Genomic DNA, 114,499 nt, shown 5'->3' on the forward strand with positions numbered 1-114,499 from the left:
TGCAAGTCACGCTATATATTTTTGCTATTGCCATCGTCTTCGGATTCTTAATTGGCTTGGTTGTTGCACTGTTCAGATTGGCGCCATTAAAAATCTTGAACTGGATTGCCAAAATCTTTGTTGATGCGATTCGAGGGACTCCGTTTATCGTTCAGCTATTCTTTATTTATTTTGGCCTTAATTCATTGGATTTCATATCTTTGGACAGTACAACAGCCGGAATTGTCACAGTGGCTATCAACGCAGGAGCCTATTTCTCGGAAATTATCCGTGCAGGTATTCAATCAATTGATAAAGGGCAGACAGAGGCAGCGCGTTCTCTGGGCTTGAATTCTACACAGAATATGCGCTATGTTATTTTGCCGCAGGCCTTCAGACGGATGCTGCCGACCATCACCAACCAAGCGATTATTTCATTAAAGGATACATCCTTACTATCAGTTATTGGAGTGGCAGATCTAACGCAAGAAGGCCGGATTCAGGCCAGTGCAACATTTGACGCATTTAATGTGTACTTGATTCTGGGGATTATTTACTTCGTCATCATATACTTGCTCTCCATGCTGGCGAGCTTTGTAGAAAGGAAGTTTGTCTTACGATGACTATGATCAGAGTAGAAAATTTAAAAAAATCATTCGGCAATCTGGAAGTCATAAAAGATATGAGTACAGTAGTGGAAGAAAAAGAAGTTATTTGCGTGATTGGGCCATCGGGTTCGGGGAAAAGTACATTTCTTCGCTGCCTGAACCGCCTGGAAGAAATTACGGGTGGCCATGTCTATATTGAGGGTGTAGATATTACAGACCCAAAAGTAGATATCAATCAAATTCGTCAGGATGTCGGCATGGTATTTCAGCAATTTAACTTGTTTCCTCATAAATCGGTGCTGGAAAATGTCATCCTGGCACCGATGAAAGTGAAGAAAAGTGACAGAAAAGCCAGTGAGCAAAAGGCTTACGAATTGCTGGATAAAGTCGGATTGCGTGAAAAAGCGAAGGCTTATCCGGGCGAGCTTTCTGGCGGCCAGAAGCAGCGTGTGGCGATTGCCCGCGCACTCGCGATGGATCCAAAAATCATGCTTTTTGATGAACCAACTTCCGCGCTTGACCCTGAAATGGTAGGGGATGTGCTGGATGTTATGAAGCAATTGGCACGTGAAGGCATGACGATGGTCGTTGTTACGCATGAGATGGGATTTGCCGCTGAAATGGGAGATCGCGTACTGTTTATCGATGGTGGTTATATCGTGGAAGAAAACGTGCCGAAGGAATTGTTCGGCAATCCGCAACATGAGCGGACGAAAGCGTTTTTGAGCAAAGTGTTATAAAAAATGCGCCTGAGGGCGTATTTTTTTGTGGTGTTTTACCGGTAAAATCGTAAATTAGAAGCAACGGATCGTATTTAGCTTGTTATGGATCGTATTTGTCCTGTTGCGGACCGTATTTCACGCTCAACGGATCGTATTTTTCAAAAACAAACAAAAACCGGCCTGGATCATCGAGATCCAGGCCGGTTAAGCTTATAGAGATTTATTCTTCGTCAAAAACGTGGACTTTCGTCATTTTGTCGCCATTGCTCATTGCTTTGGCAACTTCTACGCCTGAAGTCACTTGTCCGAAGACTGTGTGAACGCCATCTAAGTGTGGCTGTGGTGCGTGAACGATAAAGAATTGGCTTGAGCCAGTATCTTTGCCGGCATGCGCCATTGATAAGCTTCCAGCTTGGTGCTTATGCGGGTTGCCATCTGTTTCACATTTGATTGTTTTGCCGCTTCCGCCAGCACCAGTGCCGGTTGGGTCGCCGCCTTGGCTTACGAAGCCAGGAATTACGCGGTGGAATGTTACGTCGTTGTAAAAGCCTGAGTTTGCAAGCTCTTCAAAGTTTGCAACTGTGTTGGGTGCTTCGTTCGGGAAAAGTTCGAATTCGATGATTTCGCCGTTTTCCATGTGGATGTGTCCTTTTTTCGCCATTCTAAAAACATCTCCTTTATAATTGGTTCATTTCCCAGTATATCGATTTTTCGCTTGGCTGTATAATCATTTGGCACATTACAGTGCTTTTAATGAACCACCTTCAATAACCAAGGACTGGCCCGTCAGATAGGAGTTGGCTGCGGAAGCGAGAAAAACAATGACTTTCGCGAATTCTTCGGGATCTCCGTAGCGGCCAGCAGGAATGCTTGCCTTGCTGTTTTTAATGATTTGTTCAATCGAAACGCCTTGTTTGTCTGCAGCAATTTGATCCAGTTCAGCTACGCGGTCTGTGCTGAATCGCCCGGGCCCCACAGTGTTGACCAGAATATTGTCTTTCGCTACTTCACGGGCCAATGTTTTCGCAAATCCGACCATTCCTGCGCGGAAAGTATTGGACAGGATCAAGCCGTCGATTACTTCTTTTGTTGAAGAAGATGAAATGTTGATAATGCGTCCGAATTGCTGTTTCTTCATATAAGGAAGTACCGTGCGTGAGGTTCGGATATAGCTCAGCAAATTTTGGTCAAATGCTTGGTACCAATCGGCATCTGCGATTGTGTCAAATCCGCCTGCTTTTGGACCGCCGGTATTATTAATTAACACATCGATTCGGCCAAACTGATCAGAGGCGAATTGGAATAATTTCTGTATATCCTGTTCTTTGGAAACGTCGCAAACATGCGCGTGCACTTGCAGGTTTCCGGAGGCTTCCTTTATTTCAGCAGCAGCAGCATCCAGCGATTGTTGACTGCGGCTTGAAATGATGACAATTGCCCCTTCTTTGGCAAATTCAAGTGCCGTCGCTTTGCCCAGACCCTTGCTTGAAGCCAGCACCACTACTACTTTTTCCTTGATTCCTAAATCCATTAGCGCTCATCCTTTCTTAACCCATCCATTCCTCAGTTTAAGGAATAGAGACTGATAATTCAAACTTTTATTATTTTTAATTTCCGCCATAAGTCCAATGGCGTGAATCTATGGTAGATATGATAGGATATAGATATTGATTAGATTAGGAGTGTTATAAATGGAAGAACGCGAAGTTTTTGATATTACAATTATCGGCGGCGGGCCAACTGGCCTGTTTGCTTCCTTTTACGGTGGTATGCGCAAAATGAAAGTAAAGATTTTGGACAGCCTGCCACAGCTTGGCGGCCAGTTGACTGAACTGTATCCGGATAAGTTTATTTACGATGTTGGTGGATTTCCGAAAGTACTGGCGAAAGACCTGGTGGACAACTTGGTACAGCAAGCGAAATACGGCGATCCTGAAATTTGCTTGGAAGAAACTGTTACAGCAGCTGAGCGCCACGACGATCATTTTGTCATTCAAACAGACAAAGGGTTGCATTACACGAAAGCCATTCTGCTGACTGCAGGCGTTGGTGCATTCCAGCCGCGTAAACTTGCTGTCGATGGCTGCGAAGCTTTTGAAGGCAAGACCCTTCATTACGGCGTTAAGGACTTGGCAGTTTTCAGCGACAAGAAAGTAGTGGTTTTAGGGGGCGGCGATTCTGCAGTTGACTGGGCAATGATGCTTGAAAATGTAGCATCCCATGTGACATTGAGCCACCGCAGAGACAAAATGACAGCTCACGAAGCCAATATCGATACGTTGATGGAATCCAAAGTAGAAGTAAAAAAACCATATGGCGTGAAAGAGCTGGTTGGTGAAAACGGACAAGTCAGCGAACTTGTATTGATCGATAAAGAAGGCAATGAAGAACGCCTTGATGTGGATCACGTAATCGTCAACTACGGCAATATTACGTCACTAGGTGCCATTAAGGAATGGGGACTTGAGATGGATAAAAACTCAGTCATCGTTAATTCCAAAATGGAAACAAGCATTCCGGGCATCTATGCAGCAGGTGACATTGCAACTTACGAAGGTAAGGTTAAACTGATTGCGGTAGGCTTTGGTGAAGCGCCGACGGCCATCAACAACGCAAAATCTTACCTGGATCCAAAATCTAAAGTTCAGCCATTACACAGTACCAGCGTATTTAAATAATATAAAAAGATCCGGCACATGAAAATGTGCCGGATCTTTTTTAATGTCTTTTATTTTTTTTAACCAATGGATCCCGAGAAGCTTCCTTGAGGAAGGAAACGCCCATTAAAATAATGACGACAGAAAATGGCAAGGCTGCGATGATCAAGGCATTCTGCAGTCCTTGTGTGCCGCCGGTATAAATAACAATAGCAGCAACAGCAGACTGGATAAGTCCCCATGTGATCTTGACTAAAATTGGTGGGTTCAACATGCCGCCAGTTGTCTGCATCCCGAGTACAAACGTCGCTGAATCTGCGGATGTAATGAAGAAAATCGCAACAACCAGCAGCGTAATAATCGATAATAAAGTTCCAAGAGGATAATATTGCAAAACACCAAATGTTGCAGTCTCTAAACTGTATTCGGAAATTTTCGCAATGCCGTTTTGTTCAAGATTCAATGCAGAAACACCGAATACGGCGAAAAAGATGAAACATACCAAAGATGGTACTAGCAGGACGCCAAGCATAAACTCTTTGACTGTCCGTCCGCGGGAAATACGCGCAATGAAGATTCCGACAAATGGTGCCCACGAAATCCACCAAGCCCAATAAAAGACGGTCCAACCATCTACCCACGCCCGACGTTCCTCATTAATTGGCTCAAGGTTAAAGCTCATGGAGAAGAAATTGTTCATATATCCGCCGATGGCATCGGCAAATGAGTTGAAAATATAAAGTGTCGGTCCAACGATCAATAACAGCAAAAGCAGAACAAAAGCAAGAACCATATTGATGTTGCTCAAGTACTTGATGCCGCGTCCGATACCGGAAGAGGCTGAAAGAATGAAAAGAACAGTAGCAACACCCAGGATCAACATTTGGAAAGCAAATGTATTCGGTGTGCCAAATAGGAAGGAGATCCCCTCATTCATTTGGGCAGAACCGAAACCAAGCGTTGAGGCTACGCCGATAACAGTCGCGAAAACAGCCAAGGTATCAATCAGGATACCGAGTGGTCCAGCCATCAATTTTTTGCCGAATAAAGGAATCAATGTGGCACTGATCAACCCAGGTGCATCATTGTGAAACTTAAAGTAAGCCAAAACGAGTGCAACAATTCCGTATATGGCCCATGCGTGTAATCCCCAATGGAAGAAAGAGAATTGCATGGCTTCCTGAATTGCCTGATCTGACCCAAGTTCAGATCGAGGAGCGCTGATAAAGGCATGGGAAATCGGTTCAGCTGTTGTCCAGAAAACCAGTCCCATCCCCATTCCAGCGCTGAACAACATGGCAAACCATGATACCAGCGAAAATTCTGGTTTATCATCCGGTTTGCCTAATTTTAAATTAGAAAATCTAGAGAAGATCAAATATACACAGAAAATCAAAATTAGAAAGACTGTCAGGAGATAATACCAGCCGAATGTGCTGGATATTGCAGCTGTTAACTGGCCTGTCTGCGTTTTAAATCCTTCAGGTGAAGCCAATCCCCAAGTAACTGCACCCACACAAATCATAAATGAAATCCAAAAAACTATTGTGACATTTTTCAAGCGATTTCCCCCTTTCAATTCTACAAATAACTTTTTAATATTCCCTAATGGATGGGAGATAAACTGCTTAGATATAATTTCTTACTAAAAAAGGAGGATATTGATTTGGGCTGGTAAATCAGCGTCGTTATATCGCTTTTCAACACAACTTCCCCTCTTTAATGGTGTAGAGAAAGACAGAAAGTTTTCTAAAAGTTTCGAAGATGGATAACGAGTTGTCAGTTTTATTACAACATGTAATAAAAGAGTTTTTCGTGTCATGCAATTGTTATGTTCTATCTGACGTTCTGTCATGTTCCTGAAATGTGGAGGTGTTATGATCGTTCTTGTTAGTGAAAAGGAGGAATTTCAATTTATGAAAAAGCAAATCGTTACACTAACTGCAATCGCAGCTTTAAGTGTGGGAGCAGCTACGTCAGCTAGTGCATCATCGTATACAGTTCAATCAGGAGATACTCTCTGGGGAATTTCACAAGATAAGAACGTATCAGTAGAAACTTTAAAAGGGTTAAACAACTTATCCTCAGATCTGATCTTGCCAAGCCAAGAACTTAAAGTTGATGGACAAGCAACATCAGAACCAAAAGCGGACAACTCAACATATACAGTAAAAGCTGGAGACACATTATTCAAAATCGCTAGTGCAAACGGAATCTCATTGGACAGCTTAATGAGCTGGAATGGCGTTTCTGGACACCTGATTTATCCGGGTGAGCAATTGGTTGTTAAAGGCGGAACAGCGGCAGCAGAAAAAGCACCAGCGAAAACTGCAGCAGCATCGGCACCAGCCAAATCAGCAGCACCTGCACCGACTCCAGCGCCAGCTGCTGCACCTGCAGAAAAAGCTCCAACAGCAGCTTCAACGCAGTCTGGTAAAACAATGACAGTTTCTGCTACGGCTTATACAGCTTATTGCATAGGATGTTCAGGAACTACAGCAACTGGAATTGACCTTCGTTCAAATCCAAACCAAAAAGTAATCGCAGTTGATCCTTCAGTAATTCCATTAGGCTCTAAAGTATGGGTTGAAGGTTACGGAGAAGCAATCGCTGGTGATACTGGCGGCGCAATCAAAGGCAACAAAATTGATGTCTTCATTCCATCGCAAGATGCAGCTCTACAATGGGGCCGTAAAGACATCACAATTAAAGTCTTAAACTAATAGTACGATGCTACACAGCCGAGGTGTTCATTCCCTTGGCTTTTTTATGCTCATAAATAAAAGGCGATTTCTGAAAAAACTCAGAAGTCGCCTTTTATTTTTTTAATAAGAATGTCATAAATTTCTTTAAAGTTATGGCTAATAAACATAGAAAGGGGTATAGTATGAAATATTCAGAATTTTCTTTACTCAGAAGGAGGACAGCAAGATGGCAAAAAAAGAGAAGAATTTTTCACGCCGTGATTTTTTGAAAACCTCTGGCATTGCAACAGGCGCATTGATTGGCGGAGGAATTATTGGCGGCTTGATCGGCGCCAATACCAATCAGCAGGATACTGCATCAACTGCAGAGCCTGGAACGCCCGAGGAGTCGATGGGTGCAGCCGGCGGGGTACGCGGGCTGACTTTCTTTAAGAATAACGCAGAATTTGAAATCTTAAATCAAGCCACCGAGCGTATTTTTCCTGAGGATGATCTTGGTCCTGGAGCTATCGGTTTAGGGGTATCCTATTTTATTGACCAGCAGCTGGCAGGCAGTTACGGCGAAAATTCAAAAGAATATATGCAGCCGCCTTTCTATGAAGGCGAGGCTACACAGGGCTACCAAAGCCGACTCAAGAGAAATGAAATGTTTCGACAAGGTATTCAGCTGATGCAGCAGGAAGCACAAAGCCGTTTTAACGCAAACTTTGTTGATTTGGAAGGCGAACAGATGGATGAAATTCTGACAGCGTTCCAAGAAGATGAGATTCAGATGAGAGGTACCACCGCTCAGTTCTTTTTCAGGCTCCTAAGACAGGCCACCCTTGAAGGGGCTTATGCAGATCCTATTTATGGCGGCAATCACAATATGGATGGTTGGCGTATGAAAAACTTCCCCGGCCACCAAGCAGCTTATATTAACGAGATCGAAAGTGAAGATTTTGTAGAAATTGAACCTCAATCATTGGGCATGGAGCATTAATCGAAAAGGGGGAACTTATATGGTGACGACTTTGGATAGTGTAGATGTTGTAACAGTAGGTGTCGGATGGACAGGCGGAATCATTGCCGCTGAATGTGCAAAAGAAGGGCTGAGTGTTGTGGGGCTCGAACGCGGTCGTGAGCGGGGCACGGAAGATTTTAGCATTGTGCATGATGAATATCGCTATGCCATTCGTTATGAATTGATGCAAGACTTATCGAGAGAAACGATTACGTTCCGTAATAGTCGTCAGCAACGTGCGTTGCCAATGCGCCAAATGGGATCTTTCTTATTGGGAGAAGGGCTGGGCGGATCCGGAACGCACTGGAACGGTCAGAATTGGCGTTTTCTTCCTTACGATTTCCAGATTAAAACCATGACGGATGAAAAATACGGGGCTAATAAACTGCCCCCTGAATATACCATTCAGGATTGGGGGATTACCTATGATGAACTAGAGCCATATTTTGATCGGTTTGAAAAAACTGCCGGTATTTCGGGAGAAGATAATAATCCATTTTGGGGCCAGCGTTCAAGTCCTTATCCGACACCGCCAATGAAGAAGACGCCGCTGTTGCAGCGCTTTGAAACAGCAGCTTCGAATTTAGGGTTATCGCCGTTCATGATGCCATCCGCCAATTTGTCCGAAGCTTATGAAAATCCGGATGGCCAGCAAATCAATGCATGCCAATACTGTGGATTTTGTGAACGCTTTGGGTGTGAATATGGGGCGAAGACCTCGCCGGAAATCACCGTCGTTCCAACTGCCAGAGAAACAGGCAATTACGAAATCAAATTTAATGCCAACGTGGTTGAAGTCATGAAAGAAGGCGATCGTGTAACAGGCGTCCGCTATTATGATACAGAAACTTTTGAGGAATTTATCCAGCCGGCAAATGTCGTTGTTTTGACAAGTTATATGTTGAACAATGCCAAGTTGTTGATGGTGTCCCAAATTGGTGAGCAGTACGATCCAGAAACCGGACAAGGAACACTTGGGAAAAACTATGCGTACCAGATTCTTCCCGGAGCGTCCGGTTTCTTCGAAGAACAAATGAATACCTTTATGGGTGCTGGAGCTCTTGGAATGACTGTTGATGATTTTAATGGAGATTCTTTCGACCATGCGGATTTGGACTTTATACACGGAGCCAGTTTATCCATGACCCAGACCGGCTTGCGGCCAATCTTGCACAATCCGATTCCACCGGATACCCCTTCCTGGGGAGCGGATTTTAAACGAGCATCAATTGAAAACTACACTAGAACTTTAAATGTTGGCGGACAGGGAGCTTCCATGCCTCATAGAGACAATTATATGTCGCTGGATAGTACTTATAAAGATATTTATGGCGTTCCGTTGCTGCAATTGACTTACAATTTTACTGATCAGGATCGTGCGCTTCACAGTTACCTTACGGAAAGAGCTGGCGAAATCATGCAGGAAATGGGTGCAAATACAGTAGTAGCTGGAAGTCCTATTTCTGATTACGATATCGTTCCTTACCAAACTACCCACAATACGGGAGGGACTATTATGGGAGCCGATCCAGCTACCAGCGTAGTTAATAACTTCCTGCAACATTGGGATGCTGAAAATCTGTTCGTTATAGGAGCAGGCAACTTTGCCCACAACGGCGGCTACAACCCGACGGGTACTGTCGGGGCATTGGCTTATCGCTGTGCTGAAGGAATAATTCGCTATAGCCGTGAAGGCGGATCACTTGTTTAATAAAGGAGGAAAATCATATGGGTGGATTAGCTTCAATTGGTGTACCAGGATTGATCATCATTTTAGTGATTGTTTTAATCATCTTTGGACCGAAAAAACTTCCGGAAATCGGCGGAGCGGTTGGAAAAACATTTTCTGAATTTAAGCGTTCAACTAAGGGTCTCATGGACGATGACGATGAAGAAACAGTAAAGAAAGAAACCGTCGAAGACAAGGATCTTAAAAAATCTGAAAAGCTATGAAGGTGGTTAGATGGATCCGTATGGAGACAGAAACTTAACAAGTCCATTGCGTAAAAAAGCGGCGCAGCCAGAAAAGCCTGCGGAAAGGGTTCCAGTGCCTCCTGTTAGAGAGCCTGAGCCACCGGCAGAGGAACCGGCTTTACAAGTGGAAACTTTAGTTGACCATTTAGGAGAATTGCGGAAGCAGCTCATTAAAAGCGCGCTTGTTTTCCTGTTTTTCTTGCTGGTTGTGTTTTCAACTTTAAATTTTTGGTTTCCTTACATTGTTAAAGGCAATAACCTGGTTATTTTAGGCCCCTTAGAGGTCGTTAAATTTTATACGTCCATATCTGCGACGCTGGCTTTAGGATTGTCGCTGCCATTTTTGATTCATTTCATTTGGCAATTTGTGAAACCAGGCTTGGAAGAAAAAGAAGCGCGTTTTTTAGGCCTTTATTCGCCGGTCATGTTTTTGTTATTTGTTTTGGGGATTGCTTTCGGATATTTCATCGTTAATCCTCTGAGCTTTCAGTTTTTAATCGGGTTGGGAATGGCGAATTTTGATGTCATGATTTCTGCAAATGAATACATTCACTTTTTGATTATGACAACGGTTCCGCTCGGATTGCTTTTTGAAATGCCGATTATTGCTTTGTTTTTATCATCTATTGGGGTACTGACATCCGTTTCAATGAAAAAAGTCAGAAAGTGGTCGTATCTTGTACTGGCGATTGTGTCGGCCTTGATCACTCCACCGGATTTTCTGAGCCAACTGCTGGTTTTAATTCCAATGGCGGGTCTTTATGAAGCCAGTATTTTCATTATCAAAAAAACGGAAGACCGAAAGTCAGCAATCGAAGATACTGTTTTGTAAAAAGGACTGCATATTATTACAGCAGTCTTTTTTTATTTATTAAAAGAAAATTCTGATATTTATTGGCAATCAAATCCTAACTGCTATACACTGAAAGAGCAAGCAATTGGCTGGAAATCCGCAAGTGGAAAAGTATATCCATAATGAGGAGGATGCGACATGGCAGTGGAGATCAAAGAAATTCAAGACTTAAACCAAGCGGAAGTTTTAAAACTGGTGGAAGAAAGTGAAGCAGAGGGTTATCGTTTTCTGAGAAGGCTCATCGATCAATATGAAGATGGTAGCAATACATTCAATAAAACGGGGGAAGTGTTGTATGGAGTATGGGACCACCACAATCATCTAGTAGCAATCGGTGGCTTAAATCGAGATCCGTACTCCACTAAAGAAGGAGTTGGCAGGCTGCGGAGATTTTATATTTCGGCAAGTGCGCGCAGACAAGGGATTGGCACAAAACTATTGCAGCAGATTCTGAAAGATGCTCATGGTCATTTTCGAGAACTTGTGGTTCGGACAGACTCTTCTTCAGCAGATGCTTTCTACAGAGCAAATGGGTTCTCAGGAGATTTGGGTTTGCCGGATGCCACGCACGGTATAGTGTTAGAGCAGGAACAAAGAAAAAAGGCCGAGTAAGGCCCCTGGTAAAACGGTTTGCTTCGGCAGGCCGTTTTTTTGTTTTTAATTATTTGTGGAAGCTTCCCCAGTTGGCTGGGATATGTGGTAACGTAAAAAGAACGGACAGTCGAGAAGGTGTGGAAAAGGCTGTTAACATAGAAAAAGGCTATAGGAGAGATTTCATGGAAATGTCGAATTGGAAAGGCGCAGCAGGCGTATGCGTCAATGAAAAAAACGAAGTCTTATTGGTCTTGCAAGGTGTTCCAGGTGAGGATAAGAAGTGGACAGTGCCGGCAGGAGGCGTTGAGGAAGGTGAAACGCTTGAGCAATGTTGTGCACGGGAATTTTTCGAAGAAACGGGTCTAACAGTTCATGTAGGAGAAAAATTGAACGTTCGGGCTGGGGAGTATGAAGACTCGGCGGTGTCCTTTGAAGTTACTTATTTCAAAGTGGAAGTGATGGGTGGGGCAATTACCACACAAGAAGGCGACGAATGGATCGAAGAGGTTGCTTGGAAACCGATTTCTGAACTTGAGAAATTGGAGATGGCGTATCCGGATGATGCGGCACTTATTGAATCGCTGGCAGTTCAATAAGCAAAACCGTTTTCTTGGATTATAAAAAAATAAAACGGGTAATTGGAGTATAACAACAGTCCAAGGAGGTGTTTTGGATGACCAAAGACCGTGAAAGCAAAGAAGGCGAAGAACTGATTCCAGAAGTCGAACCCCGCCGAAATATGCCGCCTGAAAAGGACATGGATCCAATGCTGAATAGGGACCTGGAGTACAAGGAAAACTCAAATGAAAAATACAGGGACAATACACAGCAAAAAAAGTAGGCAAGCCAAGTACTGGCTTGCCTTTTGCATCGTACTGAACGGCCGAAAGGAGAAATAATAATGCCCCAATATACATTCAAAAATGCTGTTTGGCATGAGGAGGAAGGCGTCGAAGATCATGACTTCCGCAAACTCCTACCGAAAAATGAAAAAATGCTCAAATGGATCGACAAATCGCAAAATCCTGCGGTGAACATTCTTCATACACACACAATTGAGAGTGGAAAAGAAGCGCTGTGGGGCTCCTTGATTTACAGACAAAGTGCCAAGTCTGAAGGCTCGCGCGAAGTTTTTCATTTCTATCTTTCTCACAATGTCTTAGTCTCGAACAAAATTGATTTTGAGAAGGATGCAGATGCTGAGAAAGAAGAAGTACTGCTCCAAATGGAAAACGTCTCTTCTTCCATAGAAGTGATGATGATTATACTGGGAGAAATGGTAGCTTCCATTTTACATAAAATAGATAGTTTTGAAGAGCGGCTGCATGATTTGTTATGGGCAATCAAAGAAAAAAACAATCGAAAGACTTTAGAAGAAATTGAAAATGTCCGACACGAAATTCTCTTATGGAAGCACCTGATTATGGGGTTTCAAGAAATTAAAATGGCTATCGAAGAAACGTTTGGAAAAAGTGTGACAGAGGAAGTGCAATATCAACGAATGGCCGTCCGCATTGCACGCTGTGTCATGCTCGTCAATTCATACGAAGATGAAATCAATAACATGGTGGATATTGAAAATGTAGTAGCCAACTACCGAGGCAATGAAATTATGAAAACCTTGACAGTTCTTACCACGTTGTTCACGCCGGTCATGGCATGGGGTGCTCTTTGGGGAATGAACTTTGAGAATATGCCTGAATTAAAATGGCAGCTCGGTTATTTCGGAGCACTGCTGGTGATCATTGTTACAACCTTCGTTTTGTATCTTTATTTGAAACGAAAAGGATGGATGGGGGACATCCTTCAGTCGATTGGCAGAAACCCATCGGGGAAAAAATAAAAAAACAGGAATCCATTAGGACTCCTGTTTTTTATTTTGCTTTGTCATTTTCAAGTTCCAACAACAATTCCGTGTAGCGATGCAGGTCCTGGTCGCCGTATTTTTCTACGTAATTTGTGATGGTTTCCTTTAAACCTTTTCGTTGACGTTCTACTGCTACCAACTTTTCCTTCATTGACTGCCGTCTCCATAACTCTGCATCTTGGACACCTTCCATTTTTTCGAGCATGTCAATTTCCGCCAGCAACACCAATGCTTCTGTTTTTTTGTCTTCGTACTTTTTTAACGCTTTTTCTACTTTTCGGGTATCGTTGTCAAAAGCCAATCTGGAATACATGGACATTTACTGATCCCCCTTCCGATGAAATGCTGTTACTTTCATGATTCCCGATTTCAAGGAATTTATACCTAATTTTGAGCAGAATAGAAGATAAAAAGAATATTCCGTCAAAATATTGACGGAAAACTGCATGAAATGTATGATATAAGAAATATACGAAGGAGGTGGGTAAGATGAATCAAACTGGTAAGCGCATGACAGAGTGTCAGGAATATCTCTACATTCTTCATGGCGTCACTTTCACTGCAGCAGCTGTACGGGAGAAGTCTGTCCTTTTTCAGCCAACTGCATCGAGTGAAAATTACCAGTAAGAGACATCTGCCTGCAAACGGATTTTAGCAAAGGCATGCCTCCTGGCGTGCCTTTTTTGCTGTGCATGGGTCTCTTCAATGGAGAGGAAGAGAATCATGATTATTAGCCAATTTCAACAAATACTATGCCATTTTGCGACACAAAAATTATTCAACCACATAAAAGGAGAAGTGATGCAAGACCAGCGCATTGGTCTTGTTGGAAGAAACGGGGAAGGGAAAACAACTTTGCTGAATGTGTTGGCCGGGAAATTGCAACCTACCGAAGGAGTTGTGACGTGGAAAAAAAACTGCAGCATCGGCCTGTTGGAGCAGTCGCCTGCTGAGCAAGAAGAAAGGACTGTCGAGGATTTGATGGTCGATGTGTTTTCGGAATTGATTGTTCTTCAAAAACGGCTGACAGAGATGGAACACCAAATGGTTAATGCTTCCCAAAAAGATTTGGAACGCTTGTTGCTGCGCTATGGCACAGTGCAAGACGATTTTATTCAGCGCGGCGGCTACGACATTTATGTGAAGATTGATCAAGTACTGAATGGGTTGAAAATCAAGCAACTGAAGTTTGAACAATGGGGACATTTAAGCGGCGGCGAAAAAACAAAAGTGGGTCTGGCAAAATTACTTTTGCAGAAACCCGACTTGCTGCTGTTGGATGAACCGACCAATCATTTGGACTTGGAAGCTATTGAGTGGCTAGGGACGTTTATCAGCCACTACAAAGGCACGATTGTTTTGGTTTCCCACGACCGTTATTTTTTGGATGAAACCGTTACTCACATTTGGGAGCTGGACCAAGGGGATCTGATTCAATATGCCGGCAATTATTCGAACTATGTCAAAGAACGGGAAGCCCGCTTACTGATCGAATTCCAGCAGTATCAGGATCAGCAAAAGAAAATTCAAAAAATGAAAGAAACCATCAAAAGGCTGAAAGAGTGGGCCAACCGAGCCAATCCACCAAATGCAGGAATGCACCGGCAAGCGAAAAGTATAGAAAAGGCGTTGGATCGAATTGAAATCCTCGACCGTCCGGTGTTGGCAAAAAAACAGATGGCATTGGATTTCAAATTGGATGGACGAAGCGGAAAAGACGTCGTTTTCCTAGATGGGGTTTGGAAGGGATTTGGAGAACGGATTTTGTTTCACGACGTTTCGATGCATATCCGCTATGGAGAGCACGCGGCAATTGTGGGCTCCAACGGAACCGGAAAAACAACTTTGCTCAACATGCTAGTAGAAAAAGAGCATGCTGATGCTGGCAACGTAAAAATGGGCAGTGGTTTGTCAATCGGCTACCTGTCGCAGCATACCTTGGAGATGGACAATGATCGAACCATCATCGAAGAATTCCGCGATGCTGTTGCTGTATCAGAATACGATGCACGGCCAATGCTGGCAAAATTTTTGTTTTTTGGCCATATGGTGTTTCAGCCGGTTCGGCAGCTTAGCGGAGGCGAACGAATGCGGCTGCGGCTGGCGCAGCTGATGCATCAAAACCACAACCTGCTGATTTTGGACGAGCCTACTAACCATCTCGATCTGGAAGCAAAAGAAGTGATGGAGGATGCATTGGGTGAATTTCCAGGAACCATTATCGCGGTTTCCCATGACCGTTATTTTTTGGATAAACTGTTCCCGGTAACCTACTGGCTGAAAAATGAAACAGTCGACCGATATGATGGAAACTATTCGACTGCACGTGAAAAAGCAGCAATATCTATAAAATAAAGTTATGAAAGAATGGTTAATTTTTGTCTTGCTGTGGCATAATAGATGGGCACAAGCAAGTGGAAATCAGGAGATAAGGTGGTAACAAATGCCAGCTATAGGAAAGATCCCGGAAAATATATCTTTATTGAATGCCCTGGATGTAATCGGGGAAACCATTATCATTGCAGATAGTTCGTATACCATCAGATGGATGAATTCTGAAGCCTGCCGTTTGATGAACGATATTGCCCTGCTGTATGGCATGGCCGATTGTGAAGCGATGATTGGGATGAACATGGATGATTTCCATGGACGCCCTCAGCATCAAAAGCAAATTATGCAGAAACTAACCGGAGTTCACCGGACCCGCATTACCATACGCGATCAGGTTATGACAGATATTGTCGTCACTCCGATTATGAACGCCGATGAACCTGAAGGGTATATCGTCATGCTGATGGATGTTACGATGCAAGCAGAAGAGCAGAAACGGAATGCACAGTTGATCAAAGAATTATCTATCCCCATTCTTAACATTTGGGACAAGACGATTGCTTTACCCCTAATCGGTGACTTTGACAGAAACCGTACAGATCAACTGATTGCGACGGTGCTAATGGAATGTTCCGAAAAGCAAATCGAATATGTTTTGATTGATTTGAGCGGCATTAAAGAATTTGAAAACCAGGTTCGCTATCAGATTCAAATGATGACGGATACATTGAGCTTGATTGGGGCTACTTGTATTCTTGTTGGCATCAGTCCGAAGCTCGCCATGTCAATTGTCCAATTGGACAGCAAGACGCCAATATTCAGTACAGCCCACGAAGGCTTGAAACACATCATGCAATTGCAGACCACATAAAACAAGAGCTTATCCAGTAAATTGGATAAGCTCTTGTTTGTTTCAAGGAAATCATCGTGCTTTATCAATTGAATTGTGAATGGTTTTAAAAAACTTCCGCAAAATAATAGTGCTTGTCGGGCCTAAGCGGCTGTCTACACTTTTCTACTTTCAGTTGGTTCTACCCATACTTGTGACCAGTTTTGGATTTCGTCCATGACCGGTTTTAAGGAAATTCCTTTTTCGGTCAATGCATACTCAATCCGTACGGGAGTTTCCGGGTAGACGGTTCGTGTGACAAGCCCTTGTGCTTCAAGGTTTTTTAATCGTTCGGATAACAGGCGGCCGCTGATACCGATGATCTCAGTTAAATGGCTAAAACGTTGAGGACCAGATAGTAATTGGTAAATAATCAAACCCGTCCAGCGTTGGCTGAGCAGGGAAATAGCAGTCTCAAAACGGGGACAAATGACGGAAGTATCCATATTCCTCACTCCTTTGGTATTTATAATAGCATAAAAAGCTAATGCTTTAAAGGAATTAAGTTACTTGACAGTCCTAAGTATTATAAATATAATTGGTTACATAAAGTAACTAAAAGGAATGAGGTATATGCATGAGCTTTCATCAACATCCCGTAACTTACGTAGGTGAAGTAGGATTAAAAGTAATGGATATCAATAAAATGAAAAAGTTCTACGAAGAAATAATTGGATTTGAAGTGATTTCTGAGGGTCAAAGTAGTGTGGAATTAGGTGCTGGTGGAAAAACTTTGCTCAAGCTCGAAGCAACAGAAGGAATTACACCAAAACAAAGTCGTTATGCCGGATTGTACCATTATGCCATTTTGCTGCCCACCAGAGAAGATTTAGGAAGAGTTCTTGTCCACCTGCATCAAAATGGTATTCAGCTTGGTTCTTCGGATCACCTTGTCAGTGAGGCTGTGTATTTATCAGATCCAGAAGGCAATGGCATCGAAATTTACCGCGATCGTGAGCCAGAGCAATGGAACTGGAGCAACGATGAAGTTTCCATGGCAGTGGATCCCATTGACGCCAAAGGCTTAATAGAAGCAGCACAAAAATCTGGAGAACCGTGGAGTGGATTACCTGCAGCTGCAGTGATGGGGCATATTCATTTGCATGTTTCCAACTTAAACGAAGCCAGAAATTTTTATGTGGATGGATTAGGCTTTGACGTAGTTGCAAGTATGGGTGATCAGGCTCTATTCTTGGCTAACCAGAAATACCACCACCATATCGGTGTGAATGTATGGAATGGCAAGGATATTCCAGCGTTGCCCGAAAACAAGGCTGGCCTGCATTACTACACCTTGATGCTGGAAAGTGAAAAACGCACAAAACTGGCCAACAACCTGCGCTCCGCAGGAATAGAAATTGCCGAACTGAACGATTACTGGGAAGTGAAAGATCCTTCCGGCAATTCCATTCGCCTAGTTGTTTCTAAATGATAAAAACCGACTCGTTATTCGAGTCGGTTTTTATCATTTAAAGAGTCTTCGTCGCAACTGTTGTCAATTGCTGCAAAAGCCGTCGTGGTGAAAGCAGCTTGTTCAGGAATTTCAGTCGTCACCTGATTTTTCGATGGTATTTCCGGTAAATCATTCTGGCGCGTTTCGGTATATGCGTACATTCTTTCCTGGCTGATGACCTTTTCTAAAGGGTTGCCGTAGAAAGAGAAAAGGATTAATCCACATGCTCCAACAATTAAAGTGATGCCCAAAAGTGAAAGGAATCCCTTCATAATAAATCCCGCCTTCTCATGTTTGCTTACTATAAGGAACGCCACAACTTATAAGAAAGTTCCCTATTGCTGTATATTGCCATATACGGGATACTTGGAGCAACAATAAATGCATTCAAAGTGAAGCGAGGAGGGACCTTGTGTGATTTCATTGGAAACGGGAATTTGTCAATTGTTCAAAATTGATTGGCCAATTATTCAAGCAGGTATGGCAGGGGGACCAACAACGGTAGAACTGGTCGTTGAGGTCAGCAAATCAGGAGGACTCGGAACCTTAGGGGCAGCTTATATGGCCCCCCATGCATTGCGGCAAGCAATTAAAGAAATTCAATCGGCAACTGAAAAGCCATTTGGCGTCAATATCTTTGCAACACCAGTGAAAGATGATTTTAGCCGCCTGCCAGAAGTTCAGAAGGCGCTGAGTCCTTTCCGTTCGAAGCTGGAAATTGAAGAAGTTGAATTCTCTTATCAATCGCCGGATTGGAGCGAAGAACAGTTCGCCATTTGTGTTGAAGAAGGTGTGCCTATCATTAGTACCGCTTTTGGCTGTCTGTCAGTTGAACAAATGAAAATTGCTAAAGAGCGAAAAATTAAAATTGTGGCGATGGTGACGACAGTAGCAGAAGCGCAACAGGCAGAAGCGTCTGGAGCCGACGCCATAGTGGCGCAAGGAAGCGAAGCAGGGGGACATCGCAGTACATTTTCGCTTGATCGGCATCCCACAGGTGCGCAAATCGGAACTTTGTCATTAGTACCGCAAGTAGTGGATGCTGTCACCGTTCCAGTGATTGCGGCAGGCGGTATTGTAGATGGGCGGGGACTGATCGCTTCGCTTGTTCTCGGGGCACAAGGCGTCCAAATCGGCACCCGCTTTGTCAGCTCCAAAGAATCCGGCGCGCATCGAGTGTATAAACAGGCAATATTGAAAAGTGATGAGGAAAGCACAGTTGTCACAAAAAGCTTTTCAGGGCGTCCGGCACGTGGGATCAAAAATCATTTTATTGAAGAATTCGAAAAAACGAATATCATTCCTTTGCCCTTTCCTTCCCAAAATACAATCACCAAAGACATACGGGCAGCTGCAGTAAAGGCTGAAGATCCTGAATTCATGTCATTATGGGCTGGCCAATCCACTCGAAGTCTGACTCAAGAAGTAGCTGCCGCAGAAATTGTTCAGAGCATTGTGGAAGAAGCAAAAAGGATACTAGACTAATTTTTGCAGGATTGTGCTGAACCAAGTGAGGCTCGAGTTTCCATTTTGCACATGCTATACTGATTAAAGTGATTTTTAAAAACAAGGAGACTAGACGAATGGAATGGAAGAATATATACCGTGGCATCTTAATGGGCATCAGCGATTTGATCCCGGGCGTTAGTGGAGGTACAATTGCCTTTATTTTAGGAATCTACGATCGATTATTAGAATCTATTAGTGGCTTTTTCAGCCGTGATTGGAAAAAGCATTTAGGGTTTTTGGTGCCACTTGGTCTTGGAATCGTGATAACCTTGCTGTTGTTTAGCCGGGTTATCGAATATTTATTGGAACAGCATTACGAAGCGACGCAGTTTTTCTTCATGGGGCTGATTATTGGTGTTATTCCCTACATCATGAAACAAGCAGAAGTTAAAAAGAATTTCACTTCACGTCATTTGATTATTTTAGTGGTTATTGGAATAGCATTGGCGGCAACTGCCTTTATACCGACAGAAGACGATTTGGCACCAATTACTTCACTTACAGTGCCTGTGTTTTTCATGCTGTTTTTCTCTGGTTGGCTGGCCAGTATGGCAATGTTGCTGCCGGGAATCAGCGGTTCGTTTATTCTGTTGTTGTTGGGCGTCTACTCAACAGCTATCAACGCCTTATCTACGTTGAACATTCCGGTTGCGCTGGCTATTGGTGCCGGCGTTATCGTTGGCTTTATTGTTAGCAGCAAGGCGATTCAATACTTATTGGAGCACTTTACCTATGTTACTTACGCAGCGATTATCGGTCTGATTATCGGTTCTCTATTCGTGGTATTCCCTGGTTTTGCGGCAGATTCAGCCACGCTCATTACGAGTTTGGTAACATTTGCTCTGGGCTTGGTATTTACCTTGCTGTTTAGTTCACCTAAAAAAACCGCGATTACAGAAGAGTTTTAATTGATTAAAAGAGGGACCATCATTTGTGATGGTCCCTCTTTTTGAGTTAAATGCGCTTCGGCTTTTTGATGTCCAGACTCCAGTTTCCAGATTCTAGGGTCATAAGCCAGAATGGCTTATGACCGGCAGAGCTACACGGGAGCCTACACTTTTCTTGATCAAAGGCGTTTTGTTTTGTGGATGATGCGTTTGCGATTAAACTGTAGGGTAAGAGGTGATGGATGTGCGGAAAGTTTTTTGGTTGATGGTTTTGTTGCTGGCGCTCTTTTTTGCGCGCCCGATTTGGGAAGAGCCGGTTGGTGAATACGTCGATTTAGGTTTCTTGGATTCTGTCGATCGCACAATTGAAAACATCACCGAAGATCCGGAAGTGTCCGAAGCATTTGATGGCGCCCGGAATTTTACTTCGCGTGTGGGCACTGAGCTGCGTTCTATGATCGCTTCGGGCTCGCTTGAAATGCCGGAGGCTGTGGCAAAACCGGAGCTGGCGGAAACGGATTCTTTATTTGCAATTCACAATGTCACGTTGGGGATGGATAAGGACGAAGCGCAGGAAAAGGTCGGCATGCCACTGCGTTTGATGCGCAATGAGTATGGTACTGACTGGCACAGCTACCATCAGGATTATCAGAACTATGTGCTGTTATCGTATAATGAAGGTGGAAAAGTGAATGGAATGTTCACCAATCAAGATTTAATTTCCTCGACAGAAGGCATTACGATGGACTCCACCAAAACTGAAGTTCGTTCATTGCTTGGAACTCCACTGAAAAGCCTTCAAAAAGGAAATATTCAATATATACTCGATAGCGGAGATGAATACGATGTATTCAAAACCGAAAATACTTATACAACTGTTTTTTATGATATTCATGAAGGAGATACGGTTACTGCTGTGCAAGTAATCCATGAAGAGTTGGAGGGTGCGCGGGCTGGAATATATGCAGAAGCGAACGATGACTTAAAAGAAGGATACGAATATCTGCTTTTTGAATTAACCAATTCTGCTCGTATCCAACGCAGTCTGCCACTGTTAAAGTGGGATGAACAGACAAAACTTACAGCTCGGAAGCACAGCGATGACATGGCAGAAAATCAGTATTTTAGCCATACGAACCTTGCCGGCCAATCACCATTTGACCGGATGAATGAAGACGGCATTGATTTTTATGTGGCGGGTGAAAATTTGGCATATGGTCAATATAGCAGCATTTTTGCGCACGAAGGCCTGATGAATTCCATGGGGCACCGTGAAAATATTGTGAAACCCGAGTTTGGATACTTAGGGATAGGCACAGCATTCAATGCAGAAAACCAACCTTATTACACAGCCAATTTTTTCAATCGATAAAAAAGAGACGCCCTTTCAAAAAATGAAAGGGCGTCTCTTTTATTAATTTAATACGATCCATGCCAAAACAACAAGCGGGCCGACGATAAAGCAGTAAATTGCAAAATACTTTAACTGGCCTTTTGCCATAATATTCATAAACCATTTCAGTGAGAAATAAGAAGCTACGAGAGATCCCAGGAATGCCATGATATAAGGGACGGCCATAGAAGCCAGGTTATCATCGTTGACAATATCGGTAATGCTGAGGACCGCACCGCCCAGACTGATCGGGATAAACAACAGGAAAGAAAAACGCAATGCGGTTTCCTGATTAATGCCACGTGCCATAGCGGCCACAATTGTAGCACCGCTTCGGCTAATTCCGGGAATAAGTGCCACTGCCTGAGCACCGCCAATAATGACAGCATCTTTCATCGTCATATTGCCATCTTTGCGCTGTCCGCGCATGTTGCGGATCCACCAAAGGCCAAAACCCGTCACGATTAAGGTCAGACCAACTGTGACAATGGTCGAAAGATTTTCGTCAATGGCATCCTGGAATAGAAGACCAATGACGGCAGCAGGGATTGTTGCGACTACAAGGTACACAACAAACATAAAGTCGCGCTTTGTTTCCGCGTTTTTAACGGTAAAGTACTTTAACCCGTTAACGACCAGACGTTTGATATCTTCGCGGTAAATGATCAATACTGCAATCAGCGAAGCACTGTTGACGAGCAAGGCGAAAGTGGAAACACTTCCTTCAATCTGTACGTCCAGAAAATACTGCGCAATCAATAAATGTCCGCTTGACGAGATAGGGATTGGCTCAGTTAGTCCTTGAAATAAGCCGAGAAGCAGAAATTTAATTGTAAGCCATAATTGGTCCATAGGAATAAATCCTCCATTACTTGATCACTGGTTTTGGATATCAGCGTTTCATTTTTTTGCGTCAACTTCAAAGTCACATAAAAAAATATAATACCATACTTTCATGATAAACTGGGTATACTATTGAAAGAAAGGGAGTGAAACGCTTGACGAACAAGCTTTGGTTTCAAGTGGGAGTAGGAATTATCCTAGCTTTAGTCATTATTCGATTATTTATTGAAGTACAAGGAATTTTTGATCCCTTATTTATTATCGCTGGAACAATTTTTGTTCCTTTGTTGTTGGGAGGCGTCCTGTTCTATCTGACAAGGCCAATTTTAAATTTTCTAATGAAGAAAAAATTTCCGAAATGGTCTGCAGTCCTTACTGTTCTGCTGGCGATTGTCCTAGTCTTCTATTTGTTCTATGTCATGATTGGTCCGATTGTTACAGATCAAATCAATGCACTGGTAGATAATGGACCAGAAATTATTGAGAGTGTGGAAGAGTACGGTCAGTATATTTTCGACCAGCGTGATCGTCTACCGGATTCAATTGAAGAGCAGTTAAACGGTATGACCGGTCAAATCGGTGACAGTCTCGGTGATGTTGGCGGATGGGTTCTAGCCTTTATCACGAGTTTTGTTTCTGGTGTCATCACCCTGGTTTTAGTGCCCTTTTTCCTGGTCTATCTATTGGTCGACCATAAGAAATTTGTTCCATTCGTTTCCGGATTCTTTTCCGGAGAGCGTAAAGGATGGATTCGCAAAACTCTGCATGATATCGATGAAACATTGCGAGCCTACATCCAAGGGCAACTGTTTGTCAGTTTCCTTGTAGGGCTTATGCTGTTGATTGGCTATCTGATCATTGATTTGGATTATGCCTTGCTGTTGGCATTGATCGGTATGGCGACCAACGTTATTCCGTTCCTCGGGCCTTATATCGCAGTCATTCCAGCAATTATTATTGCACTTGTGCAAGATCCGATAATGGCGGTCTATGTTGCCATTATTATGCTGGTTGCACAGCAAATCGAAAGCAATTTCATCACCCCAAACGTAATGGGGAAATCGCTCGATGTGCATCCACTGACGGTTATTACTTTGATTCTAGCGGCAGGAAATATTGCTGGTTTGTGGGGAATCATTTTAGCAATTCCTGTCTACGCAGTGATTAAGACGATTGCTAAAAATATTTATGCAAGACGAACTGAAATTCGCAATACCGCTACACGTGATATTGAATAAACGCAACCTGTGAACTTTTTGTTCACAGGTTTTTTATGGAAAATACGATTCTTTCTTGACCTCAGAAGGTTTACCCCCTAAACTATTAATATTGGTTGAGGGGGTAAACTATTATGGATACACGAATACAAGAGGCGGTGGATCTGTTTCAAGAGGTTATGATTTATGGAACTGAGCGGGTTATTAAATCGGTGGATCATCCTTTATGGAAAGAGTACTCGCCTGAACAAATTCAGCTGTTGAAGATGATCAGCAAGGAACAGCCCATTACATCGGCAAGACTGGCGATTTTACAGGCCGTACATAAAAGTGCGATTTCGAGCCGCATAAAAAAGTTGTTGCAAAAAGAAGTGGTTCAAGTTGTAGAAGCGACAGACAAGCGTGAAAAATTGCTTGAGCTAACGGACAAAGGCCAGGCCATTTTAATGGAGCTGGATAAAGTGTTGACGGATTATATCGAGAAGCTGATGTCCGAAAATATTGCGGATGAAGAAATAGACCAATTTCTCACGATTTTCCGCAAGTTGAAAACGATCATAAAAATGGATGGAGTGTAATAAATGCATAGCGTATTAAAATTCAAATGGCCAATCGCAATCGGTTTGATTGTGCTAACGGTCGTCTTATTCTTATTAGCCCCTAATTTAACGGAACAGGCAGAAGAGGCAGGTTCGTTTCAGTTGTCTGACGAAGCCTCCTCACAAATCGCTTCAAGAATTTTGACAGATGCGGATGCCTCTGAACAAACCATCTCTTTGGTCATGCCATTGGAAAGCGAACTGACCGATTCAATGCGGGAAACGCTCGAACAAATGGTAACGGACATCGAGGCACTTGGTGACCCGGTAACGAGCGTGTTAAATCCGGTTGAAAGCGAAGAGTTGGAAAATCAGTTGATTTCTGAAGATCGCCAAACGGTTTTAATGCCGGTGACAGTTGATGGAACGGACGAAGAAGTAAACGCCGTTGCGGATACCATCCGGGAAACCATTATTCCCGAAGATTTGACCGCCTATGTGACGGGAGAAGCCATCATTAATAATGATGTTAATATCAGTGCACAAGAAGGCTTGAAACGTACGGAAATCATTACGGTTGTTTTGATCTTTGGATTATTGCTGGCCGTTTTCCGTTCCATTGTGACGCCGTTCATTCCACTTGTGGCTGTTGGGATTACTTATTTATTGAGCCAATCATTGGTGGCGTTTTTCATCGATTGGTTTGGATTCCCCGTATCCAACTATACGCAAATATTCCTGGTGGCAATTCTTTTCGGAATTGGAACGGATTACTGCATCTTGCTGTTGAGCCGCTACAAAGAAGAACTATCGGCAGGACATGGCGTGGAGCAGTCCATCGTCAATACGTATAAAACAGCAGGAAGAACCTTGCTGATCAGCGGAATCGCCGTATTTATTGGGTTTTTCGCCATCGGTTTTGCTGAATTCCCGATTTTTAAATCTGCTGTAGCGGTAGCCGTTGGGATATTTGTCCTGCTGCTGGTTTTATATACAATCGTGCCATTTTTCATGTCGTTATTGAAGGAAAAATTATTTTGGCCGGCTAAAAAATCGGCTTCCCACAACGACAGCAAACTATGGGTGACCATGAGCAAGCTGTCCATTAACCGTCCGTTGCTGTCCATGTTGGTGGTAGCAATTATCACGGTACCGTTGCTGTTTACATACGATAATTCTTTGTCGTTTAATACAGTGGACGAAATTGGTTCGGAATATGAATCAGTGCAAGGTTTACGTGCGATTGAAGAAGGATTTGGCCAAGGGGATTCGCTGCCTGTCCAAGTAATCGTGAAGTCTGATGACTCTTTGACAGACCGATCAATTGTTCCTTATTTTGAATCATTAAGTAAAGAAATCGAAAAAATTGATGGTGTGGAAACGGTTCGATCGATTACGCGTCCGACAGGTGAGGTAATTGACGAGCTTTATGTTGATGAACAGCTCGGCCTATTAGCCGATGGGCTTGGCGAAGCTCGTGATGGAATCGGTGAAGTGCAGGCAGGACTGACAGAAGTCCAGACCAACTTAACTGCTATCAGTGAGCAAGCCGGTAATGCTGGGGGATTGGAAGCAGCAGCAGCAGGGCTCGGCCAGATCAGTCAACAATTAGATCAGGTTTCCCAGGGGCTGCAGCAGACAGGCAACATCCCGCAAACTGTTGGTGCTTTGGCGCAGATTAACGGTGGCTTGTCAGAAATTCAGCAAGGTTTGGCTGGAGCAGCTGGGCAAACAGCGGAACTTAGTGCCGGATTAACGCAATTGGCAGACGGAGTCGGTGCTTCAAACGACGGTCTTGGAGAAATTGAAGCCGGCTTGACGGAAGCTGTCGACATGATGGAAGAAATGAGCGGCAGTGAAGCTGTGCGCGATACAGGCTTGTTCATTCCAGACGGCACACTCGAGAGCGCTGATTTTGAACAAGTATTAGATCGTTATTCATTTGCAGATGGTACAGGAATGATGATGGAAGTCGTCCTTTCTGAAGATCCATATTCTCATGGAGCCATCGAAATCACTTCTGACATCAAAGGAACAGTGGAGCGCACTGTTGCAGGAACACCGCTTGAAAGTGCAGAAATTGCCTTCAGCGGAATCTCAAGCATCAACAGTGATTTGGAAGAAGTATCCTCCAATGACTTTACGAATACGGTAGTCATCATGCTGATCAGTTTGTTCGTTGTCTTGGCTATTCTTTTCCGTTCGTTGATCATGCCTTTGTATATGATCGGATCATTGTTGTTAACGTATTATACATCGATTTCCATTGCGGAATTGATCTTTGTTAACGGCCTGGGCTATGATGGCATCAGCTGGGCAGTGCCATTCTTTGGTTTTGTCATGTTAGTCGCGCTGGGAGTCGATTATTCCATCTTCCTGCTTGACCGGTTCCGTGAAGAGTCATTTAATGGCGTTACGGTTCGCGATGCGATGCGCGTATCCATGGCAAAAATGGGAACGGTCATCATCACAGCAGCCATTATTTTGGCGGGTACATTCGGTGCCATGATGCCTTCTGGCGTCTTGAGCCTTGTGCAAATCGCAACCATTGTCATTACTGGTTTGCTGCTGTACGGCTTGATTGTCTTGCCATTATTAATACCGGCGATTTCAGTATCCTTTGACCGGGGTGTCTGGTGGCCGTTTGGTAAGAAAAAGTAAAATCGTTTTTCAACTTTATAGTAAATCCCGAAGCTGCGTTCGCGCAGTTTTTTTCTATGGATGTGGGATTGAGCCTGGCATGTTATACTAAATGGTAATTAAAAATGCGGTACGGGTGTAACCATATATTTCTGTAAGCTTTCAGCAGGCAGTTTTATATTTTGGATCTTGCGAATGTTTTTGATGAAGTACTGAAACTAAGAAATGAGGTAATGAGATTGTTAACATTTGAACAAAAGTTGGAAATCATTGAATCTTTTCCGGAACTGACGAGAAAAGATGTATCGATGAAACGTGTGAACTTTCATTTTGAAGAGAGCTTGTATGATAAGAAAATCGTTGTTTACCATCTGCATCCGACAGGCAATGGGTTTGTCTATGTAGGAAACTTGCCGCATTATGAAGCAGACAAAAAAGGCTTTGTTAATGTCCGTGACTTTTCGGAAAAGGAATTGCGCAGCGTCTTGGCCGATTCTTTGGATTACTTGTCGTTAGAACCGGAACCGCCATATGATAAAACTTGGGTTAGCCGTGACGATGTGAAATTGGATTTGGTTTACGAAGAACCATTTTGGAATATTTACACAGGCAAAAACCTGGAGGAAAGTTTCGGGACTTTTGATGATGCCGAAAACTATTTAATGGATCAAGGCTTTAAAGAAAAGAAATGATGCGATTCCGTCAGCTGCAGGCTCATGAATCACTGCCGATGGACTTGCTGCTCGAAGCGGATCCTTCTGAAAGCTTGGTGCGGGCTTATTGTGAGTCCGGCTGGTGTATGATTGGCGAGCAAGAGGATTCGGTTGTCGGTGTTTACGTTCTGCTCGCCCTGTCAGAAACAACGGTGGAGATTAAGAATATTGCAGTTTCCGAAAATAGCCGTGGCCAAGGGTATGGACGGCAGCTTATCCAGCATGCGTTGGGTGAGGCAGCGCAACGTGGTTTCGAGGTTGTCGAGATCGGCACTGGCAATTCAAGTTTCGGCCAACTGGCGCTTTATCAGAAATGTGGATTCCGCATGCATGCGATCGATTTTGATTTTTTCAGGCGGAATTATCCGGAGCCGATTTTTGAGAATGGCATCGAATGCCGGGACATGATAAGGCTTCGCTGCACACTGCGCAATTGACTGCCTACAGTTTTGGCAGAAGTACCAAAAAAGAGCTCTTGGGCTCTTTTTTTTGTGGCTAAAAGAGGTAAAAACTTGGAATTTTCGGTATGCTAAAGGCAAGGAGTGAGGACATGTTTAAAAAGGTGACCTTATACACAAATCAGTTAGAAGATATGAAGGGCTTTTATGAATACCAATTGGGCTTCCGGATTGTTGAAGAAGATGAAAGCAGCTTTACGCTGTCGGTTGGTGAATCTCAATTGGTTTTTCGGGAATCAGAAAGTCCTGCGATTTATCACTATGCGCTGAACATTCCAGGCAATCAGTTTACGCTTGCGAAATGGTGGGCGGGGGAACGGGTTACATTAAATCGTCAAGAGGGCATGGACGAAGTGTTCTACGCCAATTTTGATGCCGATGCATTTTATTTTCAGGATCCCGCAGGCAATGTTATTGAGTTTATTGCGCGGCGCAGCGTGGATCGTATGGGGAATTTCACCGTCGATTCTTTGCTTAGCATCAGTGAAGTGAGCATCACGACACCGCATGTTGAAGAAGTAGGCAGACAGCTTGAAAAGATGGACATTCCGGTGCGGGGCTACAAAGGGATTGATCCAAATGCATTGAATTTTCTAGGAAGTGGACACGCCTATATATTATTAGTTGCGCCAAAGCGCCTCTGGTATTTTTCAAAACAAAAAAGCGAGACGCATCCGCTGTCGATTGAGCTGTTGGATGGCCGGCAGATTAACATTACAGAGGACGGACGATTCGAGCAGGAGAAACCAGCTACGCCCATTATGGACAAGATGGACGATATTGATTTTTCAGGAGTCGCCTACTTGTATAAAGAGGAAACCTGGACTGCTGCGAGAGGATTTGCCAATCGTGCTGACGAACGGCCAAATGCTGTCGATACAAGGTTCGGTATTGCATCTGGCAGCAAAATTTTCACCGCTGTTGCTGTATGTCAATTGGTGGAAGCAGGAAAGCTTGATTTCAGCGACAAGCTATCCCAGTTGCTGCCGCAGGCGTTTCCACATTTTGATGCCACGATCCATCAATTATTGACGCATACATCCGGCATACCGGATTATTTTGATGAACAAGTCATGAATGATTACGAAGACCTTTGGAAAAATCGGCCGATGTACACCATGCAAACTGCTTCCGATTTTATTCCGTTATTTAAAGACCAGCCCATGATGTTCCAGCCGGGTGAAAGCTTCTATTACAACAATGCTGGGTTTATCGCGCTGGGTCTCGTGGTAGAGCAAGTAACTGGAAAAGAGTTTACCGAAGTAGTGGAAGAGCAAATTTTTGGTCCAGCCGGGATGCAGAGCTCAGGTTATTTCCGTTTAGACCGGCTGCCTGGCGAAACGGCCTTTGGCTATATTGAAGAAGATGAAGCGTGGCGTACGAATCAATACGCCATCCCCATTCGTGGAGGTGCTGACGGTGGCGCTTATGTCACAGCGAGTGATATGGGGAATTTTTGGACCAGCTTAATGAATGGCACCTTGTTAGCCAAAGAGCTGCTGCAAACGATGCTGCAAGTTCATGCGTCTGGGAAAGACGGCGACTATGGCTATGGACTATGGATTCAGAGCCAAGAGGATGGAGCGATGAAGTATCATGTTTCGGGGTATGATCCTGGCGTCAGTTTCCATTCCGCATTTTATCCGGCAGACGGCAACATTCTGACGGTCTTGTCGAATAAAGGTTCGGGAGCTTATGAAATTACCGAAACCATTGAAGAGTTGAAAATGAAGAAGGAGTGACGGCATGACCGGAAAAAAATTGGCACTGGGAATTGTTTTTGGAACGATTGGCTTATGTATTTTGATTTTTGGAGTTTTCCAGCTATACTTTTGGTTAAATTAGATAAAATTAAAGCGGTATGTGCCTTCTGGGCACATACCGCTTTCGTTTCCAAAAGAAAATTGGATTTGAAGGTCGGAGCTATGTGAGAAATTGAGGAGGAACAGATCACAAAGAGCTCATAAAAGCTGCACTCAGTATCTTTTGTGTTGTACTTTTAAAAAAACGCATAAAAAATGAGCTCTTCCGAAGAAGAGCTCATTGATAGTTTTGCTTTAGATTAAGCTTTTTGTACGTTAGTAGCTTGAAGACCGCGTTGGCCTTGCTCGATATCAAACGTTACTTCTTGACCTTCGTCAAGTGATTTAAAGCCTTCGCTTTGGATTGCAGAGAAATGTACGAATACATCGTCGCCGCCTTCGCGTTCGATGAAGCCAAATCCTTTTTCTGAGTTAAACCATTTTACTTTACCTTGTTCCATGTGTGTTTCCTCCTCGTATGCGTAAGCATACATTGTATTACTATCCTTGCTCAAATCTTGCAGATGGACATCTGACACTTTGTAAAAAGTTATCCGAACAAAAATAATTCTTCCTTAGAATAACACGGGGTTACATATATTGCAAGGGATTATGAAATATTCTTTTTGCTATTGTTCATTCGAGCCTTGAATTATAATGGGAAAACTAAATGATATAGAGAGTGGGGAGGAGCAGTTATGCAGAGAATCATGGTGCTTGGCGTATCAGCGGGAGTCGGGAAATCAAGCTTTTCAAGAAAACTGGCAGATCTATCGGGAATTCCGGTCCATCATTTGGATGCTTATTTTTGGAAGCCGGGGTGGGTGGAAAGCGATGATCAAGAATTTGGTGAAAAACAAAAGATTCTCGTTGAACACGATTGCTGGATTATAGAAGGAAACTACACAGCTACGTACGAGATTCGAAAGCAGAGGGCGGACACCATCATCTATTTAGAACTGCCTTTAGCTGTGTGCCTGTACCGTGTCGTTAAGCGCCGCATCCTGAACCATGGAAAAACCCGACCCGATATGGCAGCTGGTTGTCCAGAAAAGCTGGATGGAGGCTTTTTGAGATTCATTGTTTCCACATACAGCGCCAGAAAAGTAAAGATGAGAAAGCGAATGGAACACTTTATAGAAGAAAATCCACAAAACCAAGTTATTTTTCTGCGCACTCGAAAGGAAATTGACAGGTTTTTAAAAGAGAAGGCTGTTAAGCTGTTTGCTGATTCTTCACCAAAATAGTTGAACGGATAAGCGACCGAAAAAACTTGCAGACGTTTCGGAATGAAGGTGGTATTCTATAGCTACAAAAAATATGGAGGAGAATGGCTGATGAAGTTGCTGCATGAAGGCATAATAACCAATCAAGTGCTTCATAAAAAGCTTCCCTTTTCTATGAAGCGGCTTTACTTGGAAGATTTGCCCGTAATCGAACAGATTCAAGCAAAAGTAATTGAGTCGCTTTCCGAGAAGGACACTCTTCAACCGCTGACTACTGAGGAATTCCTTTTTATTCTGAATGAGCGTGGACTGGTGGTGGGAGCATTTGTCGAAAACGAGCTGATTGGTTTCCGGGCATTATTGATTCCTGAAATTGATAAAGAGCATTTGGGCTGGGATATTGGTCTTCCGCCAGAACAATTGGGGAAAGTAATTTACCAGGAAATTTCCGTAGTGCTTCCTGAGTATCGTGGGAATCGTTTACAGCAGAAACTGGCTGAGGTTATCATGAAGGAATTGCCGAATCTTGATGAAGAATTCCGCTATGTCTGTTGTACTGTCGCACCCATGAATATTCCAAGTTTGAAAGACAAGTTTACGCAGGGGATGCACATTGCTGCTTTGAAGGAAAAGTATGCAGGATTAACCCGTTATATTTTGGTGAAAGACTTGAATCTCTCACTAGACCACTATAGCGACTACGTTACCGTAAAGTTGGACGATCTCGAAAAGCAGAAGCTATTGCTCGATGATGGATATTTGGGGATTGGCTTTCAACTGGTACATGGCTTTCACGAACTTCAATTTGCGAAACCCGTTCTGTAAAAGAACGGGTTTTTTATAGAATCTTAAAGAATTCTGAAACTTCCTCCTGAGTTATTCGTTATTACTTAGTAAGATGGAATTTAACTTACTGGAATGGGAGGTTTTGGAATGTTTATTTTTGGCTTGTCTATGGAACAACTCTACATGTATGTCTTGCTTGCAGCAGGAGCAATGACCGTACTGTATGTGTTTTTCGGGGACATTGCCAATCATGGAAAGCCATTGCCAAAACTCGACCCAGCTGTAGTCCTGACTTTCATTACCTTTGGTTCTGCAATCGGCTTTTTGATGGAAACAGCAACGGAGTTTAATGAATGGACAGTTTTGGCGATTGCTGCAGGAGTCGCAGCCGTCTTGGCTTTATTGCTTTATTACTTTATTTTATTGCCGCTTTCTACTGCAGACTCATCAATCGGCTATTCGGAAGATCCGTTGCCTGGACAAACAGCCAAGGTGATTATTCCAATTCCTGTCGACGGATATGGAGAAGTGGTACTGGAGAGTTGTGCCGGAATGATTTCAAAACGTGCAACTGGCTATGACAATGAATCCATTGGCCAAGATGCAAAAGTATGGATTGTCGAAGTGAATAACGGTATTTTATATGTCCAGACCAGTAAACCATTAACCTGTCTAAAAAAATGAAAATCTTATATCAAAGTTAAGATTGACTCTCTTTTTTATTGGGATGCCGAGGGTTTTGATGGGCATAAGAATTTTGTATTTAAAAATAAAGAGGCTTGCTGCTCCAAGATATCATTGGAGCAACAGGCTTTTTTTGTTATAAAAAAGTACAGAAAAAAACTGCGTTTCAGAAAAATTCGACTTAATTCGACTTAAAATGTTGGCGGTATAACAGGGAAATGATAGAATAATGATACATGTTCCTGTGAAACTATAGGTATTTGACATAATTTTTTTCCCTAAGGAGCCTTTTATATGGAGATACAACTCACTAGCATTCCATCTTTCCCCGTAATCGATCAGTTTGGACCTGAAATATCTAAAATCAGTTCAATTGAATACAATTCAACACAAGTCACTCAGGACTGTGCTTTCTTTTGTGTCCCAGGAGAAAACACCGATGGACATTTGTATATTGAAGAAGCGATCGAAAACGGAGCGTCCACAATTATCGGTTCCAACAAAGGAATAATCGATGAATATGCCCAAAAAAATCCACACCTTTCATTTGCAGTAGTAGCAAATGTACGGACTGCACTTGCCCATATGTCCGACTTTTTTTACGATTCCCCTCAAAAAAACCTGTTGAAAATAGGAGTTACGGGAACCAATGGCAAAACAACCACAGCTACTTATGTGTATAATTTGTTCAATCTCTTGGGCATAGCTTGCGGTTTTATTGGAACAACAGGAATTATCGGGGCCAATGGCAAAATTCCTTTCTACAAAAGCACCCCTACCACCCCAATTTCATCTGATATTCACAAAATCTTTGACAAGTTTGTAACAGAAGGCGATCAGGCCGTCTCAATGGAAGTATCTTCTATTGCATTAGACCAAAAGCGTGTAGAAGGCATCAGTTTTGATGTGGCTATCCACACCAACATTTCAGAAGAGCATTTGGAATACCATAAGACATTTACTCATTATCTTCAGTCTAAGCTGTTGCTATTCAAGCAAGCCAAGGCTGCCGTAGTGAACATTGATGATGAAGGCATGGCTAAAGACATTCTGGAAGTGATTGATTATCCTTTTTTGACATACAGCAACCAACTGGATTCTGGTGCTGACTTGATTTGGACAGATTGTGAATCTTCGGACACAGGATTGAAGTTTGATTTGTGCTATCAAGAAAAGAGATTTCCGATACACGTGCCGCTCTATGGTGAATACAACGCGGCTAATTTGACTGCAGCGATTGGCACGGCACTTTTGTCAGATGTTCAATTAGAAGATATCTTAACGGTTCTTCCAAATATGCCTCAGGTTGAAGGCCGCTTTCAAGTGATCCATGGCCCTGAAAACCGTAAAATCATTCTGGATTATGCCCATACTCCGGTGGCGCTAGCCTCTGTATTGCAAGAAGTAAAGAAGTTGTCGCATAACCGGCTAATTGCACTGATTGCAGGCATTGGCATACGGGACTTTTCAAAAATGCCAAAAATGGCCAGAGCAGCTGAAGGGAAAGCTGACGTTCTCGTGGTCACTGTCGACCATCCAGGCGACAATGAGCCGAGTACCGTGATTGATGCGGTATTGGATGGGTTCACAATTCCTTATAAGCAGCAGGTGGTGACAGCCAATTCTCGGCGTGAAGCAGTGCTTGCAGCCTTGCAGCAAAGCGGCCCGGATGATTTAATCCTTCTTTCCAGCGGCTCAATCAACGGTGCACAAATCGTTAAAGGCGAATATATTCCGCATTCTGATGAAGCGATTATAGAAGAATTTTTCAGCAGCAAAACGGGCGATTTTTAACTGCGAAGGTCGCTTTTTTGCGCTCGGGTGTGGTTATAATAGAAGAGAAGAATACATAGACATCAGAATTGGAGTGAATGGAATGCAGTATCGTACAGAAAAAGACACCATTGGTGAAATTCAAGTTGAAGCGGACAAAATGTGGGGCGCTCAAACGCAGCGCAGCGTACAGAATTTTGAAATCGGTACAGAACGCATGCCGCATGAAGTCGTTATGGCTTTTGCCCAATTAAAAAAGGCGACAGCAAAAGCGAATCATAAACTTGGGAAGTTGTCCGAAGCGAAGATGAAAGCCGTTGAACTTGCTGCAAATGAAGTGATCGAAGGCAAATGGAACGATCATTTTCCATTGGTTGTCTGGCAGACAGGGAGCGGTACACAATCTAATATGAACATGAACGAAGTTCTGGCGCGCCGCGGCAACGAAATCCTGGCAGAACAAAATTCTGACGAAAAACTTCATCCCAATGATGATGTGAACATGTCTCAAAGCTCAAATGATACGTACCCAACAGCCATGCATGTTGCAGGAGTTTTGGCTGTAACTGAAAATCTGGTGCCGGCTGTCCAAAAGCTAAAAGCAACTTTGGATGAAAAAGCACAGCAATTTGACGAGGTTATCAAAATTGGCCGTACGCATTTGCAGGATGCAACGCCTTTGACACTTGGCCAAGAGATTAGCGGTTGGAGACATATGCTTGAAAAAAGCGAGCGCATGATTCGCGAAAGTGTGGAACATATGCGTGAATTGGCAATCGGCGGCACAGCTGTTGGAACAGGCATCAACGCGGATCCAACTTTTGGTCCTTCTGTTGCTGAATTCATCAGCGAAGCAGTTGGAACTTCTTTCACTTCTGCAGAAAACAAATTCCATGCACTGACAAGCCATGACGAAATGGTTTACACGCATGGTGCCATTAAAGCACTGGCTGCAGATGCTATGAAAATCGCCAATGACGTACGCTGGCTGGCGAGTGGTCCCCGCAGCGGAATCGGTGAAATTACGATTCCTGCCAACGAACCCGGAAGCTCGATCATGCCTGGCAAAGTCAACCCAACCCAAAGTGAAGCACTGACGATGGTCGCAGCTCAAGTAATGGGCAATGATGCAACTATCGGTTTCTCTGCAAGCCAAGGGAACTTCGAGTTGAACGTCTTCAAGCCAGTCATTGCCTACAATTTCCTGCAGTCTGTCCGTCTGTTGACAGATAGCTTGATCAGCTTTAATGACCACTGCGCTGTCGGCATTGAAGCCAACCTGGATGTTATCCAAAACCACGTCAGCAATTCGTTGATGCTGGTTACTGCATTAAACCCGCATATCGGTTACGAGAATGCGGCTGCAATCGCCAAGCAAGCACATAAAGACGGCACAACGTTAAAAGAATCTGCCGTAAACAGCGGTCATTTAACTGCTGACCAGTTTGATGAATGGGTAAAACCGGAGAACATGGTAGGGAAATAAAAAGAAGCGGCTGGGATCATCCCAGCCGCTTTTTCTAATCTATCAAGAAACAGCAAAAACACTCTTCCCCGATAAAGGAAGAGTGTTTTTTGTGTATATTTATTTGCCGTTTTGATACTGCATGTAAACCACTTGTGTAACCAAAAAGTCTTCCATGCCATGTTTGCCGTCTGCGCCTCCGAGTCCGGATTTGCGCATACCGGCGTGATAACCTTGAACCGCTTCAAAGTTTTCACGATTTACATAAGTTTCGCCAAACTTCATTTCGTTAACTACTTGCATAGCCTCGTTCAAGTCATTTGTGTAGACAGCCGATGAAAGACCGAATTCTGTATCGTTTGCTTTGTTGATTGCTTCTTCTAACGTGCTATACGTGGTGATCGGCAAGACAGGACCAAAAATCTCATCACGGATAATAGTCGAATCGTGCTCCACACTTGTTAAGATGGTCGGCTTGTAGAAAAAGCCAGAACGGCTGTTGTCGCGTTCGCCGCCAATTGCGACAGTGGCACCTTCAGTCACAGCCTGCTTAACCATGTCATGGACTGTATCGAGACGGTCTTGGCTGACAAGCGGACCAACGTCTGCGTCTTTGTTCTCGCGTGGATCTCCCAAAACTTTTGATTCAAACACAGAGATAAGTTTTTTCGTGAATTCATCTGCGACACTGTCGTGTACGTAGACCCGTTCAGCATTCGTGCAAGCCTGCCCGTTGTTTGCCAAGCGGGAAGTGGCGATGGCTTCAGCTGCCAGATCAAGATCCGCATTTTGCGTAACGATAGCGGGAGCCTTGCCTCCCAATTCCAAATTCACTTTGGTAATGTTTTTCGCTGCAGCCTCCATTACTTTGGTACCTGCTGGCACACTGCCGGTCATCGTTACCATTTGCACTTTTTCATGTGAAGCAAGGGCGTTGCCAATCTCAGAGCCTGTTCCTGTAACCACATTATAGACACCTGCTGGCACTTCATCCATTTCGTGGATGATTTTCGTGAATTCCATGGCAGTGTTCGGTGTTTGTTGGCTTGGTTTCAGGACGATTGTGCAGCCAGTGACAAAAGCAGTTGCTACTTTTCTTGCCAAAATAAAGACCGGGAAGTTCCATGGGACAATGCCGGCTACGACACCAATCGGCTTTTTATAGATGAAGATATTTTCGTTCGGGCGATCACTTGGGACGATTTCACCTTCGATGCGTCGTGCCCATTCGGACATGTAATGGAAATAGTCTATAGCCAGGTCGACTTCGCCACTTGCCAATTCATAGCTTTTTCCCTGTTCTTCTTGCAACAGGTCGATAAACGTATCGCGTCGCTCCGCAATTTTATCGCCAAGTTTACGGACAATTTTGCCGCGTTCGATGTTTGGTGTCAATTCCCATGCTTTTTGGGCCTGAGATGCAGCCTCAACTGCGCGGTCGACATCTTCTGCCGTACCTTTAGGTATTTGTGAAATAACTTCCTCAGTTGAAGGGTTAATGATGTCAATCCATTCAGTTCCTGCAGATTCTGTATATTCGCCGTTTACATATAATTTATGCTGTTGCATGTTTTGGCCTCCTTTGGGTATAGTGAAGTTTTCCCTGTGCTTTAGTGGATTAAACAGGGAAAAAGACAATAAAAAGTAAAATGCTCTTTGCAGCTTGCTACAGAGCGATTTGTATTTTAAAAATATCAAAATCACTAAGTGCAAAAGGAGTTTCCTAAAGCTGTGGCGAACTAGTTACAGCAACAGCGAATTAAAAAGAAGAGGTGTAGTATGCAAAAATCATTTGTGATGTCATGGAGCGGCGGAAAAGATTCGGCACTTGCTTATTATCGTGCAGTACTGGAAGGGCATGTGCCACTTGCTTTGTTTACAATGTTTGAAGAAGATGGCACGAAATCGCGTTCACATGGGTTGCCGCTGGAAGTTATGGAGGCACAGGCCGAACGTATGGGCTTGCCTTTGGTTATTGGAAAAGCCAGCTGGTCCGGTTATGAAAAGGAATTTATTGAACAGCTGAAGAGCTTCAAATCGCAGGGAATCGGTATGGGGGTTTATGGCGATATCGATTTGCAGGATCATTTGGATTGGGTGCAAAAAGTCAGTGCGGAAGCAGACATCGACGTGAGCCATCCGCTTTGGCAAGAGCCGAGAAAAAAACTATTGGAAGAATTGATTGATGAAGGATTCAAAGCGGTCATTACCGTGGTTGATACGAAACGATTGGACACGAGCTTTTTGGGGCGTGAGTTTACACACGAACTGATCGGTGAACTGGAAGCAGCAGGTGTAGATGCCTGCGGGGAAGAAGGGGAATTTCATACCATTATTGTAGATGGCCCTATTTTTGTAGAGCCAGTTCCGGTTCGGTTCGGAGAAAAAGTGAACGCCGGCAATTACGGGATTCTGGAAGTGAAACTCGATTCAGAGGAGTGATTGTGGATGATTCAAATGACAGGGATGGAAGAAAAGCATATTCGCCAGATGTCAGTGCTATTAGCGAAACGACATGAACGGGAACGAAAAATCTTTAGCTTTCTGCCTGAGAGATTTGAAGAAATCGATGACACAGAAGCAGTCCTTCGGAAGATATTGGAACGGCCGTTCATCAATGGCATTGTAGCGGTCAGAGGCATTGATGTCATCGGCTACCTGCTTTACGAATTTAAAGAGGATGCTAAGCACGGCCGTTACGTGTGGATGGATTATGAATCCATCGCAATCAGTGAACATGAAAATCCCCGGTTGTTGAGGCTGTTGTATGCAGATGCTGGAGCAGAGTGGGTCAAGCATGGCTATTTTCATCATGTGTTGCTGGCTCCGCTCGGCAATGAAAGAGTTATTGACCAATGGCTGGACCAATCCTTTAGCTTTGATCAAAAATACGGCATTCTTTCACTTGACGATTTTGAACCCCAGAATGGTACGCTGACGAATTTGGAATTTCGAAAAGGCGAGAGTGAAGATGCATCTTTGTTAAACAAAATGGCGATGTGGAACAGCATCCACCAAGCTGCAGCGCCCTCCTGGCTGCCGATTACGCGGGAAACGCTGGAAGATGTTAAAGAGAGCTATGAAGCATTGAGTGAGGACCAAGATGCTTATTTGTGGATGGCTGAGCAAGGAGATCAAATTGCCGGTTTCCATGTTTATTTCCGCAAAGATGATCCGATGAGTCTGGTAACACCTGAAAATTGTGCAGAGCTTCCTGCAGCTTCCACAAATCCTGATTTGCGTGGAAGGGGAGTAGGACGTGCATTGGCCAATCATTGTTTTGGCGAAATGAAGAAGCAAGGATTCGATTATATTTTTGCAGATTGGCATACGCCTAATCAACTAGCCGCTTATTTTTGGCCGCGAATGGGATTTCAGCCTATCATGGTCCGTATGACAAGGCAGATTGATCCGCGCATTGCTTGGGCGCATGGAGGATAAAGCAATTTGTTTCATCCAGCTGTTAAGAACTTTAGACATAAAAGACGTCCATTTTGAGTGCTCGGTTACTCAAAGGGCCGTCTTTTTTAGATTTCTTGCAGCTATCACCCGCTTCAAATTACACAAAAGAAACGGTTGACAATAGTTCGAAAGTTTAGAATAATTAAATATTGATAGAGCTAAAAAATACTAAAAATGGCAGGGAGGGGATATTAAAAGTTTATTTTAACAAAAATGTAGATTATCGATATGAAGACGCTTCCAAATTTAGAGGGGGATTGACATGATCTGGGTAATCGCTTTTGGTTTGATTACGATTCTTTCTGTCATAATGGGGCTGAAAAAAAGGAAGCCGCTTTTCTTCCTGCTTCCTTTTGGATCCATTTTTGCTTTTGTGTTGGTGAAAATAATTATGGTTCCTTTGCCGTTCATGGAGACAGTTCGTTTTATTTTTTACTTGAAAGGTTGAATAATGACAGATTCGGTTCGCCATTAAACGAATGGGGTGAAACTTTTGAGAAAGATTGATAAAAAGGAAGCAGATGCTTATTTTCGTATTCGTACAACCTTAGTGGCCATTTATTTGCTGATTGGGTTTAGTGCATCATTTGTGGTGGTCTTTTTTGCAGAAGAACTTTCTGGTTTCAGCGTAAATGGATTCCCTTTCCATTATTTCATGGGGGCACAAGGAGCCGTATTGATTTTTATCTTGCTGCTATTCATCAACGCCATAGTTAATGACCGCATTGACAAAAAATTTGGCCTGAGTCAAGACAGCAAGAAATAATGGCCAGCTGCATAAGTGCTTCAAAAACAGAAGACGAAAAAGCAACCAGGTAAATTTTCTAGTGACTTGATAAGGGGGGAATTTGGTGGATACACAATTTCTTGTATCACTTGCGCTTATATTGGGAACTTTTGGATTATATATTGGAATCGCTTTTTATAATTTAGCCAGAAAAACATCGGACTTTTACGTGGCAGGACGCAATGTGCCAGCTATCTTTAATGGAATGGCCATCGGTGCCGATTGGATGAGTGCCGCCTCCTTTATTGGGATGGCTGGAACTGTCATGCTTCTTGGATACGATGGTCTTGCCTATATCATGGGCTGGACAGGAGGCTACTTGTTGCTAACCTTCCTGTTGGCTCCGCAATTGAGAAAGTCAGGACGTTATACAGTTCCGGAATTTATCGGAGATCGTTACACGAGCAGTACGGCACGCTTGATAGCCGCTGTTGCTACCATCATCATTAGTTTTACGTATTCCATTGGCCAGCTTTCGGGATCTGGTGTAGTAATTGGGAGATTGCTAGAGGTAGACACGGCAATCGGAACCATAATCGGTGTAGCATTGATTGCCTTTTACTCGGCATTGGGTGGGATGAAAGGAATTACATGGACTCAGGTGGCGCAATACCTGGTCCTGATTATAGCGTATTTGATTCCTGTGATTTTCATGTCGCTGCAGCTTACAAACAATCCGTTGCCGTGGCTTTCATATGGCCAGATTATCAGCGAGCTTCAAGTGTTGGATGTGCAATTGGGAATTTCAGAATATGTGGTGCCTTTTACAGAAGCGACACGTTGGCAGTTTTTAGCTTTAATGTTTACATTGATGGCCGGAACAGCTGGGCTTCCTCACGTCATTGTCCGTTTTTATACGGTGCCGACTATGAAAGCAGCACGCTGGAGCGGAGCATGGGCATTGTTGTTCATTGGTTTGCTTTATCTTTCAGCACCAGCATATGCAGCATTTTCTCGTTTTATTCTGATGACCCAGGTTGCGGGTTCATCAATTGCTGATTTGCCTGCTTGGACGACATCCTGGGTGAATACAGGGGAACTTTCCATAGCTGATCAAAACGGCGATGGCATTTTGCAATGGTCTGAATTGGTCATCAGCCGGGACATTGTCGTCATGGCGACTCCGGAGATTGCCAACCTCGGTGTTTTCGTTGTCGGGTTGATGGCCGCTGGCGCCATGGCTGCTGCCCTTTCGACGGCAGGCGGTTTAATGATTGCCATTTCTGCTGCCCTTTCTCAGGATATTTACTACCGTTCGATTAATCCAAAGGCAACGGAAAGACAACGTCTATTGGTTGGGCGTTGGTCAATTATTATTGCGACTGTCGCTGCCGGGATTGTGGCACTGGATCCTCCGGGTGCTATCACGCAAATTGTCGCATGGGCATTTGCATTGGCATCAGGGACATTCTTCCCTGCTTTGATTTTAGGGGTTTGGTGGAAACGGGCAAACGGTCCAGGCGTTATTGCCGGAATGCTGGTCGGACTGACCGTCACTCTCATCTATATTTTCTCTGCTCAATATGGCGGATTTACCGTGTTTGGAATCATTGATACAGGTGCTGGGGTATTTGGCGCCGCTGCTGCGATCATCACCATTATTGTGGTGTCATTGGCAACCAAAGCTCCTTCTAAAGAAACACAGGAAGAAGTAATGGATCTGCGTTATCCGGAAGAAATGGTTTACCGGGACGGAGAGGTTTGGATGAAAGAAAGCTCGACAGACAGTGAAGTAAATAAATAATCAAGTCAGTCCAGCAACTCGTTAGAGGAATAAAGAGGGGGGAATCATTGATTTCTCCCTCTTTATTTTTGGTTATGGTGAAATTCTTTGTTACAAAGGCCATTTCATTGAATTATTAGATTATTCAAGAGAAGCTCTTTACTATTTCTTTCAACTTCGATAATCTAGAAGTACCAGGAAAACAATAGTGTTTCCGTCTAGCAGGTTTCAACTGGAATGTATACTGACACAATCGAAAATTTTGGTCAAATGCTGCAGAGAATAGAGCTGCCAGCAAAGCCGAAAAGCGTCTCTCGATGAGAGGGCTTTTCGGCTTTTTTGTTTGTTCAAATCGAAAAACTTTAAATAGAAAGGGCGATGGAGCACGTGTCGAAAAATCCATCTACTTGCGAAAAGAAAGTTTATTTTTATTTTTCAAAATCCAAAGGGACGCATGAAGAGGCTGGAGAGTATTTTATTACGTTATTTGCACGTTTAAGTTTAGAAATTTTTTCTTCTGAAAATCCAGTAGGCGCAGGTGAAAGTAAAACCTTCTGGGTAGATATACAAGAAGTAAAGTACGATGCGGCTTCAGTAAAAATGAAAAAGATGCCGGACTCAGTCGAGCGATTTGAAATCTCTGGAAAACTGTTTTGGGAGCTTTATAAAATTTCTCAAAAATGTCCAGAGGAACTTTATTACATAACTCCATTGTTTAATCCGCATGAACATGACAGTCGATGACTTTGTTCGGAAGATAAAAAGGCCCCGTTCGGCTGAACGGGGCTGTTGTTTTTTGTGATGCGATCCTGAAGGGTGTGCAGACCGTTGTTTACTAACAATGTCTATTCCATTTTATCTTCAGGCCGCCACCCTTGCTGCAGTTCGCGGATCGATAAGCCAAACGTCATCTCCAGGTGAGGATAATCTTTAAAGCGCTGCCAGTCACCGCCCCAGTCAAATCCTAGATTTTTGCCAATTTCTGCAACTTCAAACCAATCACTTTTCCCGTTACCATTATCGTCCCGTTCAATATCCCATACGACTGATCCGTCAGCCAGGCGCAGTGCGTAGTCGATGGCCAATCCGTAATTGTGATAGGATTCTCCTGCTTCCGCATAGGTCACAATAGATCCTGAAGAGCCACGGCCTTGATTGTGGAGGCTGTCTTGTTCTTCTGGTGAACGATAGCCATCTGTAATGAGGATGTCAATGTCGATCTCAGCTGCTTGGGCAACGAGCAAGTCCCGTTTTTCTTCTACTATGGGATGCAATCCGGAAGGCAAAGACCGTTGATCCAACTCTTTTCGAAACGCCAACTCTTTTTCAAGCCATATGAATAAGAAACCGCCAAGAACCAATAAGAAAAGGATGGAAAAAGCGGTCTTCGTATTTTTCAAATCGATTCACCTCTGTAGACTCTATTGTAGCAAAAATCACCAAAAGAGTATCGCGGCAAAGAATTTGGTACGATAGAAGAAAGGAACGGAGAGGGGATACGATCAATGGTTATCGAATTAATGAAAGCACATGCGTCTGTTAGGGATTACAAAGAAAAACAATTGTCACGTGAGGAAGTCAGCGAATTGGTTGAGGCTGCACAATACGCGGCGACCTCCCATTTTGTTCAAGCTTATTCGATTGTTTGGGTAACTGATCCCGAAAAGCGCAAAAAACTGGGCGAGTTGTCCAAAAATGCTAAGCAAATGGAAGGAGCAGGAGCGGTCTTTTTAATGTGTGCGGATTACAACCGCCTGCAGCATGCAGGGGAATTACAAGGCCAGGAAATCATTTTTGACCGTGCAGAAAACTTGATTGTTGCTGTTACGGATGTTGGCTTGCTGGCACAGAATTTGGCACTTGCAGCCGAATCGAAAGGGTACGGCATCTGCTATATTGGCGGTGTCCGAAATAATATGGAAGCAATCAGCGAACTGGTCGGATTGCCCGAAGGTGTTTTCCCTGTCTATGGTTTGACGGTAGGTGTGCCAAACGAAGCCAATGGAGTTAAACCGCGCTTGCCGGTTGAAGCCATCCTGCACGAAAATGAATACGATGAGGCAAAATACGCAACTCTTTTGCCAGAATACGACGAGACAATCCAAGCCTATTACGCCAGCCGCGGTTCAAACCAAAAAACAGCAACTTGGACTCAGCAGATGGCAGATTTTTTGAACAAGCCGCATCGAGAAGAGTTGAAAGAAATACTTGCGAAAAAGGGGTATCATTTCAAATAAACCGTGATTTTCATAGACTAAATAGGAGGAGGAATAGCAATGAAACTGGCGATATTTGGTGCGACTGGCCGAGTAGGGGGCGAAATTCTCAAACGAGCGCTTGCAGACGGCCACCACATAAAGGCCTTGGTCCGTTCCGAAAAACTCGAAGCACATCCGAACCTGGAGATTATTTTGGGTGATGTGCGAAACGTGGAAGATATTGAAAAGACCATCGCAGGGACAGCGGCAGTTTTTAGTGCGATTGGGACAGACCGGACCACAACATTGTCTGAAGCTGCACCGCTGATTGTCAAATCAATGGGAGACCACAATATTCAAAAAATAATCACTATTGGAACGGCTGGAATTCTGGACAGTCGGCTAAGCCCTGGGCTGCTTCGATATGAAGGTGGGGATTCCAAGCGGAAATTGACTTTTGCTGCAGAAGAGCACGAAGCAGTTTACCGGTTGTTTGAAAAAACCGAACTTCTTTGGACCATTGTGTGCCCTACATACTTGCCGGACGGTGAAGCGCGTGGCAATTACCGTGCGGAAAAAGACTTGTTGCCTGAAGACGGCAAAGAAATCACAGTTGGTGATACAGCAGAATTTGCCTATCGTCTGCTCGAATCACAGGAATTTATTCAGAGCCGTGTAGGCTTGGCTTACTGACAGGCTCAGATAGAAGGTGGCCAAATGAAAAAGTGGCTGTTGCGTATTGTATTGAGTATTTTAGCGCTATTGATAATTGCGATGATCAGTTTTGTTGTTTATGCTCAATTTGATTATGGGCCAAGTGAGGTCTTAACCGAAAACGTGGATTTATCTGCAGTTGAAAGTGATGGAGAAGGGCTGATTTTCCAGCCGGAATCGCCAAACGGCAAGGGAGTGATCCTCTACCAAGGCGCTAAAGTCCAAAAAGAAGCGTACGCTTATCTGGCCCAATCTTTACGTGAGCAAGGATTTGTGGTGTCGATTCCGCAATTGCCATTGAATTTTGGGATTCTCGGTTCTGGGACTGCAGGTGCTGTAATAGAGGAGCATCCGGAAGTGGAGGAATGGTTTGTTGGCGGCCATTCTTTGGGTGGGGTAGCGGCGTCATTTTATGCGGAAGACCCATCCCAAAAGCTCGCTGGACTCTTCTTTCTCGGATCCTATCCAGCAAGTGACTTTTCGGAAAGCGAGTTGCCGATGCTGTCGATCTATGGGGAGTTGGATGGCTTGTCCACGGTTGCCAGTATAGACGAGAGCCGTGAACTATTCCCGGATGACAGTCTGTTTGTGGAAATTCAAGGCGGAAATCATGCGCAGTTTGGGTTATACGGGGAACAAACAGGTGACAATCCGGCCGACATCACAGCAATTGAACAACAAGATCAAGTGGCAGAAGCATTAATTGAATGGATAAACAAAAACTGACCCGTAGATTCCGGGTCAGTTTTTGTTTATCTCGTATGTTTTGAGCTTGCGCTTTTCGGTGTCCAGACTCCAGCGCCCAGATCCTAGTGTCATAAGCCTGCCCAGCTACGTGGCAAACAACGCCACACTGCCGGTCTGTCTTATGCCCGTCGGATCTACACGGCCGCTTGCGCTTTTCTTATTGTCCAGACTCCAGCGCCCAGATCCTAGTGTCATAAGCCTGCCCAGCTGCGTGGCAAAAAACGCCACACTGCCGGTCTGTCTTATGCCCGTCGGATCTACACGGCCGCTTGCGCTTTTCTTATTGTCCAGACTCCAGCGCCCAGATCCTAGTGTCATAAGCCTGCCCAGCTACGTGGCAAAAAACGCCACACTGCCGGTCTGTCTTATGCCCGTCGGATCTACACGGCCGCTTGCGCTTTTCTATTAAGCTGTGATGTCTCTTTTTTCGAATGTCCAATAGCTGATAACCATGAATACTAGGAAGTAGACAGCCAGTACGAGCAGAGACATCGTCATGGTGATGCCCGGCATCATGAAATTGCCTGTATAAAATTGCGTCAAATCGGTATGGGTGAATAAATAGTATTTGACGATTTCGTAATCCTGCAAAAAGAAGACCGCTTGAACGCCTGTAAACATAAGGAAAATCGATAAGCCGATTGCTAAGGAGCTTGAACGGAAAACGGTTCCGAGCATAAAGGCAAATGTACTGATCATCCAGATGCTTGAAAATTTCAGGGTTGCCAGCTTGATGGCTTCTAACCAGAAAGTCGCTTCCACTACTTCAGCACCATTCCACGTAAGGAGAGTACCGTCTCCAATGCCGAAAAAGAGCAGTCCGGCAAGTGCTGTAGAAAGCAGCATAATTAAACTCAGTAGCACCGCGAACAGTAAAATCGTAATGTATTTGGAAGTGAGAATTTTCCAGCGCTTTACCGGCCGTGTCAGCAGCATTTTAATAGTTCCTTGAGAAAATTCTGTGGCTACAATACCGGCTGCCACAATAACGGTCAACAAGGTTACGAGTGACATCATCATGTGTGTATCGACCACCTGCTGCTGCATGCTGGTGTATTCGAGTGGGGCAATATCATTTTCCAAACGATGCTCGGCGATGGCAATTTGCCCTTCGTAATAATCGATCTGTGTTTCACTCAGATCAGGTTGTTCCAGCAAAAGGCTTCTGCCGTCGAGTTCCGCTTGTGTCGTCTCCTGCCAGCTTCCAACACTGTCTTCAGTGGAGGTGGCTGTAGAGTCCAACCACTTGGTAATACCAATGCCAGCAAACACAATACCAACCATCACGATGACCATAATCCAGGTCATTTTCCGGCTCCATAACTTCATCCATTCATTCTGTATGAGTCTGAGCAATTTCTCCGCCTCCTGTCATTTCGAGGAATTGGGCTTCCAAGGTTTCCCGATACGGCTGAACGGCAAAAATTTTGGCACCGGCGCCGACCAATAAGTTAATGGCTCCCGGTATGTGCTCTGCCCCAGATTCGATTAAGTAGCCTTTGTCATGTAATACTGCTGGAAATCCTGCGCCCGTCAGTACTTCGCCGACAAGCTCCAGTGGTTCTGCTTGAATATAGTAGCGGGATTGCTGGAGTTCATTAACGTTTTTAATATCGATCAATTCACCATTCTGAATAACGGCGATCCGGTCGCATAACAATTCGATTTCGGACAATAGATGGCTTGAGACGAAAACTGCGACACCACTTTCGCGAGCGATTTTCTGCAGGTACATTCGGAATTCACGGATGCCGGCCGGGTCAAGGCCGTTGGTCGGTTCATCGAGAATAAGGAATTTTGGATCGTGCAATAGTGCTTGTGCGAGTCCGAGCCGTTGGCGCATGCCAAGCGAATAAGAGCCTACTTTCTCTTTGACTCGATTCTGCATGCCAACTTGTTTGACGACTTCATCAATTCGTTGTTTGGATATGCCTTTGTGCATTCGGGAAAAATGAAGCAGGTTTTTATAGCCTGACATGTATTTGTACATTTCAGGATTTTCGACAATCACTCCGACGTTCCGAATGCTGTTCTCAAAATCCCCTTGTACAGATTTGCCATCAATCCAAACCTCTCCTTCTGTAGGCTTCATTAGGCCGACCATCATTCGGATAGTTGTGGTTTTCCCGGCTCCGTTGGGCCCCAGAAATCCTGTAATTTCGCCTTTGTGCAAATCCAGGTTGAGATTTTTGATGATTTTTTTGTTTCCGATCGTTTTCGATAGCTTTTTGATTTGAACGATCGCTTGTTCAGCCATATCTTACACCTGCCTTCTCTATATTTGTGCCAGTAGTAATAACGAACCAGAAGGGGTAAAGTTTCACTTTTATCAATGATGTGGACTAATGAGTGCATAATACAACCAAGAAAGGGGAATAACAACAACATAGAAAAATGATGGAGGGATTGGCGATGGAGGAATTGAAGGACAAAGAACAGATTCTAATAGCATATTATACCCAATACTACAAAGGCGCGAGCGTTCAGGATATCAAACAATTGGATCAGCACCTATTGCAGGAAGTAGGCGAAGAAAGATACGTAGCTGCAATGCAAGAACTGACAGATGAAGGGCTAGTTTTTGGAATTGAAAAAGTGCTGGAACGCGAAAAAGAGGGACAGGACAGTCCAATGGCAACGAATGAGGGAATGCTGTACGTTAACAGCATTTTAAATCTCCAATCCGATGCAGTAGAGGAACATCAATTGGATTATTTGGAAAACAACCTGAAAACCAGCAATCTAAAGTTCACGTTAAAACCGGTAGAGAACTACGTATACAAAACTATTGAGCAGCAGGCACAGCAAAAGCCGAACGAAAACTCTCCTTAAAAACTAAAAAAAAAACGATGGCCACTTATGGCTGTCGTTTTTTTTGAATTGCTACAACTTGAAGATGAAAAACGCCAGAAAAATAGAGATGATGACCAATGTGTTGACCGCAAAAGATGCCCGTTTGCTGACTGGTTTATCAAGAGAGGGAAACCGTTCGACAATGCGCATGGCTCCGTAAATAAGGGCAACCAGTAGCAGCAAAGTTACAACAAGGTTCATGTCGTAAATGCGGACATCGATAAAGCGAATCAAAACGACCGAAAAAGCTAAAATAATGCCATTTACCAGGTTTTTTTGTTTCATAAATACTCCTTTAATTCGTTTTCAAGAAACGGTTTAGCTGATAGGAGCGAAGCAAACTGGCGGTAGCGTTCAAATTGTCCAGCAGCCGGTTTGCGACCGGTTTTATAAGCGCGGATCAAAATGTTCTTTGGGGTATGCTCCATATCGATAAATTCCATCAATTGTGTTTCATAACCGACCAGCGACAGCAGTTCGGCACGGATAGAGTCGGTCGCCAAAGCGCTGAACCGCTCTTTAATCAGTCCGTGCTGAAGCATAATGCCAAGTTCCGGTGCATCGATTTGGCTGTTTAACTCATGCTGGCAGCAAGGAACGCTCAAAATAACTTTGGCATCCCATTTAACGGCGCGTGCTAGGGCCATATCCGTCGCTACGTCACAGGCGTGCAAAGTGACGACCATATCAACTGCTGACTCATCATTGTAATCGTTGATGTCGCCAACCAGGAATTCCAACTGTTCGTAGCGGAGGTCCTGTGCGATTTGCTGGCATTCTTCTATCACTTCTTTTTTCAAATCAAGGCCGGTGACGCGGAGATCCAGTCCTTTTTCGATGCGCAAATAGTGGTAAAGCGCAAAGGTCAAATAGGATTTTCCAGAGCCAAAATCGAGAATCCGGACAGTGCGGTCCTGCGGCAAGTGGGCAAGTGCATCGTCAATAAACTCGATAAAGCGATTGATCTGGCGGAACTTATCGTATTTCTGTTTTTTCACTTTGCCGTCTGAACTTTGCACGCCAAGGCGAACGAGAAACGGATACGGTATGCCATCTTCCAGCAGGTACTGCTTTTTGCGGTTGTGCGACAGCACTGCCTGTTTCTCGCCGGTTTGTTCTGCTTTCCAGCTGACTTTGAATTTCTTGGTCAATTGAATCTGTACTTTTTCGTCTGTAAACTGAAACAAGGCTTGGCGAAAATCGGCGAACAAAGCAGCCAACTTTCTCGTTGCTTCTTCAACTGGCAGATTTTCATGTTTTAAGACATGCTCGTGCTGATACTCGAATTGAATTAGGTATTCATTTTTTATCTCAACGGGCTTTAGCTTGATTCGCTTGATGTCACTTGATTTGAGCCTTGGCTGGCTGATGGTTGCAGACACCAGTTGCTGCTGCAAAAGGCGTTCGGTAAGTTGGTCGTGCATTGTTTGTAAGTCCATGGTCGATCCCTTCCATTGCATGTAGTTCTTTTAGTTTATCATGCCGCGCAAGGTAAGGGCGAGTTGTCCGTTTTGGACGCAGAGCAGGAGCAAGCAATTTGGAATTTTATGATAATATATAGAAGAATGAGAGCGTTTTCAAATAGGGGGATGGAAAATGGTTAGTTTACAGAAGACAGTTGGACAAGTAGTAAAAGAACAGGCCGCGCAACATCCGGAAACGGAAGCTTATGTCTACCCAGAGCACGGCATCCGAAAATCCTATAAGGAATTTGACGAAGAAACCGATCGTCTGGCAAAAGCGTTTATCGGCATCGGTATTGAAAAAGGGGAGCATGTGGCCATTTGGTCAGACAACAAGCGCGAGTGGCTTTTAAGTCAATTCGCCACCGGCAAAATGGGCGGTGTGCTGGTGACAGTCAATACCAGCTACCAGTCCAGCGAACTGGAATATTTATTGGAGCAGTCGGACGCGACAACTTTAATATTGGGAGAAGAGTTTAAAGGGACCAGCTATATAGACATTCTCAACACGGTTTGTCCTGAACTAGCAACAGCCGATAAAGGAGAAATCAGCAGCAAGAAGCTACCTCATCTGAAGCGGGTTATTGTCATGAGCAGCAACAGTTATCCAGGAATTTACTCGTGGAATGAATTCGAGGCTTTTGCTGATGGAGTCAGCGACGTGCAGTTTGAGGAGCGCTTCCGTTCGATGGATCCTGACGATGTCATTAACATTCAATATACGTCCGGCACGACCGGGTTTCCCAAAGGCGTGATGCTGACACATCTCAATGTCGTCAACAATGGCAAGCTGATAGGGGACACCATGAACTTGACGGAAAAGGACCGGCTATGCATTCCGGTGCCCTTTTTCCATTGTTTTGGCTGCGTTCTTGGAACAATAGCAGCGGTGACGCATTCCACAACGATGGTCATTGCGGAGCAGTTTGATCCAAAACGCGTCCTGCAGATGGTACAGGACGAAAAATGCACGGGGCTTCACGGCGTACCGACGATGTTCATTGCCGAATTGAACCATCCGGAATTTGCGTCATTTGATACATCCACGCTTCGCACGGGCATTATGGCAGGATCGCCTTGTCCGATTGAAGTCATGAAGAAAGTCATCCATGATATGGGCGCTTCGGAAATCACCATCGCTTACGGGCAAACCGAATCATCACCGGTCATCACGCAGACGCGGGCAGATGACGATATTGAAAAGCGGGTATCCACTGTCGGCAAGCCGCATACTGGAGTGGAAGTGAAAATTATCGATCCAGTGACAGGTGAAAGAGTTGAGACAGGCATCCCCGGAGAGCTTTGTACAAGAGGCTATCATGTTATGAAAGGCTATTATAAAAATGAAGAAGCCACCAAAGCCGCCATCGATTCTGAAGGGTGGCTTCATACCGGCGACATTGCGGTTGAAGACGAAGACGGCTATATTGCCATTACCGGACGCATCAAAGATATGGTGATCCGCGGAGGAGAAAACATTTATCCGCGCGAAATCGAAGAATTTCTTTACCAGCATCCTTCCGTTCAAGATGTTCAAGTGGTTGGTGTACCGGATCCGAAGTATGGAGAAGAATTGATGGCGTGGGTAATCCTGAAAGAAGGGCAAGAGCTGGATGCAGAAGAGTTGAGAGTTTATTGCAAGGGTAAAATTTCACGCCACAAAATACCGCGTTACATTGAATTCACCAAAGAATATCCGATGACGGCTTCCGGAAAAATCCAGAAGTTTAAGCTGCGTGAACTATCCGTTGAGCATAGTCGGCAAGCAGAAGTCTAAGGGAGAGAAGGGTATGGAGTAAAAGCGTCTTTCAGGACGCTTTTTTATTTTTGAAGTTTTATAGAAGAAAGAGGCACAAATCATCCGTGTTGTTTACACCATTGCTGCTGAGGGGAGACAACTAGTAAAGCGAGAAATCTTACACAAGAGAGTATCCGATTCTGAACGATCCACACCAACCGAAAGGAGAAAACGGATGCTTGGTCTTAGTTTTATTTTTGCCATTGGATTTGTATTGATTCATCTTTTTTCAAAACGTTTAAAGTTGTTGAAGGTGTTGCCGCGCAGTCGATTTCTTTCGATCGCCGGTGGCATATCAGTTGCTTATGTATTTTTGCATTTATTGCCGGAACTGAGCGTTTTCCAAGAAGAGCTCCAAGGAGAGCTCGAAAACAGCAGCCTGCAATTTCTGGAAAATCATATATACTTGATTGCAATGGCCGGGCTGGTAATTTTTTATGCTTTAGAGCATTCAGTCAAAACTTCCAAGAGAAAGAACAAACATTCAGGTCAGCCGAAAGCGGCGTCAGGTGTTTTCTGGGTTCATATTATTTCGTTCGCTTTGTACAATAGTGTCATCAGCTATCTCCTCGTCAGGGAAGAATATGGAGATGCTTGGGGAATGTTCTTGTTCTTTATAGCAATGGGGGTTCATTTTATAACCAATGACAAGGGATTGCGTGCCACTCATCAAGAAGAGTACGATCAATACGGCAGATGGCTGTTGGCTGCAGCAATTCTTGTGGGATGGGCAATTGGAGCTTTTGCAGATGTCCACGAGTGGATTATTTCGGTGCTTACCGCTTTCTTGGCAGGCGGTGTTATTTTAAACGTCTTGAAAGAAGAACTGCCAGAAGAAAGGGAAAGCAGTTTGCTCTCTTTTTGTGTCGGATTAACGTCATATTCTGTTTTATTGTTATTTTTATGAGGAATAGACTTTTTTATAATAGTAAAATATGAATTTTTTGGTATAATAGACTTATGGTGATGGGTAATAAAGCTTAGTGTATATAACGGCTTACCATAAGAGGGTGGTTGCAGTGATCACAGAAGAAGAGTTCGCCATTTTCGAATATGAACTGTTTAAGCTAATGGATGAATACCGAAGATGTGTTGATGAATCCTTGAAACTGAAAATACAAGAAGACATGGTTTGGTTAAGAACGGCCATTTTTTCAATAAATTCTTATGAAGAGACAATTGAACAGTAATAATCCAACCTTGCGGTCCAAATTTCCGCAAGGTTTTTTATGTCGAGACAACTTAAGTATTTGTGAACAATACTGTAACAAAGCTTCGGATTAATGCCGTTGGCGTGGGCACTTGACGGGGGTTTGGACATCGCATGCTTTATAATAAGAGGAGGTAAAGCGAAGGAGAGAATGGCATGAACGACTTAAAACAGCTGGCATTCCAACGGAAAAACATGATGGCCTTTCTGGCAGCGGCATCGCTTTTAAAAGGAATCGCTACAATCGGACAAGCCTTATTTTTTGTGTTTATTGCAGATCGTGTTTTTCTTCAGAATGCAGCATTCGAAAGCTTGTTGCCACTGTTTGGTGGATTGTTCGCAGCAATTCTGCTGCGTGTAGGAGCTGGATACGCCATCGGCAGAGCAGGGGTCAATCTGGCTGCTGATGTGAAACATGAATTTCGAACCAACTTAATCAAGTCTTTTGCTGAAAATCCATTGCTGTCTGCAGCTCAAGGACAGTCTGGCCAAAAAGTTAGCCTGTTAATGGATGCGGTGGATGAAGTAGATGGCTTTTTCAGTAAATACATTCCACAAATGATCCAAACTTATATTATTCCACTCTTGTTATTGGGTGTTATCTTCACTCAGAACTGGACGACCGGTGTCATCATTTTAATCACGGCGCCGTTTATTCCAATTTTCATGGCCATGGTCGGAAAAGGAACAAAGAAAAAAGCCGATGAAAAAATGGAGCAGCTCAACCAATTCTCCGGTACTTTTCTGGATGTTTTGCAAGGCTTGTCCACGCTCAAATTATTTGGACAGGCTGAAAAGCAGCAAAAAGCTATTCGGAAAAGCAGTTTAAGCTTTCGCGATTCAACGATGGAAGTATTAAAATCAGCATTTTTATCATCATTGATGCTGGAGTACATTTCCATGCTGAGCATCGGGATTGTCGCATTGGAAATTGGTCTGCGCCTTGTCGTTTTTGACAGCATCAGCTTTTTCACTGCATTTTTCATTTTGATTTTAGTACCGGATTTCTTTAATTTACTGAAGGATTTCGGAAGTGCTTTCCATACGGCACGCGGCAGTGTATCAGCAGCTAAGCAGTTGGGGACAGAGCTTGAAAAAAATCACTCGCCGTTAACTTGGGGAACTGAAACCATTGCGCCTGAGCCGCCTCATTTGTCTCTGGAAGGCTTGTCTTTTCAATATGGAGAAGGGTTTGCGCTTGCTCCACTAAGTGTAGAAATCGGACCTTACAGCCAAGTGGCGATTGTTGGCAAAAGCGGCTCCGGAAAAACGACATTGATGCACTTACTGGCTGGCTTGTTGCCGCAAGGTGAGGGCAGCTTGATGATCAACGGAGTTCCACGTGAAACCGTCAGTGAAAAGTCCTGGTTTGACCAGTTAAGCTATATCTCTCAAAATCCTTATCTGTTTGCTGGAACCATTCGGGAAAATATGGAGATGGGTGCCAACCGTCAAGTCAGCAATGAAGAAGTGCTGGCTGCTGCTGAAAAGGCGGGCATTGCAGAGATGATTTCAACGCTTGAACACGGATTTGAAACGCCAATTGGTGAAGCGGGACGCGGACTATCAGGTGGAGAAAAACAGCGGATTGCGCTGGCACGCGCTTTCTTAAAGAAACCGTCGCTCATCCTATTTGATGAACCGACAACCGGTTTGGATCTGCGGACCGAACAAATTCTGCAGGCTTCACTCCGTGAGTTGCAAAAAACATCCACAGTTATCACGGTTGCTCATCGCCTTCACACAATTAAAGGGGCGGATCTGATTTTCTTTTTGGAAAACGGCAAACTAGAAGCCGCGGGCAGCCATGATGAACTGCTGCAATATTATAGTCCCTACCAAGAGATGCTCGCAGCACAGCAGGGAGGTGGCGTGCGATGAACGAATTAAAGCATGTTTTGAAATTAACATTGATTGAGAAAAGAGATGTATCCATCGCCATCTTTTTTGGATTTATAGCAGGTGTAGCGAGTGTGGCATTGATGGGATCAAGCGGTTATTTAATTTCCAAAGCTGCCCTGACTTCTCAAATGACAACTCTAGTTGTGATGGCAGCCTGCCTAAAATTATTTGGTTTTATTTCGGCATTGAGCCGCTACGGGGAGCGTTTGTATTCCCACCGAGCAACATTCACTATGCTTAGCCATTTAAGAGTGTCCTTTTTTGATCGGCTCTCTCCGCTTGCGCCTGGAATATTTGGCAAGTACCGGAGTGGGGATTTACTGTCCCGAATCGTTGGGGACGTAGAAAGCCTGCAGAATTTTCTGTTGCGCGTTTTTTACCCGCCGGTTGTACTGGGCATTGTTTTTTTAAGCACCATTTTCTTCAGTTCATTCTTCTCCATGGGAATTGCAGCTGTGATGTTCATCGGAATGCTGTTGACGGTTGTCGTGGTTCCGGCTCTTTTTTCGATTCGAAAACGCCGGACAGATGGACAAACAAGAGCCAAGCGCGGAAGTTTAGCAATTGAAGCGACAGAATTTCTTTATGGTTTTAGGGATCTGAAAATCCATCAGCAACTTAACGCAAAAGAACAGCAGCTGGCAAATGATGCGGGGCAATATAATGAAGGGCAGCGAAAAGAAGGACTGGAAGAAAACCTGGCCCAGTCTATCAATTCGCTGGTGGCATTGTTGGTATCATTTTTCGTACTGGGTGTCGGTGCGTATTTTGTCGCAGCAGGTGAGCTGAATGGGTTGTATTTGGCGATGCTCGTTATGATATCCATTGCTGCTTTTGAAAATGTAGCCCCAATGGCGGCATTTCCGGCATATTTTGAAGAAAGCCGAAAAGCTGCCGTGCGCTTAGAAGAAATTGTTGCAGAACCGCTTACGCCTCGAGGAACCGAACAGCTTCCGGAAGGGCCGCTTGATATAAAACTGACAGGAGCCTCTTTCAGCTATCCAGGAGAAAAGAAACTGGCAATTGACGATGTTTCCATCCACTTAGAGCCAGGCACAAAAACCGCAATTGTCGGGCCCAGCGGTTCAGGTAAATCGACGCTCATGCAGTTGCTGCTGAACGTTTTCCCACTTGAACACGGGCAATTATCAATTGGCGGAAAACCTGTCGAAACGCTTCAACAGGAAACTATCTGGCAGAAAATGAATGTCGTGCTCCAGGAAAATCATTTTTTCTATGGTACGGTACGCAGCAATCTGCTGATTGCCGACCCGGAAGCAAGTGATGAAAAAATGGAATCAGCTTTAGCCCAAGTTCAACTTGAATTGTTTCCACTGTCAATGGCCGTAGAAGAAAAAGGGCAAAATTTGTCTGGCGGCCAAAAGCAGCGTCTCGCAATTGCACGTGCTCTCCTGAAAGGCCAATCATTATGGCTTCTTGATGAACCGGTTTCTTCGGTAGACAGCCTAACCGGCCAAGTCATTTATAATGAACTATTCCAGCAAGGCAAGGAAGATCTATTTGTTACGATCAGTCATGATTTGGCAGGGCTTGAAAAAATGGATCAAATTATCGTCATGGAGAACGGCCGCATCGTAGAAAGCGGATCGTACGAAGAACTAATGGAAAGAAAGTCGTATTTCCATCAATTGAAACAAATCGAAAACAGTGTATTCGCCTAGAAAAGCGGAAGCACCCGTGTAGCTCTGACGGGCATAAGACAGACCGGCGAAGCGGCGTATTTTCAGCCGCACAGCCGGTCTGGCTTATGACCCCGAAGAGCTGGGTGCTAGAGTCTGGACATCAAAGAAAAGCGGAAGCACCCGTGTAGCTCTGACGGGCATAAGACAGACCGGCGAAGCGGCGTATTTTCAGCCGCACAGCCGGGTTGGCTTATGACCCCGAAGAGCTGGGTGCTGGAGTCTGGACATCAAAGAAAAGCGGAAGCGCCCGTGTAGCTCTGACGTGCATAAGGCAGACCGGCGAAGCGGCGTGGCTTATGACCCAAAGATCTGTAGAACAGAAAAAGACCCGCCACATTTTGAGTGGCGGGTCTTTTTCTGGTGTCATTTAAGCAGGAGATGCTCGTTCTTTTTAGCATCTTCCAATTTCATTTGTTCCAGTTCGAGGCGCATTTTCTGTGTTTCGATGACAAAATTTTCGTGTTTCAGCTTTTCGAGCTCGAGTTCGCTTTCAATCATCTTATGCTTTAATTTTGCCTGCGTTTGGAGGTGTGCGCTGATGATTCCTGCGAGTGGTATCGAAAAGACCATGATGACGGCTACAAGACCAGTCATATGACTCACTCCGTTCTGATTTTTCTGATTATGTTTAGTATACACATATCGCTTGTAATTTTAAAGAAGCAGTTTTCTTGAAATACATGACAACTGTCATATAGAAATATAGACGTTTGTGTCTTAAAGCTAGTCGGCTTTCCCTTTATGATTAGGGTAATAAGTTATTCGGACCAAAAAGTCCGTTCAAGGAGGAAGTTGAAGACATGAGCAGAGAAAAAACAGCGCAGTTACGCAAATTTGTCGCCCCTTTCGAAAAAGCAGACGTTAAAGCAAGTGTAAGACAAATAGCAAACACGATTCCACCTTTTATATTGGCCTGGTTTTTGGCTTACCAAGCACTTGATGTTTCAATTTGGTTGACCATTGCGCTATCAGCAGTAGCTGCCGCATTCGTTATCCGCACATTCATCATTTTCCATGACTGTACGCACGGATCGTTTTTCAAAAACAAAAAAGCAAATGCAGTTGTCGGCACCATCACAGGCATTATGACACTTTTTGCTTATGAAAAGTGGAAACGTGAGCACTCAATTCACCACGCTTCAAGTGGTAATCTTGATAAGCGTGGAGTCGGCGATATCTGGGTTATGACAATAGAAGAATATGTAGAAGCTTCAAAATGGGAACGTTTTAAATACCGCATGTACCGCAACCCATTGGTCATGTTCGGAATTGGGCCTCTATTCCTTGTCTTGATTTCAAGCCGTTTCAATCGTAAAGATGCACGCAAAAAAGAACGCAATAACACATACTTGATTAACTTTTCTCTAGTTGCCATCTATTCGCTTTTGATTTGGATAATCGGTTGGCAGGCATTCTTGATCGTTCAAGGAACTACAATGTTTATTGCTGGAGCATTCGGTATTTGGTTGTTCTACGTTCAGCACACATTTGAAGATTCGTATTTCGAAGACGAAAACGAATGGGATTATGTAAAAGCAGCGGTAGAAGGAAGCTCGTATTACCAGCTTCCAAAAGTATTGCAGTGGGTAACAGGAAATATCGGTTTCCACCACGTGCATCACTTGAGCCCGCGTGTTCCTAACTACAACTTGGAGAAAGCACATGTGTCTACTCCGCCGCTTCAACAAGCAACAACAATCAATATTAAATCGAGCCTTAAGTCTTTGCGCTACAAATTGTATGATGCGCCAAATAAAACATTCGTTACATTTGGTGATATCAAGCACTTGTTGGGCAGTTCGAAAACGGTTCAACAGTAAAAACGAGCAAAAGCCATTCTTAGCGGAATGGTTTTTTCTTTTGCCTATTATTTGCTATGATGAAACTACTATAGAAAGGAAGCGGAGGATCATATGCATAGCTGGTATCAAATATTTCCTAAAAATCCTTGGCTAAGTTTATATGCTTGGGTTATCTTTTGTATTTTGCCTTTCTTTTTTATTTTTCGCTCTTCTTTGATGCCTGAAATTATTTTCGGCATTTTACTTTTGCTGTTGTTCTTCATTGCATACAGGCTTTCTTTCAACTCACGAACCGGTTTTGTGTATGTGTGGGTAAGCTTTGAAATGGCGATTAATATTGGGATGATCTTGTTGTTCGGCTATGTTTACCTATCAATTTTTGTTGCTTTTTTTATTGGCAACCTGCGCAATAAAGTTGGCTTCTTCATTATTTATGGCATCCATATTGGGACAACGATTGCAGCTGTGGTATTTGGCTTTTTTGAACACAGTGAACTGTATCTTTCTCAGCTGCCGTTTATCGTGCTCAGTATTTTGGGCGTAATTCTTTTGCCTTTTAATACGTATAACCGCAATAAGCGGGAGAAACTGGAAGGCCAGCTCGAAGACGCCAATAAGCGGATTTCCCAATTGGTGATCATCGAAGAGCGTGAACGGATTGCGCGTGACCTTCACGATACGTTAGGCCAAAAGTTGTCGTTGATTGGATTAAAAAGTGATTTGGCGGGTAAATTAATTTACAGGGATCCAGAATCTGCTTTAAATGAAATCAATGATGTCCGGCAGACAGCCCGTACGGCGCTAAAAGAAGTGCGGGAGCTAGTATCCAATATGCGAGGTACCAAGCTGGATGAAGAATTGCTCCGAATCCAGCAAATTTTAAATGCTGCAGAAATCGATTTTGTGTTCTACGGTTCGCCGCAGCTGACCAATACACCACTGTTGGTGGAAAATGTCCTCAGCATGTGCCTGAAAGAAGCCGTGACAAACGTAGTCAAACATAGCGATGCGACACGCTGCAGCGTGTTGATCAAACAAAATCCTGAAGAGATATTGGTACAGGTACAGGATGACGGCAAAGGATTCCCGGAAGGAAATACTTCCTTGAAGGGGAACGGTCTTGCTGGTATGCGTGAGCGTTTGGAATTTGTCAACGGTTCGGTGGATATTAAAGAAATGGACGGCACAACTTTGAATATTCGTGTGCCAAATGTGATTTTGTATAGTTCAAAGGAGGCGGTGAAATGATTCGAATCGTATTAGCTGAAGATCAGCGCATGATGCTGGGAGCTTTAGGGTCGTTATTGGATCTGGAAGATGATCTGGAAGTGGTTGGCAAAGCGGCAAATGGCGAAGAGGTCATTGAGCTTGTGGAAAAGCTGCAGCCTGATATTTGCATCATGGACATTGAAATGCCGTTAAAGAGTGGGTTGGATGCCGCAGAAATCCTGAAGGAGCAGCCTTGTAAAATCATTATTTTGACTACCTTTGCACGTTCAGGCTATTTTGAACGTGCAAGAAAAGCGGGAGTCAGCGGCTATTTGCTGAAAGACAGCCCAAGTGAAGATTTGGCCACATCCATTCGGACGATTATGGATGGACGCCGTATTTACGCGCCAGAGCTGGTGGACTTAGCTTATGCTGACGAAAATCCATTAACTGAACGTGAGAGCCAAGTGATGGAACTGATTGCCGAGGGGCGAAGCACGAAAGAAATCGCTAAAGAACTGTTTATCACAACGGGAACTGTTCGAAATTATATTTCGACCATTCTGGACAAGCTCGAGGTCAGTAATCGGATTGAAGCTATTTCCCGTTTTAAAGAAAAAGGCTGGTTCAAATAAAATGCCGCTGTCAACTGTTTTATTAAAAGTCTAGAGATGTTGCAATAGACTTGCTATAATTGAAACTTTTATAAAATGTGCAACATTGTATTGAACTTTTTTGGCTAAACTAATATTTATTAAAATGAAAAGAAGGCTTGTGAAGTGTTTTGATACACTTACGGGCCTTCTTTTTGTTGCTATTCCAATTCCGGTAGAAAAATGAATTGCCTGAAATAGGGAGGAGTGTCACATTTGATGTAAACAGATAATAACGTTATTTAACTTATTATTCACAAATCTGTGCAACGAGGAGCACAGAACTCCTTATTACATTAATTTATAAAATTCTTTTAAAAAGTAAGTAGATGGAGATTAGAACAACTTTAAATAATGAAAAAACCAGGTCCAGTAGTTAGTCTATAACTGTTTTTTTTGTTTCCCGGATTTCTTGTTTGTATAAATAACGTAAATAACGTTTAGAATAAACAATACTATTGCGGATATTAAAAAGCCAAGTATTCCAGCATAATTAGGACCCGTTATTAAGAAGAAAATAGAAGCTAACACAAACGCAGTAAAGCCAGCCATACTCATTTTCCAACGGGAATTATCTAATCTCTCCATATCAGCGCCCCCTTCTTATACAAATAGTAATTATCTCAAAAATTAGTACTATGACTCATTGAAGAAAAAGTAGATTAAAACAATTTAATCTGTCGGAGGTAGAAGGGGTGATTATCTTTAAATACTACTATCTAATACTTACATTCAACATATTTCGAACAGTACTCATGCTCACTCAATTAATAATCCGTAAAAAAAGAGTATTCACTCTATTTTAATATCTTTTTACCACAATTGTAAAACGTTTAACCGTTTAATAAACATATGTAAAGTTAATCGAAATAAAAATACACATTACTAAAAGTAATTTTTAGTGATGTGTATTTTTATTATGTGTGTAACATTATAAACAAGATACGAAAAGATGAGTCCCCATGTACAATCACTTGTTTTAATATTACAGAGTAACAGCGGCGTTTTTTATTCTATCTTTATTCATAGAGGGTATCAGAAAGCGAGTTGTCTTCGTTATAAATGTGAAGCTCTCCGTGATTTTTGTTGACGTAGCGCTTGGCTTCTCCCATCAGGCTTTCCTTGGTTTCTTCGATCAGAATGGCTCTCTTGCTATCCTTTTTCTTTAGCTGCCAGCCTTCGTCGTGTTTTCTGATTTCATAAACCGGTCGGTCTTCATCTCCAGTCACACTTTTTTGAGCTCGGTCTAAAGCAATCGGAATGGCGCGATTTTCCTCGTAACCGTCCCGGAGCAATGCGTTAGCGATCTCAATGGCTTTGTCGCGGACAGCATTGTCTAGATTTTTAAACGAATTGGGATAATCATTTTTGCTCCATGGCATCATAATCTCCTCCTTGAGATTCTTTTCCCCGCTAGTGCAAACGGTAAAACCAAAAATGGGACTTTAAAAATGTGTCAATAATGTTACACTGTAAAACAAGGAGGGGATAAAATGACAGATACTACATATCAAATCATTGCTTTAGCTATTTATCTGGCTGCCATGCTCTTTATTGGCTGGTATGCTTATCGAAAAACTGCCGATTTATCCGACTACATGTTAGGGGGAAGGGGACTCGGGCCGGCAGTTGCTGCACTTAGTGCTGGTGCTTCCGATATGTCCGGATGGCTCTTGCTCGGCTTGCCAGGTGCGATCTATCTTGGTGGATTGGTTGAAGTATGGATCGCGATCGGCTTAACAATCGGTGCCTTTTTAAACTGGTTCTTTGTGGCGCCTCGCTTACGAATTTATTCGTTTGTGACCAGTGATTCTATCACAATTCCAAGTTTCTTGGAGAATCGTTTAAAAGACAAATCCCGATTATTAAGAATTGTTGCCGGTATTATCATTCTAATATTTTTTACATTTTACGTTTCTTCCGGAATGGTCGCTTCGGGTCTGTTCTTCCAAAGTTCATTCGGAATGGACTATCATTTAGGGTTAGTTCTGGGATCAATTGTTGTTGTAGCCTATACGCTGTTCGGCGGGTTCCTCGCTGTCAGCTACACGGATTTCGTCCAAGGCATCATGATGGTAGTCGCTTTGATCGCAGTTCCAGCAGTAGGGATTTTTGCGACAGGCGGATTTGGCGAAACAGCTGCCAGCATCCGCGAAGTGGATCCAAATATGATGAGTTTGGTTTCGGGAGCCTCTACAATCGGAGTTATTTCTGCGGTAGCTTGGGGACTTGGTTACTTTGGCCAGCCGCATATCATCGTCCGTTTTATGGCTATTAAAACACTGAAAGAAGTTCGTATAGCCCGCCGTATCGGTATGGGCTGGATGATTTTCAGTCTTCTCGGAGCAACGGCAACTGCGCTTATCGGGATTGCTTACTTCCAGCAAAATCCTTCCGCCACTCTAGTGGATCCTGAATCGGTATTTCTGGACTTGAGCCAGATCCTGTTCCATCCATTGATTGCTGGATTTGTATTGGCAGCTGTTCTAGCTGCGGTTATGAGTACAATTTCGTCGCAGCTATTGGTCAGTTCTTCTGCTTTGATTGAAGATTTATACAAGATTGCTTTTAAGAAAGAATCGTCGCCAAAAGGCTATGTAAATTTAGGGCGCATCGCTGTTGCTTTGATTGCCGTTATTGCCGCATACCTGGCATGGGAACAAAACAACACGATCTTAGGTCTGGTTGCTTATGCGTGGGCAGGATTTGGTGCTGCTTTCGGGCCAATTATCTTACTGTCTCTATTCTGGCGCAAGCTTACTTCAAAAGGTGCTTTGGCCGGGATGATTGTCGGAGCCGTAACAGTTATCGTGTGGGATTCACTCGGTACTGTTGCAGAAGATCCTGGAGCAACTGAAACATCCAATTTTATTGGCAGTGTTTACGAAATCATTCCAGGCTTCTTCCTGTGTCTTCTTGTGACTTGGCTCGTCAGTCTGGTGACTTACAAACCTGATGCACAAATTGATAAGGAATTTGATGAAACAGTTCGTTTGATCAACGAAGATAAATAATTTTCTAAACAAAAAGGCGTGCGGCTACTTCCAGTTGGAAGAGCCACACGCTTTTTTGTTGATCATTTATTCCGCTGCTTTCGGGCTTCCTGTTCCATACGCTTGAATCGCTGCAATTCAGATTTTCGAATTGGCGGTGATTCTGTGCGAATGATTTTCGTGAAGGACCAAAGCATTAATACGAGCAGTACGGTAAACGGCAGAGCCGATATGAGCGAAGCTGTTTGAAGAGCTTCGAGTCCGCCTGCATAAAGCAAAACAGCTGCAATGGCAGACATCAGGATGCCCCACACAATTTTAAACGCTGTTGGTGGATTTAAGCTTCCGAAACTGGTCATAGAAGCCAAAATGTAAGTAGCCGAGTCGGCAGAAGTCACTAAGAACGTGAAAATCAACAGAATGGCAAGAACCGACATAATGGTTGTCAGCGGCAAGACATCAAAAGTTTGGAACAAAGCAGATGTTAAGTCGTTGTTGACAGCTTCAGCGATACCAGTACCTTGATTCAAGTCATACCAAAGTGCTGTCCCGCCAAAGACTGCGATCCATAGGCAAGCGATTGCCGGGGGAATGACAAGTACGCCCATGACGAATTCACGGATTGTCCGTCCTCTTGATACACGTGCGACAAAGGCGCCAACAAATGGTGACCAGGCAATTGCCCAAGCCCAATAGAAAATTGTCCACCCTTGCACCCAACTGCCATCTGCATAAGGTTCAAGGCGAAGGCTGTAAGTGACAAAGTTGGTGATGTAGTCGCCCATCGCCAATGTGAAGGTCTCCATAATGAAGACGGTTGGACCTGCAATGAAAACAAATACCATCAGGACCAAAGCCAATCCAAGGTTCAAATTGCTTAAGTAGGCAATCCCTTTTTTTAAGCCAGTGGAAGAAGACAAGGTATAAGCTGCGAACATAACTGCAATAATTCCCAGCTGTACTGGGAAAGCATTGTCGATGCCGAATACGGCATTCAGTCCGCCGTTCATTTGAAGAACACCCAGTCCGAGAGATGTAGCAATTCCCATGACGGTAGCGATGACAGCAAGAGAGTCAATAGAATGTTTGACCAGCGGTTTGCTGCCGAGTACTGGTTCTAAAGCTGTGGAAACCAAGCCTGGTTTCTTTTTGCGGAATTGCAGAAATCCAATGACGAGTCCGACAATGGCAAATACCGACCATTGGCTGACGCCCCAGTGGAAAAATGAGTAGCCCATGGCAATTCTCGCGGCTTCCGGCGTTTGTGCTTCATTGCCGAAAGGAGTGGTGAAAAAATGGCTCATTGGTTCAGCTACGCCCCAAAAGACGAGACCTGCTCCAAATCCGGCAGAAAACAGCATGCCGATCCAAGTAAAGAAGGGGAATTCCGGACGGTCGCTGTCGGCTCCAAGCCGAATGCCGCCATATTTGGACAATGCGATGATAATAAGGAAGAGGGTAATGACAAATACAGCAAGCAAGTAAAACCAGCCAAAATTCAAGGTGGTGAAATTAAACAAACTTCCCGCTACTTCCCCGAACTGATTTGGTGTAACCGCGCCTAGAACAACTAGTATGAGAATAACAGCGGCGGATACAATAAATACGGGATTTTTCAATAATTTTTTATCCATCGTGACCTCCTATAAGTTTTTCTATAGTTTACCCTACCGAATATGCGGCGTAAAAACCACCCATATTGGTAAAAAAATCAAAATTATTGTTAAAATCTTTGTTTTACCTGTTTAGATTTTCAATTTCTCACTACTTAAAGGAAACTGACGAAAAGATGGCGAACGGTATAGCATGACAAAATTGTGAGGTGTTTTATGAAGTTGGATCATATTGTTCATTTCGTTCGAAAAAATCCACAGGAGGCAACCGCTCTCTGGAGAGAAAAAGGATTCCATGCGGCTGTAGGGGGTCAGCATATCAACTGGGGAACACATAACGCGCTGTTGTATGTAAAAGATTGCTATATCGAATGGTTGTCGGTCGAGAAGGAGGAAGTTGCCTCCCGCGCCGATCATCCACTTACCCGGCAGCTGCTCCATGACCAGGTAGGCTTTGGGACAGTTTGTTTGCGCACCAGCAATATTCGGTCAGTAAATGATGATTTAAAAGAACGGGGAATCCGTACTTCAGGCGTTCTGGATGCTGAACGGCGTACTGAAGCCGGCCAACTGATCCAGTGGAAAATGCTGTTCATTGAGGAAGAGGCATCATCTCAGCTCCCTTCTCCATTTTTCATTGAATGGCAGGAATCAGACCAAGAGCGTTACAAGAAATTAAAGGAAAACGGCGCTATTCTGCAATCAAATGCAGAACTTGCAATTGAACGCTGTGTTTTTGGGGTATGGAATCCTGAGGAAGCTGTGCAGAGGTGGCAGAAACTCCTGGGCGGCAGCTTAGAGCTGGAGAATTGCCAAATTGAATTCAGAAAAACCGATCGTTCAAAAGAGCGGCTGGAAGAAGTGCATTTTGAAAAAGGTGTAGAGCCGGTTGAATTTGAACAAGGTGAGTACTGGCTGCCCCGCTTGTAGCCGGGCAGCAGAGAAACTGTGGTAAAATGAAGGAATCGAATAGGGAGTTTTCTTTCCTGAACTAGGAGGACATGATAAATGGATGAATTACAAGAAAAAGCGGTCATTGTCGGTGTCCAGCTTCAAAAAGACCTTCATTTCGCATATGGAATGGAAGAATTGCGCAATTTAGCAGAAGCCTGCAATGTTGAAGTGGCCGGTGAAATTACCCAAAACCTGGATCGCATCAATCCTTCCCATTATGTGGGAAGCGGAAAAGTTGAAGAAATCAAAGCTTTTTATGAAGAAACCGACGCGAATCTGGTTATCTTTAATGACGAGCTGTCGCCATCGCAAATCCGGAATCTTGAAGAAGACCTGGAATGCAAAGTAATTGACCGAACGATGCTGATTTTGGATATTTTCTCGCGGCGTGCAAAAACGCGCGAAGCACAAGTTCAGGTAGAACTAGCGCAGCTTCAATACATGCTGCCGCGATTGATTGGCTTGCGTGCGTCGCTTGGCCGCCAAGGCGGAAGCAGCAGCGGAGGCGTAGCCAACCGTGGAGCCGGTGAAACCAAACTGGAGCTGGACCGCCGGAAAATTGAAGACCAGATTTCAAAACTGCACAAAGAACTGGAGCACATTAAAGACCAACGCGTTACACAGCGCAAACAACGCACCAAAAAGGGCATGCCTGTCGTCTCGCTGGTCGGCTACACGAATGCTGGAAAGTCGACAATCATGAACGGATTGTTGACGAAAACTGGACAAAATGAAGAAAAGCAAGTGTTTGAAAAAGACATGCTGTTTGCTACACTCGAAACTTCTGTCCGCCAGATTGTGTTAGAAGACAATAAAAGTTTCCTGCTGACAGATACAGTAGGCTTTGTCAGCAAGCTGCCGCATCACTTGGTAAAAGCGTTCCGTTCCACGTTGGAAGAAGCGAGAAATGCGGACTTGCTGCTGCATGTAGTGGATGTTTCCAACGAAGAACACCGCTACATGATGGAAGTGACAAATTTGACTTTGCAGGCTGTTGGAGTAGAAAATGTGCCAACGCTGTACGTTTACAATAAATCAGATCTGGCCGGTGTCCGTTATCCAGAAGTGACCGGAGACGGCGTATGGATTGCTGCAAAAGAAGGCAAAGGACTCGACGAACTGCTGGAAGTCGTCAAAAAACGAATTTTTGCAGATTATGTTACATGCCGTATGGTTATTCCATTCGATCGTGGGGACATTGTCGCTTATTTGAACGAACAAGCCAGCATTCTTGAGACAGAATACGAAGAAGAAGGCACGGTCTTAAAAGTAGAAATGAGCCACGAGGATTACGATCGCTACCAGGAATTTGTCGTCGGCAGCTAAAAAGAAAAAGACGCATCTCATTTTTATGAGATGCGTCTTTTTTACTTGCTCTTAAACTAGTTTGTTTATATCGCCATCACAATTCAAATGGTTTTATTGCTGAAACTGAATGCGATGGAGGTTGGCGAAAATGCCGTCGCTTTCCAGCAGTTCGCTGTAGCCGCCTTGCTCGGCAATCCCATCTTCTGTCACGACGATTACACGATCCGCATCACGTATTGTAGCGAGGCGATGCGCGATAATCAAAGTTGTGCGGTTTTCCGCAAGCTCTGCTAATGCTTCTTGGATGACGCGCTCTGTCTGCGTATCAAGTGCAGATGTCGCTTCATCCAGAATCAGGATTGGTGGATTTTTTAGGAACATGCGCGCGATTGCCAGGCGCTGTTTTTGGCCGCCGGACAATTTCAATCCACGTTCCCCGATTTGCGTATCATAGCCTTGCGGCAATTTCAGCACGAAATCTTCCAAATGAGCTTTTTTAGCAGCTGCTAAAATTTCTTCTTCGCTGGCATCCCGTTTGCCGTATGCAATGTTCTCACGGATGGTTCCTGTAAACAAGAAGACATCCTGTTGGACGATGCCGATTTGTGAGCGCAGCGAATGTTTGGTCATGTCCCGAATATCCATGCCATCAATGGAGATGCTGCCTTCCTGGATGTCATAAAATCGTGGAATCAATGAACAAATGGTTGTTTTGCCGGCGCCTGAAGGACCAACAAAGGCAACGGTTTCTCCGGCACGCAAGTTCAAATCAATGCCTGATAACACAGGCTTGTTGTCATCATAACCGAAATGAACGTCTTCAAATGTAATATTACCGGTTAAGTTCCCGACAGCGACGGCGCCTTTACGGTCATTGATGTCAGGTGCTTGTTCGATCAATTCGCGGAAGCGGCTAAAGCCGGCCATGCCTTTTGGATAAAGCTCGAGCAATGCACTAATTTTATCGATTGGCTTGATCAAAACGTTTAGGAACAGGACGAAACTGACAAGTTCTCCGTAAGATAACTCACCTTGGAAGTTAAGCCATGCACCATAAACAAGGACAACCAAGGTCAGAAGGCGGGTCATCATATAAATACTCGAATGTGTGGCTGCCATCACTTTGTATGCGATCAGCTTTGCCAAGCGAAAACGGTCGTTATCTGATTTGAAGCGTTCGATTTCAAACTCTTCGTTTGTGAACGACTGAACCACACGTGCTCCTGAAACACTGTCTTCTACACGTCCATTAACGTCAGCAATTTTGCCGTACATGCTGCCCCATGCTTGATTCATCTTAATATTGCAGAACGTGATAAGCCAAATCAGGAATGGAATGACGATCAGCGTCACGAGTGCAAGTTTCGGATTGATCCAAAACATGATGCCGAATGCTCCGAAAAAGGTCATAATGGCGATAAAGAAATCTTCCGGCCCGTGATGGGCAAGTTCGCCGATGTCAAATAAATCATTGGTAACGCGGCTCATGATATGGCCGGTTTTGGTGTTATCAAAAAACCGGAAAGATTGCCGTTGAACGTGAGTGAATAACTCTTCTCTCATATCTGTTTCGATATTGATCCCTAGTTTATGGCCCAAGTAGCTGACGATATACTGTAAAAATGTACTCAATAGGAAAACGGCCAACAGCAGGAAACTGATTGTCGTAATGGTTCCCCAGTCACCGCTTGGCAACAGGTCGTCAATGAACCATTGAACAGCCACTGGAAATGCAAGCTCGAGAATCGCTACGAGCACAGCACTTGAAAAATCAATAATAAACAGCCGTTTGTGCGGCTTATAATAGCTGAAAAAATGTTTTAATCTCAAAAAATCCACCTCGTTTTTCTTGTCACAATGAAAAGTATAATCTAAATTGAAGAAATAAACGAATAGAATTTGGGTAAACAAGGAATATGAAACTATTTCCAATGTTTTTCGTAAAGAATTAAGAAGACTAACTCAACGAACTTGTTTGATTGCGTTGAGTGTTGAAAAGAACGGTAACCAATACGACTTAGAGGAGAGTGAACGTTTTGAAAAAATGGATCATGTTTATGAGCTCAGCTACTTTAGCCATAGGGCTATCTGCTTGCAGCGAAACAGCGGAACCGGTTTCTGGAGACGAAGCCGCACAAGGGGAAGACAGCGAGTTAACGGCTGAAGAGGTGTATACAAAATCGATGGAAGCTTCTGAGGGAATTACCAGTTTGCACGCAGATATTTTAACCGATCAGGTAATGGCTATGGAAGCTGAGGGCATGGAAATGAACATGACAATGGATTCTGCGATGGATATGACGATTGAGCCATTGGCATTTCATCAAACTGCAGAAACCTCTATTGTATCCGAGGATATAGAAAATGCTGATCCGATGAGCATGGAGATGTATTTTACGGATCAGGGCATGTTTATGTATGAAGGAACAATGGCTACTTGGCTGAAAATGCCAGACGAGAGCATTGAGGATTTAAAGAGCTTGGCTGATCAGCAAACCGCCGATCCTTCTCAACAGCTTGAAGAGTTGGCCGAGTTCCAGGAAGATTTTACATTTGAACAGTCTGAAGAGGAATACATTCTCACTCTCGATGCATCAGGGGAGAAATTCCAGGAGTTGATGGATCAACAATTGGAAAAAACCTTGGGACAAATGGAAATAGAAGCACAGATGGTACTTGAAGACATGAATATTCATTCGGTCAACTACGTTATCTATATCGACAAAGAAACGTTCCTGACTACGAGCATGGACATGATGATGGATATGGACATGAATATTGAAGGTGAAACGATGAATATCAAGTCGGATGTTCAGGCTGACTACAGTGAATACAACGAGATCGAAGCAATCACCGTGCCTGCTGAAGTGCTGGAGCAAGCTCAGGAAATTGCAGGTTAATTGGGCAAGGCGATTCCTGTGCGGTGACTGAAGAAGTAAAGCAGCTAAATATTGAAAAAGAGCGTGCCATTTTCTGGCACGCTCTTTTTTCGATGGCACTCTTTCGTGTGTGACTAACTTTCTCATCTAAATGAAAATAATTCTCAATTATTTATTGACTCTTTCTTACATCATGCTATACTAAAACTTGTAAGTCAGTGATAATGATTATCATTATCGAATAATCAATATTCTTAATTGAGGACAGATGAGGGACAGTAATGAAAAAACGTTATTTAATACCAACATTGATCATACTGTCGATTGTTTCCTTGTTTGTCGGAGTCAGCAGTATCAGCATCGTTGATTTGTTTGACTTTCAGTCGGAAGAGACACAAATATTCCTGATCAGCCGTCTGCCAAGGCTGGTCGCGATTTTGCTGGCTGGTGCAGGAATGAGTATGGCAGGACTCATCATGCAGCAGTTAAGCCGCAATAAGTTCGTGTCTCCGACGACGGCAGGTACATTAGACGCCACTCGGCTTGGGATTCTCGTGTCGATGCTGTTGTTTGCAAACGCATCGATGCTGGAAAAAATGACAGTGGCGTTCGCTTTTGCGCTTGCCGGCACGTTTCTTTTCATGCAAATACTGAACCGCATCAAATTCAAAGATGCTATATTCATTCCTTTAGTTGGTTTGATGTTCGGGAACATCCTGTCTTCCATTACAACGTTTTTCGCTTACAGGGCGGACGTGATACAAAATATGTCCGCTTGGCTGCAAGGTGACTTTTCGATGGTCATGAAGGGGAGTTATGAACTTCTCTACATCAGCGTTCCGGTCTTTGTTATCGCTTATCTTTACGCCAACCGCTTTACGGTAGCAGGAATGGGCGAAGACTTCTCCAAAAATTTGGGGATGAAGTACCGGAGCGTCGTCAACATCGGTTTGGTGCTCGTGGCTTTGATTACAGCGACGGTTGTTTTGACGGTAGGGGTTATCCCATTCCTTGGGTTGATCATTCCGAACATTGTCTCGATCTTCAAAGGAGATCATTTACAAAAAACATTGCCGCATACTGCAATGCTTGGAGCCATTTTCTTGCTGGTGTGCGATATCTTGGGAAGAGTGCTGATTTACCCGTATGAGATTTCCATCAGCTTGATGGTCGGCGTTATCGGAAGCTTCATTTTCCTCTTCTTGTTGTTTAGGAGGAAAGCATATGCGTGACCTACATAAAATGCTGATCTTAGTCGGCTTGGCTTTAGCAGCTTGTGGCGTTTATCTATTCCATGATTTGAATGGAAGTTTTGATTATGCATTGCCGCGGCGTGGCGTCAAAGTGTTTGCCATGGTGCTGACAGGAGTCGCCATCGCTTATGCGACAGTTGTCTTCCAGACAATTACCCATAACCGGATCCTGACGCCGAGCATTATGGGTTTGGATTCCTTGTATATGCTGCTTCAGACGGTGTTAATCTTTTTCCTCGGATCAGATCATGTAACTATTGTGAACAAGCAAGTGAATTTCATGCTGTCGATTGCTGTCATGGTTATCTTCGCATTGTTGTTTTACCGCTTGCTTTTCAAAAAGAATGATCGGCCGATTTACTTTCTCCTGTTGGTCGGCATCATTTGTGGAACGTTCTTTGGCAGTATCACGACTTTCTTGCAAGTCTTAATCGATCCCAATGAATTTTCAATCATCCAAGACCGGATGTTTGCCAGCTTTAACAATGTCAATTCAGATTTGGTGTGGACCTCCTTCGTCATCATCACCCTGTTGATTGCATTTGCCTGGAAACAAAATTCATCGCTGGATGTTCTGACGCTGGGGCGTGATACAGCCATCAATCTGGGCGTAGATTACGACGCCTTGGTAAAACAGATGCTAGTGCTATCGGCGGTATTGATTGCCATTGCCACGGCGCTGGTTGGACCGATTACCTTTTTCGGTTTGATTGTCGCCAACTTGTCCTATCAATTCTTTACCTCATACAAACATTCGGTTTTATTGATAGGGTCGATTGTCATTAGCATAGTGGCCTTAGTCGGTGGCCAGTGGGTAGTGGAGCGGATCTTCACGTTCAATACGACATTGAGCGTCATCATCAATTTCATCGGTGGAATTTATTTCATCTATCTACTATTAAAGGAGAGTCGATCTAAATGATCCAAGTTCGTGAATTGACAAAACTGTACGGGAAAAAAACAGTGGTGGAAAATGTCTCTGTGAACATTCAACGCGGCCAGATTACATCCTTTATCGGGCCGAACGGCGCTGGGAAATCGACCCTGCTTTCGATGGTCAGCCGGCTGTTGGATGCGGATACCGGTGAAGTGCTTATTGATTCAACTAATACCAAAAAGTTGAAGTCCAATGAGTTTTCAAAACGTGTATCGATCTTAAAGCAGTCCAACTTTATGAATGTCCGTTTGACCATTCGCGAGCTTGTCTCTTTTGGCCGTTTTCCTTACTCAAAAGGCCGCTTGAACGATGAAGATGAAAAAATGGTGGACCAGTCAATCGACTATATGGATTTAAAGGAAATGGAAAACTCCTACCTGGATGAACTTTCAGGAGGGCAGCGACAGCGCGCATTTATCGCCATGGTTATTGCGCAGGATACCGATTATATTCTGTTGGATGAACCGTTAAACAACCTGGACATGAAGCATTCGGTCCAAATCATGAAGATTTTGCGCCGCTTGGTCGACGATCTTGGCAAAACAGTCGTCATTGTTCTTCATGACATCAACTTTGCATCCGTGTATTCTGACCGCATCGTAGCTTTGAAAAATGGCCGTGTGGTAAAAGACGGGACGACAGAAGAAATTATTCAAAGTGCAGCATTAAAAGAAATTTATGACATGGATATCCCGATTCAGCAGATGAACGATTGCCGAATCTGCGTGTATTTCAATTCTTAAAAAGAGGAGCTCGAAACAATATGAAAAAATGGTTATTAACAGCCTTCACCCTAATGATGGTCGCTTTCCTGGCGGCTTGTGGATCAACTGAAGAAACAACCGAGTCTGACACGGCAAACGCTGGAGCAGAAGAAACAGAAGAAATGACAGTAACACACGAACTTGGAGAAACGACATTCAACAAAAATCCTGAAAAAGTAGTGGTTTTTGACTTTGGTGTACTGGATTCAATGGACCAATTAGAAATTGACGCTGTTGCAGGGGTTCCTCAAGCGAACATTCCTGCTTACCTTGAAGAAGAATATGGCAACACAGAGAAATATGAAAATGTCGGTACATTAAAAGAAGCAGATTTTGAAGCGATTCATGCAATGGAGCCTGATTTGATTATTATTTCTGGGCGCCAGGCTGAAATGTATGAAGAATTTTCGGATATTGCACCAACGATTCATATGGCAGTAGATACAGAAAATTATATGGAATCATTTGAAGAGAACATGACCACTCTTGGCGAAATCTTCGCTAAAGAAGATCAAGTCGTTGAAGAACTGGCAGCGATTGATGCACAAATCGAAGAAGTAAAAGCAACAGTAAGTGAGTCGGATGAAAAAGCATTGATTACTTTGGCGAATGAAGGAAAAGTAAGTGCTTATGGTGCAGCTTCTCGTTTCGGAATTATTCATGATGTGTTCGGCGTTCAACAAGCGGATGAAGGCATTGAAGCTTCGACACACGGGCAAAGCATCTCTTTTGAATACATCCTGGAAACCAACCCAGATATGATGTTCGTTGTTGACCGCAACGCGGCTGTCGGAAACGAAGCAAGTGCTGCAGATTCTCTTGAAAATGAATTGGTTCAAAAAACAACTGCATATAAAAATGAGAAAATCATCTATTTAGATCCAGACTTCTGGTACTTGTCAGGTGGCGGATTGCAGTCTGTCGCACAAATGGTAACGGATGTACAAACGGCATTTGAATAAATATGAAGGAGCGGATTGCATGTTCGTTCAAATGAAGCGAATTGTCGTAAAAGAAGGATTTGCAGAACTTGTATTAAATCGCTTTTCTGGCGAAGGCAGGCTTGAAAAACAGCCAGGTTATATCGACCGTACAGTACTGAAGAAAAATGTGCGCAGAGGCGACGAAGAAGTAATCGTTTATGTGCGCTGGGAATCAGAAAGTGACTGGAAAAATTGGGAGAAGCATCCTGATCATATTGCAGGCCACAAAGCCAATATCGGCAAACCGAAACCCGATCATGTTATCGAGTCATCGCAAAACACCTATCACGTTCACGCTGTAAGATGAGAAAAGGCGAACCCCAAGCGGTTCGCCTTTTTTGATGAGTTTTCACAAATCTGCAATAAATATTATATTTATATAAGGTTGATAAAGGAAAGAGATACGCGTATGCAGTATAATGGAGAATAACAAAAAGTATACTGGACTAAAGAACACAGCTTTTTTGGTTGTTTCATACTTAGTTTATGAGAAGGGTTCGTTATCTTTTTTCAGTACAACAAACGAAGTATTAGTTCCACCTGTTTTAATCAATGAAAAGGAAGTGAAAAGATGTTTTTGGCATGGAATGAAATCTTGAAAAATAAACTTCGGTTTACATTGATCATCGGTGTTTTGATGTTGGTCGCTTATTTAGTGTTTTTCTTGTCGGGTTTAGCAAACGGACTGGCAAGCTTAAACAGAGAAGCCGTAGACAAATGGGAAGCAGATGCCATCGTATTGACTGAGGAGTCGGATCAAAGCCTGACACAGTCTTCTTTTGCCATCGATTTAGCTGACGGCATCAATGCTGAAGAAACGGCTGTGCTTGGACAGCTCAATGCCATTGCGCAAACCGGGGATCAAAAAGCCAATGTGTCGATTTTTGGAATTGACAGTGATGAATTTATTATGCCGGAAATAACAGAAGGCACTGCATTTACCACCGGCAATGAAGTGATTGCTGGAGATTCTCTGAAAGATGATGGTTTTGAGTTAGGAGATACCTTAAGCTTATCTTCTACAGAAGAATCCTTGGAAATTGTTGGATTTACAGATGAAGCACGTTTTAACGCCGCACCTGTTTTGTATACAGATTTGGAAACATTTGAACGCGTGAAGTTTGGTGAAGATGTTGAAGCTGATAGCCAAATTAGCGGTGTTGTCGTGCGGACAGCCGATCTTTCCGAGGTAACAGATGAGCAAGATTTGGCTGTAATCGAGACGGAAACTTTCATTGAAAGCCTTCCTGGCTATACAGAACAAAGCTTGACGTTAAATTTTATGATTTATTTCTTGTTTGTTATTTCCTCTGTAATCGTTGCGATATTCCTTTACGTCCTGACTGTCCAGAAAATCAGCATGTTTGGCGTGATGAAAGCACAGGGAATTCCGAGCAGCTATCTGGCGCGGTCAGTTGTTGCGCAAACAGCCATTTTGGCTGCGATTGGTGTGGTAGTCGGCCTCGGACTAACGCTTCTGACAGGTGCTTTTTTGCCGGCTGCAGTTCCGGTATCGTTTGATATACCAATAATGCTGATCTATGGAGGGATTCTGATTTTGGTTGCCATATTAGGAGCCGTCTTCTCTGTGTTGACGATTGTAAAAATTGATCCATTAAAAGCGATTGGAGGTTAACTCATGCCGGTATTGGAAATGAAACAAGTGAAAAAATCATTCGGTACAGGACATAAACAAGTGGACGCATTGAAAGAAACGGACTTTCGTGCAGAACAAGGAGAACTGATCGCGGTCATTGGGCCTTCAGGTTCTGGCAAAAGCACCTTTTTAACGGTTGCCGGCGGGCTTTTGTCTCCAACAAGTGGAGAAGTTTTAATTAACAACGCAAACATTTCCGCGCTAAACGATAAACAGCTTTCTAAAATTCGTTTGAAAGAAATTGGTTTTATTCTGCAGGCATCTAATTTGGTGCCGTTCTTGACGGTGGAAAAACAGTTGAAGCTATTGGATAAAGTAAAAAAAGATAATATGTCCAAAGAACAGCTTGAACAGCTTTATAAAGATTTGGGGATTGGCGACCTCCGGGGCAAATATCCATCGGATCTTTCGGGAGGCGAACGCCAGCGGGTGGCAATTGCTAAAGCGTTATACAGCAATCCTTCCATCATTTTAGCAGATGAACCGACCGCTTCTTTAGATTCGGACCGGGCTTATGAGGTAATGGAATTATTGAAGACAGAAACAAAAAGCAAGAAAACAACCACGATTGTGGTGACTCACGATATTCGGCTAGTCGATTATTGCGACAAAGTATACAAAATGGTTGATGGGGTAATGGAACGCCAATAACGAAACTGACAATCATCTCCGCTTGCCGAAATGGTGAGCGGGGTTTTTAGTTTGCTTATGATAAACTGTAAATAATGAGGGAAGAGGTGGAGATCGTGAAGCGTCTTTTTTATCCGTTGGCAGTAGCGACCTTACTTGGTTTTTTTGCCATACTTGTAAACTACTCTGAGCCAGCTATGATTCGAATCGATCAGCGAGCGGCCGGACTATTGGGTGGACAACCGCTGCTCGACGGCATGTCAGTTTTAGGAGAGCCTTGGATGATTGCTGGTGTAAGTCTGGCCCTGCTTATTTACCTGTGGCTGTTCCGGAAAAATTACCGGGGAATGTTGTTTGTCTTCTTGGCTGTGGGTGTAGGAAATGTGTTGAATCAAGTAATGAAAGAATGGATTGAACGTCCGCGTCCAGATTTGCAACACGGCCTTGAATCTTTCAGTTTCCCATCCAATCATTCTATGGTTGGTATGCTGTACTTGTTTACACTGGCTTACTTTCTTTCCGAAGGCAGTGCCTCCAAAAAAACCAAAACGCTTATTTGGCTGTCGGCTGTCGGGCTATCGGTACTTGTCGCTTTATCAAGAGTGGCAGGAGGCGAGCATTATTTCTCTGATATAACTGCCGGCTTGTTTGTTGGCTATTCCTGGTTTGTGGCAGTAGCTGTCTGGTATGAGTTGCGTGAGCGCCAGTTTCGAAAAAGAGTGGAGGAACGAAAAAAAGAGGGATTTCCGGAGTAACCGGATTTCCCTCTTTTTTGTTTTATTTATGAAGTTGGTTTTTGAGAAGTTGGTGCGTCACCCAGCTGGTTCAGTCGATGCGCAAATGAATCATTGCCACCAGTCGGTGAACCAAGCAGGACATCCTGCATGGAGTAAGCCTGAGAGCCATGCTCTGAAAAGTCTAAGCCAACTTCTTCTTCTTCAGCAGTCACTCTGAGTGGCACAAGGCTGCCAATAGCGAACAACACCAGTCCAGTTGAAATGGAAGCCCATGCAATTACTGCCAAAACTCCCACTGCCTGGAGTCCAAGAATTTCTACGCCGCCTCCATAAAATAAACCGTTGGTAGTATCAAACAAGCCGACTGCAAGCGTCCCCCAGATACCTGCAATACCGTGAACAGAAATAGCTCCGACCGGATCATCGACACGAATTTTAGAATCCAACAAACGGATTGCTTCGGTCATGATGACTCCCGCTATCAAACCAATGGCGATGGCGCCAATAAGGGAAACGTTTGCCGCACCTGCTGTAATTCCGACGAGACCTGCGAGCGCACCGTTCATGGTCAATGAAGCATCAATGCGGCCATAGCGCAGGCGTGTATATCCTGCAGTAGCAAGGACGCCGGCAGAAGCGGCCAAGAGTGTATTGGCAATTACTGGAGGCACGAGTGCAGGATCAGCTGCCAAGGTGCTGCCACCATTAAATCCGAACCAGCCGAGCCAAAGAATGAAGACGCCTAGTGCGCCAAGCGGTAAACTGTGGCCAGGAATCGTATTGACGGACTTGCCGCTGTACTTGCCAATGCGGGGGCCAATTTTCCAAGCAGCAATAAATGCAGCAACTGCACCAGTTAAATGCACTACCGTAGATCCGGCGAAATCAATAAAGCCGATTTCTGACAGCCAGCCGCCGCCCCATACCCAATGTCCGACGACTGGATAAATAACAGCAGTCATGGCGATTGTCAACAGGATATAAGCAGATAAATGCATCCGTTCAGCTACCGCACCCGAAATGATCGTTGCACATGTGGCGGCAAAAACTGCCTGGAAGACAAAGAACCCAATGTCTTCAACCCCTGATAGGGCAAACCCTTCTGTGCCGATTAATCCGAAAGCCGACGGGCCAAACATAAGAGCGTATCCAACGATAAAATAAAGAATCGACCCAAGTGCAACAGTAATCATGTTTTTCATTAAAATATTCAAGGTGTTTTTAGAACGTGTAAAGCCCGACTCCACCATAGCGAATCCTGCATGCATGAAAAATACCAGCATAGCCCCAAGCATTACCCACAACATATCTACTGAACTTTGAACTGCTTCCATCTAATCTCCTCCTTATCCAATCGCGACAATGCCGCGTTCTTTTGTTCTGATTCGTATTGCTTCTTCGACAGGTAAAATGAAAATTTTGCCATCTCCAACTTGTCCGGTTGAAGCGTATTCCAGTAAAGCTTGGATGATATCTTCGACCTTATCGTCATCCACTACCATTTCCAATTTTAGTTTCGGAGAAAATTCCATCGTGTAGGCATTGCCACGGAATAAACCGACTCGGCCTTCCTGCTTTCCGATTCCCGCAATTTCCGTTACACTCAAACCGTCTATTCCTTCAAGCGCCAAAGCCTGGCGAACATCCGCGAAAACAGAGGGCCGAATAATCGTTTCAATCTTTTTCATGTCTTTTCCTCCTTAATGTTAGGTTTGTTAACATATTAGTTTATATTTTCTGATAATGCAAGTGTTATTTTATTTTAATGTTAGGTTTCCTGACATATTAGGAATTGGAGTGGATTCGAATGTATAGAATTTCAGAAGAACTAGCTGCACTGGGGAAAAAAAGAATCGAAGGTTACCCTGTTGAGGGCTTTGTCTGGGGAAGTGGCCCTGAAAATCCTGCAATCATGTTGGTGGGAGAAGCGCCAGGAGAAAACGAAGTGGAAACCGGTATTCCTTTTACGGGACGGGCTGGAAAAGAATTAATGGCATCTTTGGAAAGTGTCGGATTGGCAAGAGAAGATGTTTATATTACAAGTGCGGTGCGGAGCCGTCCCTATAAGTGGGGAACCAAAACCAAACGCAACGGGGAGACTCTTGAAAGAAAATACAACCGGGCGCCAAGCAAAAAGGAAATTATCGCACATGCACCGATACTGGATACAGAGATTCGGGATGTTCAGCCTCCGCTGATTGTGACCTTAGGAAATGTGGGATTGCAAAGATTGATCGGGCCAAAGGCAAAAGTCACGGAACTTCACGGAGCCTTAATGGAAACGCCCATTTTATATTGGGATGACAAAGAAGGGGCTTTTAAAGAAACTGCCGAAGTTTATCACATATTCCCAACTTTTCATCCAGCCAGCGTATTTTATAATCCGCCTGTCCGCGAGTTAAAGGATGAAGATTGGAGAAAGCTGAAATCCTTGCTTGGAAGAGTGAGATAAATGAATAATTGAAAATCTTTCCTTATTAAAAAAAGTTGCACTAAGGAAACTTTTGGCGTACAATAACCTTATTCACTAGAATCGGGAGGAAGGCATGTCTATGGACAGTACAGTCTTATTTGCGCTAGGGTTAACTCTTTTTGCTGGGCTGGCAACAGGGATTGGCAGTTTAATTGCATTTTTTGCATCCCGCACTAATACAAAATTCCTTTCAGTGTCGCTGGGTTTTTCAGCTGGTGTGATGATTTACGTTTCCTTAATTGAAATCTTTGTTAAAGCAAAAGATTCTCTGACGAATGCCCATGGCGAAAGTATGGGATATTGGCTGACTCTGGCTGGCTTTTTTGGCGGGATGGTATTTATGGCGGTATTAGATCGGATTCTTCCTCAGCTTGGAAATCCGCATGAAGTCAAAACAGTAGAGGATATGGATGACGGACCTACCAATGATGAATATGCCCGGCTTCGCAAGATGGGTATTTTTACTGCTTTAGCAATTGGTATCCACAATTTTCCGGAGGGAATTGCGACATTCATGTCAGCGATACAGGATCCAGCGCTCGGAATCGCCATCGCCATTGCGGTAGCAATTCATAATATTCCGGAAGGGATTGCTGTATCGGTCCCAATTTATTATGCAACCGGAAGCCGAAAGAAGGCTTTTAAATACAGTTTTCTTTCGGGGATTTCAGAACCCGTCGGAGCAATTGCTGCTTGGCTTTTCCTGATGCCATTTCTAAGTGATACTTTGTTTGGAATTATATTTGCAGGCGTAGCCGGCATCATGGTCTTCATCTCACTTGATGAACTGTTGCCTGCTGCCAAACGCTATGATGAAGCGCATCTGTCTATCTATGGACTAGTAGCCGGTATGGCCGTCATGGCTGTTAGCCTGGTCTTGATCGTCTGATTTTGAAACTTCTCACCTCCTTTTCTCGTAATAATAGAGAAAAGGAGGCTTTTTTATGGATATCAAACGCATTGAACAAACTTTCTCGGAAGTATCAACAACTACAGGCTGGGCAGTAGACAAACGAATTGCATTAGCTGTCGCGAATATCTATTTATCACGTGACCAAGCTTTTGAGAAGAACATCCATGAAGCAGCAGTTGAAATCATTAAAAAGAACGAAGGATGGACTTCACCTCTTCGCTCCCACTTGCTTCATGTGGCGGCCGCCTTCATGGTGATGAGAGAAGAGGATGTGGAAAGTTCATTAAAACTGGTCAATCAAAATCAGAAAGCATTGAATGATGCAGGATTCTGGAAAACTTCCTATACGTATCTCGCAGCTTTGCTAATGAAAAAACCGGAAGAAGCCGAACGAACAAGAGAATTGTACGAAGAGATGAAAGAGCACCATAAGTTTCTTACATCAAACGAAGACATCCCTTACGCAGCATTGCTTAGCGACAGGGAAGGTTCCCTTGAAGAGCGCGCAGCGACCATGAATATGTATTATCGTGATCTTCGCGAGCAAGGTTTTACTATGGGCAATGATCTCCAATGGCTGTCCCAAATTATGACGTTTGATCTTCCGGGATATAATCCGAAAATGGTAGGGCGGGTATTGGCTATCCACCAATTTTTCAAAGATGAAAAAATTAAAATACGTTTGGCGCAGTATCCCATTCTTGGATTTTTAGCGGTGACACAAGTGGATGGGGAGGCACTGAGAGCGATTGCGGAAAATACGCGTGAACTGGAAAGTAATAAGATTTTTCGCTGGTATAAGGATATGGCTTTTTCGACAGCTGTTCAGCAAGCAATGACGGACAATATAGAAGTACAGGATATTTCTGCCATGACGTTTGCCACTTCGCTGGAAACTTTGATGCAAGCACAGCAAGCAGCGATGATGATCAGTGTCAATGCCGCAATGATTTCAACTTCAAACAATTCTTCCAACTGATTTTTAAAAAACTTCTCTTTCCAATCTTTATTTATTAGAAAAAAAAGACTTTTTCGACGGGACTTGTCACCAATTCGCCACAAGCGTATAGTGTGTAAAGACAGAACTATACATGTGTAAAGACAAGGGGAATGACAATGTCGACTGTGGCTGAAAAAAATCCAAGTTCTATTTCAAGAAATAAATTATTGTGGGTTGCAGGGCTGGGTTGGCTCTTTGATGCAATGGATGTCGGCATCTTAGCTTTTGTTATCGCAGCCTTGCACGAAGATTGGGGTCTGACTTCCAGTGAAATGGGCTGGATTGGAAGTGTCAACTCAATCGGAATGGCAGTTGGTGCCTTCGTCTTCGGCATTTATGCAGACCGTGTGGGCAGAAAGAAAATCTTCATCATTACTTTGCTGCTGTTTTCGATTGCCAGTGGAATCTCGGCTTTTACAACGACACTTGCAGCGTTCCTGGTCCTGCGCTTTTTTGTAGGGATGGGATTAGGTGGTGAACTGCCGGTAGCATCTACTTTAGTTTCAGAAAGTGTACCAGCAAAAGAGCGGGGGCGCGTTGTTGTTCTTTTGGAAAGTTTTTGGGCAGCAGGCTGGTTGGTCGCAGCGGTAATTTCGTATTTTATCATTCCAGAGTACGGTTGGCGTGTGGCTTTACTGCTGACAGCATTGCCGGCATTTTATGCATTGTATCTTCGCATCAATTTGCCCGATTCACCTCAGTTCTCAGCGAAAAAGAATGTGTTACGATCCGTTTCTACCAATATTAAAGAGGTATGGTCAAAAAAATACAGACGTCCTACTTTAATGCTGTGGATTGTCTGGTTTACGGTTGTTTTTTCTTATTACGGAATGTTCCTTTGGTTGCCGAGTGTCATGGTGCTTAAAGGCTTCACGCTTATCCAGAGTTTTCAATATGTATTAATCATGACGTTGGCACAATTGCCTGGTTATTTTTCTGCAGCTTGGTTGATCGAGCGTGCCGGCAGAAAATTTGTATTGGTCACGTATTTAATCGGAACAGCTGCCAGTGCATTGGCGTTTGGCAATGCGGATACTATTACTTTATTAATTGTTGCGGGCGCTTTCCTGTCGTTCTTCAACTTGGGAGCATGGGGAGCGTTGTACGCGTATTCACCGGAACAGTATCCGACTGTGATTCGCGGAACCGGAACCGGAATGGCGGCATCTTTTGGCCGCATTGGCGGCGTTCTTGGTCCGCTTTTGGTTGGCTCAATGCTGACAGCTGGTATTGGCATCAATGTGATTTTTGGGATTTTCTGTGTGTCCATCCTCATTGGAGCAATGGCAGTAGCATTTTTAGGGACCGAAACAAAGCAAATGGAATTGGAATAAGCCGACTCAAAAACAACGTCTCCAATCGTTATTCGGAGGACGTTGTTTTTTCATGAAAGAAATATAAATACGAGCAGGAGATTTTCCATAATATAGCTAATACTTATGAAGAGGAATTACGAAAGAAATGGGCGTGGGGAAATGGAACTGCTTATCTACTCTGATTCGGCAACGTTTACGGACAAAGTTGCACCGCTACTGTATAAAAATGAAGATATCTATAGTTTGTTTTTGGGAGTGCTTGGCCAGATTCAAAAAAACCAGTATGAAGAGTATTTTTTAGCGATTGCAGAAATTGAAGGTGAGATTGTTGGGGCTTGTTTGATGACGCCGCCTCATGCTTTACAGTTAGTCATTTTTCAGCCGTTGCCAGAAATTGAACGAGAGATTGCTGGACATTTGCAGAATCTTGGAGTCGAAATCACTGGGGTTGTGGGGGAGCAGGAGACAAGCCGTCTTTTTGCGGAAGCCTGGACTAAACCGACAGAAGAACACGTAAAAGTAATGATGAACCAGGGGTTATATCGCATCGATGCAGTAAATAAAGGATTGAAAAAAAGTGAGGGTGCGTGGCGAGTTGCCAGTAAAAAAGATACAGAGCTTCTTGAAGAATGGTATAGGCTCTTTGAGGAGGATACGGGGATTGGGCGCTCTACCCAGACACAAGCAGCGCACCGGATCGCCGAGTTTTTAGAAAGAAAGGAAGTCTACGTGTGGGAAGTAGCCGGAGTGGTCGTGTCGTGTATGAAGAAAGCGCGTCCTTCTAAAAATGGCATTACGGTATCCTTCGTATTTACTCCGAAAGACTATCGGGGCAGAGGATATGCCCGGACGCTGGTTGCTGAAGTTACAGAGGAACTGCTGCTAGAGTTTGACTTTGTCATGCTTTACACGGATTTGAGCAACGCCACCGCCAATAAAATATACAGAGAAATCGGTTACGCGCAAATTGCTAATCCGGTGCATCTCGTGTTTGGAGAACACTAATTATTCCGTGAAACTTTTAGAGGAGTAAAGCGACCTGCTAGAGGGTATAAAAAAGCTAGGCTGAAAGAATCAGAAAGGAGCGGATGCTATGATTCGATTTGAAAATGTCACAAAGCGCTTTCAGGATGGAACGGAAGCTTTAAAAGACATTTCACTCGTACTCCCCACTCACGAATTGACTGCCATCATCGGTCCCAGTGGGTGTGGAAAAACAACTTTGATGAAAATGATTAACAAACTGGAAAAACCGACTACCGGAAGCATCTATATCGATGAAAAACCCATTAATGGAATGGACGAAGTACAATTACGGCGTTCGATCGGCTATGTTATTCAACGCATTGGGCTTTTTCCTCATATGACCATTTCGGACAATGTAGCACTCGTCCCTAACTTGCTCCAATGGACAAAAGAAAAAAAAGAAGAGCGGGTACGTGAGTTGCTCGAGTTAGTCGGCCTGGACCCAGCGACTTATATGGACCGCTATCCCCTCGAATTAAGTGGTGGACAGCAGCAGCGTGTGGGAGTCGTACGAGCACTTGCTGGAGACCCGAACATTGTGTTAATGGACGAACCTTTTTCTGCACTCGACCCCATCAGCCGGGAACAGCTGCAGGACGAACTCCGAAACCTTCAGCAAACTATCAATAAAACCATTGTTTTTGTAACGCATGATATGGATGAAGCGTTGAAAATTGCAGATTCCATTATTTTGATGCGCGATGGGCAAGTCGAACAGGCAGGAACGCCGCAGCAATTGATTGACAACCCCGCCAATGAGTTTGTTCGCAACTTTATTGGTGTCGAGCGCATTAATCAAAAACGGACATTTGGGGAAAAAAGGCTGTTGGAATTTCTGGGCTTGTTCAAAACGGAATGGTCTGGAGACGCTGAGGAAATTACAGCAGATTCTACTATTGAAAAAGCTTTTTTTCAGCTGGATCACAGCAGTCAAAATCATTTGGCCATCATTCAAGATGGGCGTATTGTGGCATACGCCACTGAACGTGATTTATTAAAAGCCGCACTTGCTAAGGAAACGGGGGCACTGGCATGAGAAATTTTCTGGATACCCTTGTCAGCCGGCAAGACATGATTCTCAGTGCGTTATTGGAACATATTTACTTGTCATTTGTAGCCGTGGCCATTGGCATTGCGATTGCATTGCCTCTGGGAATTATCATTACCCGCTATCGGCGCTACGCTGAACCAATTATTGGTGTGACTGCAGTTTTCCAGACCATTCCAAGTCTTGCCTTGTTCGGCTTCTTGGTGCCGATTTTAGGAATTGGTTCACCAACTGCATTGATAGCACTCATTATTTACGCTTTGCTGCCGATTTTGCGAAATACTTATGCTGGAATTGCGGGTGTCGATGGTTCAACTATCGAAGCCGGCAGGGGAATGGGAATGACTCGGATGCAAATTTTGCGCCAAATCGAGCTGCCCTTAGCATTGCCGTTTATCATGGCCGGTGTACGGACTGCGACCGTATTGACGGTTGGAATCGCGACGCTTGCCACATTCGTTGGAGCAGGAGGATTGGGTGACATCATTTATCGCGGCCTGCAATCGTATAACAACTCGTTGGTATTAGCTGGTGCACTTCCGGTTGCTTTACTGGCAATTGGATTTGATCAAATATTAAAGTGGATTGAAAAAAAAGCCACGCCAAAAGGCTTGAAAACATAGGGGGAATTAAAATGAAAAAAACAGCATTAGGTATTTTAATGGCTGGGACTGCGGTCATTGCTGGATGTGGATCAGGTGGAGATGCATCGGAACCGCTTGTAATCGGAGGTAAACCATGGACAGAACAGTACATTTTGCCCCATATTCTTGGGCAGTACATTGAAGCGAATTCGGAATACACAGTGGAATACGAAGATGGCCTTGGGGAAGTGGCAATTTTAACACCCGCGCTAGAAGACGGCGACATTGATATGTACGTAGAATACACAGGCACGGGTCTGAAAGATGTTTTGAAGGAAGAATCCGTGCCCGGGCAGTCTTCAGAAGAAGTGTTGGAGATTGTTCGAGCAGGCTATGAAGATACTTTAGGAGCGACTTGGCTGGAACCGCTTGGATTTGAAAATGGCTATACGTTGGCATTTTCAAAAGACAGTGGTTATGACGCCGAAACATATTCGGACTTAGCGGAACTATCGCAATCGGAAGACATGCGTTTTGGCGCACCGCACCCTTTCTATGAGCGCCAGGGGGACGGGTTTGATGACCTTGTTGCGACGTATCCATTCGAATTTTCTGCTACCGAAAGTTTTGATCCAGCCATCATGTACGAAGCTGTTCAAAGTGGAGAAGTAGATGTTATTCCAGCCTTCACAACAGATAGCCGCATTGAATTGTTCGATCTTGCGACAACAGAGGATGATCTTTCATTTTTCCCGAAATACGACGCAGTACCGGTCGTGCGAATGGAGACACTTGAAGAATATCCAGAACTTGAGGAAGTACTGAGCGGATTGGCAGGGCAAATCAGCGAAGAGGAAATGCTGGCCATGAACTCACGTATTGATGTAGACCAGGAAGTAGCTGCTGACGTTGCTCGTGAGTTCCTTATTGAAAAAGGGTTAATTGAAGAATAAGAAATGATTCCGTGGCTTAGGCTGCGGAATTTTTTTGATTGAAATATCGGAAACGCGGCAAAGAGCACCGCATGTCTTATGGCTGTTAGGGGTGCATAGGTGTCTCCATTTTTCTTGTGGCATTTGTTAAAGGGTTCTTGTACAATAATTGTAATGAGTGAATAGTCATTCAATTCCGATAAATGAAAGCGGATTCAAAAAATAAGAGATGAGGTGAAGTGCATGAGAGAAGTGGTAATTATAGAAGGAGTTCGTTCTCCGGTAGGAAGAAGAAAAGGTCTCTTTGCCTCGACGCGCCCAGATGAATTGGCTGCTTTTGTGTTGGAAGAACTAGTACAGCGTGCTGGGGTAAAAAAAGGAGATGTTGAAGATGTTGTTTTAGGCTGTGTTTCTCAGTCGGGTGAGCAAGGCGGAAATATTGCGCGCACTGCAGCATTGATTGCCGGGTTCCCTGATTACGTGCCAGGAGTAACGATCGACCGCCAATGCGGATCGAGCCAGCAAGCCGTACATTTCGCCGCGCAAGCGATTTTAGCAGGAGACATGGACATTGTTATTGCAGGTGGTGTCGAAAGCATGACACGTGTCCCGATGTTCTCCAATATGCAAGGAATATTACCAAGTAAAAAGCTGACGGATCAATACGAAATTATCAATCAGGGACTATCTGCAGAACGCATCGCTGAAAAATGGGGATTCACCCGTGAGCAGCTTGACGCTTTTGCGGTGCAAAGCCATGAACGCGCTCAACATGCTATTCAGGCAGGGTGGTACGAACGTGAAATTGTCGCTATTGAAACGAGAGACGAAAACGGGGAAATAAAAATAGCAGCTGTGGATGAAGGGCCGCGTCCTGGAACAACGCTGGAAGTTCTGGCTGGATTGAAGACTGTTTTTGATGACAAAGGTGTAATTACTGCTGGCAATGCCAGCCAAATGAGTGATGGTGCTTCAGCTGTGCTATTGATGTCAGCTGAAAAAGCACGTGAACTCGGATTGAAGCCGAAAGCGCGGATACTGGCGCGTACAGTGGTCGGTTCTGATCCGACTTTAATGCTGACAGGTCCGATAGCGGCCACAAAAAAAGTGCTGGAAAAAGCAGGACTTGAAATCGGAGACATGGATCGTTATGAGGTGAATGAAGCATTTGCACCGGTCCCGCTTGCCTGGTTGCGTGATATTGGCGGAGATCCCGAAAAGTTGAATGTCAACGGAGGAGCTATTGCGCTCGGTCATCCACTTGGTGCGACGGGAACCAAGCTGTTGGTGTCGTTGATGCATGAATTAGAACGCTCAAATGGCCGCTACGGTCTGCTGGCAATCTGTGAAGGAATGGGTATGGCAAACGCTACGATTATTGAAAAACTTTAAAACGTTTTGAAATCTAAGGGGGATGACAATGGAATTTTCACAGATTAAAGCAGTGGTTACGGGTGGGGCATCGGGACTTGGAGAAGCGACAGTACGGCGTATAGCAGAAAGTGGCGGAAAGGCGGCTATTTTTGATTTGAATTCGGAACGGGCAAGAGCACTGATTCAAGAGTTAGGCGAAGAATCGGTTATTTACAAAGAAACTGACGTAACGAATGCAGGGCAAGTCGAACAGAATATCAGTGAAACGCTGGAACAGTTTGGTGGCATTGATTTAGTTGTCAATTGTGCAGGCATCGGTACGCCGGGAAAAGTGTTATCCAGAGGTACACCGATTGCTTTGGATCAATTTGAAAAAGTCATCAAAGTGAATTTAGTTGGCAGTTTTAACGTTATTCGCATTGCGGCAGCAGCTATGCAGAAAAACGAACCGAACATAGAGGGTGAACGGGGAGTCATCATTTCGACTGCATCTGTTGCAGCTTATGAGGGTCAAATTGGCCAAGCGGCTTACAGTGCATCAAAAGGGGGCGTGGTATCGATGACATTGCCCATTGCCCGAGAACTTGCGAGAGATGGGATTCGTGTCATGGCGATTGCACCTGGTTTGATGGAGACGCCGATGGTCGAAGGCTTGCCGGATGCGGCAATTGCTTCATTATCGGCAGCAGTGCCATTTCCGGCGCGTCTTGGAAAACCTGCTGAATACGCACAATTGGTGGAAAGCATTACAGAAAACCCGATGCTGAATGGCGAAACGATTCGACTCGACGGAGCAATCCGGATGCAGCCAAAATAAGGGAGATGAAAGAATGGTGAAATACCGTTTTGAAGAAGAAGAGCATGTGATGTTCCGCAAATCGTTGCGAAAATTTTTGGAGAAAGAAGCAGTCCCGAATTATGATCAATGGGAAAAAGATCGCCTTATTCCGAAATCTTTCTGGAAAAAACTTGGGGATATGGGCTTTTTAAGTCCGCAAGTTGAAGAACAATACGGCGGCCTTGGCCTTGATTTCCGTTACGCAGTTGTCATTGGAGAAGAAATGGAACGAGTAGGTGCCAGTCTTACTGGGGTTGGACTGCACAACGACATTACCGTCCCTTATATTGAAGCTTATGGAAATGAGGAACAAAAACAGCGCTGGCTGCCGGGCTGTGTTTCGGGAGATCACATCACAGCCATCGCCATGACAGAACCGGGAGCCGGATCTGATCTCGCAAATATATCAGCTACAGCGGTGCGGGATGGTGACACCTATATTGTCAATGGGCAGAAAACCTTTATTACCAACGGCATCAATTCGACGTTGGTGCTGGTGGTCGTAAAAACCGATCCAAAGGCAGAACCGAAACACCGGGGGATTTCTCTTTTGATGGTAGAAGAGGGGACACCTGGCTTTACGAAAGGGCGCAAGCTCGATAAGGTAGGCCTTCATGCACAGGATACGTCCGAACTGTATTTTGAAGACTGCGTCGTCCCTGCTTCGAATTTAATTGGCGAAGAAAATAAAGGATTTACCTATTTGATGGAAAAACTGCAGCAGGAGCGGCTGGTAGTCGCATTAGCGGCACAGGTGGCTTCTGAGGATATGCTTGAAATGACGTTGGAATATGTAAAATCGAGAAAAGCATTCGGCAAGCCGATTGGCTCGTTTCAGAACTCGCAGTTCAAATTGGTGGAAATGGCGACGGAAATCGAACTGGGCCATTCATTCTTGGAATCATTGATTGAAGACCATATGGCTGGAAAAGATATCGTTTCCAAGGTATCGATGGCAAAATACTGGCTGACCGACACAGCCAAAAAGATTTCTGGTGAATGCATGCAATTGCATGGTGGATATGGATATATGGAAGAATATAAAATTGCGCGCCGGTACCGGGACATTCCGGTAGCTGCAATCTATGCCGGTTCCAATGAAATCATGAAAACCATTATTGCCAAGCGGATGGGGCTGTAAATGAAAAATGCGCTAAAAGGTGTACGGGTCCTGGATGTTAGTTATTATGTTCCGGGGCCTTATGCGGGAATGCGGCTTGCTGAACTGGGTGCGGAAGTTATTAAAATAGAACCGCCAGAAGGCGACCCTGCCCGCTATATGAGCGGAGGGCACGTCCATGTGGCGAACAACCGTGGCAAAACGATTGTTCATATCGACTTGAAATCTCCGGAAGGCCGTCTGGAAATGCTGGATTTGGTCAAAGGTGCAGATGCGCTGATTGAGACGTTCCGGCCGGGTGTCATGAAGAAGCTGGGTTTGGATTATGACAGCCTAAAAACGGTTAAGCCGGATTTGGTTTATTGCTCGCTATCAGGTTATGGCCAAACAGGTGAAATGGCGGAATTGGGAAGCCATGACTTGAATTATATGGCTTTGTCCGGTGCCTTGGATCAATTAAGCGATGCTTCTGGCAGGCCCATTCATCCGACGAATACCTTCGCTGATTTTACTGGAGGTTTGATCGCTTCGGAACAGCTGCTTGCTGCGCTATTGAAAAAGTTCCGAACCGGACAGGGGCAATATCTAGATATTGCATTGGCTGAAGTTATGGCGGAATTTCTTGGCAATCATGATGCTTATTTTGAAGCTGGCATATCGGAAAAGGGCATTCCAGAAATTGGCGGTGCTCGGGTATGTTATGCCATTTATGAAACAAAAGACAGGCGCTGGTTAACTTTAGGAGCGTTGGAACATAAATTTTGGCAAGCTTTTTGTGATTTTTTCCAACGGTCAGAGTGGTTGGAGTGGGCTGGGAAACCGGTAGGAAGTCTCGAACACCAAGAAGTGGCAGCATTTTTCAAATCAAAAGACTGGCAGGAATGGTACCGGCTATCACTCAGCGTGGATGCTTGTCTTACACCTGTATTGAAGGCTGATGAGCGGCACAAGCACCCGTTTTTCATTGAGCGAAATAAAACGAAGAAGGAGTCGGATGTGACATGATGGATTCGCCGTTATTATTATCATCTTTCGTAAAAAGAGCAGAGCGCTACTTTCCAGAAAAATTGATTGTTTCACGGACTGGAGAAAATATGATTCACCGTATTCCTTATAAAGAATTTGCGGTACGCACCCGCAAATTGGCCGCAGCTTTAAGCAAAATCGGTATGGAGCGCGGTACAAAAGTTGGAAGTTTTGCCTGGAATCATCACCGCCATCTGGAACTGTACTTTGGGGTGCCTGGTGCTGGCGCTATTTTACACATGATCAATATCCGGCTGTCTCCCGAACATATCGCTTATGTCATCAATCATGCAGAAGATGAAATCCTAGTGGTTGATCACGATTTGTTCCCGTTAATTGAAAAGTTGGCGCCAATGCTGAAAACGGTCAAACATTTTGTTGTCATGAAAGACGGGACAGATTTGCCGGACATCTCACTTGAAAATGTCCATTCATACGAAGAGCTGCTGGCGGCTGAGGATGGCAGCTTTGAATTCCCTGAAGATCTGGATGAAAACACACCGGCGGGCATGTGCTATACGTCGGCGACTACCGGAAATCCAAAAGGGGTCGTCTACACACATCGGGGGCTGGTGCTGCACAGCTATGCCCTCGGCATGTCCGACGCAATGGGCTTGTCTGAACGCGATATTGCATTATCGATTGTCCCGATGTTCCATGCCAATGCATGGGGACTGCCGTTTGCAAGTGTCCTGTTCGGCACTACGCAAGTACTGCCGGGACCAGGGTTTGCTCCGGGCATGCTGCTGGATTTGATTGAATCAGAAAAAGTCACGTTGACTGCCGGTGTCCCAACTATCTGGCTAGGCGTCTTAAAAGAGTTGGAAGCAAATCCGCGCAATATTGAAACGTTGCGGATGATCATCTGCGGGGGATCGGCTTCACCGAAAGGGTTAATCCGGGCATTTGAAGAAAAATACAATGTGCCTTTTGTCACCGGCTATGGCATGACGGAGACTTCACCACTTGTTAGTTTGGCTATTACGACTTCGACTATGGCGGATATGACGATGGACGAGCGGATCGAACGCCGGTCAATGGCGGGATTACCGATGCCGGGGCTGGAAGTGCGGATTGTGAATGAAAATGGGGAAGCTCCTTGGGACGGTGAAACGATGGGAGAATTGAACGTCAAAGGTGCATGGATTGCCGATGAATATTATAAGGATGAACGGACGGAAGACGCTTTTAAAGAGGGTTGGCTTTATACGGGAGACATTGCCGTCATTGAACCGGATGGCTACATCAAGTTGACGGATCGAACAAAAGATTTGATCAAGAGCGGGGGAGAATGGATTTCTTCTGTTGATTTGGAAAATGCGCTGATGACCCATGGCTCTGTTTTTGAAGCAGCTGTTGTCGCGATTCCCCATGAAAAATGGCTCGAACGTCCGCTTGCTTGTGTAGTCCTGAAAGAAGGCTATGCTGAAGATGAAGCGATGAAATCGGAATTGCTGACATACCTGGAGAGTCAATTTGCCAAATGGTGGGTTCCGGACGATGTGGTCTTTTTGAAAGAAGTGCCGAAAACCTCAGTCGGAAAATTTCTCAAAGCGGCTTTGCGAAAAGAACTGGATGGCTATTACCAGTGATTCATGTTTGTTCAAGCACAAGTGTCCAGAGAAACTGGCTACTGGTGCTTTTTTTGCCCGTCGGACCTCTACAGGTGCTTCTGCATTTCTTTTACTTGACAGAATAAACAAAACCTTTTAAGATTAGGGTCACTTGTTGTACGAGAAGCAAGTCCTTTTGAGAGAAGAGCCTAGAAAAGACCAGAATAGAAGAGTGTATAAATCGAGGATTGAGACGAGTAGGCAGGGAGATTCATTTAGAGAGTCAGCGGCTGGTGCAAGCTGATTGGATAAACTGCGCGAATGGACTTAGGAGAGCTGGCCTGAAAGCGGAAGCGAGTAAGGGAGACGTAAGCCCTGCGTTAAAGGGAAAGGCGAAGAGCCTGTTTAAGTGAGTGCAAAAGTTTATTGCATTAATGCGTGGTGGTACCGCGGTTTTAACCGTCCCCGCAATCAGATGATTCATCTGGTTGCGGGGATTTTTGTATTCCAAAACAAGACGAGGAGAGATCAGGATGAGCAGAGCAGAGAATATGAGCGAACAATTAATGTATGAAAAATCGTTGGAAATTCTGGACGGTACAATAGATGAGCAACAGATTAAAAAGTTTTTATCCGATTTGCATGAAAAAGGTGAAACGGCAGATGAATTGGTCGGTTTGGTTAAAGCAATGCGTGAAAAAGCAGTGAAACTTCCTGAAATAGAAGGAGAACTGGTCGATGTTTGTGGAACTGGGGGAGACCGATCCTACAGTTTTAACATCAGCACATTGACCGCTTTCGTTTTGGCGGGCTGTGGGTTGACCGTTGCGAAGCACGGCAATCGCAGTGTTTCCAGCAAGACCGGCAGTTCCGACGTGTTGGAAGCATTGGGCATTTCGACAAAAGCCGATATTGCTTCAATTCCGGCAATGTTGGACCAGACGGGGATTGCTCTTTTATTTGCGCCTGCAATCCACCCGGCACTTGGTGGTTTGCGCCGAATCCGCAGAGAAATTGGAACTCCGACAATCTTTAACTTGGTTGGACCATTGGCAAATCCATTGCCCATTACGGTTCAAATGACCGGTGTTTATCGCTTAGACATGTTAGAGCCAATGGCGGATGCGCTCATTCGGCTGGGCAGAAAAAAAGGGGCATTGGTTCACGGTGCGGGCGGATTGGATGAATTGTCGCTTGCCGGCACCAACGAACTGATCGTCTTCGATGAGCATGGCAAACGCAACATGACAATCCATCCAAATGAAGTTGGCTTGGAAGTTGCGCCGATTGAAGCGATTCGCGGCGGAGACCCAGAGCGCAATGCTGAAATTTTTATGGATGTTTTATCAGGAATAGACAGCCCTTACTTGGATACGGTGGCACTGAATGCAGGAACAGTTCTGTATGTCAGCGGCAAAGCCGGAACTGTAGCGGAAGGCGTGCATCAGGCAAAAGCATCAATTAAATCAGGTGAAACCGCGCGTGTCTTTGACTTGCACCGGTTAGCAGCGGAGGTATTTGTATGACGATATTGGATAAAATCATTGCAACCAAACATGAAGAAATAAAAACGTATAAACCGCTAGAGCCGAGCACTATCACTTTTCCGGAAAAATCAAAATTGCTGCAGCGTTTGCAGAAAGGGAATGGCGTGATTTCAGAAATAAAACGTGCATCCCCATCTAAAGGCGATATCCAGACAAGAGTGGATGTCGTAGCTCAGGCAAAAAAATACGAAGCAGCGGGAGCGGCAGCTATTTCCGTGCTCACCGATGAAACGTATTTTAAAGGATCCATTGATGACCTGCGCAAAGTGGCGCAAGCCGTTTCAATTCCTGTGTTATGCAAAGATTTCATGGTCAGCGAAATTCAAATTGACCGTGCGCAACATGCTGGAGGAACCATTATCCTGCTGATTGTTGCGGCGCTCGAAAAACAAGAGCTGCACAGCCTTTATCAGTATGCGGTGTCCAAAGGGCTTGAAGTTTTAGTGGAAGTCCATGACGACGAAGAACTGAAGATAGCTTTGGAGCTGGATGCCAAGCTGATTGGCGTCAATAACCGCAACCTGAAAACCTTTGACGTTTCGGTTGAACGGACGGCGCAATTGGCAGAGAAATTTCCATTTGACGGCGAACGGGTGCTGATCAGTGAAAGTGGAATGAATACCAAAGAGGATGCGAAGTTCGCATATGCCAGTGGCGCTTCCGGAATTTTGGTGGGCGAGGCATTAATGCGATCTGAAGATCCGGGCAATTGGATTCGTCAGGCAACAAGTGAGGAGGCAGTCCAATGACGAAAGTGAAAATTTGTGGTTTGAAAGAAGAGCAGCATGTTCAAGCGGCGAAGCGGGCAGATGCCATTGGTTTTGTGTTCGCTCCAAGTAAGCGCCAGGTGACAATTGAACAGGCGGCTGAATTGGCCAAACACATTCCGGTAGATGCCGATAAAATTGGTGTGTTCGTGAATGCTTCTTTGGAAGAAATAGAAGATACGATTGCGCGGGTTCCACTGACGATGGTTCAGCTGCACGGCGATGAGCCGGATGAGTTGATCACAGCAATTCAGGTGCCGGTTATTCAAGCGTTTTCCATCCGCTCGAAAGAAGATGCTGACAAATTGGGCAGATCCATTGCTGATTATGTGCTGGTAGATGCTCCGGGCACTGATTACCGCGGGGGAAGCGGCAAGGTATTTGATTGGTCTCTGCTTGATGGAGCGGATATCGATCCATCACGTCTCATCGTGGCGGGTGGATTGAATCCAGAAAATGTTCACGCAGCGATTACACAGACAACACCATATATGGTCGACGTTTCAAGCGGTGTTGAAACAGATGGCCGTAAAGATACAGTGAAAATCCAGAAATTCATAAAACGAGTAAAGGATGATTCGATGGAACAGACAATAGAGAAAGTTGGATTTTTCGGCAAGTACGGCGGACAATTTGTGCCGGAAACTTTGATGAAAGCCGTTAAAGAATTGGAAGATGCTTATAACGAAGTAAAAGAAGATCCAGAATTCCAAAAAGAATACCATCATTATTTGTCCGAGTACGTTGGACGTGAACAGCCGCTGACATTCGCTCAGCGTATGACAGAATCATTGGGTGGACCGAAAATTTACTTGAAACGGGAAGACTTGAACCATACGGGTGCCCATAAAGTGAACAATGCGATTGGGCAGGCCTTGCTCGCTATGCGCATGGGCAAACGCAAAATTGTCGCAGAAACCGGAGCGGGCCAGCACGGTGTAGCAACAGCGACAATCTGTGCATTGTTTGATTTGGAATGCGTTATTTTTATGGGAGAAGAAGACATTAAACGCCAGCAACTGAATGTTTTTCGGATGAAACTTTTGGGTGCGCGTGTGGAAAGTGTCACAAAAGGCAGCTCGACGTTAAAAGATGCGGTCAATGAAGCCTTGCGCTACTGGGTTTCTAACGTGGAAGATACGCATTACTTAATCGGCTCGGCTCTAGGGCCGCACCCATTCCCAACGATGGTACGCGATTTTCAACGCGTTATTGGTGATGAGACAAAACGCCAGATTTTGGAAAAAGAAGGGCGTTTGCCTGATGCTATTTTGGCATGCGTAGGCGGCGGCAGCAATGCGATCGGCATGTTTTATCCATTCATTAAAGATAAAGACGTTCAATTGATCGGTGTTGAAGCAGCTGGCCAAGGTGTAGATACAGAAAAGCATGCTGCGACCTTAACAAAGGGATCAGAAGGTGTACTTCATGGCGCGATGATGAAATTGCTGCAGGATGATGCAGGGCAAGTACAAGAAGCGCATTCGATCTCTGCTGGACTGGACTATCCTGGAATTGGGCCAGAACACGCGTATTTAGCGGATATCGGCCGTGTTGAATACCGGTCGATTACAGATAAGGAAGCACTTGATGCAGTCATTAGCATGTCCCGTCTGGAAGGAATTATCCCTGCTCTTGAAACAGCGCATGCCATTGCAGAGGCAGAAAAGCAGGCTAAGACGATGACAGCTGATCAGATTTTGATCATTTGTGTATCAGGCCGTGGCGATAAAGACATAGCTACCTATGCCGAGCAATTGGAGGGACTGTCATGAAACGATTGGAACAGCTGAAGAGTTCAGGAAACAAAGCGTTTGTTGCCTACATTATGGCAGGAGACGGCGGTCTTGACCGTTTGAAGGAGCAAGTACAATACTTGCAGGGAGCAGGGGTGACGGCCATCGAAATCGGCATCCCGTTTTCTGACCCAGTAGCGGATGGGCCAACAATCGAAGCAGCAGGCAACCGCGCCTTAAAACAAGGCGTGACGCTGCAGAAAGTGCTGGAAGAAATGCAAACCTGGACTTTCCAGATTGAAATTCCGCTGCTGATTATGACTTATTTGAACCCAGTGCTGAAATTTGGAGTGGAACGTTTTGCATCTGAAAGCGGTAAAGCGGGCGTTTCAGCTATCATCATCCCAGATCTTCCTTATGAACATAAAGAGTTGGTACAGCCCCATGTAGATAAAGAAGGCATCAAATTGATTCAGTTGGTAACATTGACGACAACTGATGTGCGGCTGGATGATATTTTGAGTGGAGCAGAAGGTTTTGTTTATGCAGTAACGGTCAAAGGCATAACAGGATCACGTGACGAAATGTCGGAAGATGTGAAAGCCTTTATGCGCAAAGTCCGAGACAAAAGTCCGGTTCCGGTTTACGCTGGATTTGGAATTTCAAAAAGCAGCCATGTCGACATGCTGCGAGATGATGTAGACGGTTTTATTGTTGGCAGTGCTATAGTGGAAGCTTTTAACGATAATCGAATTCACGAACTCGAACCGCTTATCCAGGCAGTGACCGCCATCCATTCGGTATAATGCCGGGAGGAGGAGATATTATGTTTACACCCGTCGCTGAAGAATTTTTTCATGCTCCGACATTGGAGTTGTCTCGCAACTTGCTTGGCCAAATTTTGGTCCATGAATTGCCGGAAGGCGTCGTTGCGGGACGCATTGTGGAAGCCGAAGCGTATATGGGTGCAGAAGATCGGGCGGCCCATAGCTTTGGCAATCGCCGTACCAAGCGTACAGAAATTATGTTCGGAAAACCTGGACTCATTTATACGTACCAAATGCACACTCACACATTGATCAATGTCGTCAGCGGACCACAAGATACTCCGCGCGCGATTTTGATTCGTGCAGTGGAACCGGTAGAAGGCATTGAACTGATGGCGAAACTGCGCGGCGAGCACATGCCAATGAAAAATTGGACCAGCGGACCGGGCAAACTGACCAAGGCAATGGCTATTACAATGGACCATTACGGCAGCCATTTTTCTGAGAAGCCGCTTTATATTGCGCAAGGAGATCCTGTTCATGCCGTATCGGTCGGACCGCGCGTCGGTATTGGCAATTCGCTTGAAGCAGTCGACTATCCGTACCGCTTTTGGGAGACGGAAAATCCATTTGTCTCGAAATTTCGCTAGTTTTGTGTTTAATGTCATCTTTTGGTGGAATACTGAAAGAGAATGATTAAACAGAAGGAGTGGTAGAAAGTGGCAAAAATCGCAACTTTAATTACAGACATGTTCGAAGATGTGGAATATACAGATCCATCGAAAGCGTTTAATGATGCGGGTCACGAAGTCTTCACTATCGAAAAAGAAGCAGGCAATGAAGTGACAGGCAAACAAGGTGAAGCTGTTGTCACAATCGACAAAGGCATTGACGAGGTCAGCCCAGAAGATTACGATGCGCTTTTCTTGCCAGGCGGATTTTCTCCAGACCAATTGCGTGCAGATGATCGTTTTGTGGCATTCACAAAAGCATTTATGGATGCAAAAAAACCGGTCTTTGCAATTTGTCATGGCCCTCAGTTATTAATTACGGCTAAAGCATTAGAAGGCCGCAAAGCAACAGGCTTTAAATCGATTCAAGTCGATATGGAATATGCAGGAGCTACTGTAGTCGACGAAGAAGTGGCAGTGTGCCAAGATCAATTGGTTACTAGCCGCCAGCCGGATGACTTGCCGGCATTCAACCGCGAGTCTCTGCGTTTGCTGGAAAAATTAGCTTAACGTGAATAAAACCCGAATCAGCTAAGCTGGTCCGGGTTTTATTGTGGGGAAATTTTGTGATGATTAAAGCCCATTGAAAAAGAGCGTGGTTCTTACACGCTCTTTTTCTAATCCAAAAACTTCGCTAAATAAATTTCATTATGGGGCTTGCCATTAATCATCATAGATTTTTGGCGAATGCCTTCAGATTCAAAGCCTGCTTTGTCATATAGCTTGCGTGCCGGTTCATTTTCTTCAATAACTGCCAGCTCAAGTCGGCTGATGCCTTTTTCTTTGGCCCATGCTTCTGCTTTATCGAGCAACGATTTGGCAATTCCTTTGCCCTGTGCTTCTTTTTGAAGACCGAGATCGATAGTGGCGCGGTGTGCAGCGCGCTTTGCGTCATTGCCCATGATCATCAAATAGCCAACATGCTGGCCGTTTAGAATGGCAATAATGATGGTTGAGTGCCCGCTTTGTTTCCATTCAATGATTTGTTTTCGGACTTTTTGGGTGGATTGTGTCCGTTCGTCTTTTGCGTACAACATGTAATCAGATTCGGATTCGACTGCTTTCTGCAAGGCGGCGAGAGAGCGCGCATCCCCGTGCTCAGCTATTCGAATCAGCAGGATGTCCTGATCTTCTTCGTCATGGCCATTGCCGTTGCCATTTGAAAGGTCGATCCGATCAAAAACAACAAAGCGATCCGGCTCAACATCACTAACAAAATAACCGGCATCTACCCATGCATGAAAGTGCTTGGCTGGTGCTTTCGTCTTTTTCCACCAGCTTTTATTCAAGTAGGCGGCATTAGGTAAATTTTGGCCCATAATTTGTTCGATTTCAGAAAATGTTAGTTTTATTGAGGGATTTGTCGCTCCAGAGAAATAATCGGCCAGAGGAATGTATTTCTTTTCCAGTAAAATGGTCATGGGCATCGCTTCCTTCCACCTAACTTTAAATTAGTTAGTCATATTATACCATTAGTATGTGCTATTGTACATGATGAATTTATAAAATACAGATAATTCTATAAACTTTATACTCTTTTAGATTTATTTCTATTGGATGTCAGTTCAATTTTTTCAAATGCTGTACTTATGATAGAATAAATACAGAAACTAAGTTTTACAGGGGGCTATTATTTATGTCAAAAGTTTTAGTATTAGGTCATAAAAATCCGGACACTGATTCAATTTGTTCGGCCATTTCATACGCTTACTTGAAGAATGAAATGGGCATGGTGGCTGAGCCAGTTCGTTTAGGTGAAGTAAACAATGAAACTTTATTCGCTTTGGAGACGTTCAAATTTGATCAGCCGCGTTTGGTGACGCAGGTTGCTAAAGAGGCTGCACAAGTCATTTTGGTGGATCATAATGAACGGCAGCAAAGTGCAGAAGACATCAATGAAGTTCAGGTGATTGAAGTAGTGGACCACCACCGTATCGCCAATTTTGAAACGACGGATCCGCTTTTTTTCCGCGCAGAGCCTGTTGGCTGCACAACAACCATTATCCTGAAGCTATTTAAAGAAAATGGTGTGGAAGTACCAATGAATATTGCCGGATTGATGCTTTCCGCGATTATTTCAGACACCCTTCTTTTCAAGTCACCAACCTGTACCGCGCAAGATGTTGAAGCCGCTAAAGAATTAGCGCGCATAGCGAATGTGGATGTACAAAATTACGGCCTGGACCTATTGAAAGCCGGAGCGGATCTTAGCAACAAAACATTAGAAGATTTGATTTCATTGGACTCAAAAGAATTTGAAGCAGGCGATCGCCGATTTGAAGTTGCTCAAGTTAATGCAATTGATGTAGAAGAAGTCATGGTCCGCCAAAAAGAGCTTGAAGTGCTAATGGAAAATGCCATCTCTGCTAAAGGTTTGGATCTTTTCGTATTTGCTGTTACGGATATTCTAAACAACAATTCAGTGGCCATCGTTCTGGGTGAACGAGCGGGCATTGTCGAAGGTGCTTTTAAAACGAGTGTAGTTGATAACCGTGTCCTGTTGCCTGGCGTCGTATCACGCAAAAAACAAATTGTTCCTGTCATTACAGAAGCATTAAGCTGATTCCCTATAGGGAGTCAGTTTTTTTGTGGTTCCGTGATGCGCTTAATTTCTCTCAGGTCTAACACGATCGCCTCTGCTTTTCTTTATTGTCCAGACTCTAGCGCCCAGCTCTTTGGGTCATAAGCCAACCCAGCGGCATGGCAAAAACCGCCACTCTGCTGGTCTGTCTTATGCCCGGTAGAGCAAAACGGGCGCTTCCGCTTTTCTTGTTGTCCAGCTCCGGCGATCAGACCTTCGGGGTCATAAGTCACGCTGGTGTCTAGTTGCAAGTGCCTAGCTCTTCGGGTCATAAGTCAACCCAGCGGCGTGGCAAAGAACGCCACTCTGCTGGTCTGTCTTATGCCTGTCAGAGCTGAACAGGCACTTTCACTTTTCGTGCTGTGCGGCTGAAAAGATGCCGCTTCGCCACCGCGTCTTATGCCCGTCAGGTCTAACACGATCGCCTCCGCTTTTCTTTCTATAGGCAAAAAAATTGAGCGCTGTTGTTTTCGTTGCTATAGTTAATGGCGAGGTGGATAACTATGAAAATTGAAGTTTGGTCAGATTATGTATGCCCATTCTGCTATATAGGCAAGAGAACTTTGGAAAACGCGTTGGTTCAGTCAGGCTTCGAAAGCCAGGCAGAAGTTTCGTTCAAGGCTTATCAATTAAATCCGGACACACCCATTGATTCTGCTGTCCCAACTTATGAAAGTTTGGCAAAGAAATTTGGGAAAACGATTGAAGAAGCAAAAGAGATGACTGAAGGAGTGGCGCAGCATGCCCGTTCTGTTGGTTTGGAATATGATTTTGATAACATGAAGGAAGCCAATACATTGGCTGCTCACCGGTTAGTGAAGTGGGCTGAAACCAAAAATAAAGATGCAGAACTGACTGAACAGCTTATGCATCAATATTTTATTGAAGCAAAAAATGTCGGCAACCACAGGATCTTATTGAATATCGTGGAAGCAGTCGGACTATCAAGCAGCGAGGCGCAACAAGTGCTGGAATCGGATCAATTCATGGCGGAGGTTCAGCTTGATATTGCCGAAGCTGGCCAAATTGGCGTACAAGGCGTCCCGTTTTTTGTGGTAAACCGCAAGTATGCAATTTCGGGTGCGCAGCCGTTGGAAGCATTTGTTGAAGCGTTGGAACAAATTGCTGAAGAAGAAGGAATTCGTCCTAAGTTAAAGCCATTGGGTAAAAAGAAAACGAGTTATTGCACAGGCGATTCTTGCGATGGGGTATAACAGGGAGGCAGAGTAATTGACTTTTACTCTCTATTTTCTTAAGATGATAAAGTGCTTTTAATTTGAGATAAATAATTTTAATATAATTATAGAAGGAGTTTTAACTTAATGACAAATGTTTTAGTAGTAAAAGCAAACAACCGCCCTGCATCTGAAGGGGTTTCCAGTAAAATGTACGAAGTATTCATGGATTCTATCGGAATGGGCACTGAGCTGGACGTTCATACATTTGATGTGTTCAAAGAAGACATGCCGTATTTTGGCCAGGATTTCTTTGATGCTATGCAAAAATCAGCACAAGCTGAAGAAATGACGGATTTGGAACAGCGCATTCTAACGGCAGCCAATAAAGCAATGGATGCATTCATGGACGCTGATGTTGTCGTATTCGCATTCCCATTATGGAACAAAACAATTCCTGCGCCATTGCAGACATTCATCGATTACGTTTACCGCGCAGGCGTAACATTCAAGTATACAGCTGAAGGCCCGGTCGGTCTTGTACCTGAGAAAAAAGTCATCATCTTGAACGCACGCGGCGGAGTTTATTCATCACCTGAAATGGCTCCTGCTGAAATGAGCGTTAACTACATTCGCTTGATCATGGACTTCTTTGGCATCACTGACATCGAAGAAGTGATCATTGAGGGACATAATATGTACCCGGACCGTGCAGAAGAAATCGTTGCTGAAGGCATGAAACGCGTAGAGCAATCTGCAAATGCTTTAGTAAAAGTACACGCCTAAGTTTTTAAATAAAGGACTGCCCTCTAAGGGTGGTCCTTTTTTTCGTTTGGACAGTAGACTTGGAGTAGTGGACAGTAAATGAGCGGCAACGGACAGTATTTTTGAAAATTGGCCAGTATTTCGTCCGATCTGAACAGTCTATCCAAAAAATAGGAAACTTGATGGCTGCTAATTTGATTAGGATTCTTCATTAGGGGTAGACATTTATTAAAAGCTTTTTGAGGAGGAACGGTATGGTGCAGAGTGATAATGCAAGTCGAGTTCCAGAAGAACAGAAATCGTTTTGGAGAGAGTACAAAGATATTCCAAGCTATCCCGCATTGCAGGAAAATGAATCAACAGATATTGCCGTTGTTGGCGGGGGTATGGTTGGAATCATCAGCACCTACTTATTGGCAAAAGCCGGAAAGAAGGTAACTTTAATCGATGCCGGCAAATTAGTCGATGGGGTAACAGGCAATACAACAGCAAAAATTACTGCACAGCATGGCCTTTTTTATTATCCGCTCGTGAAACTTGTAGGCGAGGAAAAAGCGAAGCTGTATTACCAGGCAAACATGGATGGGTTGAAGTTTATTGAAGAAACTGCCAAAGAACTTGGCATCGATTGCGATTTTTCACACCACAACTCTTTCGTCTATGCCAATACAACTGCAGGAGCAAAGCTAGTACAGAAAGAAGCAGAGGCCTACCTGCAATTGGGCATTGACGGGGAACTGGCAAAAGACGAAGTAGAGTTGCCGTTTCATGTGGAAGATGCTATCGTCATGCGCAACCAGGCTCAGTTCCATCCCGTGAAGTTTTTGGCTGGATTGGTCAAAGAGATTGACCGGCTTGGCGGGAAAATCTACGAGCAGACCCGTGCTGTAAAGATTTTGAGCAAAAAAGATCCCGTTATTCAAACCGAAAACCTGTCACATTTGTCGTGCAATAAAGTGATTGTCGCCACGCATTATCCGTTTAACGATTTTGACGGCATGTACTTTTCACGCTTATCGGTCAATCGCTCATACGCCATTGCAGCTAAAGTGAGTGGCAACATTCCGAACGATATGTATATCAGTGGAGACATGCCATCCCGTTCCCTGCGCTATGCGCCAGGAGACGATGGGGAAAAGCTGCTGCTGATTGGCGGGGAAGGCCATGCAACAGGAAAAAGTTCAAGCGAAACGATGGAGCATTACCACAACTTGGAGAAGTTTGGCGAGGAACATTTCGGCATTCAGGAAATCCCATACCGCTGGTCATCTCAGGATATGACCACGCTCGACCAGATTCCTTATATTGGGACCATCACTGCCGGCTATGACAATATATTGGTCGCGACCGGCTTCCATAAATGGGGAATGTCCAACGGCGCACTAGCCGGTATGTTGCTAACCGATCAAATTTTGGAAAAGGAAAATCACTACGCACCTGTTTTCAGTCCAACCCGCCCTAAAATGAAAGCGGTGGATGTTGCGAGCTTTGCGAAAGACAATGCCTCGGTTGCTAAGGAACTGGTCAAAGGAAAGCTAAAAAGAGCCTCAAAAACCGTCGAAGACCTTGGCAAAGACGAGGGAGCGCTGGTTAAAGTCGGCAAGAAAAAAGCGGGCGGATACCGGGATGAATACGGCCAGGTCCATTTGGTGGATACAGCCTGTACGCATATGGGCTGCGAAGTTAATTGGAACGATGCCGAACGTTCATGGGATTGTCCATGCCACGGTTCCCGCTTCTCCTATACAGGCGATGTACTGAATGGTCCGGCAGTTAAACCATTGCCAAAAATTGAGCAGGAATACTGAAAAGCGAAAGCTGCCGTGTAGATTCGACAGGCATAAGACGCTCCGGCGAAGCGGCGTTTCTTCAGCCGCACAGCCGGAGTAGCTTATGACCCTAGAGTCTGGCAGGTGGAGCTGGACAAATAGAAAAGCGAAAGTTGCCTAACATCTGATGCTAACCGTTGCGACTTCCTGTCGCAACGGTTAGCTGACCTGCATCCTGCGGGCCTCCGACGGGCATAAGACGATAAATGAAGATATGGACACTAAAAACGTTCAATAAAAAAGCAGTGCGAGGAAAATTCCTCACACTGCTTTTTGAATGTCTCTTTATTATGCTGGGTTGCCTTCTAATTCTAATGTGATTTTGATGTCTTCGCCAACCATTACGCCGCCTGTTTCAAGCGCTTGGTTCCAAGTAAGGCCAAAATCTTTGCGGTTTACTTTGCCTTCTACGTTAAACGCGACTACTTCTACGCCCCAAGGGTTCGTGCCTTTGCCGCCGTATTCTACTTCAAAAGTAGCCGGACGTGTAACGCCTCTCATCGTAAGGTCGCCAGTCATTTCGTACTCGCCGCCTTTTTTAACGATGTCATTAGCTTTGAATGTGATGTATGGGAACTGCTCAACATCAAAAAAGTCAGCTGAACGCAAGTGGTTGTCGCGGTCAGTATTGTTTGTGTTGATGCTTGCTACGTCAATTTTAAAGTCAATCAATGCATTCTGAAGATCTTCTTCGTTTGCTTCTACATTCGCTTCATAAGATGCGAAAGAGCCTTTTACTTTTGAGATCATCATGTGTTTTACTGAAAAGCCGATTTCTGAGTGCGCCGTGTCTACTGTCCATTTTTTCATGTTAAATTCCTCCTAGAAATGTTGTTCTAAACTAAATATAACGGCAATAAATCTCAAAGTCAATAGTTTTTAATTAATAATTCTCGAATTCGAGATATTATTTTATTGGACTTTTGGCCTGAACCTGGCTATATTGCTTGTCAAATCAGGATGAAAATTGGATACTAGTAGAAGCCATAAGTTTAGAAGGGATTTGCTTTAGATGACGAAACAACAATGGTTGACGGATCTGCGAGGTTTTTTGGCAGATGATCACGTCAAGATGGATGAACCGCTACACCTTCATACATTAACTAAAATGGGTGGGCCTGCTGATATTTTTGTAACACCGACGACAGAAGATGAAACTGCTTTTACTGTGAAGTATGCATATACTAACAATATTCCATTACTGCTCCTTGGAAATGGATCAAACATGGTCGTCCGTGATGGAGGATTTCGTGGAATCGTTCTGACTTTAAAGAGTTTACAGGCAATCTCCATTGACGGTACGACAGTCTACGCGCAGGGCGGGGCAAACATTAAAAAAGTGTCAAAAGTTGCTGCAGCCAGACAGCTGACAGGATTTGAATTTGCTTGCGGAATACCAGGTTCTATTGGCGGCGCCATGGCGATGAATGCAGGTGCTTACGGCGGAGAAATAAAAGACGTCATTCAACAGGCAACTGTCCTTTCAAAAGAGGGCGAAAAGTTGATTTTGTCCAAAGAAGATTTGGAGCTTGGCTACCGGAAAAGCATCATTACGAAAAAAGGATTTTATGTCCTATCCGCTGAGTTTGAGCTGGAAGTCGGCAAGCAAACGGTCATTGATGCCAAAATGACAGAATTGACGTTTCAGCGGGAAACAAAACAACCGTTGGAATTTCCTTCTGCAGGCAGCGTTTTTAAACGTCCACCAGGCAATTTTGCCGGCAAGTTAATTCAAGACAGCGGCCTTCAGGGACGCGGTTTCGGTGGAGCAGAAGTCTCTACGAAGCATGCTGGTTTTATTGTTAACAAAAACAATGCATCTGCGAACGATTACATCCAAACGATTGAAATGGTGAAAGCGGCTGTACAAGAAAAATTCGGCATTGATTTAGAGTTGGAAGTGAAAATTGTCGGAGAAGATCAAGTTTGATTGAAAGATGTCCCATAGCGGGGCGTCTTTTTTTGTGGGGAAATAAACTGTTTTATACAGATTTATTCTTTTCAAAAAAGGGATTTATCCTTCGCCAGTCGAATAAAGCACCATAAGAAAAGGGGGCAAGATAATGGGAGAGAAAGTGAAAAACAAAAGATGGCTAAAATGGCTTCTTGGAGTTATTGGAATTCTGGCAGCAGTTGCAGTTGCAGCGCTTATTTTTGTAAACGTTTACATAGGGAAGTCGAAACCGCTTATTGAAGGAGAAGCGGCAGTTGCGGTACTCGACAGCGATGTGTCGGTTATCCGTGACGATATGGGTGTACCGCATATTCAAGCAGATACAGATGCTGATCTTTACCGGGCGCAAGGATATGTGCAAGCCCAGGACCGGATGTTTCAGATGGACCTGTCCCGCAGGCAGGCTAGCGGCAAATTAGCGGAAGTAATTGGAGCAGATGCGGTGGATACGGATAAGTTTTTTCGGACTTTCAGTTTGCGGGATGCTGCGGAAAAATCGTGGGATGGCTATGATGCAGAAGCCAAACAGGTTTTGGAATGGTATGCAGAAGGAGTCAATGCCTATATGGAAGAGGCCAAGAAAGATGGCAAACTAAGCTTTGAGTTTGCTTTGCTTGGCTACGAACCAACGGAATGGACGCCTGTCGACTCCCTGACAATCGGCAAGTTCATGGCCTACGATCTCGGAGGGCACTGGAATACGCTGGCCGTCCGCCACTGGGCGTTGAACGAATTCCCAGAAGACAAAGCTCGCGAGTTGTTTATCTCTTACCCGGAAATTGCACCGTCAATTTTGGCAGCAAACAAAGAGCAGCCTGTCCAAGTGGCTGGGGAATTCGATGCCTCGGTTATTCCACCTGAATTTAACGGCAGCAACAACTGGGTAGTATCCGGAGACAAAACGGCAAGCGGAAAACCATTGCTTGCGGACGATCCGCATCTTGGGCTCAGCACGCCGTCCATCTGGTACCAAATGCATTTGGAGTCACCGGAACAAAATGTCAGCGGCGTTATTTTTGCCGGAATCCCAGGCATCATCCTGGGCCATAACGAAGAGATCGCTTGGGGCGTCACCAATGTCGGACCGGATGTTCAGGATCTCTACATCGAAACGCCAAATCCTGATGATCCGACCCAATTCCAGTATGAAGGCGAGTGGGAACAGGCGGAAGTCAGAAATGAACCGATCAAAGTGAAAGGCGGGGAAACCGAAGAGTTCGAAGTGCTAGTAACAAGGCATGGACCTGTCGTTTCCAATGTCCTGTATGACGAAGAAGAGCCAGGGGCGGTCTTTTCGATGCAGTGGACTGCACTGGAGCCGACACTGGAACTGCAGGCCGTATTGAACTTTAACAAAGCATCCAATTGGGAAGAGTTTGAATTGGCACTGGAAGATTTCCAGGCGCCTGCTCAAAATTTTGTCTTTGCATCTACAGATGGCACAATTGCCTACAAAGCAAATGGGCGCATCCCAATACGGAAATCCGGCGACGGCCAATTGCCAGTTCCAGGAGATTCTGCCCAATACGGCTGGGATGGCTATGTGCCGTTTGATGAATTGCCGATGTCAGTCAATCCGGAAAGCGGGTTTATTGCCACAGCAAACAATGAAGTGATTGATGATTCCTACCCTCATCACATTACCGACTTTTGGGCGCAGCCATATCGCTACGAACGAATTGCCGAAGTGCTGGAAGCATCGGATGATCTGACGGCACAGGATATGATGGAACTTCAGATGGACCAACAGAATTTATATGCAGCTGAATTTTTAGAGGACATGATTTCCACCGTACGCAACGAGACGGATGAATACAATGAGCTGCTCACCGTGCTTGAAGAATGGGATCAAGTTGACAGTGAAGATCAGGCTGCGCCACTGATTTTCCACAAATGGATCAAACAGCTGCCGGAAACCTTATTGTCGGCTGAATTTCCAGAAGACGTTTTCGATATGTTGGCGGGCAAAAATCACATCACTGATGAAATGATGCGAAGTGCGTTTGCCGGCGAAGAAGGCGTTTGGGTAACGGAATACGGCGGCGCTGAAAAATGGCTTGTGGATTCACTGGCAGCGGCAGTTGAAGAAATAGAAGAAGAACAAGGAAATGATTCGGCAGATTGGGCGTGGGGTGAGCATCATCAATTAACGTTCCCGCATCCGCTTGCCGGTGCTTCACCTATATTTGCAGAGTTTCTTAACCCGGATCGGGTGCCAATTGGCGGATCCAATGTTACGGTGCAGGCTGCTGCATCGACACCGGAAGGCGATGTTGATCATGGGGCCTCCTGGCGTTTTGTAGCGGATCTTGCCGACTTATCGAGTGCTTATCATATCGTGGGGCCTGGCTTAAGCGGACACATGAAGTCGGATTACTTTCATAACCAAGTGGACGATTGGGCAGAGGGCAGATTTCACGAAACTGAAATTATGGATGATATTGAAGGGGCAACATTACTATTAAAAGCTCAGTAAGTTGGAGTTGAAAGTGTTTGGTATGGTTCATTTTGATGTTGGATGTACCCCCATCGGTCTCCGTAGCAATGCAGAATTAAAACGGAGCTCGAGTTTGAGGAGTGCGAATTTTATATAAAAGTAGTATGAATGGATTACTGGTCCCTCAAGGGAATTATTGTTCGAAGTCTAAATAAAAGAGTTGGTGCTTTGAGGTGCTCAGCTCAAATTAAAAATCAATCAAACCGAAGGTCAATTAAAGCTCTTGATGGATGATCTGTCTTATTCCATCGGGGGCTATTTGTTGATTTTGCTCTGCACGAGTAGAGTGCAGAGCGTCCACATCTATAAAGCCGATAACTTATATATTGCTCTAAAAATATTTTCTAAATTATCAGTAATATTGATTCAAAAGTATGATAGAATGAAAAAAAGATGGGATATTTAAGCAGAAAGAAGTGAGTTAATAGGTGGTGAATGAGTAAAATAGTCTGATTAAGCTGTAAAAGTAGAGAAATGCTTCAGGAAACAAAAAATTGAAGGCGAACGTAATATGCTTGGCTTATAGTCGCCAGAGCTTGTGGAAGATATCAGGCGATTCACCAATACTTGCAGAAAGAAGGGGCAAAGATGAACATTACAGGAAAAAAAGTTACGCTGCGTGCTTTAGAGAGAGAAGACATGGAGGAGTTAAAGAATTTTCATAACGATCCTGAAATAGCCAATCTCATTGGAGGCTGGTCTATTCCAATTTCTTCCGAGCAACAGAACAGATGGTTTGATCGGTTGACATACGACGATCGAAATTTGCGGCTTGCAATTGACACAAAAGAAGATGGCTTTATCGGCATTTCCAATATTACCAATATCGATTTGAAAAATCGCTCTGCCCATCACGGCATTTTAATTGGGAAAAAGAATATGCGTGGGCATGGCTACGGGCGCGATACGGTTATGACTACAATGAAATATGCTTTTGAAGAACTGCAGTTGCATCGTCTTGACGGTGATATTGTCGAGCATAATATTCCTTCTTATAATTTATTCGTTAAAAAATGCGGCTGGGTAGAGGAAGGGCGAATCCGTGATCACGCCTACCGGAACAACAGATATTATGACCGGCTTATAGTAGGAATTTTAAAAAGCGAATATGAAGAGCTCTGTGAAATAAACGGGTATTGGAAAAACGAAAAAACTATAGATTCTGCAGCTGGAGAATTTATTGGTAGATGACGCTGAAGGAGGGGAAAAAAGTGGCTGATAGACTAAAAGATCGGGTAGCCGTGATTACAGGCGCAGCAGGATCCCTCGGAAAAGCTGCAGCTGAAATTTTTTTAGAGGAAGGGGCCAAAGTGGCGCTCGTTGATTACGATGAGCAGTCGTTGTCAACTCTTGTAGAACAGCTCAGCTTTCGAGGAGAAGTGATGGGCATCGTGGCAGATGTAACTTCGGAACCGGCTGTTTCGAGTTACGTAGAAGAAGTGATTGGAAAATGGGGAAGAATAGATATCTTTTTAAACAATGCAGGGGTGCTAGGAAAAGTGGCTGCCTTAGTGGATCAGACAGTAGAAGACTTTGAAATGATTATGAATATCAATGTGAAGGGAGTCTTTCTGGGATTGAAACATGTGCTGCCAGTCATGGTTGAGCAGCAGAGCGGCAGCATCATTAATACTTCTTCAGTATCAGGTCTCATGGGCAGCAGCAGGAATTCACTTTACTCGGCCACTAAACATGCAGTTGTTGGTCTGACAAAAACGGCAGCCCTGGAAGCTTCAAGTAACTCAGTCCGTGTCAATTCTATCCATCCGGCCCCATTGGATTCAGACATGATGCGGAAAAACGAAGAAAGCATCAATCCCGATGACCCTTCAGAAGTTCGAAGCAGAATATCTTCCCGTATCCCGTTAGGAAGATATGGAACCATGAACGAAGTTGCAAAGTTGATCTTGTTTCTGGCAAGCGAGGATTCCCAATTTATCACTGGCAGCCAATATAGAATAGACGGAGGGATGGGTGCCCGTTGAAATAGGTAAACAGAGCACCTATGATAAAGTGATTTCTAGAAGTGAAGACCCTGTTTAAAAAGGAATGGATGAAAGTATCAGGAAAGGAGTTAATGACATGGCGTATGGGATTAAAGAGGATGCGGATCATTTAAAGCAAAGAAATTTTTCTGGGTATATGAAACTTGTATTGATGCAACCTTATTTTTTCCCTTATATCGGGTATTTTACTCTAATAAAATATGCAGATGTATTTGTTGTTTTTGACACAGCACAATACATTAGAAGAGGGTGGATAAACAGAAATCGGATATTGGGTCCATGCGGGGAACCTGTTTACATAAATGTTTCCACGATAAAATCACCTCAAAATACGATGATCAAATCAATTAAATTGAGTGAATCTGCTGAATGGAAACAAACAATTTTGAAAAACTTGGAAGTTTACAAAAAAATAGCGCCTTACTATGACGAAGTCTTGAACCTTTTGAGCAATTGTTTGGATTATACAACAGACAGTTTAGCAGAATTTAACACTAACGCCCTTATACAAGTGTGTGAATTTTTAGGGATTGATCATAATATAAAATGGCTTTCTGATTTAAATATTGAGTTTAAAGAGATCCAAAAGCCTGATGATTGGGGATTGCAGCTTTCGGAATTTTATGGGGCAAATATGTACATAAATGCTCCAGGAGGGCAAGGGATATATAGTAAAGAAAAGTATTCCCAACATGGGATAGAATTGGCTTTCTACACTTCGCAATTGCTGCCATATGACCAAAAACAGGGATCTTTCCATAAAGGCCTGTCGATCCTCGATGTATTGATGTTCAATAGCAAGAATGATGTCAATAAGATGATTGATGCTTATGAGGTTTTATAAACTGAGTTAGTTGAATAACAGAAGAAACCGGGTCAGCTGCTTTAGAAAAGCAGTTTTCCGGCTTAATTGCTCTATGTATGCTTAAAACTGATCCGTATGAAATTAAAACAAGAGGAACTCTGCTGATTAAATTTCTCCAAGTACTCGCCGCCGAAAAAGTCCTTGAAGTGACAAATAAACATTGTTTTTTTCAATAAGTTATACTGAAGAAAAACAGATGCGGGGCGTTTGGAAATGAAGAGGATACTGGCGGTAGGGCTGGGCGGGACGATTGGCGCGTTGTTGCGTGCAAGTATATACATGGCGGTTGCAGGAGGGCTTGGGCTTTGGATCGTCAATCTAGTGGGCAGTTTTTTGATAGGATTAGCGGCAGTTCGCTTGGCACACCAGTCAGCAGAGGTTCGGTTATTGGTGTCAACCGGTCTAGTAGGATCATTTACGACTTTTTCCGCGTTTTCTGCTGACTGGTTTCACTACCTTGAGTCATCCCTTTGGTTCGGACTGATGTTTGCTGGGAGCATGACAGTGGCCTGCATTGCCTCTGCGGCTGCAGGACTGTGGATTGGCCGAAGAGGGGTGTCGCTATGATCGGGATTGCCATTGGTGGGTTTTTAGGAGCCGTCACACGCTATCTGTTCTACTTGCTGGTTGAACGCAGGTCGTGGCAGCCAAAAGCCGCCACTTGGCTGGTCAACAGCATCGGTTCATTGGTGCTTGGCGCGTTTGTTGGCAGCGGCAGCTTGTCGGCTTTCTGGATCACAGGCTTTCTTGGAGCCTTTACCACATTTTCAACAATGGCTTTAGATGCTGTCAAAGATTTTGAAGATGGCAAATGGCTGCAGGGCAGCAGATATATCATTGCCACTTTAGCGAGCGGCCTTTTATTATTCAGCCTTGGCTACGTCTTGATGCAATAAATTCGGACTCTTCCTGCGATCCCAGCAGGAGGAGTTTTTTCGTGAACGACCACAAATCCGGATAAGCGACCGAAAATTAAAAACATACAAAAACTCAGCCGCTTTTCGCAAGTTCACGAAAAGCGGCTGAGTTTATTTGACGATAATGACAGGAGCTTGAACGCGTTTGGCCACTTTATGGCTGACGCTGCCGAGCACCATTTCCTGAAGCGCGTTCAATCCGCGGCTGCCGATCAATACGACATCATAGCCGGTTTCATTGGCGTGCTTCACAATGGTTGGACCCGGAACGCCATGCAGTGTTTTGGTTTCAAAATCAACCCCTGAAGAACGAAAGATTTCTTCGAGCGGCACTAAATGCTTGCGGCGTTCCAAGTGGACTTGGTCGCTGCTTTGGCCATGAAGAATTTCAGTTCGTGCTTTTTCGTAATCGATGACGTACAGCAAGGTAACGAAAGCTTGTGGATTGGCTTTAGCCATTCGGACGGCTTCGTGAGCGGCTCTTTTTGAATGGTCGGAGCCATCCGCTGCTACTAAAATTTTCTCATACATTGGAGCAACCCCCTTAATGTGTGCTCTTGCCTGCCTGCCCGTAAGTCGCTAATTTATCTACGAGTTTTTGGCTGGACGCATTCAAACCAACAATTTCGACAGTTTGTCCCTGCGCTTGCAGTTTATTCATGACTCGGTCGATTGCCCCGACGCCTGAGTCGTCCCAGACAGTGGCATCTGAAAAATCCAGGATGATTTCTTCGGAAGCATCTACTTTATCAAATGCAGAAACAAAGTCCTGGGAAGAAGCGAAAAACAATTGTCCGTGTATGGTATATCTATTCGACGCATTGCTTTCCAATCCTTCTTTGCGGATGTCCACTTTGGAAATTTTGGCGGCAAACAGCAAAGCACTTAAAATAACGCCGGCAAATACGCCTTTGGACAAATCATGGGTGTAAACGACCACCACAACTGTCAGCAGCATTACAACAGCATCTGCTTTCGGGGCAGTCGCTAAATACTTGAACGAGCCCCAGTCAAAAGTGCCGATACAGACCATAACCATAATGCCAGCCAAGACCGGCATCGGAATTTGGACTACCCAGTTGCCGAGGACGATGATCAGGAACATCAGGAAAGCGCCGGCAGTAAAGGTAGATAGACGGCCGCGGCCGCCGGACTGGACATTGATGCCAGACTGGCCGATCATGGCACAGCCTGCCATTCCGCCAAAAAATCCGGTGATGACATTGGCAATACCCTGTCCGCGTGCTTCCTGGTTTTTGTCCGAATCGGTTTCTGTTGCATCATCTATAATGGAGGCAGTTAATAGGGACTCCAGCAAGCCGATGATAGACAAGGCCAGTGCGGTTGGAAAAATGATTTGCAAGGTTTCAAAGTTGAATGGCACATTTGGAATAAAGAAGCTTGGCAAAGTTTGTGAAATAGTGCCAAGACTGCCGACATTCTGCATGTCGATGCCACCGTACATAACAATTCCTGTGAGAAAGAGGATCGCGATCAAAGGTGCCGGGATCGCTGTGAAAAAACGCGGCAGGATGTAGACAATCGCCAGCGTGATGCCAACAAAAACGTAAGTGAGCGTGTTGATCCCAAAAATGAACGGCACTTGCGCCATGAAAATCAAGATAGCGAGTGAATTTACAAAGCCGATCATGACGGCACGCGGAATGAATTTCATAAAGCGGGCAACTCTCAGTACGCCGAAAATCAATTGCAGCACACCCGTCAGGATGGTTGCTGCCAGTAAATAGTCGAGTCCATGGTCGCGAACCAGTAAGACCATCGCCAGTGCCATGGCACCGGTCGCCGCTGAAATCATGGCCGGTCTTCCGCCAACAAACGAAATGATGACGGCGATGGAAAACGAAGCATACAAGCCTACCATCGGGTCGACACCTGCGATGATGGAAAACGCGATGGCTTCCGGAATCAGTGCGAGTGCAACAACAATTCCAGCCAAAATGTCTCCGCGGATATTGCCGAACCATTGTTCTTTATAAGATAAGGTATTCAAAAACGTCCACTTCCTTCTATATTAAATATGCCGATTTTTTTCTCTCTGGTGCGTCATGAACCGGTTGTTGTTTCCTAGTCGACGCAAGCTTTCTATGCAATAACTTTAAAACTGTATCACCTTTTTTTAGGTAAGTAAATATGATTCATTCAAATATCCATTTGACCGTAAGGTGGTGGGTAGATATACTGAAGAAAACAATCAAACATCTATTTGAATGAAGAGGTGATGGCATGAAAGAAGTATGTGAAGTGACGAAAGTTCATCCGGAAGCGGTCGAACGTGTCCAAAAACAGATGACCGATTTAAGCGATGTTGCAAGTTTATTCAAAGCGCTGGCAGATGAAACGCGATTGAACATTGCGTACGCCTTAACAATAGAAGAAGAAATGTGTGTTTGTGATATTGCTGCAGTTATTGGATCATCTACAGCCACAGCATCGCATCATTTGCGTTACCTCCGCGAGCGGGCTTTGGCGAAATCTGAGCGCAAAGGAAAACAGATTTACTATTCCCTTTCAGATGATCATGTCCGGCAATTGGTGACCATCGCCCATGAACACACGAAAGAAGGTAATGGAAATGGTTAAAACCTACCGCCTTGAAAACTTATCGTGTACCAGCTGCGCGGCCAAGTTTGAAAAAA

Annotated in this window: 119 protein-coding genes, 1 pseudogene and 1 other annotated feature (2 of these 121 running past the window's edge); of the genes and pseudogenes, 93 read left to right on the forward strand and 27 right to left on the reverse strand. The window is 44.3% G+C overall.

The genetic code is table 11. The features are described 5' to 3' along the window. Both AC4EHK_RS15005 and AC4EHK_RS15010 read left to right on the forward strand, forming a co-directional pair. Positions 1–602 carry the 3' portion of an amino acid ABC transporter permease gene (locus tag AC4EHK_RS15005; RefSeq protein WP_308787780.1) on the forward strand. The gene continues 43 nt to the left of window position 1, outside the view, so the window shows 602 of its 645 coding nt (coding positions 44–645); its start codon lies off the left edge, out of view; the stop codon is at positions 600–602. Further along, positions 599–1,327, forward strand: coding sequence for an amino acid ABC transporter ATP-binding protein (locus AC4EHK_RS15010; RefSeq protein WP_490979598.1), 729 nt, complete (start codon positions 599–601; stop codon positions 1,325–1,327). Before AC4EHK_RS15005 ends, AC4EHK_RS15010 begins: the two co-directional genes overlap by 4 nt. A 202-nt stretch (positions 1,328–1,529) precedes the next feature. Here the strand turns inward: AC4EHK_RS15010 and AC4EHK_RS15015 are convergent, their stop codons facing one another. Both AC4EHK_RS15015 and AC4EHK_RS15020 read right to left on the reverse strand, forming a co-directional pair. Further along, entirely contained in the window at positions 1,530–1,970 is a 441-nt protein-coding gene (locus AC4EHK_RS15015) for a peptidylprolyl isomerase (RefSeq protein WP_490979599.1), read from the reverse strand. Between the two features lie 78 nt (positions 1,971–2,048). Beyond that, positions 2,049–2,840, reverse strand: a complete 792-nt coding sequence (locus tag AC4EHK_RS15020; protein WP_490979600.1) for an SDR family oxidoreductase — start codon at positions 2,838–2,840, stop codon at positions 2,049–2,051. A 160-nt stretch (positions 2,841–3,000) separates the two neighbouring features. Between AC4EHK_RS15020 and AC4EHK_RS15025 the strand changes: the two genes are divergently transcribed. Next, positions 3,001–3,987, forward strand: a complete 987-nt coding sequence (locus AC4EHK_RS15025) for an NAD(P)/FAD-dependent oxidoreductase (RefSeq protein WP_490979601.1) — start codon at positions 3,001–3,003, stop codon at positions 3,985–3,987. 40 nt (positions 3,988–4,027) lie between these two features. Here AC4EHK_RS15025 and AC4EHK_RS15030 read toward each other — a convergent pair whose 3' ends face one another. Then, positions 4,028–5,527, reverse strand: coding sequence for a BCCT family transporter (locus AC4EHK_RS15030; RefSeq protein WP_490979602.1), 1,500 nt, complete (start codon positions 5,525–5,527; stop codon positions 4,028–4,030). Positions 5,528–5,882: 355 nt separating this feature from the next. Here AC4EHK_RS15030 and AC4EHK_RS15035 point away from each other — a divergent pair, with 355 nt between their 5' ends. The 9 genes from AC4EHK_RS15035 to AC4EHK_RS15075 all read left to right on the forward strand — a co-directional run bounded on the left by AC4EHK_RS15035 (position 5,883) and on the right by AC4EHK_RS15075 (position 12,938). Beyond that, entirely contained in the window at positions 5,883–6,689 is an 807-nt protein-coding gene (locus tag AC4EHK_RS15035; RefSeq protein WP_490979603.1) for a 3D domain-containing protein, read from the forward strand. Between the two features lie 208 nt (positions 6,690–6,897). Then, positions 6,898–7,653 (forward strand): gluconate 2-dehydrogenase subunit 3 family protein, encoded by a 756-nt coding sequence (locus AC4EHK_RS15040; protein WP_490979604.1) that lies wholly within the window; start codon positions 6,898–6,900, stop codon positions 7,651–7,653. A gap of 19 nt (positions 7,654–7,672) precedes the next feature. Continuing rightward, complete coding sequence (locus AC4EHK_RS15045; protein ID WP_490979605.1) at positions 7,673–9,385, forward strand: GMC family oxidoreductase; 1,713 nt, start codon at positions 7,673–7,675, stop codon at positions 9,383–9,385. A 17-nt stretch (positions 9,386–9,402) separates the two neighbouring features. Further along, positions 9,403–9,627, forward strand: a complete 225-nt coding sequence (tatA, locus tag AC4EHK_RS15050; RefSeq protein WP_298832818.1) for a twin-arginine translocase TatA/TatE family subunit — start codon at positions 9,403–9,405, stop codon at positions 9,625–9,627. A 10-nt stretch (positions 9,628–9,637) separates the two neighbouring features. Beyond that, positions 9,638–10,480, forward strand: a complete 843-nt coding sequence (gene tatC / locus AC4EHK_RS15055; RefSeq protein WP_490979606.1) for a twin-arginine translocase subunit TatC — start codon at positions 9,638–9,640, stop codon at positions 10,478–10,480. 159 nt (positions 10,481–10,639) lie between these two features. After that, positions 10,640–11,113 carry a GNAT family N-acetyltransferase gene (locus AC4EHK_RS15060; protein WP_490979607.1) on the forward strand — a complete coding sequence of 158 codons (474 nt, stop codon included), beginning with the start codon at positions 10,640–10,642 and terminating at the stop codon, positions 11,111–11,113. Between the two features lie 164 nt (positions 11,114–11,277). Then, entirely contained in the window at positions 11,278–11,691 is a 414-nt protein-coding gene (locus AC4EHK_RS15065; RefSeq protein WP_490979608.1) for an NUDIX hydrolase, read from the forward strand. Positions 11,692–11,768: 77 nt separating this feature from the next. Further along, a complete protein-coding gene (locus AC4EHK_RS15070; protein ID WP_490979609.1) occupies positions 11,769–11,936 on the forward strand; it encodes a hypothetical protein in 168 nt (55 codons plus the stop codon). Between the two features lie 60 nt (positions 11,937–11,996). Then, on the forward strand, positions 11,997–12,938 hold the full coding sequence (locus AC4EHK_RS15075) for a magnesium transporter CorA family protein (RefSeq protein ID WP_490979610.1): 942 nt from the start codon (positions 11,997–11,999) through the stop codon (positions 12,936–12,938). Between the two features lie 31 nt (positions 12,939–12,969). On the opposite strand, the gene AC4EHK_RS15080 is transcribed toward AC4EHK_RS15075, so the two are convergent. After that, the gene (locus AC4EHK_RS15080; protein WP_490979611.1) at positions 12,970–13,281 is read right to left on the reverse strand and encodes a hypothetical protein; all 312 of its coding nucleotides are present in this window, start codon (positions 13,279–13,281) and stop codon (positions 12,970–12,972) included. Positions 13,282–13,451: 170 nt separating this feature from the next. On the opposite strand from AC4EHK_RS15080, the gene AC4EHK_RS15085 reads away from it, so the two are divergent. The 3 genes from AC4EHK_RS15085 to AC4EHK_RS15095 all read left to right on the forward strand — a co-directional run bounded on the left by AC4EHK_RS15085 (position 13,452) and on the right by AC4EHK_RS15095 (position 16,164). Beyond that, positions 13,452–13,589, forward strand: a complete 138-nt coding sequence (locus tag AC4EHK_RS15085; protein ID WP_490979612.1) for a hypothetical protein — start codon at positions 13,452–13,454, stop codon at positions 13,587–13,589. A gap of 96 nt (positions 13,590–13,685) precedes the next feature. Next, the gene (gene abc-f, locus AC4EHK_RS15090) at positions 13,686–15,317 is read left to right on the forward strand and encodes a ribosomal protection-like ABC-F family protein (RefSeq protein ID WP_490979613.1); all 1,632 of its coding nucleotides are present in this window, start codon (positions 13,686–13,688) and stop codon (positions 15,315–15,317) included. Positions 15,318–15,405: 88 nt separating this feature from the next. Then, positions 15,406–16,164, forward strand: coding sequence for an STAS domain-containing protein (locus AC4EHK_RS15095; protein WP_490979614.1), 759 nt, complete (start codon positions 15,406–15,408; stop codon positions 16,162–16,164). A 134-nt stretch (positions 16,165–16,298) separates the two neighbouring features. Here the strand turns inward: AC4EHK_RS15095 and AC4EHK_RS15100 are convergent, their stop codons facing one another. After that, positions 16,299–16,628 (reverse strand): winged helix-turn-helix transcriptional regulator, encoded by a 330-nt coding sequence (locus AC4EHK_RS15100; protein WP_490979615.1) that lies wholly within the window; start codon positions 16,626–16,628, stop codon positions 16,299–16,301. Between the two features lie 131 nt (positions 16,629–16,759). Between AC4EHK_RS15100 and AC4EHK_RS15105 the strand changes: the two genes are divergently transcribed. After that, positions 16,760–17,614 (forward strand): VOC family protein, encoded by an 855-nt coding sequence (locus AC4EHK_RS15105; RefSeq protein ID WP_490979616.1) that lies wholly within the window; start codon positions 16,760–16,762, stop codon positions 17,612–17,614. 14 nt (positions 17,615–17,628) lie between these two features. Here the strand turns inward: AC4EHK_RS15105 and AC4EHK_RS15110 are convergent, their stop codons facing one another. Further along, positions 17,629–17,907, reverse strand: coding sequence for a hypothetical protein (locus AC4EHK_RS15110; RefSeq protein ID WP_490979617.1), 279 nt, complete (start codon positions 17,905–17,907; stop codon positions 17,629–17,631). Between the two features lie 142 nt (positions 17,908–18,049). Here AC4EHK_RS15110 and AC4EHK_RS15115 point away from each other — a divergent pair, with 142 nt between their 5' ends. From AC4EHK_RS15115 to AC4EHK_RS15125, 3 genes are all read left to right on the forward strand, one after another. Further along, complete coding sequence (locus AC4EHK_RS15115) at positions 18,050–19,120, forward strand: NAD(P)H-dependent flavin oxidoreductase (protein WP_490979618.1); 1,071 nt, start codon at positions 18,050–18,052, stop codon at positions 19,118–19,120. Positions 19,121–19,218: 98 nt separating this feature from the next. Beyond that, complete coding sequence (locus tag AC4EHK_RS15120; RefSeq protein ID WP_490979619.1) at positions 19,219–20,052, forward strand: DUF368 domain-containing protein; 834 nt, start codon at positions 19,219–19,221, stop codon at positions 20,050–20,052. Positions 20,053–20,269: 217 nt separating this feature from the next. Next, entirely contained in the window at positions 20,270–21,403 is a 1,134-nt protein-coding gene (locus AC4EHK_RS15125; RefSeq protein WP_490979620.1) for a CAP domain-containing protein, read from the forward strand. 42 nt (positions 21,404–21,445) lie between these two features. Here AC4EHK_RS15125 and AC4EHK_RS15130 read toward each other — a convergent pair whose 3' ends face one another. Continuing rightward, positions 21,446–22,276 (reverse strand): undecaprenyl-diphosphate phosphatase, encoded by an 831-nt coding sequence (locus AC4EHK_RS15130; protein WP_490979621.1) that lies wholly within the window; start codon positions 22,274–22,276, stop codon positions 21,446–21,448. Between the two features lie 146 nt (positions 22,277–22,422). On the opposite strand from AC4EHK_RS15130, the gene AC4EHK_RS15135 reads away from it, so the two are divergent. From AC4EHK_RS15135 to AC4EHK_RS15165, 7 genes and pseudogenes are all read left to right on the forward strand, one after another. Continuing rightward, complete coding sequence (locus tag AC4EHK_RS15135) at positions 22,423–23,505, forward strand: AI-2E family transporter (RefSeq protein WP_490979622.1); 1,083 nt, start codon at positions 22,423–22,425, stop codon at positions 23,503–23,505. Positions 23,506–23,618: 113 nt separating this feature from the next. Further along, entirely contained in the window at positions 23,619–24,062 is a 444-nt protein-coding gene (locus tag AC4EHK_RS15140) for a MarR family winged helix-turn-helix transcriptional regulator (protein WP_490979623.1), read from the forward strand. A gap of 3 nt (positions 24,063–24,065) precedes the next feature. Beyond that, positions 24,066–26,684 (forward strand): MMPL family transporter, encoded by a 2,619-nt coding sequence (locus tag AC4EHK_RS15145; protein WP_490979624.1) that lies wholly within the window; start codon positions 24,066–24,068, stop codon positions 26,682–26,684. A 218-nt stretch (positions 26,685–26,902) separates the two neighbouring features. Then, on the forward strand, positions 26,903–27,355 hold the full coding sequence (locus AC4EHK_RS15150) for a hypothetical protein (protein WP_490979625.1): 453 nt from the start codon (positions 26,903–26,905) through the stop codon (positions 27,353–27,355). Then, positions 27,352–27,813, forward strand: a complete 462-nt coding sequence (locus tag AC4EHK_RS15155; protein ID WP_490979626.1) for a GNAT family N-acetyltransferase — start codon at positions 27,352–27,354, stop codon at positions 27,811–27,813. Before AC4EHK_RS15150 ends, AC4EHK_RS15155 begins: the two co-directional genes overlap by 4 nt. 467 nt (positions 27,814–28,280) lie before the next feature. Continuing rightward, positions 28,281–28,460: pseudogene (locus AC4EHK_RS15160) on the forward strand (serine hydrolase); the annotation flags it as partial. Positions 28,461–28,595: 135 nt separating this feature from the next. Further along, positions 28,596–29,576 (forward strand): serine hydrolase domain-containing protein, encoded by a 981-nt coding sequence (locus tag AC4EHK_RS15165; RefSeq protein WP_490979768.1) that lies wholly within the window; start codon positions 28,596–28,598, stop codon positions 29,574–29,576. Positions 29,577–29,896: 320 nt separating this feature from the next. Here the strand turns inward: AC4EHK_RS15165 and AC4EHK_RS15170 are convergent, their stop codons facing one another. Then, a complete protein-coding gene (locus AC4EHK_RS15170) occupies positions 29,897–30,097 on the reverse strand; it encodes a cold-shock protein (protein WP_006830093.1) in 201 nt (66 codons plus the stop codon). A gap of 237 nt (positions 30,098–30,334) precedes the next feature. On the opposite strand from AC4EHK_RS15170, the gene AC4EHK_RS15175 reads away from it, so the two are divergent. The 5 genes from AC4EHK_RS15175 (at position 30,335) to fumC (ending at position 35,591) form a co-directional block, all read left to right on the forward strand. Beyond that, positions 30,335–30,883 (forward strand): P-loop NTPase family protein, encoded by a 549-nt coding sequence (locus tag AC4EHK_RS15175; RefSeq protein ID WP_490979627.1) that lies wholly within the window; start codon positions 30,335–30,337, stop codon positions 30,881–30,883. A gap of 90 nt (positions 30,884–30,973) precedes the next feature. Then, complete coding sequence (locus AC4EHK_RS15180) at positions 30,974–31,687, forward strand: hypothetical protein (RefSeq protein WP_490979628.1); 714 nt, start codon at positions 30,974–30,976, stop codon at positions 31,685–31,687. A 108-nt stretch (positions 31,688–31,795) separates the two neighbouring features. After that, positions 31,796–32,332, forward strand: coding sequence for an NfeD family membrane protein (locus AC4EHK_RS15185; RefSeq protein ID WP_490979629.1), 537 nt, complete (start codon positions 31,796–31,798; stop codon positions 32,330–32,332). Between the two features lie 294 nt (positions 32,333–32,626). Beyond that, positions 32,627–34,126: a UDP-N-acetylmuramoyl-L-alanyl-D-glutamate--2,6-diaminopimelate ligase gene (locus AC4EHK_RS15190; protein WP_490979630.1), complete on the forward strand. Its 1,500-nt coding sequence runs from the start codon at positions 32,627–32,629 to the stop codon at positions 34,124–34,126. An 82-nt stretch (positions 34,127–34,208) separates the two neighbouring features. Next, positions 34,209–35,591 (forward strand): class II fumarate hydratase, encoded by a 1,383-nt coding sequence (gene fumC / locus AC4EHK_RS15195; protein WP_490979631.1) that lies wholly within the window; start codon positions 34,209–34,211, stop codon positions 35,589–35,591. Positions 35,592–35,690: 99 nt separating this feature from the next. Here fumC and aldA read toward each other — a convergent pair whose 3' ends face one another. Next, positions 35,691–37,139 (reverse strand): aldehyde dehydrogenase, encoded by a 1,449-nt coding sequence (gene aldA / locus AC4EHK_RS15200; RefSeq protein WP_490979632.1) that lies wholly within the window; start codon positions 37,137–37,139, stop codon positions 35,691–35,693. Positions 37,140–37,349: 210 nt separating this feature from the next. Here aldA and AC4EHK_RS15205 point away from each other — a divergent pair, with 210 nt between their 5' ends. From AC4EHK_RS15205 to AC4EHK_RS15230, 6 genes are all read left to right on the forward strand, one after another. Next, positions 37,350–38,012: a Dph6-related ATP pyrophosphatase gene (locus AC4EHK_RS15205; RefSeq protein ID WP_490979633.1), complete on the forward strand. Its 663-nt coding sequence runs from the start codon at positions 37,350–37,352 to the stop codon at positions 38,010–38,012. A gap of 6 nt (positions 38,013–38,018) precedes the next feature. Further along, positions 38,019–39,011 carry a GNAT family N-acetyltransferase gene (locus AC4EHK_RS15210; RefSeq protein ID WP_490979634.1) on the forward strand — a complete coding sequence of 331 codons (993 nt, stop codon included), beginning with the start codon at positions 38,019–38,021 and terminating at the stop codon, positions 39,009–39,011. 283 nt (positions 39,012–39,294) lie between these two features. Next, positions 39,295–39,480, forward strand: coding sequence for a hypothetical protein (locus AC4EHK_RS15215; protein WP_490979635.1), 186 nt, complete (start codon positions 39,295–39,297; stop codon positions 39,478–39,480). Between the two features lie 45 nt (positions 39,481–39,525). Continuing rightward, complete coding sequence (locus AC4EHK_RS15220) at positions 39,526–39,798, forward strand: DUF4212 domain-containing protein (protein WP_490979636.1); 273 nt, start codon at positions 39,526–39,528, stop codon at positions 39,796–39,798. An 85-nt stretch (positions 39,799–39,883) separates the two neighbouring features. After that, positions 39,884–41,563 carry a sodium:solute symporter family protein gene (locus tag AC4EHK_RS15225; protein ID WP_490979637.1) on the forward strand — a complete coding sequence of 560 codons (1,680 nt, stop codon included), beginning with the start codon at positions 39,884–39,886 and terminating at the stop codon, positions 41,561–41,563. Positions 41,564–41,929: 366 nt separating this feature from the next. Continuing rightward, positions 41,930–42,286 (forward strand): hypothetical protein, encoded by a 357-nt coding sequence (locus tag AC4EHK_RS15230; RefSeq protein ID WP_490979638.1) that lies wholly within the window; start codon positions 41,930–41,932, stop codon positions 42,284–42,286. Between the two features lie 101 nt (positions 42,287–42,387). Here AC4EHK_RS15230 and AC4EHK_RS15235 read toward each other — a convergent pair whose 3' ends face one another. Next, positions 42,388–42,942, reverse strand: a complete 555-nt coding sequence (locus tag AC4EHK_RS15235) for a M15 family metallopeptidase (protein WP_490979639.1) — start codon at positions 42,940–42,942, stop codon at positions 42,388–42,390. Positions 42,943–43,047: 105 nt separating this feature from the next. Between AC4EHK_RS15235 and AC4EHK_RS15240 the strand changes: the two genes are divergently transcribed. The 3 genes from AC4EHK_RS15240 to AC4EHK_RS15250 are packed head-to-tail and all read left to right on the forward strand — an operon-like array spanning position 43,048 to position 45,180. Further along, a complete protein-coding gene (locus AC4EHK_RS15240; protein WP_490979640.1) occupies positions 43,048–43,779 on the forward strand; it encodes an NADPH-dependent oxidoreductase in 732 nt (243 codons plus the stop codon). Between the two features lie 39 nt (positions 43,780–43,818). Then, positions 43,819–44,433: an NAD(P)-dependent oxidoreductase gene (locus AC4EHK_RS15245; RefSeq protein WP_490979641.1), complete on the forward strand. Its 615-nt coding sequence runs from the start codon at positions 43,819–43,821 to the stop codon at positions 44,431–44,433. A 24-nt stretch (positions 44,434–44,457) separates the two neighbouring features. Further along, complete coding sequence (locus AC4EHK_RS15250; protein WP_490979642.1) at positions 44,458–45,180, forward strand: alpha/beta hydrolase; 723 nt, start codon at positions 44,458–44,460, stop codon at positions 45,178–45,180. A gap of 105 nt (positions 45,181–45,285) precedes the next feature. On the opposite strand, the gene AC4EHK_RS15255 is transcribed toward AC4EHK_RS15250, so the two are convergent. From AC4EHK_RS15255 to AC4EHK_RS15265, 3 genes are all read right to left on the reverse strand, one after another. Then, positions 45,286–45,519 carry a hypothetical protein gene (locus tag AC4EHK_RS15255; protein ID WP_490979643.1) on the reverse strand — a complete coding sequence of 78 codons (234 nt, stop codon included), beginning with the start codon at positions 45,517–45,519 and terminating at the stop codon, positions 45,286–45,288. A gap of 87 nt (positions 45,520–45,606) precedes the next feature. Beyond that, positions 45,607–46,557 carry a DUF2705 family protein gene (locus AC4EHK_RS15260; protein WP_490979644.1) on the reverse strand — a complete coding sequence of 317 codons (951 nt, stop codon included), beginning with the start codon at positions 46,555–46,557 and terminating at the stop codon, positions 45,607–45,609. Then, on the reverse strand, positions 46,535–47,458 hold the full coding sequence (locus AC4EHK_RS15265) for an ABC transporter ATP-binding protein (protein ID WP_490979645.1): 924 nt from the start codon (positions 47,456–47,458) through the stop codon (positions 46,535–46,537). Before AC4EHK_RS15265 ends, AC4EHK_RS15260 begins: the two co-directional genes overlap by 23 nt. A gap of 155 nt (positions 47,459–47,613) precedes the next feature. On the opposite strand from AC4EHK_RS15265, the gene AC4EHK_RS15270 reads away from it, so the two are divergent. Next, entirely contained in the window at positions 47,614–48,033 is a 420-nt protein-coding gene (locus AC4EHK_RS15270; protein ID WP_490979646.1) for a hypothetical protein, read from the forward strand. A gap of 51 nt (positions 48,034–48,084) precedes the next feature. Here the strand turns inward: AC4EHK_RS15270 and AC4EHK_RS15275 are convergent, their stop codons facing one another. Next, complete coding sequence (locus AC4EHK_RS15275; RefSeq protein ID WP_490979647.1) at positions 48,085–48,339, reverse strand: hypothetical protein; 255 nt, start codon at positions 48,337–48,339, stop codon at positions 48,085–48,087. Further along, positions 48,336–49,493 carry a class I SAM-dependent methyltransferase gene (locus AC4EHK_RS15280; protein WP_490979648.1) on the reverse strand — a complete coding sequence of 386 codons (1,158 nt, stop codon included), beginning with the start codon at positions 49,491–49,493 and terminating at the stop codon, positions 48,336–48,338. The genes AC4EHK_RS15275 and AC4EHK_RS15280 overlap by 4 nt, the downstream gene beginning before the upstream one ends. 157 nt (positions 49,494–49,650) lie before the next feature. On the opposite strand from AC4EHK_RS15280, the gene AC4EHK_RS15285 reads away from it, so the two are divergent. From AC4EHK_RS15285 to cydC, 5 genes are all read left to right on the forward strand, one after another. Then, a complete protein-coding gene (locus AC4EHK_RS15285; protein ID WP_490979649.1) occupies positions 49,651–51,294 on the forward strand; it encodes an AMP-binding protein in 1,644 nt (547 codons plus the stop codon). Between the two features lie 196 nt (positions 51,295–51,490). Further along, positions 51,491–52,222, forward strand: a complete 732-nt coding sequence (locus AC4EHK_RS15290; RefSeq protein ID WP_490979650.1) for a hypothetical protein — start codon at positions 51,491–51,493, stop codon at positions 52,220–52,222. Between the two features lie 112 nt (positions 52,223–52,334). Further along, the gene (locus AC4EHK_RS15295) at positions 52,335–52,505 is read left to right on the forward strand and encodes a hypothetical protein (RefSeq protein ID WP_490979651.1); all 171 of its coding nucleotides are present in this window, start codon (positions 52,335–52,337) and stop codon (positions 52,503–52,505) included. A gap of 176 nt (positions 52,506–52,681) precedes the next feature. Then, positions 52,682–54,406, forward strand: a complete 1,725-nt coding sequence (gene cydD, locus AC4EHK_RS15300) for a thiol reductant ABC exporter subunit CydD (protein WP_490979652.1) — start codon at positions 52,682–52,684, stop codon at positions 54,404–54,406. Beyond that, positions 54,403–56,109 (forward strand): thiol reductant ABC exporter subunit CydC, encoded by a 1,707-nt coding sequence (gene cydC / locus AC4EHK_RS15305; RefSeq protein WP_490979653.1) that lies wholly within the window; start codon positions 54,403–54,405, stop codon positions 56,107–56,109. Before cydD ends, cydC begins: the two co-directional genes overlap by 4 nt. A gap of 384 nt (positions 56,110–56,493) precedes the next feature. Here cydC and AC4EHK_RS15310 read toward each other — a convergent pair whose 3' ends face one another. Then, complete coding sequence (locus AC4EHK_RS15310; RefSeq protein WP_490979654.1) at positions 56,494–56,724, reverse strand: hypothetical protein; 231 nt, start codon at positions 56,722–56,724, stop codon at positions 56,494–56,496. A gap of 206 nt (positions 56,725–56,930) precedes the next feature. Here AC4EHK_RS15310 and desA point away from each other — a divergent pair, with 206 nt between their 5' ends. From desA to AC4EHK_RS15325, 3 genes are all read left to right on the forward strand, one after another. Beyond that, positions 56,931–57,950, forward strand: a complete 1,020-nt coding sequence (gene desA, locus AC4EHK_RS15315) for a Delta(5) desaturase DesA (RefSeq protein WP_490979655.1) — start codon at positions 56,931–56,933, stop codon at positions 57,948–57,950. 93 nt (positions 57,951–58,043) lie between these two features. Continuing rightward, entirely contained in the window at positions 58,044–59,180 is a 1,137-nt protein-coding gene (locus AC4EHK_RS15320; RefSeq protein ID WP_490979656.1) for a sensor histidine kinase, read from the forward strand. Continuing rightward, positions 59,177–59,776: a response regulator gene (locus tag AC4EHK_RS15325; RefSeq protein WP_490979657.1), complete on the forward strand. Its 600-nt coding sequence runs from the start codon at positions 59,177–59,179 to the stop codon at positions 59,774–59,776. The genes AC4EHK_RS15320 and AC4EHK_RS15325 overlap by 4 nt, the downstream gene beginning before the upstream one ends. A 399-nt stretch (positions 59,777–60,175) precedes the next feature. Here AC4EHK_RS15325 and AC4EHK_RS15330 read toward each other — a convergent pair whose 3' ends face one another. Together AC4EHK_RS15330 and AC4EHK_RS15335 are read right to left on the reverse strand one after the other, a co-directional pair. After that, the gene (locus AC4EHK_RS15330; protein ID WP_490979658.1) at positions 60,176–60,382 is read right to left on the reverse strand and encodes a hypothetical protein; all 207 of its coding nucleotides are present in this window, start codon (positions 60,380–60,382) and stop codon (positions 60,176–60,178) included. 431 nt (positions 60,383–60,813) lie between these two features. After that, positions 60,814–61,176, reverse strand: coding sequence for a DUF2188 domain-containing protein (locus AC4EHK_RS15335; RefSeq protein ID WP_490979659.1), 363 nt, complete (start codon positions 61,174–61,176; stop codon positions 60,814–60,816). Positions 61,177–61,287: 111 nt separating this feature from the next. Here AC4EHK_RS15335 and putP point away from each other — a divergent pair, with 111 nt between their 5' ends. Beyond that, complete coding sequence (gene putP / locus AC4EHK_RS15340) at positions 61,288–62,808, forward strand: sodium/proline symporter PutP (RefSeq protein ID WP_490979660.1); 1,521 nt, start codon at positions 61,288–61,290, stop codon at positions 62,806–62,808. A 62-nt stretch (positions 62,809–62,870) separates the two neighbouring features. Here putP and AC4EHK_RS15345 read toward each other — a convergent pair whose 3' ends face one another. After that, a complete protein-coding gene (locus tag AC4EHK_RS15345; RefSeq protein ID WP_490979661.1) occupies positions 62,871–64,421 on the reverse strand; it encodes a BCCT family transporter in 1,551 nt (516 codons plus the stop codon). Between the two features lie 195 nt (positions 64,422–64,616). Between AC4EHK_RS15345 and AC4EHK_RS15350 the strand changes: the two genes are divergently transcribed. Both AC4EHK_RS15350 and hflX read left to right on the forward strand, forming a co-directional pair. Then, the gene (locus AC4EHK_RS15350) at positions 64,617–65,330 is read left to right on the forward strand and encodes a VOC family protein (RefSeq protein WP_490979662.1); all 714 of its coding nucleotides are present in this window, start codon (positions 64,617–64,619) and stop codon (positions 65,328–65,330) included. Positions 65,331–65,408: 78 nt separating this feature from the next. Further along, positions 65,409–66,680 carry a GTPase HflX gene (hflX, locus tag AC4EHK_RS15355; RefSeq protein ID WP_490979663.1) on the forward strand — a complete coding sequence of 424 codons (1,272 nt, stop codon included), beginning with the start codon at positions 65,409–65,411 and terminating at the stop codon, positions 66,678–66,680. A gap of 93 nt (positions 66,681–66,773) precedes the next feature. Here the strand turns inward: hflX and AC4EHK_RS15360 are convergent, their stop codons facing one another. Next, positions 66,774–68,492, reverse strand: a complete 1,719-nt coding sequence (locus tag AC4EHK_RS15360) for an ABC transporter ATP-binding protein (RefSeq protein ID WP_490979664.1) — start codon at positions 68,490–68,492, stop codon at positions 66,774–66,776. Between the two features lie 197 nt (positions 68,493–68,689). On the opposite strand from AC4EHK_RS15360, the gene AC4EHK_RS15365 reads away from it, so the two are divergent. The 9 genes from AC4EHK_RS15365 (at position 68,690) to AC4EHK_RS15405 (ending at position 76,520) form a co-directional block, all read left to right on the forward strand. After that, on the forward strand, positions 68,690–69,562 hold the full coding sequence (locus AC4EHK_RS15365; RefSeq protein WP_490979665.1) for a DUF6612 family protein: 873 nt from the start codon (positions 68,690–68,692) through the stop codon (positions 69,560–69,562). Positions 69,563–69,822: 260 nt separating this feature from the next. Continuing rightward, positions 69,823–70,773, forward strand: coding sequence for an ABC transporter permease (locus AC4EHK_RS15370; protein WP_490979666.1), 951 nt, complete (start codon positions 69,823–69,825; stop codon positions 70,771–70,773). Beyond that, entirely contained in the window at positions 70,766–71,716 is a 951-nt protein-coding gene (locus AC4EHK_RS15375; protein WP_490979667.1) for an iron chelate uptake ABC transporter family permease subunit, read from the forward strand. The genes AC4EHK_RS15370 and AC4EHK_RS15375 overlap by 8 nt, the downstream gene beginning before the upstream one ends. Beyond that, positions 71,713–72,474 carry an iron ABC transporter ATP-binding protein gene (locus tag AC4EHK_RS15380; protein ID WP_490979668.1) on the forward strand — a complete coding sequence of 254 codons (762 nt, stop codon included), beginning with the start codon at positions 71,713–71,715 and terminating at the stop codon, positions 72,472–72,474. Before AC4EHK_RS15375 ends, AC4EHK_RS15380 begins: the two co-directional genes overlap by 4 nt. A gap of 20 nt (positions 72,475–72,494) precedes the next feature. Next, complete coding sequence (locus tag AC4EHK_RS15385; protein ID WP_490979669.1) at positions 72,495–73,457, forward strand: siderophore ABC transporter substrate-binding protein; 963 nt, start codon at positions 72,495–72,497, stop codon at positions 73,455–73,457. Between the two features lie 19 nt (positions 73,458–73,476). After that, positions 73,477–73,785, forward strand: a complete 309-nt coding sequence (locus AC4EHK_RS15390; RefSeq protein WP_490979670.1) for an antibiotic biosynthesis monooxygenase family protein — start codon at positions 73,477–73,479, stop codon at positions 73,783–73,785. Between the two features lie 264 nt (positions 73,786–74,049). Then, a complete protein-coding gene (locus AC4EHK_RS15395) occupies positions 74,050–75,114 on the forward strand; it encodes an ABC transporter permease (RefSeq protein WP_490979671.1) in 1,065 nt (354 codons plus the stop codon). Positions 75,115–75,117: 3 nt separating this feature from the next. Beyond that, the gene (locus tag AC4EHK_RS15400) at positions 75,118–75,786 is read left to right on the forward strand and encodes an ABC transporter ATP-binding protein (protein WP_490979672.1); all 669 of its coding nucleotides are present in this window, start codon (positions 75,118–75,120) and stop codon (positions 75,784–75,786) included. Between the two features lie 95 nt (positions 75,787–75,881). Continuing rightward, positions 75,882–76,520 carry a phosphatase PAP2 family protein gene (locus tag AC4EHK_RS15405; protein WP_490979673.1) on the forward strand — a complete coding sequence of 213 codons (639 nt, stop codon included), beginning with the start codon at positions 75,882–75,884 and terminating at the stop codon, positions 76,518–76,520. A 26-nt stretch (positions 76,521–76,546) separates the two neighbouring features. On the opposite strand, the gene AC4EHK_RS15410 is transcribed toward AC4EHK_RS15405, so the two are convergent. Then, on the reverse strand, positions 76,547–77,836 hold the full coding sequence (locus AC4EHK_RS15410; protein WP_490979674.1) for an ammonium transporter: 1,290 nt from the start codon (positions 77,834–77,836) through the stop codon (positions 76,547–76,549). Positions 77,837–77,848: 12 nt separating this feature from the next. After that, positions 77,849–78,190, reverse strand: a complete 342-nt coding sequence (locus AC4EHK_RS15415) for a P-II family nitrogen regulator (protein WP_142827327.1) — start codon at positions 78,188–78,190, stop codon at positions 77,849–77,851. Positions 78,191–78,309: 119 nt separating this feature from the next. Here AC4EHK_RS15415 and AC4EHK_RS15420 point away from each other — a divergent pair, with 119 nt between their 5' ends. The 19 genes from AC4EHK_RS15420 to AC4EHK_RS15510 all read left to right on the forward strand — a co-directional run bounded on the left by AC4EHK_RS15420 (position 78,310) and on the right by AC4EHK_RS15510 (position 97,763). Then, a complete protein-coding gene (locus AC4EHK_RS15420; RefSeq protein WP_490979675.1) occupies positions 78,310–78,954 on the forward strand; it encodes a uracil-DNA glycosylase in 645 nt (214 codons plus the stop codon). Positions 78,955–79,054: 100 nt separating this feature from the next. Further along, positions 79,055–79,864, forward strand: a complete 810-nt coding sequence (gene zupT / locus AC4EHK_RS15425) for a zinc transporter ZupT (protein WP_490979676.1) — start codon at positions 79,055–79,057, stop codon at positions 79,862–79,864. Between the two features lie 55 nt (positions 79,865–79,919). Beyond that, positions 79,920–80,867 carry a DUF4003 family protein gene (locus AC4EHK_RS15430; protein WP_490979677.1) on the forward strand — a complete coding sequence of 316 codons (948 nt, stop codon included), beginning with the start codon at positions 79,920–79,922 and terminating at the stop codon, positions 80,865–80,867. A gap of 137 nt (positions 80,868–81,004) precedes the next feature. After that, a complete protein-coding gene (locus AC4EHK_RS15435; protein WP_490979678.1) occupies positions 81,005–82,222 on the forward strand; it encodes an MFS transporter in 1,218 nt (405 codons plus the stop codon). Between the two features lie 141 nt (positions 82,223–82,363). After that, positions 82,364–83,209: a GNAT family N-acetyltransferase gene (locus AC4EHK_RS15440; RefSeq protein WP_490979679.1), complete on the forward strand. Its 846-nt coding sequence runs from the start codon at positions 82,364–82,366 to the stop codon at positions 83,207–83,209. A gap of 88 nt (positions 83,210–83,297) precedes the next feature. Further along, a complete protein-coding gene (locus tag AC4EHK_RS15445; protein ID WP_490979680.1) occupies positions 83,298–84,266 on the forward strand; it encodes an ABC transporter ATP-binding protein in 969 nt (322 codons plus the stop codon). Further along, the gene (locus AC4EHK_RS15450) at positions 84,263–84,901 is read left to right on the forward strand and encodes an ABC transporter permease (protein ID WP_490979681.1); all 639 of its coding nucleotides are present in this window, start codon (positions 84,263–84,265) and stop codon (positions 84,899–84,901) included. The genes AC4EHK_RS15445 and AC4EHK_RS15450 overlap by 4 nt, the downstream gene beginning before the upstream one ends. 11 nt (positions 84,902–84,912) lie before the next feature. Continuing rightward, entirely contained in the window at positions 84,913–85,815 is a 903-nt protein-coding gene (locus AC4EHK_RS15455; protein ID WP_490979682.1) for a glycine betaine ABC transporter substrate-binding protein, read from the forward strand. Between the two features lie 222 nt (positions 85,816–86,037). Then, entirely contained in the window at positions 86,038–87,186 is a 1,149-nt protein-coding gene (locus AC4EHK_RS15460; RefSeq protein WP_490979683.1) for a thiolase family protein, read from the forward strand. 28 nt (positions 87,187–87,214) lie between these two features. Continuing rightward, positions 87,215–87,985: a 3-hydroxyacyl-CoA dehydrogenase gene (locus tag AC4EHK_RS15465; RefSeq protein ID WP_490979684.1), complete on the forward strand. Its 771-nt coding sequence runs from the start codon at positions 87,215–87,217 to the stop codon at positions 87,983–87,985. Between the two features lie 13 nt (positions 87,986–87,998). Further along, positions 87,999–89,147, forward strand: a complete 1,149-nt coding sequence (locus AC4EHK_RS15470; RefSeq protein ID WP_490979685.1) for an acyl-CoA dehydrogenase family protein — start codon at positions 87,999–88,001, stop codon at positions 89,145–89,147. Beyond that, positions 89,148–90,131: a CaiB/BaiF CoA transferase family protein gene (locus AC4EHK_RS15475; RefSeq protein ID WP_490979686.1), complete on the forward strand. Its 984-nt coding sequence runs from the start codon at positions 89,148–89,150 to the stop codon at positions 90,129–90,131. After that, positions 90,128–91,744, forward strand: coding sequence for a long-chain fatty acid--CoA ligase (locus AC4EHK_RS15480; protein WP_490979687.1), 1,617 nt, complete (start codon positions 90,128–90,130; stop codon positions 91,742–91,744). Before AC4EHK_RS15475 ends, AC4EHK_RS15480 begins: the two co-directional genes overlap by 4 nt. 196 nt (positions 91,745–91,940) lie before the next feature. Further along, positions 91,941–92,175, forward strand: a binding site (T-box leader). A gap of 63 nt (positions 92,176–92,238) precedes the next feature. Continuing rightward, positions 92,239–93,231, forward strand: coding sequence for an anthranilate phosphoribosyltransferase (gene trpD, locus AC4EHK_RS15485; protein ID WP_490979688.1), 993 nt, complete (start codon positions 92,239–92,241; stop codon positions 93,229–93,231). Next, complete coding sequence (gene trpC, locus AC4EHK_RS15490) at positions 93,228–94,001, forward strand: indole-3-glycerol phosphate synthase TrpC (RefSeq protein WP_490979689.1); 774 nt, start codon at positions 93,228–93,230, stop codon at positions 93,999–94,001. Before trpD ends, trpC begins: the two co-directional genes overlap by 4 nt. Further along, positions 93,998–95,794 (forward strand): tryptophan synthase subunit beta, encoded by a 1,797-nt coding sequence (gene trpB, locus AC4EHK_RS15495; protein ID WP_490979690.1) that lies wholly within the window; start codon positions 93,998–94,000, stop codon positions 95,792–95,794. The genes trpC and trpB overlap by 4 nt, the downstream gene beginning before the upstream one ends. Further along, entirely contained in the window at positions 95,791–96,561 is a 771-nt protein-coding gene (trpA, locus tag AC4EHK_RS15500; protein WP_490979691.1) for a tryptophan synthase subunit alpha, read from the forward strand. Before trpB ends, trpA begins: the two co-directional genes overlap by 4 nt. A gap of 20 nt (positions 96,562–96,581) precedes the next feature. Then, complete coding sequence (locus tag AC4EHK_RS15505; RefSeq protein ID WP_490979692.1) at positions 96,582–97,172, forward strand: DNA-3-methyladenine glycosylase; 591 nt, start codon at positions 96,582–96,584, stop codon at positions 97,170–97,172. A gap of 69 nt (positions 97,173–97,241) precedes the next feature. Further along, the gene (locus AC4EHK_RS15510) at positions 97,242–97,763 is read left to right on the forward strand and encodes a type 1 glutamine amidotransferase domain-containing protein (protein ID WP_490979693.1); all 522 of its coding nucleotides are present in this window, start codon (positions 97,242–97,244) and stop codon (positions 97,761–97,763) included. 107 nt (positions 97,764–97,870) lie between these two features. Here AC4EHK_RS15510 and AC4EHK_RS15515 read toward each other — a convergent pair whose 3' ends face one another. Next, complete coding sequence (locus AC4EHK_RS15515) at positions 97,871–98,674, reverse strand: GNAT family N-acetyltransferase (RefSeq protein ID WP_490979694.1); 804 nt, start codon at positions 98,672–98,674, stop codon at positions 97,871–97,873. A gap of 215 nt (positions 98,675–98,889) precedes the next feature. On the opposite strand from AC4EHK_RS15515, the gene AC4EHK_RS15520 reads away from it, so the two are divergent. Further along, the gene (locus AC4EHK_RS15520) at positions 98,890–99,816 is read left to right on the forward strand and encodes a manganese-dependent inorganic pyrophosphatase (protein ID WP_490979695.1); all 927 of its coding nucleotides are present in this window, start codon (positions 98,890–98,892) and stop codon (positions 99,814–99,816) included. Between the two features lie 293 nt (positions 99,817–100,109). Here AC4EHK_RS15520 and AC4EHK_RS15525 read toward each other — a convergent pair whose 3' ends face one another. After that, positions 100,110–100,253 carry a hypothetical protein gene (locus tag AC4EHK_RS15525; protein WP_490979696.1) on the reverse strand — a complete coding sequence of 48 codons (144 nt, stop codon included), beginning with the start codon at positions 100,251–100,253 and terminating at the stop codon, positions 100,110–100,112. Positions 100,254–100,337: 84 nt separating this feature from the next. Here AC4EHK_RS15525 and AC4EHK_RS15530 point away from each other — a divergent pair, with 84 nt between their 5' ends. The 3 genes from AC4EHK_RS15530 (at position 100,338) to AC4EHK_RS15540 (ending at position 103,582) form a co-directional block, all read left to right on the forward strand. Next, positions 100,338–101,048 (forward strand): DsbA family oxidoreductase, encoded by a 711-nt coding sequence (locus AC4EHK_RS15530; protein ID WP_490979697.1) that lies wholly within the window; start codon positions 100,338–100,340, stop codon positions 101,046–101,048. A gap of 108 nt (positions 101,049–101,156) precedes the next feature. After that, positions 101,157–101,795: an FMN-dependent NADH-azoreductase gene (locus AC4EHK_RS15535; protein WP_490979698.1), complete on the forward strand. Its 639-nt coding sequence runs from the start codon at positions 101,157–101,159 to the stop codon at positions 101,793–101,795. A gap of 233 nt (positions 101,796–102,028) precedes the next feature. Then, positions 102,029–103,582 carry an FAD-dependent oxidoreductase gene (locus AC4EHK_RS15540; protein WP_490979699.1) on the forward strand — a complete coding sequence of 518 codons (1,554 nt, stop codon included), beginning with the start codon at positions 102,029–102,031 and terminating at the stop codon, positions 103,580–103,582. Positions 103,583–103,891: 309 nt separating this feature from the next. Here the strand turns inward: AC4EHK_RS15540 and AC4EHK_RS15545 are convergent, their stop codons facing one another. Further along, the gene (locus AC4EHK_RS15545; protein WP_490979700.1) at positions 103,892–104,413 is read right to left on the reverse strand and encodes a YceI family protein; all 522 of its coding nucleotides are present in this window, start codon (positions 104,411–104,413) and stop codon (positions 103,892–103,894) included. A gap of 202 nt (positions 104,414–104,615) precedes the next feature. Here AC4EHK_RS15545 and murB point away from each other — a divergent pair, with 202 nt between their 5' ends. From murB to AC4EHK_RS15580, 7 genes are all read left to right on the forward strand, one after another. Next, positions 104,616–105,533 carry a UDP-N-acetylmuramate dehydrogenase gene (gene murB / locus AC4EHK_RS15550; RefSeq protein WP_490979701.1) on the forward strand — a complete coding sequence of 306 codons (918 nt, stop codon included), beginning with the start codon at positions 104,616–104,618 and terminating at the stop codon, positions 105,531–105,533. Positions 105,534–105,666: 133 nt separating this feature from the next. Next, the gene (locus AC4EHK_RS15555; RefSeq protein WP_490979702.1) at positions 105,667–108,033 is read left to right on the forward strand and encodes a penicillin acylase family protein; all 2,367 of its coding nucleotides are present in this window, start codon (positions 105,667–105,669) and stop codon (positions 108,031–108,033) included. 609 nt (positions 108,034–108,642) lie between these two features. Beyond that, positions 108,643–109,245, forward strand: a complete 603-nt coding sequence (locus tag AC4EHK_RS15560) for a GNAT family N-acetyltransferase (protein ID WP_490979703.1) — start codon at positions 108,643–108,645, stop codon at positions 109,243–109,245. Positions 109,246–109,265: 20 nt separating this feature from the next. Next, on the forward strand, positions 109,266–110,039 hold the full coding sequence (locus AC4EHK_RS15565) for an SDR family NAD(P)-dependent oxidoreductase (RefSeq protein WP_490979704.1): 774 nt from the start codon (positions 109,266–109,268) through the stop codon (positions 110,037–110,039). Positions 110,040–110,136: 97 nt separating this feature from the next. Further along, complete coding sequence (locus AC4EHK_RS15570; protein WP_490979705.1) at positions 110,137–110,904, forward strand: WbqC family protein; 768 nt, start codon at positions 110,137–110,139, stop codon at positions 110,902–110,904. A gap of 234 nt (positions 110,905–111,138) precedes the next feature. After that, positions 111,139–111,492, forward strand: a complete 354-nt coding sequence (locus AC4EHK_RS15575; RefSeq protein WP_490979706.1) for a fluoride efflux transporter FluC — start codon at positions 111,139–111,141, stop codon at positions 111,490–111,492. Further along, entirely contained in the window at positions 111,489–111,821 is a 333-nt protein-coding gene (locus AC4EHK_RS15580) for a fluoride efflux transporter FluC (RefSeq protein ID WP_490979707.1), read from the forward strand. The genes AC4EHK_RS15575 and AC4EHK_RS15580 overlap by 4 nt, the downstream gene beginning before the upstream one ends. Positions 111,822–111,953: 132 nt before the next feature. Here the strand turns inward: AC4EHK_RS15580 and AC4EHK_RS15585 are convergent, their stop codons facing one another. Beyond that, a complete protein-coding gene (locus AC4EHK_RS15585; protein ID WP_490979708.1) occupies positions 111,954–112,373 on the reverse strand; it encodes a universal stress protein in 420 nt (139 codons plus the stop codon). A 13-nt stretch (positions 112,374–112,386) separates the two neighbouring features. Continuing rightward, positions 112,387–113,853 carry a SulP family inorganic anion transporter gene (locus AC4EHK_RS15590; RefSeq protein WP_490979709.1) on the reverse strand — a complete coding sequence of 489 codons (1,467 nt, stop codon included), beginning with the start codon at positions 113,851–113,853 and terminating at the stop codon, positions 112,387–112,389. Between the two features lie 233 nt (positions 113,854–114,086). On the opposite strand from AC4EHK_RS15590, the gene AC4EHK_RS15595 reads away from it, so the two are divergent. Together AC4EHK_RS15595 and AC4EHK_RS15600 are read left to right on the forward strand one after the other, a co-directional pair. After that, the gene (locus tag AC4EHK_RS15595) at positions 114,087–114,443 is read left to right on the forward strand and encodes an ArsR/SmtB family transcription factor (protein ID WP_490979710.1); all 357 of its coding nucleotides are present in this window, start codon (positions 114,087–114,089) and stop codon (positions 114,441–114,443) included. Further along, positions 114,436–114,499, forward strand: partial view of a heavy metal translocating P-type ATPase gene (locus AC4EHK_RS15600; RefSeq protein WP_490979711.1) — the start only. 2,006 nt of this gene lie beyond the right edge of the window; only the first 64 of its 2,070 coding nucleotides appear in the window; it begins with the start codon at positions 114,436–114,438; its stop codon lies off the right edge, out of view. Before AC4EHK_RS15595 ends, AC4EHK_RS15600 begins: the two co-directional genes overlap by 8 nt.

The sequence above is a fragment of the Planococcus sp. TJ-307 genome, from assembly GCF_058268435.1.

Coding starts and splice junctions, on each gene's coding strand:
- AC4EHK_RS15060 (WP_490979607.1), top strand. CDS start 10,640: ATGGCAGTGGAGATCAAAGAAATTCAAGACTTAAACCAAGCGGAAGTT.
- AC4EHK_RS15435 (WP_490979678.1), top strand. CDS start 81,005: ATGTCGACTGTGGCTGAAAAAAATCCAAGTTCTATTTCAAGAAATAAA.
- AC4EHK_RS15585 (WP_490979708.1), bottom strand. CDS start 112,373: ATGTATGAGAAAATTTTAGTAGCAGCGGATGGCTCCGACCATTCAAAA.
- trpB (WP_490979690.1), top strand. CDS start 93,998: ATGACGAAAGTGAAAATTTGTGGTTTGAAAGAAGAGCAGCATGTTCAA.
- cydD (WP_490979652.1), top strand. CDS start 52,682: ATGAACGACTTAAAACAGCTGGCATTCCAACGGAAAAACATGATGGCC.
- AC4EHK_RS15095 (WP_490979614.1), top strand. CDS start 15,406: ATGCCAGCTATAGGAAAGATCCCGGAAAATATATCTTTATTGAATGCC.
- AC4EHK_RS15080 (WP_490979611.1), bottom strand. CDS start 13,281: ATGTCCATGTATTCCAGATTGGCTTTTGACAACGATACCCGAAAAGTA.
- AC4EHK_RS15390 (WP_490979670.1), top strand. CDS start 73,477: ATGTTCGTTCAAATGAAGCGAATTGTCGTAAAAGAAGGATTTGCAGAA.
- AC4EHK_RS15275 (WP_490979647.1), bottom strand. CDS start 48,339: ATGAAACAAAAAAACCTGGTAAATGGCATTATTTTAGCTTTTTCGGTC.
- murB (WP_490979701.1), top strand. CDS start 104,616: ATGACGAAACAACAATGGTTGACGGATCTGCGAGGTTTTTTGGCAGAT.
- AC4EHK_RS15270 (WP_490979646.1), top strand. CDS start 47,614: ATGGAGGAATTGAAGGACAAAGAACAGATTCTAATAGCATATTATACC.
- AC4EHK_RS15330 (WP_490979658.1), bottom strand. CDS start 60,382: ATGGAGAGATTAGATAATTCCCGTTGGAAAATGAGTATGGCTGGCTTT.
- AC4EHK_RS15320 (WP_490979656.1), top strand. CDS start 58,044: ATGCATAGCTGGTATCAAATATTTCCTAAAAATCCTTGGCTAAGTTTA.
- AC4EHK_RS15580 (WP_490979707.1), top strand. CDS start 111,489: ATGATCGGGATTGCCATTGGTGGGTTTTTAGGAGCCGTCACACGCTAT.
- AC4EHK_RS15540 (WP_490979699.1), top strand. CDS start 102,029: ATGGTGCAGAGTGATAATGCAAGTCGAGTTCCAGAAGAACAGAAATCG.
- trpA (WP_490979691.1), top strand. CDS start 95,791: ATGAAACGATTGGAACAGCTGAAGAGTTCAGGAAACAAAGCGTTTGTT.
- AC4EHK_RS15240 (WP_490979640.1), top strand. CDS start 43,048: ATGGTTATCGAATTAATGAAAGCACATGCGTCTGTTAGGGATTACAAA.
- AC4EHK_RS15265 (WP_490979645.1), bottom strand. CDS start 47,458: ATGGCTGAACAAGCGATCGTTCAAATCAAAAAGCTATCGAAAACGATC.
- AC4EHK_RS15545 (WP_490979700.1), bottom strand. CDS start 104,413: ATGAAAAAATGGACAGTAGACACGGCGCACTCAGAAATCGGCTTTTCA.
- AC4EHK_RS15335 (WP_490979659.1), bottom strand. CDS start 61,176: ATGCCATGGAGCAAAAATGATTATCCCAATTCGTTTAAAAATCTAGAC.
- AC4EHK_RS15070 (WP_490979609.1), top strand. CDS start 11,769: ATGACCAAAGACCGTGAAAGCAAAGAAGGCGAAGAACTGATTCCAGAA.
- AC4EHK_RS15175 (WP_490979627.1), top strand. CDS start 30,335: ATGCAGAGAATCATGGTGCTTGGCGTATCAGCGGGAGTCGGGAAATCA.
- AC4EHK_RS15560 (WP_490979703.1), top strand. CDS start 108,643: ATGAACATTACAGGAAAAAAAGTTACGCTGCGTGCTTTAGAGAGAGAA.
- AC4EHK_RS15075 (WP_490979610.1), top strand. CDS start 11,997: ATGCCCCAATATACATTCAAAAATGCTGTTTGGCATGAGGAGGAAGGC.
- AC4EHK_RS15215 (WP_490979635.1), top strand. CDS start 39,295: ATGATCTGGGTAATCGCTTTTGGTTTGATTACGATTCTTTCTGTCATA.
- AC4EHK_RS15015 (WP_490979599.1), bottom strand. CDS start 1,970: ATGGCGAAAAAAGGACACATCCACATGGAAAACGGCGAAATCATCGAA.
- AC4EHK_RS15385 (WP_490979669.1), top strand. CDS start 72,495: ATGAAAAAATGGTTATTAACAGCCTTCACCCTAATGATGGTCGCTTTC.
- AC4EHK_RS15505 (WP_490979692.1), top strand. CDS start 96,582: ATGTTTACACCCGTCGCTGAAGAATTTTTTCATGCTCCGACATTGGAG.
- AC4EHK_RS15045 (WP_490979605.1), top strand. CDS start 7,673: ATGGTGACGACTTTGGATAGTGTAGATGTTGTAACAGTAGGTGTCGGA.
- AC4EHK_RS15410 (WP_490979674.1), bottom strand. CDS start 77,836: ATGGAAGCAGTTCAAAGTTCAGTAGATATGTTGTGGGTAATGCTTGGG.
- AC4EHK_RS15470 (WP_490979685.1), top strand. CDS start 87,999: ATGGTGAAATACCGTTTTGAAGAAGAAGAGCATGTGATGTTCCGCAAA.
- AC4EHK_RS15520 (WP_490979695.1), top strand. CDS start 98,890: ATGTCAAAAGTTTTAGTATTAGGTCATAAAAATCCGGACACTGATTCA.
- AC4EHK_RS15180 (WP_490979628.1), top strand. CDS start 30,974: ATGAAGTTGCTGCATGAAGGCATAATAACCAATCAAGTGCTTCATAAA.
- AC4EHK_RS15140 (WP_490979623.1), top strand. CDS start 23,619: ATGGATACACGAATACAAGAGGCGGTGGATCTGTTTCAAGAGGTTATG.
- AC4EHK_RS15530 (WP_490979697.1), top strand. CDS start 100,338: ATGAAAATTGAAGTTTGGTCAGATTATGTATGCCCATTCTGCTATATA.
- AC4EHK_RS15480 (WP_490979687.1), top strand. CDS start 90,128: ATGATGGATTCGCCGTTATTATTATCATCTTTCGTAAAAAGAGCAGAG.
- abc-f (WP_490979613.1), top strand. CDS start 13,686: ATGATTATTAGCCAATTTCAACAAATACTATGCCATTTTGCGACACAA.
- AC4EHK_RS15415 (WP_142827327.1), bottom strand. CDS start 78,190: ATGAAAAAGATTGAAACGATTATTCGGCCCTCTGTTTTCGCGGATGTT.
- putP (WP_490979660.1), top strand. CDS start 61,288: ATGACAGATACTACATATCAAATCATTGCTTTAGCTATTTATCTGGCT.
- AC4EHK_RS15535 (WP_490979698.1), top strand. CDS start 101,157: ATGACAAATGTTTTAGTAGTAAAAGCAAACAACCGCCCTGCATCTGAA.
- AC4EHK_RS15125 (WP_490979620.1), top strand. CDS start 20,270: ATGGATGTGCGGAAAGTTTTTTGGTTGATGGTTTTGTTGCTGGCGCTC.
- AC4EHK_RS15555 (WP_490979702.1), top strand. CDS start 105,667: ATGGGAGAGAAAGTGAAAAACAAAAGATGGCTAAAATGGCTTCTTGGA.
- AC4EHK_RS15280 (WP_490979648.1), bottom strand. CDS start 49,493: ATGGACTTACAAACAATGCACGACCAACTTACCGAACGCCTTTTGCAG.
- AC4EHK_RS15395 (WP_490979671.1), top strand. CDS start 74,050: ATGTTTTTGGCATGGAATGAAATCTTGAAAAATAAACTTCGGTTTACA.
- AC4EHK_RS15595 (WP_490979710.1), top strand. CDS start 114,087: ATGAAAGAAGTATGTGAAGTGACGAAAGTTCATCCGGAAGCGGTCGAA.
- AC4EHK_RS15475 (WP_490979686.1), top strand. CDS start 89,148: ATGAAAAATGCGCTAAAAGGTGTACGGGTCCTGGATGTTAGTTATTAT.
- AC4EHK_RS15420 (WP_490979675.1), top strand. CDS start 78,310: ATGTATAGAATTTCAGAAGAACTAGCTGCACTGGGGAAAAAAAGAATC.
- aldA (WP_490979632.1), bottom strand. CDS start 37,139: ATGCAACAGCATAAATTATATGTAAACGGCGAATATACAGAATCTGCA.
- AC4EHK_RS15325 (WP_490979657.1), top strand. CDS start 59,177: ATGATTCGAATCGTATTAGCTGAAGATCAGCGCATGATGCTGGGAGCT.
- AC4EHK_RS15100 (WP_490979615.1), bottom strand. CDS start 16,628: ATGGATACTTCCGTCATTTGTCCCCGTTTTGAGACTGCTATTTCCCTG.
- AC4EHK_RS15575 (WP_490979706.1), top strand. CDS start 111,139: ATGAAGAGGATACTGGCGGTAGGGCTGGGCGGGACGATTGGCGCGTTG.
- AC4EHK_RS15145 (WP_490979624.1), top strand. CDS start 24,066: ATGCATAGCGTATTAAAATTCAAATGGCCAATCGCAATCGGTTTGATT.
- AC4EHK_RS15345 (WP_490979661.1), bottom strand. CDS start 64,421: ATGGATAAAAAATTATTGAAAAATCCCGTATTTATTGTATCCGCCGCT.
- AC4EHK_RS15025 (WP_490979601.1), top strand. CDS start 3,001: ATGGAAGAACGCGAAGTTTTTGATATTACAATTATCGGCGGCGGGCCA.
- AC4EHK_RS15440 (WP_490979679.1), top strand. CDS start 82,364: ATGGAACTGCTTATCTACTCTGATTCGGCAACGTTTACGGACAAAGTT.
- AC4EHK_RS15290 (WP_490979650.1), top strand. CDS start 51,491: ATGCTTGGTCTTAGTTTTATTTTTGCCATTGGATTTGTATTGATTCAT.
- trpC (WP_490979689.1), top strand. CDS start 93,228: ATGACGATATTGGATAAAATCATTGCAACCAAACATGAAGAAATAAAA.
- AC4EHK_RS15105 (WP_490979616.1), top strand. CDS start 16,760: ATGAGCTTTCATCAACATCCCGTAACTTACGTAGGTGAAGTAGGATTA.
- AC4EHK_RS15465 (WP_490979684.1), top strand. CDS start 87,215: ATGGAATTTTCACAGATTAAAGCAGTGGTTACGGGTGGGGCATCGGGA.
- zupT (WP_490979676.1), top strand. CDS start 79,055: ATGGACAGTACAGTCTTATTTGCGCTAGGGTTAACTCTTTTTGCTGGG.
- AC4EHK_RS15255 (WP_490979643.1), bottom strand. CDS start 45,519: ATGACACTAGGATCTGGGCGCTGGAGTCTGGACAATAAGAAAAGCGCA.
- tatC (WP_490979606.1), top strand. CDS start 9,638: ATGGATCCGTATGGAGACAGAAACTTAACAAGTCCATTGCGTAAAAAA.
- AC4EHK_RS15455 (WP_490979682.1), top strand. CDS start 84,913: ATGAAAAAAACAGCATTAGGTATTTTAATGGCTGGGACTGCGGTCATT.
- AC4EHK_RS15190 (WP_490979630.1), top strand. CDS start 32,627: ATGGAGATACAACTCACTAGCATTCCATCTTTCCCCGTAATCGATCAG.
- AC4EHK_RS15170 (WP_006830093.1), bottom strand. CDS start 30,097: ATGGAACAAGGTAAAGTAAAATGGTTTAACTCAGAAAAAGGATTTGGC.
- AC4EHK_RS15450 (WP_490979681.1), top strand. CDS start 84,263: ATGAGAAATTTTCTGGATACCCTTGTCAGCCGGCAAGACATGATTCTC.
- AC4EHK_RS15370 (WP_490979666.1), top strand. CDS start 69,823: ATGAAAAAACGTTATTTAATACCAACATTGATCATACTGTCGATTGTT.
- AC4EHK_RS15185 (WP_490979629.1), top strand. CDS start 31,796: ATGTTTATTTTTGGCTTGTCTATGGAACAACTCTACATGTATGTCTTG.
- AC4EHK_RS15570 (WP_490979705.1), top strand. CDS start 110,137: ATGGCGTATGGGATTAAAGAGGATGCGGATCATTTAAAGCAAAGAAAT.
- fumC (WP_490979631.1), top strand. CDS start 34,209: ATGCAGTATCGTACAGAAAAAGACACCATTGGTGAAATTCAAGTTGAA.
- AC4EHK_RS15250 (WP_490979642.1), top strand. CDS start 44,458: ATGAAAAAGTGGCTGTTGCGTATTGTATTGAGTATTTTAGCGCTATTG.
- AC4EHK_RS15350 (WP_490979662.1), top strand. CDS start 64,617: ATGAAGTTGGATCATATTGTTCATTTCGTTCGAAAAAATCCACAGGAG.
- cydC (WP_490979653.1), top strand. CDS start 54,403: ATGAACGAATTAAAGCATGTTTTGAAATTAACATTGATTGAGAAAAGA.
- AC4EHK_RS15310 (WP_490979654.1), bottom strand. CDS start 56,724: ATGACTGGTCTTGTAGCCGTCATCATGGTCTTTTCGATACCACTCGCA.
- AC4EHK_RS15155 (WP_490979626.1), top strand. CDS start 27,352: ATGATGCGATTCCGTCAGCTGCAGGCTCATGAATCACTGCCGATGGAC.
- desA (WP_490979655.1), top strand. CDS start 56,931: ATGAGCAGAGAAAAAACAGCGCAGTTACGCAAATTTGTCGCCCCTTTC.
- AC4EHK_RS15020 (WP_490979600.1), bottom strand. CDS start 2,840: ATGGATTTAGGAATCAAGGAAAAAGTAGTAGTGGTGCTGGCTTCAAGC.
- AC4EHK_RS15380 (WP_490979668.1), top strand. CDS start 71,713: ATGATCCAAGTTCGTGAATTGACAAAACTGTACGGGAAAAAAACAGTG.
- AC4EHK_RS15035 (WP_490979603.1), top strand. CDS start 5,883: ATGAAAAAGCAAATCGTTACACTAACTGCAATCGCAGCTTTAAGTGTG.
- AC4EHK_RS15515 (WP_490979694.1), bottom strand. CDS start 98,674: ATGACCATTTTACTGGAAAAGAAATACATTCCTCTGGCCGATTATTTC.
- trpD (WP_490979688.1), top strand. CDS start 92,239: ATGAGCAGAGCAGAGAATATGAGCGAACAATTAATGTATGAAAAATCG.
- AC4EHK_RS15065 (WP_490979608.1), top strand. CDS start 11,278: ATGGAAATGTCGAATTGGAAAGGCGCAGCAGGCGTATGCGTCAATGAA.
- AC4EHK_RS15460 (WP_490979683.1), top strand. CDS start 86,038: ATGAGAGAAGTGGTAATTATAGAAGGAGTTCGTTCTCCGGTAGGAAGA.
- AC4EHK_RS15445 (WP_490979680.1), top strand. CDS start 83,298: ATGATTCGATTTGAAAATGTCACAAAGCGCTTTCAGGATGGAACGGAA.
- tatA (WP_298832818.1), top strand. CDS start 9,403: ATGGGTGGATTAGCTTCAATTGGTGTACCAGGATTGATCATCATTTTA.
- AC4EHK_RS15085 (WP_490979612.1), top strand. CDS start 13,452: ATGAATCAAACTGGTAAGCGCATGACAGAGTGTCAGGAATATCTCTAC.
- AC4EHK_RS15110 (WP_490979617.1), bottom strand. CDS start 17,907: ATGAAGGGATTCCTTTCACTTTTGGGCATCACTTTAATTGTTGGAGCA.
- AC4EHK_RS15120 (WP_490979619.1), top strand. CDS start 19,219: ATGGAATGGAAGAATATATACCGTGGCATCTTAATGGGCATCAGCGAT.
- AC4EHK_RS15400 (WP_490979672.1), top strand. CDS start 75,118: ATGCCGGTATTGGAAATGAAACAAGTGAAAAAATCATTCGGTACAGGA.
- AC4EHK_RS15130 (WP_490979621.1), bottom strand. CDS start 22,276: ATGGACCAATTATGGCTTACAATTAAATTTCTGCTTCTCGGCTTATTT.
- AC4EHK_RS15285 (WP_490979649.1), top strand. CDS start 49,651: ATGGTTAGTTTACAGAAGACAGTTGGACAAGTAGTAAAAGAACAGGCC.
- AC4EHK_RS15010 (WP_490979598.1), top strand. CDS start 599: ATGACTATGATCAGAGTAGAAAATTTAAAAAAATCATTCGGCAATCTG.
- AC4EHK_RS15165 (WP_490979768.1), top strand. CDS start 28,596: ATGGACAAGATGGACGATATTGATTTTTCAGGAGTCGCCTACTTGTAT.
- AC4EHK_RS15245 (WP_490979641.1), top strand. CDS start 43,819: ATGAAACTGGCGATATTTGGTGCGACTGGCCGAGTAGGGGGCGAAATT.
- AC4EHK_RS15205 (WP_490979633.1), top strand. CDS start 37,350: ATGCAAAAATCATTTGTGATGTCATGGAGCGGCGGAAAAGATTCGGCA.
- AC4EHK_RS15375 (WP_490979667.1), top strand. CDS start 70,766: ATGCGTGACCTACATAAAATGCTGATCTTAGTCGGCTTGGCTTTAGCA.
- AC4EHK_RS15210 (WP_490979634.1), top strand. CDS start 38,019: ATGATTCAAATGACAGGGATGGAAGAAAAGCATATTCGCCAGATGTCA.
- hflX (WP_490979663.1), top strand. CDS start 65,409: ATGGATGAATTACAAGAAAAAGCGGTCATTGTCGGTGTCCAGCTTCAA.
- AC4EHK_RS15040 (WP_490979604.1), top strand. CDS start 6,898: ATGGCAAAAAAAGAGAAGAATTTTTCACGCCGTGATTTTTTGAAAACC.
- AC4EHK_RS15430 (WP_490979677.1), top strand. CDS start 79,920: ATGGATATCAAACGCATTGAACAAACTTTCTCGGAAGTATCAACAACT.